Source organism: Pseudomonas sp. AC355 (assembly GCF_979258205.1).
Window position 1 is genome coordinate 3634823 of the sequence record NZ_OZ409843.1, and the last position, 115343, is coordinate 3750165.

The 115343-nt window shown below is 62.2% G+C and carries 97 protein-coding genes, 5 pseudogenes and 1 riboswitch (2 of these 103 running past the window's edge); of the genes and pseudogenes, 57 read left to right on the forward strand and 45 right to left on the reverse strand.

All coding sequences use genetic code 11. The features are described 5' to 3' along the window. The 4 genes and pseudogenes from ACZ0AI_RS17140 to ACZ0AI_RS17155 all read left to right on the forward strand — a co-directional run. Positions 1-1896, forward strand: the 3' portion of a protein-coding gene (locus ACZ0AI_RS17140; RefSeq protein WP_463562906.1) for a DUF1989 domain-containing protein. Its footprint begins 450 nt before the window's first position; 1896 of the gene's 2346 nt are visible here — the last part of the coding sequence; its start codon lies off the left edge, out of view; the stop codon is at positions 1894-1896. A gap of 461 nt (positions 1897-2357) precedes the next feature. Continuing rightward, a pseudogene (locus tag ACZ0AI_RS17145) lies at positions 2358-2901 on the forward strand (methyl-accepting chemotaxis protein); the annotation flags it as partial. A gap of 261 nt (positions 2902-3162) precedes the next feature. Then, positions 3163-4533 (forward strand): ammonium transporter, encoded by a 1371-nt coding sequence (locus ACZ0AI_RS17150; RefSeq protein WP_463562907.1) that lies wholly within the window; start codon positions 3163-3165, stop codon positions 4531-4533. A 48-nt stretch (positions 4534-4581) separates the two neighbouring features. After that, entirely contained in the window at positions 4582-4761 is a 180-nt protein-coding gene (locus ACZ0AI_RS17155) for a hypothetical protein (RefSeq protein WP_463562908.1), read from the forward strand. Positions 4762-5240: 479 nt separating this feature from the next. Here ACZ0AI_RS17155 and ACZ0AI_RS17160 read toward each other — a convergent pair whose 3' ends face one another. From ACZ0AI_RS17160 to glnT, 5 genes and pseudogenes are all read right to left on the reverse strand, one after another. Next, positions 5241-5576 carry a DMT family transporter gene (locus tag ACZ0AI_RS17160; protein WP_463562909.1) on the reverse strand — a complete coding sequence of 112 codons (336 nt, stop codon included), beginning with the start codon at positions 5574-5576 and terminating at the stop codon, positions 5241-5243. A 64-nt stretch (positions 5577-5640) separates the two neighbouring features. Beyond that, positions 5641-6963: pseudogene (locus ACZ0AI_RS17165) on the reverse strand (FMN-binding glutamate synthase family protein). A gap of 15 nt (positions 6964-6978) precedes the next feature. Then, positions 6979-7662, reverse strand: coding sequence for a GltB/FmdC/FwdC-like GXGXG domain-containing protein (locus tag ACZ0AI_RS17170; RefSeq protein ID WP_463562910.1), 684 nt, complete (start codon positions 7660-7662; stop codon positions 6979-6981). After that, on the reverse strand, positions 7659-8573 hold the full coding sequence (locus tag ACZ0AI_RS17175; RefSeq protein WP_463562911.1) for a class II glutamine amidotransferase: 915 nt from the start codon (positions 8571-8573) through the stop codon (positions 7659-7661). The genes ACZ0AI_RS17170 and ACZ0AI_RS17175 overlap by 4 nt, the downstream gene beginning before the upstream one ends. Before the next feature lie 72 nt (positions 8574-8645). Next, positions 8646-9980, reverse strand: coding sequence for a type III glutamate--ammonia ligase (gene glnT, locus ACZ0AI_RS17180; protein ID WP_225839565.1), 1335 nt, complete (start codon positions 9978-9980; stop codon positions 8646-8648). Between the two features lie 245 nt (positions 9981-10225). Here glnT and ACZ0AI_RS17185 point away from each other — a divergent pair, with 245 nt between their 5' ends. The 9 genes and pseudogenes from ACZ0AI_RS17185 to cls all read left to right on the forward strand — a co-directional run bounded on the left by ACZ0AI_RS17185 (position 10226) and on the right by cls (position 20802). After that, the gene (locus ACZ0AI_RS17185; RefSeq protein ID WP_225836608.1) at positions 10226-10825 is read left to right on the forward strand and encodes a helix-turn-helix domain-containing protein; all 600 of its coding nucleotides are present in this window, start codon (positions 10226-10228) and stop codon (positions 10823-10825) included. 667 nt (positions 10826-11492) lie between these two features. Beyond that, a complete protein-coding gene (gene purU / locus ACZ0AI_RS17190; protein WP_225836610.1) occupies positions 11493-12359 on the forward strand; it encodes a formyltetrahydrofolate deformylase in 867 nt (288 codons plus the stop codon). Beyond that, on the forward strand, positions 12356-13234 hold the full coding sequence (folD, locus tag ACZ0AI_RS17195; protein ID WP_463562912.1) for a bifunctional methylenetetrahydrofolate dehydrogenase/methenyltetrahydrofolate cyclohydrolase FolD: 879 nt from the start codon (positions 12356-12358) through the stop codon (positions 13232-13234). The genes purU and folD overlap by 4 nt, the downstream gene beginning before the upstream one ends. Beyond that, positions 13234-14475, forward strand: coding sequence for an FAD-dependent oxidoreductase (locus tag ACZ0AI_RS17200; protein WP_463562913.1), 1242 nt, complete (start codon positions 13234-13236; stop codon positions 14473-14475). The genes folD and ACZ0AI_RS17200 overlap by 1 nt, the downstream gene beginning before the upstream one ends. Positions 14476-14487: 12 nt before the next feature. Then, positions 14488-14784: a sarcosine oxidase subunit delta gene (locus ACZ0AI_RS17205; RefSeq protein ID WP_042553471.1), complete on the forward strand. Its 297-nt coding sequence runs from the start codon at positions 14488-14490 to the stop codon at positions 14782-14784. Further along, positions 14781-17676: pseudogene (locus ACZ0AI_RS17210) on the forward strand (2Fe-2S iron-sulfur cluster-binding protein). The gene ACZ0AI_RS17205 and the pseudogene ACZ0AI_RS17210 overlap by 4 nt, the downstream one beginning before the upstream one ends. Before the next feature lie 68 nt (positions 17677-17744). Continuing rightward, a complete protein-coding gene (locus tag ACZ0AI_RS17215; RefSeq protein WP_463565962.1) occupies positions 17745-18356 on the forward strand; it encodes a sarcosine oxidase subunit gamma in 612 nt (203 codons plus the stop codon). Between the two features lie 131 nt (positions 18357-18487). After that, the gene (locus ACZ0AI_RS17220; protein WP_463562914.1) at positions 18488-19267 is read left to right on the forward strand and encodes an IclR family transcriptional regulator; all 780 of its coding nucleotides are present in this window, start codon (positions 18488-18490) and stop codon (positions 19265-19267) included. 95 nt (positions 19268-19362) lie between these two features. Then, on the forward strand, positions 19363-20802 hold the full coding sequence (gene cls / locus ACZ0AI_RS17225) for a cardiolipin synthase (protein WP_463562915.1): 1440 nt from the start codon (positions 19363-19365) through the stop codon (positions 20800-20802). Here cls and ACZ0AI_RS17230 read toward each other — a convergent pair. The 3 genes from ACZ0AI_RS17230 to ACZ0AI_RS17240 form a co-directional block, all read right to left on the reverse strand. Then, a complete protein-coding gene (locus tag ACZ0AI_RS17230; RefSeq protein WP_463562916.1) occupies positions 20799-21503 on the reverse strand; it encodes a class I SAM-dependent methyltransferase in 705 nt (234 codons plus the stop codon). The two genes, cls and ACZ0AI_RS17230, sit on opposite strands and share 4 nt — an antisense overlap. Before the next feature lie 151 nt (positions 21504-21654). Next, on the reverse strand, positions 21655-22185 hold the full coding sequence (locus ACZ0AI_RS17235; protein WP_463562917.1) for a DUF3617 domain-containing protein: 531 nt from the start codon (positions 22183-22185) through the stop codon (positions 21655-21657). 84 nt (positions 22186-22269) lie between these two features. Continuing rightward, positions 22270-22773: a GNAT family N-acetyltransferase gene (locus ACZ0AI_RS17240; RefSeq protein ID WP_463562918.1), complete on the reverse strand. Its 504-nt coding sequence runs from the start codon at positions 22771-22773 to the stop codon at positions 22270-22272. Positions 22774-23085: 312 nt separating this feature from the next. Here ACZ0AI_RS17240 and ACZ0AI_RS17245 point away from each other — a divergent pair, with 312 nt between their 5' ends. Further along, the gene (locus tag ACZ0AI_RS17245; RefSeq protein WP_463562919.1) at positions 23086-23901 is read left to right on the forward strand and encodes an ion transporter; all 816 of its coding nucleotides are present in this window, start codon (positions 23086-23088) and stop codon (positions 23899-23901) included. A gap of 308 nt (positions 23902-24209) precedes the next feature. Here the strand turns inward: ACZ0AI_RS17245 and ACZ0AI_RS17250 are convergent, their stop codons facing one another. The 8 genes from ACZ0AI_RS17250 to cbiE all read right to left on the reverse strand — a co-directional run bounded on the left by ACZ0AI_RS17250 (position 24210) and on the right by cbiE (position 34297). Further along, on the reverse strand, positions 24210-24599 hold the full coding sequence (locus ACZ0AI_RS17250) for a DUF1850 domain-containing protein (RefSeq protein WP_463562920.1): 390 nt from the start codon (positions 24597-24599) through the stop codon (positions 24210-24212). Next, positions 24596-26623, reverse strand: a complete 2028-nt coding sequence (locus ACZ0AI_RS17255) for a TRAP transporter permease (RefSeq protein ID WP_463562921.1) — start codon at positions 26621-26623, stop codon at positions 24596-24598. The genes ACZ0AI_RS17250 and ACZ0AI_RS17255 overlap by 4 nt, the downstream gene beginning before the upstream one ends. Before the next feature lie 292 nt (positions 26624-26915). Beyond that, positions 26916-27872, reverse strand: a complete 957-nt coding sequence (locus ACZ0AI_RS17260) for a TAXI family TRAP transporter solute-binding subunit (RefSeq protein ID WP_463562922.1) — start codon at positions 27870-27872, stop codon at positions 26916-26918. Positions 27873-28281: 409 nt separating this feature from the next. Beyond that, a complete protein-coding gene (locus ACZ0AI_RS17265) occupies positions 28282-29625 on the reverse strand; it encodes a sigma-54-dependent transcriptional regulator (protein WP_463562923.1) in 1344 nt (447 codons plus the stop codon). Between the two features lie 40 nt (positions 29626-29665). Continuing rightward, positions 29666-31411, reverse strand: a complete 1746-nt coding sequence (locus ACZ0AI_RS17270) for a sensor histidine kinase (protein ID WP_463562924.1) — start codon at positions 31409-31411, stop codon at positions 29666-29668. A 180-nt stretch (positions 31412-31591) separates the two neighbouring features. Then, positions 31592-32302 carry a (2Fe-2S) ferredoxin domain-containing protein gene (locus ACZ0AI_RS17275; protein ID WP_463562925.1) on the reverse strand — a complete coding sequence of 237 codons (711 nt, stop codon included), beginning with the start codon at positions 32300-32302 and terminating at the stop codon, positions 31592-31594. A gap of 28 nt (positions 32303-32330) precedes the next feature. Further along, a complete protein-coding gene (locus ACZ0AI_RS17280; RefSeq protein ID WP_463562926.1) occupies positions 32331-33095 on the reverse strand; it encodes a cobalt-precorrin-6A reductase in 765 nt (254 codons plus the stop codon). Further along, positions 33092-34297 (reverse strand): precorrin-6y C5,15-methyltransferase (decarboxylating) subunit CbiE, encoded by a 1206-nt coding sequence (gene cbiE / locus ACZ0AI_RS17285; protein ID WP_463562927.1) that lies wholly within the window; start codon positions 34295-34297, stop codon positions 33092-33094. Before cbiE ends, ACZ0AI_RS17280 begins: the two co-directional genes overlap by 4 nt. Positions 34298-34433: 136 nt before the next feature. Further along, positions 34434-34639, forward strand: a riboswitch (cobalamin riboswitch). A 96-nt stretch (positions 34640-34735) separates the two neighbouring features. Between cbiE and cobG the strand changes: the two genes are divergently transcribed. The 5 genes from cobG to ACZ0AI_RS17310 all read left to right on the forward strand — a co-directional run bounded on the left by cobG (position 34736) and on the right by ACZ0AI_RS17310 (position 39915). Further along, positions 34736-36091 (forward strand): precorrin-3B synthase, encoded by a 1356-nt coding sequence (cobG, locus tag ACZ0AI_RS17290; RefSeq protein ID WP_463562928.1) that lies wholly within the window; start codon positions 34736-34738, stop codon positions 36089-36091. Further along, a complete protein-coding gene (locus tag ACZ0AI_RS17295) occupies positions 36088-36720 on the forward strand; it encodes a precorrin-8X methylmutase (protein WP_463562929.1) in 633 nt (210 codons plus the stop codon). Before cobG ends, ACZ0AI_RS17295 begins: the two co-directional genes overlap by 4 nt. Before the next feature lie 8 nt (positions 36721-36728). Beyond that, positions 36729-37481 carry a precorrin-2 C(20)-methyltransferase gene (locus ACZ0AI_RS17300; protein WP_463566271.1) on the forward strand — a complete coding sequence of 251 codons (753 nt, stop codon included), beginning with the start codon at positions 36729-36731 and terminating at the stop codon, positions 37479-37481. 168 nt (positions 37482-37649) lie between these two features. Next, complete coding sequence (cobJ, locus tag ACZ0AI_RS17305; protein ID WP_463562930.1) at positions 37650-39314, forward strand: precorrin-3B C(17)-methyltransferase; 1665 nt, start codon at positions 37650-37652, stop codon at positions 39312-39314. A 115-nt stretch (positions 39315-39429) separates the two neighbouring features. Continuing rightward, positions 39430-39915 (forward strand): hypothetical protein, encoded by a 486-nt coding sequence (locus ACZ0AI_RS17310; RefSeq protein ID WP_463562931.1) that lies wholly within the window; start codon positions 39430-39432, stop codon positions 39913-39915. Here the strand turns inward: ACZ0AI_RS17310 and ACZ0AI_RS17315 are convergent. Further along, the gene (locus ACZ0AI_RS17315; protein WP_463562932.1) at positions 39908-40912 is read right to left on the reverse strand and encodes an Ldh family oxidoreductase; all 1005 of its coding nucleotides are present in this window, start codon (positions 40910-40912) and stop codon (positions 39908-39910) included. The two genes, ACZ0AI_RS17310 and ACZ0AI_RS17315, sit on opposite strands and share 8 nt — an antisense overlap. A 255-nt stretch (positions 40913-41167) precedes the next feature. On the opposite strand from ACZ0AI_RS17315, the gene ACZ0AI_RS17320 reads away from it, so the two are divergent. From ACZ0AI_RS17320 to ACZ0AI_RS17330, 3 genes are all read left to right on the forward strand, one after another. Continuing rightward, on the forward strand, positions 41168-41704 hold the full coding sequence (locus ACZ0AI_RS17320; protein WP_463562933.1) for a sigma-70 family RNA polymerase sigma factor: 537 nt from the start codon (positions 41168-41170) through the stop codon (positions 41702-41704). Next, a complete protein-coding gene (locus ACZ0AI_RS17325) occupies positions 41697-42665 on the forward strand; it encodes a FecR domain-containing protein (protein WP_463562934.1) in 969 nt (322 codons plus the stop codon). Before ACZ0AI_RS17320 ends, ACZ0AI_RS17325 begins: the two co-directional genes overlap by 8 nt. A gap of 79 nt (positions 42666-42744) precedes the next feature. Further along, on the forward strand, positions 42745-45174 hold the full coding sequence (locus ACZ0AI_RS17330; RefSeq protein ID WP_463562935.1) for a TonB-dependent siderophore receptor: 2430 nt from the start codon (positions 42745-42747) through the stop codon (positions 45172-45174). Positions 45175-45391: 217 nt separating this feature from the next. Here the strand turns inward: ACZ0AI_RS17330 and aroE are convergent, their stop codons facing one another. Together aroE and hemF are read right to left on the reverse strand one after the other, a co-directional pair. Next, on the reverse strand, positions 45392-46213 hold the full coding sequence (gene aroE / locus ACZ0AI_RS17335) for a shikimate dehydrogenase (protein ID WP_463562936.1): 822 nt from the start codon (positions 46211-46213) through the stop codon (positions 45392-45394). Positions 46214-46271: 58 nt separating this feature from the next. Next, positions 46272-47195, reverse strand: coding sequence for an oxygen-dependent coproporphyrinogen oxidase (gene hemF, locus ACZ0AI_RS17340; RefSeq protein ID WP_463562937.1), 924 nt, complete (start codon positions 47193-47195; stop codon positions 46272-46274). Positions 47196-47377: 182 nt separating this feature from the next. On the opposite strand from hemF, the gene ACZ0AI_RS17345 reads away from it, so the two are divergent. Further along, on the forward strand, positions 47378-48355 hold the full coding sequence (locus ACZ0AI_RS17345; protein ID WP_463562938.1) for an NADPH:quinone reductase: 978 nt from the start codon (positions 47378-47380) through the stop codon (positions 48353-48355). A gap of 228 nt (positions 48356-48583) precedes the next feature. Here ACZ0AI_RS17345 and tsaC read toward each other — a convergent pair whose 3' ends face one another. The 3 genes from tsaC to ACZ0AI_RS17360 all read right to left on the reverse strand — a co-directional run bounded on the left by tsaC (position 48584) and on the right by ACZ0AI_RS17360 (position 51402). Beyond that, entirely contained in the window at positions 48584-49141 is a 558-nt protein-coding gene (gene tsaC / locus ACZ0AI_RS17350) for an L-threonylcarbamoyladenylate synthase type 1 TsaC (RefSeq protein ID WP_463562939.1), read from the reverse strand. A 36-nt stretch (positions 49142-49177) separates the two neighbouring features. Next, positions 49178-50293, reverse strand: a complete 1116-nt coding sequence (gene dprA, locus ACZ0AI_RS17355) for a DNA-processing protein DprA (RefSeq protein WP_463562940.1) — start codon at positions 50291-50293, stop codon at positions 49178-49180. An 83-nt stretch (positions 50294-50376) separates the two neighbouring features. Then, a complete protein-coding gene (locus tag ACZ0AI_RS17360; RefSeq protein WP_463562941.1) occupies positions 50377-51402 on the reverse strand; it encodes a LysM peptidoglycan-binding domain-containing protein in 1026 nt (341 codons plus the stop codon). 151 nt (positions 51403-51553) lie between these two features. On the opposite strand from ACZ0AI_RS17360, the gene def reads away from it, so the two are divergent. The 5 genes from def (at position 51554) to ACZ0AI_RS17385 (ending at position 56109) form a co-directional block, all read left to right on the forward strand. Next, complete coding sequence (gene def, locus ACZ0AI_RS17365; protein WP_463562942.1) at positions 51554-52060, forward strand: peptide deformylase; 507 nt, start codon at positions 51554-51556, stop codon at positions 52058-52060. Positions 52061-52153: 93 nt separating this feature from the next. After that, complete coding sequence (gene fmt / locus ACZ0AI_RS17370; RefSeq protein WP_463562943.1) at positions 52154-53095, forward strand: methionyl-tRNA formyltransferase; 942 nt, start codon at positions 52154-52156, stop codon at positions 53093-53095. After that, entirely contained in the window at positions 53092-54408 is a 1317-nt protein-coding gene (gene rsmB / locus ACZ0AI_RS17375) for a 16S rRNA (cytosine(967)-C(5))-methyltransferase RsmB (RefSeq protein WP_463562944.1), read from the forward strand. The genes fmt and rsmB overlap by 4 nt, the downstream gene beginning before the upstream one ends. Beyond that, the gene (gene trkA, locus ACZ0AI_RS17380; protein ID WP_463562945.1) at positions 54405-55778 is read left to right on the forward strand and encodes a Trk system potassium transporter TrkA; all 1374 of its coding nucleotides are present in this window, start codon (positions 54405-54407) and stop codon (positions 55776-55778) included. The genes rsmB and trkA overlap by 4 nt, the downstream gene beginning before the upstream one ends. Positions 55779-55788: 10 nt before the next feature. Further along, positions 55789-56109, forward strand: coding sequence for a tetratricopeptide repeat protein (locus ACZ0AI_RS17385; RefSeq protein WP_463562946.1), 321 nt, complete (start codon positions 55789-55791; stop codon positions 56107-56109). Between the two features lie 73 nt (positions 56110-56182). Here the strand turns inward: ACZ0AI_RS17385 and ACZ0AI_RS17390 are convergent, their stop codons facing one another. Further along, on the reverse strand, positions 56183-57082 hold the full coding sequence (locus tag ACZ0AI_RS17390; RefSeq protein WP_463562947.1) for a LysR family transcriptional regulator: 900 nt from the start codon (positions 57080-57082) through the stop codon (positions 56183-56185). Between the two features lie 176 nt (positions 57083-57258). Here ACZ0AI_RS17390 and ACZ0AI_RS17395 point away from each other — a divergent pair, with 176 nt between their 5' ends. Then, positions 57259-58551 (forward strand): MFS transporter, encoded by a 1293-nt coding sequence (locus ACZ0AI_RS17395; RefSeq protein WP_463562948.1) that lies wholly within the window; start codon positions 57259-57261, stop codon positions 58549-58551. Between the two features lie 159 nt (positions 58552-58710). On the opposite strand, the gene ACZ0AI_RS17400 is transcribed toward ACZ0AI_RS17395, so the two are convergent. From ACZ0AI_RS17400 to ACZ0AI_RS17415, 4 genes are all read right to left on the reverse strand, one after another. After that, complete coding sequence (locus ACZ0AI_RS17400; RefSeq protein WP_463566168.1) at positions 58711-60087, reverse strand: aminotransferase; 1377 nt, start codon at positions 60085-60087, stop codon at positions 58711-58713. 43 nt (positions 60088-60130) lie between these two features. Continuing rightward, positions 60131-61594, reverse strand: coding sequence for an NAD-dependent succinate-semialdehyde dehydrogenase (locus tag ACZ0AI_RS17405; protein WP_463562949.1), 1464 nt, complete (start codon positions 61592-61594; stop codon positions 60131-60133). Positions 61595-61726: 132 nt separating this feature from the next. Further along, a complete protein-coding gene (locus tag ACZ0AI_RS17410) occupies positions 61727-62377 on the reverse strand; it encodes a 7-cyano-7-deazaguanine/7-aminomethyl-7-deazaguanine transporter (RefSeq protein WP_463562950.1) in 651 nt (216 codons plus the stop codon). Between the two features lie 304 nt (positions 62378-62681). Next, entirely contained in the window at positions 62682-63224 is a 543-nt protein-coding gene (locus ACZ0AI_RS17415; protein ID WP_463562951.1) for a C40 family peptidase, read from the reverse strand. Between the two features lie 324 nt (positions 63225-63548). Here ACZ0AI_RS17415 and choX point away from each other — a divergent pair, with 324 nt between their 5' ends. After that, positions 63549-64466: a choline ABC transporter substrate-binding protein gene (gene choX, locus ACZ0AI_RS17420; RefSeq protein ID WP_463565963.1), complete on the forward strand. Its 918-nt coding sequence runs from the start codon at positions 63549-63551 to the stop codon at positions 64464-64466. A 7-nt stretch (positions 64467-64473) separates the two neighbouring features. Here the strand turns inward: choX and ACZ0AI_RS17425 are convergent, their stop codons facing one another. From ACZ0AI_RS17425 to ehuR, 6 genes are all read right to left on the reverse strand, one after another. Further along, positions 64474-64953, reverse strand: a complete 480-nt coding sequence (locus ACZ0AI_RS17425; protein WP_463562952.1) for an Lrp/AsnC family transcriptional regulator — start codon at positions 64951-64953, stop codon at positions 64474-64476. Position 64954: 1 nt separating this feature from the next. After that, positions 64955-65956: a N(2)-acetyl-L-2,4-diaminobutanoate deacetylase DoeB gene (gene doeB, locus ACZ0AI_RS17430; protein WP_463562953.1), complete on the reverse strand. Its 1002-nt coding sequence runs from the start codon at positions 65954-65956 to the stop codon at positions 64955-64957. A 149-nt stretch (positions 65957-66105) separates the two neighbouring features. Next, positions 66106-67296, reverse strand: a complete 1191-nt coding sequence (doeA, locus tag ACZ0AI_RS17435) for an ectoine hydrolase DoeA (protein ID WP_463562954.1) — start codon at positions 67294-67296, stop codon at positions 66106-66108. A 28-nt stretch (positions 67297-67324) separates the two neighbouring features. Continuing rightward, positions 67325-68302 (reverse strand): ectoine utilization protein EutC, encoded by a 978-nt coding sequence (eutC, locus tag ACZ0AI_RS17440; protein ID WP_463562955.1) that lies wholly within the window; start codon positions 68300-68302, stop codon positions 67325-67327. 9 nt (positions 68303-68311) lie between these two features. After that, complete coding sequence (gene eutB / locus ACZ0AI_RS17445; protein WP_463562956.1) at positions 68312-69283, reverse strand: hydroxyectoine utilization dehydratase EutB; 972 nt, start codon at positions 69281-69283, stop codon at positions 68312-68314. 199 nt (positions 69284-69482) lie between these two features. Beyond that, a complete protein-coding gene (gene ehuR / locus ACZ0AI_RS17450) occupies positions 69483-70880 on the reverse strand; it encodes a MocR-like ectoine utilization transcription factor EhuR (RefSeq protein WP_225836729.1) in 1398 nt (465 codons plus the stop codon). 250 nt (positions 70881-71130) lie between these two features. Here ehuR and ehuB point away from each other — a divergent pair, with 250 nt between their 5' ends. From ehuB to ehuA, 4 genes are all read left to right on the forward strand, one after another. Continuing rightward, the gene (ehuB, locus tag ACZ0AI_RS17455) at positions 71131-71982 is read left to right on the forward strand and encodes an ectoine/hydroxyectoine ABC transporter substrate-binding protein EhuB (protein WP_463562957.1); all 852 of its coding nucleotides are present in this window, start codon (positions 71131-71133) and stop codon (positions 71980-71982) included. A 78-nt stretch (positions 71983-72060) separates the two neighbouring features. Continuing rightward, positions 72061-72720 carry an ectoine/hydroxyectoine ABC transporter permease subunit EhuC gene (gene ehuC, locus ACZ0AI_RS17460; protein WP_463562958.1) on the forward strand — a complete coding sequence of 220 codons (660 nt, stop codon included), beginning with the start codon at positions 72061-72063 and terminating at the stop codon, positions 72718-72720. Next, positions 72717-73379 carry an ectoine/hydroxyectoine ABC transporter permease subunit EhuD gene (gene ehuD, locus ACZ0AI_RS17465; protein ID WP_092371914.1) on the forward strand — a complete coding sequence of 221 codons (663 nt, stop codon included), beginning with the start codon at positions 72717-72719 and terminating at the stop codon, positions 73377-73379. The genes ehuC and ehuD overlap by 4 nt, the downstream gene beginning before the upstream one ends. A 41-nt stretch (positions 73380-73420) precedes the next feature. Next, entirely contained in the window at positions 73421-74200 is a 780-nt protein-coding gene (gene ehuA / locus ACZ0AI_RS17470; protein WP_463562959.1) for an ectoine/hydroxyectoine ABC transporter ATP-binding protein EhuA, read from the forward strand. 210 nt (positions 74201-74410) lie between these two features. On the opposite strand, the gene ACZ0AI_RS17475 is transcribed toward ehuA, so the two are convergent. The 8 genes from ACZ0AI_RS17475 to ACZ0AI_RS17510 all read right to left on the reverse strand — a co-directional run bounded on the left by ACZ0AI_RS17475 (position 74411) and on the right by ACZ0AI_RS17510 (position 80742). After that, positions 74411-75028 (reverse strand): hypothetical protein, encoded by a 618-nt coding sequence (locus ACZ0AI_RS17475; protein WP_463562960.1) that lies wholly within the window; start codon positions 75026-75028, stop codon positions 74411-74413. 200 nt (positions 75029-75228) lie between these two features. Then, a complete protein-coding gene (locus ACZ0AI_RS17480; protein WP_463562961.1) occupies positions 75229-75495 on the reverse strand; it encodes a PilZ domain-containing protein in 267 nt (88 codons plus the stop codon). A gap of 99 nt (positions 75496-75594) precedes the next feature. Next, complete coding sequence (locus tag ACZ0AI_RS17485) at positions 75595-76482, reverse strand: lysophospholipid acyltransferase (protein ID WP_463562962.1); 888 nt, start codon at positions 76480-76482, stop codon at positions 75595-75597. 86 nt (positions 76483-76568) lie between these two features. Next, positions 76569-77180: a pyridoxamine 5'-phosphate oxidase family protein gene (locus ACZ0AI_RS17490; protein WP_463562963.1), complete on the reverse strand. Its 612-nt coding sequence runs from the start codon at positions 77178-77180 to the stop codon at positions 76569-76571. Positions 77181-77191: 11 nt separating this feature from the next. Further along, positions 77192-77740: a DNA-3-methyladenine glycosylase I gene (locus ACZ0AI_RS17495; RefSeq protein ID WP_463562964.1), complete on the reverse strand. Its 549-nt coding sequence runs from the start codon at positions 77738-77740 to the stop codon at positions 77192-77194. A 262-nt stretch (positions 77741-78002) separates the two neighbouring features. After that, complete coding sequence (locus tag ACZ0AI_RS17500; protein ID WP_463562965.1) at positions 78003-78824, reverse strand: DUF3325 domain-containing protein; 822 nt, start codon at positions 78822-78824, stop codon at positions 78003-78005. Then, complete coding sequence (locus ACZ0AI_RS17505; protein WP_463562966.1) at positions 78821-79117, reverse strand: DUF3649 domain-containing protein; 297 nt, start codon at positions 79115-79117, stop codon at positions 78821-78823. The genes ACZ0AI_RS17500 and ACZ0AI_RS17505 overlap by 4 nt, the downstream gene beginning before the upstream one ends. Then, complete coding sequence (locus ACZ0AI_RS17510; RefSeq protein WP_463562967.1) at positions 79114-80742, reverse strand: PepSY-associated TM helix domain-containing protein; 1629 nt, start codon at positions 80740-80742, stop codon at positions 79114-79116. The genes ACZ0AI_RS17505 and ACZ0AI_RS17510 overlap by 4 nt, the downstream gene beginning before the upstream one ends. A gap of 357 nt (positions 80743-81099) precedes the next feature. On the opposite strand from ACZ0AI_RS17510, the gene glyQ reads away from it, so the two are divergent. The 15 genes from glyQ to ACZ0AI_RS17585 all read left to right on the forward strand — a co-directional run bounded on the left by glyQ (position 81100) and on the right by ACZ0AI_RS17585 (position 101098). After that, positions 81100-82047 carry a glycine--tRNA ligase subunit alpha gene (gene glyQ, locus ACZ0AI_RS17515; RefSeq protein WP_225836748.1) on the forward strand — a complete coding sequence of 316 codons (948 nt, stop codon included), beginning with the start codon at positions 81100-81102 and terminating at the stop codon, positions 82045-82047. Then, positions 82044-84098, forward strand: a complete 2055-nt coding sequence (gene glyS / locus ACZ0AI_RS17520; protein WP_463562968.1) for a glycine--tRNA ligase subunit beta — start codon at positions 82044-82046, stop codon at positions 84096-84098. Before glyQ ends, glyS begins: the two co-directional genes overlap by 4 nt. A gap of 75 nt (positions 84099-84173) precedes the next feature. Next, a complete protein-coding gene (gene gmhB / locus ACZ0AI_RS17525) occupies positions 84174-84704 on the forward strand; it encodes a D-glycero-beta-D-manno-heptose 1,7-bisphosphate 7-phosphatase (protein ID WP_463562969.1) in 531 nt (176 codons plus the stop codon). 35 nt (positions 84705-84739) lie between these two features. Next, positions 84740-85516 carry a lysophospholipid acyltransferase family protein gene (locus ACZ0AI_RS17530; RefSeq protein ID WP_463562970.1) on the forward strand — a complete coding sequence of 259 codons (777 nt, stop codon included), beginning with the start codon at positions 84740-84742 and terminating at the stop codon, positions 85514-85516. 372 nt (positions 85517-85888) lie between these two features. Beyond that, positions 85889-86509, forward strand: coding sequence for a CDP-alcohol phosphatidyltransferase family protein (locus ACZ0AI_RS17535; RefSeq protein ID WP_463562971.1), 621 nt, complete (start codon positions 85889-85891; stop codon positions 86507-86509). A gap of 10 nt (positions 86510-86519) precedes the next feature. Further along, positions 86520-88277, forward strand: a complete 1758-nt coding sequence (locus ACZ0AI_RS17540) for a bifunctional alpha/beta hydrolase/class I SAM-dependent methyltransferase (RefSeq protein WP_463562972.1) — start codon at positions 86520-86522, stop codon at positions 88275-88277. Continuing rightward, positions 88277-89626, forward strand: a complete 1350-nt coding sequence (locus ACZ0AI_RS17545; protein WP_463562973.1) for a phosphatase PAP2/dual specificity phosphatase family protein — start codon at positions 88277-88279, stop codon at positions 89624-89626. The genes ACZ0AI_RS17540 and ACZ0AI_RS17545 overlap by 1 nt, the downstream gene beginning before the upstream one ends. Next, on the forward strand, positions 89616-90074 hold the full coding sequence (locus ACZ0AI_RS17550; RefSeq protein WP_463562974.1) for a hypothetical protein: 459 nt from the start codon (positions 89616-89618) through the stop codon (positions 90072-90074). The genes ACZ0AI_RS17545 and ACZ0AI_RS17550 overlap by 11 nt, the downstream gene beginning before the upstream one ends. 10 nt (positions 90075-90084) lie before the next feature. Then, positions 90085-90705, forward strand: coding sequence for a lysophospholipid acyltransferase family protein (locus ACZ0AI_RS17555; RefSeq protein ID WP_463562975.1), 621 nt, complete (start codon positions 90085-90087; stop codon positions 90703-90705). Position 90706: 1 nt separating this feature from the next. After that, positions 90707-91639, forward strand: coding sequence for a phosphatidate cytidylyltransferase (locus ACZ0AI_RS17560; protein WP_463562976.1), 933 nt, complete (start codon positions 90707-90709; stop codon positions 91637-91639). Positions 91640-91742: 103 nt separating this feature from the next. Beyond that, positions 91743-94205: a type I restriction-modification system subunit M gene (locus ACZ0AI_RS17565; protein WP_463562977.1), complete on the forward strand. Its 2463-nt coding sequence runs from the start codon at positions 91743-91745 to the stop codon at positions 94203-94205. Continuing rightward, on the forward strand, positions 94202-95440 hold the full coding sequence (locus tag ACZ0AI_RS17570; protein WP_463562978.1) for a restriction endonuclease subunit S: 1239 nt from the start codon (positions 94202-94204) through the stop codon (positions 95438-95440). The genes ACZ0AI_RS17565 and ACZ0AI_RS17570 overlap by 4 nt, the downstream gene beginning before the upstream one ends. Positions 95441-95452: 12 nt before the next feature. After that, positions 95453-97276 carry a Fic family protein gene (locus ACZ0AI_RS17575; protein WP_463562979.1) on the forward strand — a complete coding sequence of 608 codons (1824 nt, stop codon included), beginning with the start codon at positions 95453-95455 and terminating at the stop codon, positions 97274-97276. Beyond that, a complete protein-coding gene (locus ACZ0AI_RS17580; RefSeq protein WP_463562980.1) occupies positions 97273-100380 on the forward strand; it encodes a type I restriction endonuclease subunit R in 3108 nt (1035 codons plus the stop codon). Before ACZ0AI_RS17575 ends, ACZ0AI_RS17580 begins: the two co-directional genes overlap by 4 nt. Beyond that, positions 100370-101098: a M48 family metallopeptidase gene (locus tag ACZ0AI_RS17585; RefSeq protein WP_463562981.1), complete on the forward strand. Its 729-nt coding sequence runs from the start codon at positions 100370-100372 to the stop codon at positions 101096-101098. The genes ACZ0AI_RS17580 and ACZ0AI_RS17585 overlap by 11 nt, the downstream gene beginning before the upstream one ends. A gap of 90 nt (positions 101099-101188) precedes the next feature. Here ACZ0AI_RS17585 and gyrB read toward each other — a convergent pair whose 3' ends face one another. From gyrB to dnaA, 4 genes and pseudogenes are all read right to left on the reverse strand, one after another. After that, positions 101189-103606: a DNA topoisomerase (ATP-hydrolyzing) subunit B gene (gyrB, locus tag ACZ0AI_RS17590; protein WP_463562982.1), complete on the reverse strand. Its 2418-nt coding sequence runs from the start codon at positions 103604-103606 to the stop codon at positions 101189-101191. A 3-nt stretch (positions 103607-103609) separates the two neighbouring features. Continuing rightward, positions 103610-104712: pseudogene (recF, locus tag ACZ0AI_RS17595) on the reverse strand (DNA replication/repair protein RecF). A 142-nt stretch (positions 104713-104854) separates the two neighbouring features. After that, a pseudogene (dnaN, locus tag ACZ0AI_RS17600) lies at positions 104855-105959 on the reverse strand (DNA polymerase III subunit beta). Between the two features lie 35 nt (positions 105960-105994). Then, a complete protein-coding gene (dnaA, locus tag ACZ0AI_RS17605; protein ID WP_463562983.1) occupies positions 105995-107494 on the reverse strand; it encodes a chromosomal replication initiator protein DnaA in 1500 nt (499 codons plus the stop codon). A gap of 523 nt (positions 107495-108017) precedes the next feature. Here dnaA and rpmH point away from each other — a divergent pair. The 8 genes from rpmH to ACZ0AI_RS17645 all read left to right on the forward strand — a co-directional run. Further along, positions 108018-108152 carry a 50S ribosomal protein L34 gene (gene rpmH / locus ACZ0AI_RS17610; RefSeq protein WP_003213577.1) on the forward strand — a complete coding sequence of 45 codons (135 nt, stop codon included), beginning with the start codon at positions 108018-108020 and terminating at the stop codon, positions 108150-108152. 15 nt (positions 108153-108167) lie between these two features. Beyond that, positions 108168-108569: a ribonuclease P protein component gene (gene rnpA / locus ACZ0AI_RS17615; protein WP_463562984.1), complete on the forward strand. Its 402-nt coding sequence runs from the start codon at positions 108168-108170 to the stop codon at positions 108567-108569. After that, positions 108562-108807 (forward strand): membrane protein insertion efficiency factor YidD, encoded by a 246-nt coding sequence (gene yidD, locus ACZ0AI_RS17620; RefSeq protein ID WP_463562985.1) that lies wholly within the window; start codon positions 108562-108564, stop codon positions 108805-108807. The genes rnpA and yidD overlap by 8 nt, the downstream gene beginning before the upstream one ends. A 2-nt stretch (positions 108808-108809) precedes the next feature. Continuing rightward, the gene (yidC, locus tag ACZ0AI_RS17625) at positions 108810-110549 is read left to right on the forward strand and encodes a membrane protein insertase YidC (RefSeq protein ID WP_463566170.1); all 1740 of its coding nucleotides are present in this window, start codon (positions 108810-108812) and stop codon (positions 110547-110549) included. A 75-nt stretch (positions 110550-110624) separates the two neighbouring features. Next, positions 110625-111992, forward strand: coding sequence for a tRNA uridine-5-carboxymethylaminomethyl(34) synthesis GTPase MnmE (mnmE, locus tag ACZ0AI_RS17630; RefSeq protein ID WP_463562986.1), 1368 nt, complete (start codon positions 110625-110627; stop codon positions 111990-111992). Between the two features lie 746 nt (positions 111993-112738). Then, the gene (gene mnmG / locus ACZ0AI_RS17635) at positions 112739-114631 is read left to right on the forward strand and encodes a tRNA uridine-5-carboxymethylaminomethyl(34) synthesis enzyme MnmG (protein WP_463562987.1); all 1893 of its coding nucleotides are present in this window, start codon (positions 112739-112741) and stop codon (positions 114629-114631) included. After that, the gene (rsmG, locus tag ACZ0AI_RS17640) at positions 114631-115275 is read left to right on the forward strand and encodes a 16S rRNA (guanine(527)-N(7))-methyltransferase RsmG (protein WP_463562988.1); all 645 of its coding nucleotides are present in this window, start codon (positions 114631-114633) and stop codon (positions 115273-115275) included. Before mnmG ends, rsmG begins: the two co-directional genes overlap by 1 nt. Positions 115276-115288: 13 nt before the next feature. Then, on the forward strand, positions 115289-115343 hold the 5' end (the start) of the coding sequence (locus ACZ0AI_RS17645; RefSeq protein WP_463562989.1) for a ParA family protein. It continues 734 nt past the right edge of the window; 55 of the gene's 789 nt are visible here — the first part of the coding sequence; its start codon is at positions 115289-115291; its stop codon lies off the right edge, out of view.

Here is a 115343-nt window from a genome sequence, read left to right on the forward strand (position 1 = left end):
CGCGCCAGTGAACTGCGTGTGCTGCTGCACCGCGCCAATCCGCGCAGGCTTTGGGTGCCGCCACTTCCCGCGCCGCTGGGCGAAGTGATCGACGAATTCACCATCCACCCCGGCAGCGCGCGCGACTACCTCGTCGCAGCCGGGCAGTTCGTCCAGGTGATCGACGTGGCCGGGCGCCAGTGTTCAGATTTCGTCGCCTTCGACCGCGCCGGCCTGGATACCGGACGCGAGATCGACCTCGACCCCACCGTCACCCGTACCCTGAACGGCAACGCCTACCCGGGGCCGGGCCTGTTCAGCCGCTTCTACGATCGCAACATGCAGCCGATGCTCGAGGTGGTGCGCGATACCGTCGGCCGCCACGATACCTTTGCCCTGGCCTGTGCGGCGCGCTACTACGAGGCGCACGGCTACTTCGGCCACGCCAACTGCAGCGACAACATCAGCCGCGCCATGGCCGCTCACGGCGTACATCCGCGTGCTGGCTGGCCGGCGATCAATTTCTTCTACAACACCGCCATCGACGCGCACCAGCACCTGACGCTGGACGAACCCTGGTCGCGCCCTGGCGATTACGTCCTGCTCAAGGCGCTGACCGATCTGGTCTGCGCCAGCAGTTCCTGCCCGGACGACATCGACCCCGCCAATGGCTGGCAGCCCACCGATATCCACATCCGCGTGTATTCCGAGAAGGAGCGTTTCAGTCTTGCCATGGCCACTCGAAAAACAGCAGATGCCGATCCGGTGCTGACCCGCGAAAGCGGCTTTCACGCCGGCACCTCGGCCCTCACCCGGCAGTTCGTCGACTACCGGGGCTTCTGGACACCGACCCGCTTCGACGGCTACGGCGCCACCGATGAATACCACGGCTGCCGCGAACGCGTGGCGGTGATGGATCTTTCCGCGCTGCGCAAATTCGAGGTGCTCGGCCCCGACGCCGAAGCACTGCTCGACCACTGCCTGACCCGCGACGTGCGCAAGCTGGCGGTCGGCCAGGTGGTGTATTCGGCGATGTGCTTCGAGCACGGCGGCATGCTCGACGACGGCACCCTGCTACGCCTCGGCGCCGATGCGTTTCGCTGGATCGGTGGCGAGGACTACGCCGGCATCTGGCTGCGTGAACAGGCCGCAAAACTGGGCATGAAGGTGTGGATAAAGAGCGCCTCCGAGCAGATCCACAACGTCGCCGTGCAGGGCCCGCTGAGCCGTCAACTGCTCGCGCAGATGATCTGGACGCCAGGCACCCAGCCAACGCTGGAGGAGCTGGGCTGGTTCCGCTTTCTGGTCGGTCGTCTGGATGACTACAACGGCCCACCCGTGATGGTGTCGCGCACCGGCTATACCGGCGAGCTGGGCTACGAAGTCTGGTGCCATCCGCACGATGCGCTACAGGTGTGGCAACGCCTGTGGCAGCTCGGCGAACCCCTGGGCCTGGTACCGCTCGGCCTCGAAGCGCTGGACATGCTGCGTATCGAAGCGGGGCTGATTTTCGCCGGCTACGAATTCGACGATCAGACCGATCCGTTCGAGGCCGGCATTGGCTTCTGTGTGCCACTCAAGAGCAAGGCGGCGAACTTTATCGGCCGCGATGCCCTATCAAGGCGCAGCGCAGCCCCCCGCCACAAGCTGGTCGGCCTGCAGCTGGAAGGCAATGAAACCGCTGCCCACGGCGACTGCGTATATAGCGGCCGGGCCCGGATCGGCGTGATTACCAGTGCCACGCGCTCACCGCTACTGGGCCGCAACATCGCCTTGTGTCGCCTGGATGTCGGCTACTGCGAGCCCGGCACAGCCGTCGAGGTAGGCAAGCTCGACGGCCTGCAGAAGCGCATCCGCGCGCAGGTCAGCGCCAGCACCGTCGCCTACGACCCGGACAAGAGCAAGGTGCGGGCATGACCGAACCGGTTGTGGAAAGAGAATTGCTTGGTGATGGCCATTCGATCTCACGGAGGTGGCCCATGTGGTTCAGCAATGCGTCCCGAAACCTGGCCGATGAACTCAGCCAGTGGCTTAACCGCCTGTTCGACGGCCAGCCCAGCACGGCCGCCGCACAGCCTCATCTGCAGCGCGATGCCCGGCTGCTCAGCAGCCTGCAGCGGCTGCAGCGCGACTGGGACGAATTGCAGCGCATCCGCCAGCAGGCCGAATGCCAGGCACCACCGCCCTGCAGTGCAGAAGAGTACGCCGCACTCAAGGAGGACCTCGCCGAGGCCCGGGCGCAGATCGACGCACTCCTCCACGAACGTGACGACAGCCAGCGGCGCCTGCACGAGCTGGAAGCCGAGCGCGCCCATTGGGACGAAGAACGCCAGGTCTGGGAGCTGACCAAACGTACCCTCACCGAAGGCAGCTGGGCGATGAACGTGGTGGCTGGCGACCCCGACCATCCGCAGAACCTGATTCGTTGGTCCGAGCAGTTCCGCGAGCTGATCGGCTACAGCGCCCAGGAATTTCCCGATGGCTGGGACAGCTATTTCAAGGTGGTCAACGCCGATGACCTGAAACAGGTCATGCAGGCCTTCAATGCCTCGATGGTCGACACCGGTGGTGATGGCTTCTACGCCGTCGAATACCGCATGCGCCACAAGAGCCGTGGCGAGGTGTGGTACCGCGAACGCGGCCGCTGCCTGCGCGATGCCCAGGGCCACCTGCTGTATGTCACCGGCGCCGTGCGCGAGATCAGCGACGAGAAGACCGCCGCCACGCTGCACCAGCGCGAACAGGCCAACATCCAGGCCACCTACACGCAGATTGCTCAGGTCGCCGGGGGGATTCGCAGCATTGCCGAGCAGACCAACCTGCTAGCGCTCAACGCCGCCATCGAAGCGGCACGGGCTGGCGATCAGGGGCGCGGCTTCGCCGTGGTCGCCGATGAAGTGCGCAATCTGGCGCGACGAACGCAGGACTCGGTGCAGCAGATCCAGGGCATGTTGCAGAAGGAACGCTCGGGCGAACCATCTTCAGGCGAGGGCTACTGATCGTGAGCAAAAAAAGGGCACTGCAACCCCTTCTACGCCGCAGACAGCAAGGGCTGGAGCCCTTTAGGACTGGCACACTCATTGCTTTCCCAATAAGAACATTTGTTTATCCGCAATAAAATACTTTCGACTCGACCTGCCTGCGCACCACTTATTCCAATAAACCGCTTTCGAGGATTCAGTGATGGAAGAACAGAAGACACCGCCTACGCTCGAAGAGCTGCAGGCCCTGATTGAAATGACCAACACGCTGAACATGGAAATGTTCTATTGGTGGTGTACCGCACTGATGATCTGCATCCACGCAGGTTTTCTGTCTTACGAGATCGGCGCTTCGCGCCTGAAGAACGCCCTGGCGGCGGGCGTTAAGAACATCCTCGCCTTCGGCTTCATCGTGCCCAGCGTGTTCCTGCTCGGCTGGGCCGTTTATAACGCCTTCCCCGATGGCCTGGTGCCGCGTATGGACGCCCTGATGGCCGGCATGCCGTGGAGTCAAGCCATGGGCCCGAACATCCAGGACAACGCCACCGGCATTTTCTGGGGCGCCTTCGCGCTGTTCGCCGCCACCACCGGCTCGATCCTCTCGGGAGCGATCATCGAGCGTGCGCGGATGAGCGCATTCATCATCATGACCATCGTGCTCGGCGGCTTTCTCTGGCTGCTCGCCGCCGCGTGGGGCTGGCACCCGGAAGGCTGGCTGACCGTACTGTGGGGCTACCATGACGTCGGCGCGGCAGGTGTGGTGCACATGGTCGCGGGCTTCTTCGCCCTTGGCGTGCTGATCAACCTCGGGGCACGCATCGGCCGCTTCAACCCTGACGGCAGCGCCAATGCCATCGTCGGCCACAGCATGCCGATGTGCGTGGTCGGCCTGATGCTGATCATCGTCGGCTTCTTCGGCTTCCTCGGCGGCTGCATCATCTACAACTCCGGCGCTCAGTGGACCAACATCTATGGCCAACCGACCAACCTCTCGGCCTTTTCCTACAACACCCTGATGGGCTTCGCTGGCGGCCTGATCGGCGCTTACCTGACCACCCGCGAGCCCTACTGGATGATGTCCGGTGGTCTGGTCGGCATCATCTCGGTCGCACCTGGCCTGGATCTCTACCACCCCGGGCTGGCCTACCTGATCGGCATGGGCGTGGCGGCTACGGCGCCTCTGGTTAACAACCTGCTGCTCAAGTTCAAGCTGGACGACGCCGTCGGCGCCTTCGCGGTGCATGGCTTCGGTGGTCTGGCCGGGCTGGTGATCAGCGGTATTTTCCTGGCTGGCTATCCGAACATGAACGGCATGGCCGACATCAGCTTCCTCGGCCAGGTTGGCGGGGCGCTGGTGATGGCCGCGCTGGGCTTCATCCCTGGCTATGGCATCTCCTACGCACTCAAGAAGGCCGGCATGCTGCGCGTACCGGCGCATGCCGAAGAGCGCGGCCTGGATCTGACCGAAGTACCGGCCCAGGCCTACCCGGAGTGGAACAGCATGTACGGGCCCAGCAGCACCGTTGGCGGCAGTGCCGAACCTTCCACCCTCGGATCCGCTACAGCCAAATGACCCTCGGCCGGCCGCGATGGCGGCCGGCTCATCTCAAGGAGTATCGCCATGAGCATCACCACCTTTGAAGGTGCCAGCGCCGTATTCACCTACGCCGACAAGCCCGCCATCCTGATCTTCATCAGCTTCCTGGTGGCTGCTGTCAGCCTCTACGCCCTGATCGCGACCATCATTCATGAGAAGCACAGCTACGCGCTGCCTGACGAAGAACTCGACAAACTGAAGTAACCCTTCGACCGGCGGCAACCCCGCCGGTCATCCCCCCGCTCGCTCCCGTGTCCTCTCGAAACCACCGCCCGCGAGTTATCCACAGACAGCCGCTCACCCGCGCATCATCGCCCCGCAACGCTCCCTCGATGAAGGCAGCTGCCTAGGAACCTGTTCACGATCTTGCGAGCTAGAGACATGCAAGGCCTGGGCGACCCCACAAAAACAAGCGAGTCGGGTGGACGACGCTTCACCCGTCCACCATCTCACGAGGCCTATGGTGGACAAAAGAGCTCTGTCCAGCCGCTGCTATGGCAGCAAGGTGGCGATAGCCGCCGTTCATTGTGGGGCGCCAATTGGTGGGCTGAAGCCCACCCTACGGTTAGATGCGCGGCTGTAGGGTGGGCTTTAGCCCACCAAATCGAAGGTCTGCTTTCGGCTGCTTTTGCCCTTTAGCAGGCAATACCGGTGAAGTCTGGCCTGACGCCAAGGAACAGGTTTCAGCCCGCCGGGCTGAACAGCTTCAGGCCGGCCACCCCACAGACGATCAGCACCAGACAAACGAGCCGCGCCAGCGTGGCTGGTTCGTTGAGGTAAGCGATGCCGTAGATCGCCGTGCCGACCGCGCCGATGCCAACCCACACGGCATAGGCAGTGCCCATTGGCAGGTAGCGGGCCGAGAGCGCCAGCAGGTACATGCTCAGGGCGATGAAGAAGATGCAGTAAAGGCTAGGCCAAAGCCGCGTGAAGCCCTGCGTACGAGGAATGGCGGAGGCGTACATCACTTCGCAGATGCCGGCGGCGAGCAGTGTCATCCAGGCCCAGGATGCAGTCATTTGAATTCCTTCATGTGCACAAAAGCCGGCCTTTCCTCTCGGAAAGGCCGGCTGATGGGTGTGATCAGTAACCCTGCCCGGGCACCCAGTTGGTGCCCGCCAGCGGCACCCGCGCCATGGCGGCGGCCTCTACGGTCAGCGCCACCAGATCCTCGGGGTCGAGGTTGTGCAGGTGCGACTTACCGCAGGCGCGAGCCATGGTCTGGGCTTCCAGCACCAGCACACGCAAGTAGTTTGCCAAGTGGCGACCACCTTCGACCGGGTCGAGGCGTTTGGACAACTCCGGATCCTGGGTGGTGATACCGGCCGGGTCGCGGCCGTTCTGCCAGTCATCGTAGAAACCGGCGGCTGAACCGATTTTCTTCAACTCCTCGTCCAGGCGCGGGTGGTTGTCACCCAGGGCGATCAGCGCGGCCGTACCGATGGCCACGGCATCGGCGCCCAGCGCCATGGCCTTGGCCACGTCGGCACCGTTGCGGATGCCACCGGAGACGATCAGCTGAACCTTGCGGTGCATGCCCATTTCCTGCAGCGCCTGCACGGCTTGCGGAATGGCCGGCAGAATCGGGATACCAACGTGCTCGATGAACACTTCCTGAGTCGCTGCGGTGCCCCCCTGCATGCCGTCGAGGACGATCACGTCAGCACCGGCCTTTACCGCCAGCTTGACGTCGTAGTAAGGGCGGCTGGCGCCGATCTTCACGTAGATGGGTTTTTCCCAGTCGGTGATTTCGCGCAGTTCGGCGATCTTGATCGCCAGGTCGTCCGGCCCGGTTCAGTCCGGGTGGCGACAGGCACTGCGCTGATCCACGCCAATTGGCAGGGTACGCATGCCGGCGACGCGCTCGGTAACTTTCATGCCGAGCAACATGCCACCGCCGCCTGGCTTGGCGCCCTGGCCGAGGACGATCTCGATGGCGTCGGCCTTGCGCAGGTCGTCGGGGTTCATGCCGTAGCGTGACGGCAGGTACTGATAGACCAGATGCTGGGACTGACCACGCTCTTCCGGCGTCATGCCGCCATCACCGGTGGTGGTACTGGTACCGGCGATACTGGCGCCACGGCCCAGGGCTTCCTTGGCATTGGCCGACAGCGCGCCGAAGCTCATGCCGGCGATGGTTACCGGAATCTTCAAGTGCAGCGGCTTCTTGGCGAAACGGTTGCCGAGAATGACGTCGGTACCGCATTTCTCGCGGTAGCCTTCAAGGGGATAACGCGACACGCTGGCGCCGAGCAGCAACAGGTCGTCGAAGTGCGGCAGCTTGCGCTTGGTGCCACCACCGCGGATGTCATAGATACCGGTCTCGGCGGCGCGCTGGATTTCCTGGATGGTCAGGCGATCGAAGGTGGCCGACTCGCGCAGAACGGGAGGTTGCTTGTCACTCATGATGATGCTCCTGAATCAGTACGCGCTGGCGTTATCGACTTTGAAGTTGTACAGCTGGCGAGCCGAGCCGTAGCGTTTGAAATCGGCGGCGTTCTCCTTGAAACCGGCGCGATTGAGCAGCACCTGCAGCTCCTCAATATGTTCGGCGCGCATTTCTTTTTCGATGCAGTCGGAACCCAGTGACTCGACACTGCCTTTGACGAAGATCTTCGTCTCATAGAGCGAATCGCCCAGCGCATCGCCGGCGTCGCCACAGACCACCAGCCTGCCGGCCTGGCCCATGAAGCAGCTCATGTGGCCAATGCTGCCGCCGACCACGATGTCGATGCCCTTCATGGAAATGCCACACCGTGCGCCAGCATCGCCCTCGATCACCAGCAGGCCGCCATGGGCGGTGGCACCGGCAGCCTGCGAGGCGCTGCCCTTGACCCGCACGTAGCCGCTCATCATGTTCTCGGCGCAGCCCACGCCGACGTTGCCGTGCACGGTGACCGAGGCCTTCTGGTTCATGCCCGCGCAGTAGTAGCCGGCATGCCCCTGAATATCGATGGAGATGGCTTCGTTGACGCCAACCGCGAGGTTGTGGGCGCCGTTGGGGTGGGTGACCAGCCACTCGCGATCGCTGACCGCCTTGACCTGGTCATGCAGCGCCTGGTTGAGGTCACGCACGCTGGCGCTGGAAAGGTCGATGGTTTTCATGCTGCGTGCTCCTTCTTGCGTTCCCAGATGTACAGGGTGGCGGGAGCGGGCTCCCAGACCTTGGCCTTGTCGATACCCGGCAGGCTGGACAGCGCCTGGTATTCGGAGGCCATGGCGACGTAGTCATCGGTTTCGGCGAGGATCGCCGGCTTGCAGGCGATCGGGTCGCGGATCACCGCAAAGCCGTTGCGGGTGCCGATGGCGAAGGTGAAGAAGCCGTCGAGGGCCTCCAGTGAGTTGTCCAGAGCCTGTTTCAGGGAGTCGCCCTGCTGCAGACGCCAGGCCAGGTAGCCGGCAGCGACCTCGGTGTCGTTCTCGGTTTCGAAATGAATGCCTTCGCGGCGCAGCTCCTGACGCAGACGGAAGTGGTTGGACAGCGAGCCGTTATGCACCAGGCACAGGTCGGCACCGGTCGAGAACGGGTGGCTGCCCTCCATGGTCACGGCACTTTCGGTGGCCATGCGGGTATGGCCGATGATGTGGCTGCCCTTCATCGACGCCAGGCCGAAACGCGCGGAAATCTCTCGGGGCAAGCCCATACCTTTGAGAATCTCGATGCTCTGTCCGGCACTCATGATGCGCACGGTCGGCGCCAGTTCAGCCAGCGCGGCACGCATCACGGGCTCTTCGGCCTTGATTTTCAGAACCATGGCGCTGGCGTTCTGGAACCAGTCCAGCTCGGCACCGAGCTTGCCCTGTAGCGCGGCAACCAGTGCCTTGAAGTCATACCCTTCGCTGGTCGCCTGCAGGGTCAGCTTGACCCAGCCATCGGCCACTTCATCGCCATAGATGGCGAAGCCGGCGCTGTCCGGGCCGCGGTCGGTCATGGCCTCGAGCATCGGTTCGAACAGCTTGCCGAGCTGCGATTCTAGCTGCGGATTTTTCAGGTAAAGCCCCACGATTCCACACATAGCTAAAAACTCCTGGGCAGAGGGCGCCCTACCCACGGGCGGGCGCCGGAAACGGTTGAAGAGACGGTCGGGTCAGAAGAATTCGGTGTAGCGCTTGATCTCCCAGTCGGAGACGTGGCGGCTGTATTCCACCCACTCCATGCGCTTGAGCTTGATGAACTCACCGACGATCTCCTTGCCCATGACCTCGGCAAACAGCGGGTCAGCCTCCAGCGCGTCGCAGGCTTCCTTGAGCGACTGCGGCAGGGTCTTGATGCCTTTCGCGGCAATCGCTTCGAGGCCCAGTGCGTAGAGGTTTTCGTTGCAGATCTGATCGGGCATCAGTTGCCGGTCGATACCGTCCAGCCCAGCGGCGATGATCGCGGCGCTGACCAGGTACGGATTGCAGCCGGCGTCCGGCAGGCGGAACTCCAGGCGGCCGTAGGGCACACGCACCATCGCCGAGCGATTGTTGGCGCCAAAGGCGATGAAGGCTGGAGCCCAGGTGGCACCGGACAACGAATTGCCGACCACCAGACGTTTGTAGGAATTCACCGTCGGCGCGGCGAAGGCGCACAGCGCAGGGCCGTGAGCCAGCAAGCCGGCGGCGAAGTGATACGCGAGTTTCGACAGGCCCATGCCGTTCTTGTCGCTGGCATCGAAGAACAGGTTCTTGCTCTCGGCACTGGCGATGGACAGGTGGAAGTGCATGCCGTTGCCAGCACGCTTCGGATCCGGCTTGGGCATGAACGAGCAGATCATGCCCAGATCGTTGGCGATTTCGCCGGCCGCCATGCGGAAGAAGGTGAAGCGGTCAGCCGACTCCATGGCGTCGCTGTAGGTGTAATTGATCTCGAACTGGCCGTTGGCGTCTTCGTGGTCGATCTGATAGATGTCGAAGCCGACCGGCTGCAGCGCTTCCGTCAGCTTTTCCAGAAACTCGCGAGAGCGCGACAAGCCTTTGTAGTCGTAGCATGGCTTGTCGAGGTTATCGCTGGCGTCGACCAACTGCAGGGTGCCGTTGGCGTCACGGCGCATCAGGTTGAACTCGGGTTCCAGGCCGGTATTGAGCGTCCAGCCGCGCGCCTTGAGACGCTCCACCTGCTGCTGCAAGACATAACGGCTGTCGTACGGCCAAGGCTCGCCATCGACGTGCCCGATGCACACCACCCGGCCGTAACCCGGCTGCCACGGCACGGGAATCAAGGTCGACAGATCGCCTTTGGCCATGAAGTCCGGCCCATGGGGCTCCATACCCATGCCGCAGATGGCGAAGCCAGCGAACCCTGCCCCAGCTTCCGCCACCGCTTCGAGGCCGGACACCGGCACCGACTTGGTCTTGGCCGAGCCATGGATATCCACGAACTGGGCAAGCACATACTTGATCGCGTGTTTCTCGATGACCCGCTGGGTTTCGCTTGGCAACATCATGTGCCTCCTGTCGACTCGATGATTATTCCGATTAGGAAATTAACTTTCCCAATAAGAATGCAATCAACTTGCCAATTTTCAGCACAACGCATGCGAGCCAGCTGCCGCGCGGGTTTTCTTCTATCCGCAGAGGAAAAATGCTTTCATAGCAGGAATCTCACACCGCCCGGCGTGCACCGTTGCGAAGCAGCCTGATCATTCCTGGTGCGAATTTATTATTCATAATTAGAAAATGGCCTCGCATGAGCAAACCGACAGATATCCCACCCCGCCTGAAACTAGAGCAATACCTGGGCATGCAGATTCGCCGTCAGCGCCAGGCTCAGGAACTGAAGATCGCCGAAGTCGCGCGCATCGCCGGTATCAGCCAGGGCATGCTCAGCAAGATCGAGAACGCTCAGGTATCCACCAGCCTCGATACCCTGAGCCGACTGTGCGATGTGCTGGGCATGCCGATGTCCAAGCTGTTCAGCCAATACGATCAGCAAGGTAGCGGTGCACTGCTGGTGAAGTCCGAAGAAGGCCTGGAAGTGGTGCGCCGCGGTACCGAGAAGGGTCACACCTATCACCTGCTGAACCATACCCGCGGGCCGAAGAAGAGCTTCGAGGCCTATATGGTCAGCATGGACGATGCCAGCGAGGAGTTTCCGACCTTCTCTCACCCAGGTACCGAGTTCCTGCACCTGCTCGAAGGTGAACTGGTCTATCGCCACGGCAACCAGCTCTACGCCATGCAGGCCGGCGACAGCCTGACCTTCGACGCTGAAGTCCCCCACGGCCCGGAACAGCTGGTGCAGGTTCCGATCCGCCTGCTGTCGATCATGAACTACGGCAAAGAGTGAAGGCCGAGTTCATTCGGCGGCTATAAGCGGAAGCGGACGGTCGCGATCTCGTGGGAGTGGCTTTAGCCGCGAGCTCTTTACGCCTAGCTAGGCAAGATCGAGGCTAAAGCCTCTCCCACAAAAGCAATCAACAAACGGCTGCTTCCGCCTCGAAGCTGCCTTCAGGCGTAGGGTGGACGTCGCTTCATCCGTCCACCACATTACGATCGCAATGGTGGACAAAAAGAGCGTTGTCCACCCTACGCACTTGATAAAAAGCTCGCGGCTAAAGCCCCTCCTACAAGTTACGCGAACGGCCGCTTCTACCTTAAACAGCCCACGTCGCACTCAACGCCCTTCTTCCAGCGCGCCTTCCAGGTCGAACAGAGCTGGATGGCTGGTGGCGCATACCTCCTTCCGTTTTCTCGCCTCAGAGACGAACCCGCGACCTGGCTGCGGACTGGCGCCGGGAACGGCGATGACGTCCTCGCCATTATCCTCGCGACCACATCCTATAAATTCCTACGGGGATAAATAAATTCCCCACAGGCATGGACACGAACAAAGCATTCGCTTATAAAAATCACCATCAAGAAAATTAGATTCGTCACAAGAAAATATTTTCATAGACGAACCACGCATTCACCCATGAAGAATTCCCTGCCGCCGACCCTTCAGAGGATCCGACATGCAGCACGCCCAGAATCAGTACGTGATCAAGATCAGTTGCCCGGCCACGTCGGGCATCGTCGCCGCGGTGGCGTCCTTTCTTGCCGAGCATCAGTGCTACATCAGCGAGATGTCGCAATTCGACGACGAGGTCAGCAGCACCTTCTTCATGCGCGCGGTATTCCGTTTCAACACCGGCGTGACCGATGACCTGGCGAAGATCGAGGAAGGCTTTGCCGCAGTGGCCAGCGCTTTCGAGATGACATGGGGCCTGTACAGCACCAGCAAGCCAACGCGCGTACTGTTGATGGTCAGCAAGTTCGACCATTGCCTGGCGGACCTGCTCTACCGCCATCAGAAGGGCGAGTTGAACATGGAGATCACCGCCATCGTCTCCAACCACCTTGACCTGCGTCCCATGGCCGAGCGCGAGGGCATCCGCTTCATCTACCTGCCGGTGACCAAGGACACCAAGACCGGGCAGGAAGCCGAGCTGATGAAGATCGTCGATGAAACCGGCACCGATCTGGTGGTGCTGGCGCGCTACATGCAGATTCTTTCCAACAATTTGTGCAAGCAGCTGGCTGGCCGAGCGATCAACATCCATCACTCCTTCCTGCCCGGTTTCAAGGGTGCCAAGCCCTACCACCAGGCGTTCGAACGCGGCGTGAAGCTGATCGGCGCCACCGCCCACTACGTCACCTCGGATCTCGACGAGGGCCCGATCATCGAGCAGGAAGTGCAGCGCGTGGATCACGCCCTGCGACCTGACGACCTGGTCGCCATTGGCCGCGATACGGAAACGGTGGCGCTGTCGCGAGCGGTGAAATATCACATCGAGCACCGCGTGTTCCTCAATGGCGACCGCACGGTGATCTTCCGATGAGCCCGTTGATCGACGGCAAGGCCGCGGCCGCCCGCGTACTCGCCGACGTACAGGCAGAGGTCGAGCAATTGCACGCTCAGGGCATCGAGCCGGCGCTGGCCGTGGTGCTGGTCGGTGACGATCCGGCCAGCCACGTCTACGTGCGCAACAAGGTGCTGCGCGCCGGTGAAGTCGGCATTCGCTCGCTCGAATATCGCCTGCCGGCCGAAGCCAGTGTCGCCGAGGTGCTGGACGTGGTCGGCGCGCTGAACGTCGACCCGGCCGTGCACGGCATTCTGGTGCAGTTGCCACTGCCCACACACATCGACGAAGTGCGCGTGCTGCAAGCCATCGACCCTGGCAAGGATGTCGACGGTTTCCATAGCGAGAACGTTGGCGGCCTGAGCCAGGGCCGACCGGTGCTGACACCCTGCACGCCAGCCGGCTGCATGCGCCTGCTGCGTGACACCCTGGGCGATCTTTCCGGCAAACACGCCGTGGTGGTCGGCCGCTCGAACATCGTTGGCAAGCCAATGGCCGCGCTGCTGCTGGCGGCCAACTGCAGCGTCAGCGTGGTGCACTCGCGCAGCATCGAACCGCAGAAGCTGTGCAGCCAGGCCGACATCGTGATCGCCGCCGTCGGCCGCCCGAGAATGATCGGCGCCAGCTGGATAAAGCCCGGTGCCGTGGTGATCGACGTCGGCATCAACCGCACCGAGGAAGACGGCAGAAGCCGCCTGGTCGGGGATGTGGATTTCGCTGCCGTGCAGCCCATAGCCGCGGCCATCACCCCGGTACCCGGTGGAGTCGGCCCCATGACTATCGCCATGTTGATGCACAACACCGTCCTCGCCGCCCGTCAGCAGACCGGGCAAGCCACTCAGGAGGCTCGCTGATGCCTTTCTCGCTGCTCAAATACGGCCTGTCGTCGGAGTATCCCGTCGAGGTCGACCTGCCCGCACCGAAGGAACTCAAGTCCTCCTACGACGTGGTCATCATCGGCGCCGGCGGGCATGGCCTGGCCACCGCCTACTACCTGTCGCGGTACCACGGCATCAGCAACATCGCGGTGCTGGAGAAAGGCTACCTGGGGGGTGGCAACACCGCGCGCAACACCGCGGTGATCCGCTCCAACTACCTGACCAGCGAGGGGGTGAAGTTCTACATCGAGTCGGTACGGATGTTCGAAAACCTCTCCAACGAGTTCGACTTCAACATCATGTACTCCGGCCGTGGCCAGCTCACGCTGGCCCACACCGACGCCAGCGTGCGCGCGTTCCGCCAGCGCGCCGAAGTGAACAAGCACTTCGGCGGGCGTACCGAGATGATCGATCGCCAGCAGATCCGCGAGCTGGTGCCGAGCCTGAATCTGGATCCCGGCCATATTCCGGTGCTCGCCGGCCTCTGGCACATCGACGGCGGCACCGCGCGCCACGACGCCGTGGCCTGGGGCTACGCCAAGGGCGCAGCCAAGCGTGGGGTGGAAATTCACCAGCTCACCGAGGTACAGGACTTCGTCGTCGAGGGCGGGCGCATTCGCGCGGTGAAGACCAACCGCGGCACCATTCAGTGCGGCTGCGTGGTGCAGGCGGTGGCCGGTACCAGCTCGCTGCTGATGAACAAGCTGAATATCAAGGCGCCGATCCACACCTATCCGCTGCAGGCGATGGTCACCCAGCCGTTCAAGCCATTCCTCGATCCGCTGGTGAGCTCCTCGGCCCTGCATTGCTACGTGCAGCAGACCAGCCGTGGCGAGATCGTCTTTGGCGGAGGTTCCGACCCCTACCCGCTGTACAACAGCCGTTCGACCCTGGATCTCAAGGAGAGCCTGCTGGCCTCGGCAGTCGAGATGTTCCCCTTCATGGCCAACGCCAAGCTGATGCGCCAGTGGGGCGGCATCACCGACATGACTCCGGACTACAGCCCGATCATGGGTCTGTCGCCCATTGACGGCTACTACCTGGATGCTGGCTGGGGAACCTGGGGCTTCAAGGCCACGCCGATCTGCGGCAAGACCATGGCCGAGCTGGTCGCCAGCGGCGGCAAGGTTCCGGAGCTGATCGCGCCGTTCGGCCTGGATCGCTTCAGCCGCTTCCAGCAGGTCAACGAAATGGGCGCCACGGCGGCCAGCCACTGACGGGTACAGCCAATGAAGATCATGACTTGCCCGCTCAACGGGCCGCGCAACATCAGCGAATTCACCTACGGCGGCGAACTCAAGCACATGCCCGACCCGACGACCTGCAGCGTCGCGCAATGGGCCGACTACGTGTTCAACAGCGAGAACCTGCTCGGTGTGGTCACCGAATGGTGGATGCACACGCCGTCGAGCTACTGGTTCCTGGCCGAGCGCCACACCGGCAGCGACGAGATCCTGCGTACCTTCGACCCTCGTGAACTGTTCGACCAGCGTGTCGATTTCGCCGCACCGGAGGCCGCCCAATGAACCGCCTGCCCGCCCCCATGGGATTGTTGATCGACCGCAACAGACCACTGACCTTCAGCTTCGACGGCAACTCGTGCCAGGGCTTTGCCGGCGACACCATCGCCAGCGCCCTGGCTGGCGATGGTCGTTGGCTGCTGTCACGCTCGTTCAAGTACCACCGCCCACGGGGCCCGCTGACCATGGCCGGCCAGGACGCCAACACCCTGGTGCAACTGCCGAACGAGCCCAACGTGCTGGCGGACGACCACCCGATCGCTGCCGGTATCAGCGTCACCCCACAGAACGTCAATGGCAGCCTGGAGAAGACGCGACGCGATTCTCGGCAAGTTTTCCAAGTTCATGCCGGTCGGTTTCTACTACCGCGCGTTCTACAAGCCCAAGGGCATGTGGAAGCGCTGGGAGCCGCTGATCCGCAAGAAGGCCGGCCTCGGCGTGCTCGACCTCGGGTTCGAGCCGAGCTACCACGACAAGGCCTACCTGTTCTGCGACCTGGCAGTGATCGGCTCCGGGCCCGCGGGTCTGTCCGCCGCCCTGCACGCGGCCAACGGCGGCGCCAAGGTACTGCTGATCGAACAGAACCCGGTACTCGGCGGCTCGCTGACCTACGCCCGCTTCGGCCTCGACGCCAACGCCGCCATGGGCCTGCGTGAAGAACTGGTCAGTGCGGTGAAGGGCCATGCCAATATCCGCGTGCTCGACCACGCCCTGTGCAACGCCTGGTTCGCCGATAACTACCTGCCGGTGATCCAGGGCAACCGCCTGTACAAGGTGCGCGCCAGGCAGTGCATCATCGCCAGCGGCTCCTTCGACCAGCCGGTGATTTTCCGCAACAACGACCTGCCGGGCGTGATGCTGACCAGTGCCGCCCAGCGTCTGATGCGCCTGTACGCGGTGAAACCAGGCAAGCGCGCGGTGGTACTAACCGGCAACGATGACGGCTACCTGGCCGCCCTCGACCTGTTTGATGCGGGTGTGGAGGTCGCCGCGGTGGTCGACATGCGCGAGCGTATCGATACGCCCGGCCTGGTCACTGCGGTGCAAGCCAAGGGCATTCCCTGTCACGCCGGCCACACCGTGTATGAAGCGCTCGCCGACAAGCACGCGCGCCACATCAGCGCTGTCGACGTCAGGCGTATCAGCGCTCGAGGCAAGGTGGCCGAGGCCAGCACGCGGATCGATTGCGACCTGTTGTGCATGTCCGCCGGTTACATGCCGGTCTACCAGTTGCTCTGCCAGGCCGGCGGCAGCCTGCGTTACGCCGACGAACATGCGGCGTTCTCGATCCATAACCTGCCGAAGATTCTCCGCGTAGCCGGCTCGGTGAACGGCCGTCACGACCTGCAGCGGGTAATCGCCGACGGTCAGCGCGCCGCCAGCGAAGCCCTCGTCGACCTCGGTCTGGGCGGCGCTCCGGTAGACGGCGCGGACAAGGACGACAGCCGGGTCAACTTCCCCTGGCCGATCTTCGCCCACCCCCAGGGCAAGGAATTCGTCGACTTCGACGAAGACCTGCAGATCCGCGATATCGTCAACGCCACCCGTCACGGCTACCGCGACGTGCAACTGGTCAAGCGCTTCTCCACCGTCGGCATGGGGCCGTCCCAGGGGCGTCACTCGGCGCTGCCCACGGCGCGCCTGGTCGCCGATGCCACCGGTCGTAGCGTCAGCGAAACCGGAGTGACCACGGCCCGTCCGCCCTTCTCGGCGGAGAAGCTCGCGCACATCGCCGGCCGCGGCTTCGACCCCTATCGCCAGACCGCCATGCACCGCCGTCATGTCGAGCTCGGCGCCAGGCTGATGCCCGCGGGTGTCTGGCAGCGCCCGGCGTTCTACGGCAAGGCAGAAGATCGTGAAGCCTGTATGCAAGCCGAGGCCCGCCATGTGCGTGAGAAGGTCGGCCTGATCGACGTGTCCACCCTGGGCGGCCTCGACATTCGCGGGCCGGATGCCGCCGAGCTGCTGGAACGCATGTACACCTTCGGTTTCAAGAAGCTCGCCGTCGGCCGTACCCGCTACGCGCTGATGACCGCCGAGGATGGCGTGGTGATCGATGACGGGGTGGCCTGCCGCCTGGCCGAGCAGCACTTCTACGTATCGGCGACCACCAGCGGCGTGGATCGCGTCTACCGCAGCATGCTCAAGTGGAATGCGCAGTGGCGCCTGAACGTCGACATCGCCAACGTCAGTGCCGCCTTCGCCGCGGTCAACCTGGCCGGGCCGTTGTCGCGCCAGGTACTGGAAAAGGTCTGCAGCGATGTCGACCTTGACGCTGAAGGCTTCCCCTATCTCGGCGTGCGTGAGGGCAGCGTTGCCGGGGTGCCGGCGCGGCTGCTGCGGGTCGGTTTCGTGGGCGAGCTGGGTTATGAAATCCACGTGCCCGCGCGCTTTGGCGAGCACCTCTGGGATGCGCTGATGGAGGCCGGCAAGGCCGAGGGCATCCGCCCGTTCGGGGTGGAAACCCAGCGCCTGCTGCGCCTGGAAAAAGGCCACGTGATCATCAGCCAGGACACCGATGGCATGACCCACCCTGCGGAGATCGACATGGGCTGGGCCATCGGCCGCAAGAAGCCCTTCTTCGTCGGCAAACGCACCATCGAGATTCTCGAAGCACAGCCCCTCAAGCGCAAACTGGTGGGCTTCACCCTGCCCAGGGGCAGTGCCAAACCGCTGGAAGGCCATCTGGTGCTCAAGGGCCCGGATATCAGCGGCAACGTGACGTCCTGCGAGTACTCGGAAACCGTCGGCGCGATCATCGGCATGGCCTACGCGGGCGCCGATCAGGCCGAGCCGGGCATGCAGATTCCAATTCGCGTGGAAGGCGGCGAGGTGGTGCAAGCCAGCGTGGTGAAACTGCCGTTCTTCGATCCACAAACCAAGCGTCAGGAGCTGTGACCATGAGCCTGAATATCCAGGGCTGTGCCGAACGCAGCCCTATCTACAGCCTGTACGGCCAAGCCGAGCTGACCCAGATCGGTGAACGGCTCTTCGTTGCCCGCCACGGCAGCGGTGACGAAACCGAACAACTGCAACGCTGCGCACTGATCGACCTGAGCAACCTGCCACGGGTCGGTTTCCGTGGCGCCGACAGCGCCAGCTACCTGCAAGGCAGGGGCTATCAGTTACCAGACATGCCCAACCGGGCGCGTGTGCAGGACGGTGGCGAGGCGGTGCTGCGGCTGTCGCAGACCGAGTACTTCCTGCTTGGTAGCCTGACCGATGGCGGCGCCCGTATCGCCGCCGAAGAGCAGGCGTGGACGCACAGCGAACAGGCCTGCTATCTGCTGCCCCGTCAGGATAGCCACGCCTGGCTGGCACTGACCGGTGCGCACCTGCCGGAACTGCTGGCCAAGGTCTGCGGCGTCGACCTGCGCGCCGACGCCTTTCCGGTCAGCACGGTGGCCCAGACCTCGATCGCGCGCCTCAATGCCATCGTGGTCAATGCCGGCACGAAAGCCCTGCCGATCTTCCACATTCTCTGCGACCGCGCCTCCGCCCACTACCTGTGGGGCGCCTTGCTGGACGCCATGGACGAGTTCGGTGGCAAGCCGGCGGGGATCGAAGCGCTGCAATAAGGCCGATGATCGTTCCCACGCTCCCACGTGGGAACGCCTGCCAAGGACGCTCCGCGTCCGCTGCTGCCCCTGTGACGCACCTGATACTCCCACGCCGGAACGCGGGAGCCATCTATGAACGAGATTCGCCCATGGCCGCCGATAAAGAAGAGCTGACCGACTACCGCGTCCCCGCGCTGCAACGCGGGCTTGGCATCCTGCAGATGTTCAATGCCAGCGAGCGCAGCCTGAGCAGCAACCTCATCGCCGAACGCTTGGGCGTCAGCGTCTCGGCCATCTACCGCATTCTGGTCACCCTCACCGACATGGGTTACCTGAACAAGCTAGGCACCAACAACTACGAACTCGGCCCCCAGGTGCTGTGCGACGGCTTCGCCTATCTGGCCAGTCGCGACCTGGTGGATATCGCCATGCCGCACCTCAACACCCTGCGCGACCGTACCTCGATGTCCTGCCATCTGGGCATCCGCGAACACACCGAGGTGGTCTATCTGTACCGTGCCTTCGCCGCCCAGCGACTGTCGGTCAACGTGCCGATCGGCACACGCCTGCCGTGCCACGTCACCGCTTTGGGCCGCGTACTGCTCAGCGAGCTGGATGAAAACGCTCTGGCGGGGCTCTACGCACACGTACGCCTGGACGGCTACCCGGCCCCCGCACCGAAGACGTTGCCGGAGCTGCTGCGCATGAGCGACGAGGATCGCGCCCGTGGCTTCGTCCTGCATCGCTCGGACTACTCCACCGCCATCGCCGCTCCGGTACGGGATCACAGCGGGCATATCGTCGCCGCCATCAATCTGTCCGGGCCGGATGCCGTGATGGACGACGACGCCAATCGCCAAACTCTGCGTGAAACCCTTCTGACCAGTGCCGCCCAGATATCGCGAAGCGCCGGCTACCGGGCGGCCTGAATCGCCGGGGTTTCACGTGGAACGCTGATTTCTATCGGTGACGTCGTGTCGATAGCGTGGTCTATGCTGGCACAGCAGCCAATAAGCGAACGGCAATGGAATTCGGCATACAGCATTTCTTCGGTTATCTGATCGCGGCGATTCATGGCCTCGGGGCGATAGCTGCCGTGCACGCGATCCTTACCGTACGTACCGCTCAGGGCGCCATCGCCTGGGCGTTGTCGCTGTTCTTCATGCCCTACCTGACGCTGCTGCCCTACGTGGTCTTCGGGCGTAGCCGTTTTTACGCCTACATCGAAGCCCGCCGCCAGGTGGACAAACAGATGCACCAGGCCATGGCCGCCCTTGACTGGCGACCGTGGGTTGCAGAAGCCATCGCCGCTGGTGAGTCGGAAGCCTACGGCAAGCTACGCGCCCTGCCGCGGCTGGGTCGCATGCCGTGCCTGGCAAACAATCAGGTCAGCCTGCTGATCGATGGCAAGGCGACCTTCGAGGCGATCTTCCAGGCGCTGGCCGAGGCGCGCCAGGTGATCCTCATCCAGTTCTTTATCGTCCACGACGACAAGCTTGGGCGCCGCCTGCAGGAAGTATTGCTCGAACGCGCAGCTGCCGGCGTGCAGGTGCACTTCCTGTTTGATGCAGTCGGCAGCCATGCCCTGCCGCGGCGCTATATCAAACTGCTGCGCGAAGGCGGTGTATATATGCACGCCTTTCCCACCGGCGGCAGCTTGTTCAATCGCTTCCAGCTGAACTTCCGTAACCACCGCAAGATCGTGGTGGTAGATGGCGAGCGGGGATTCCTCGGTGGTCATAACGTTGGCGACGAGTATCTCGGCGAGAAGCCGAGCCTCTCGCCATGGCGTGACACCCACGTAGAAGTGCACGGCCCGGCCGTGGTTTGCCTGCAGGAATCCTTCGCCGAGGACTGGTTCTGGGCCACACGTAAACTGCCGCCGCTGCTGCTGCCGGAGCGCTACCCGGATGAAGGCATGCTCTGCCAGGTGATCACCAGCGGCCCGGCGGACGCCCAGGAAACCTGCTCACTGCTGTTCGTGGAAATGCTCAACGCAGCCCGCGAACGCATCTGGCTGACCAGCCCCTACTTCATTCCCGACGAAGCCCTGTTCGCCGCGCTACGCCTGGCGGTACTGCGCGGCGTGGACGTGCGTATTCTGCTGCCGTCGCGACCGGATCACCGCATCGTCTATGCCGCGTCCAGCCTGTTCGCGTTGGAAGCGCTGCGCGCCGGGGTGAGGATCTTTCGCTACCTGCCGGGTTTCCTGCATCAGAAGGTCGTGCTGATCGATCAGGATATCGGCGTAGTGGGCAGCGCCAACCTGGACAACCGCTCCTTTCGCCTTAACTTCGAGATCACTCTGGTGACGGTCGACGCCGAGTTCGCCCGTCAGGTCGAGGCCATGCTGGAAACCGACTTCAGCCAGTCCCGCGAACTGATCGGCGCCGACCGCCGCGACGTGCATCGCCTGCAACAACTGGGCATGCGCGTAGCGCGGCTGATCTCGCCGATTCTCTAGACTTTGTGCGTCAGCCAAGCGCCCCAGAACAGGCTGCTGAAGAACCTTGTACCCTCGGCAAAACCAGCATCGTGGAGCAGGCATTGAACCGCTTGCTCGGAACGAGGTGGATCAGCACCCTGCAGAATTTTCTCGAGCTTGGCCTGCACCTCGTCTGCACCTACACCTTGTTGGCGCCAGCGTGCCGCCCAGGCCCTCAACAGCAATGGCTGACTGGTATATGCATGGTGATTGCCCGCGACGATCAACGGCGCGCATGGCTTCAGGCGCATCTGGATGGATAGCAGCAACGCTCGCTTCGGATCATCGCCAGGCACATGATGCAGGACGCCAATCAATGTCGCGGCATCGTAGCCTTGAGCTGCGGGGAGGTCATCGACCGTACCCTGCACGACCTCGACTCTGTCCAGCAGACCATGGGCCTGTAACTGCTCACGAGCGGTGTCGAGCATCGCCGCCGACGGATCTACAGCCGTGAAACGCCAGCTCGGTTCGAGAGCCGCCATGGTAATGATTTCCTGCGCAGTACCACCTGCCCCAACCACCAGCAGATGCGCACCCGGGCTTTGCTCAAGACTGACGCTGAGCATGCAGGCAGCCAGCTCATGGCAGGCATCGTATCCTGCGAGGGCAATACGGCTCTGACGGCCATATTCACTGGCACGGCTGTTATCGAACTTTGCGAAGCAATGCTGGGTCATGGAGCGCTCCATTGGAGCGCTCACCATAGGCGAGAAGGCCTAATAAGAAAAATTCTTACTTTTCATCAAGTCCATTCCAGCATGGAATTCAATGCGGACTGCATCATTCAGCTCGAATGCCTCTTCGTGCAAACCACGCTACCCGTATTACTCAGGGCTGGCGCGGCTTCAACGCGCCACAATCGGCCGATACCCAACGGGCGTCCGACTCCATGCTGCCCTGCTGGCGGCCGGCACCGCTGTCGAACTCGCCGCTGACCTTGGAGCTGAAGGACTTGTCGTCGAGAAAATGCGCCTCACCCTGCCCCTGACCCTGCGGACAAGTGAAGTTGAACACCCAACGATCATTGTCACGCGAAGTGATCTGCTGGCTACAATTGGGATCTTGCAGCGGAATGTTCTGCGCATCGACCTGCGCCTGGCTGATGCAGTACTGCACGCCCTTGTCGCCCAGCTGAATACCCTGCTGGGCCATGGCCCGTTCGAGCATTTCACGCTGCGCCTGAGGTAGGTTCTTGAACTGCTGCAACATCACATCGCTACTCGGCAACGCCTTGCCGCCGAGCTGCATGTTCTTCGAAGTGATTTCCCAGAGACCAGGTTGAATCTGCTGCTGGGCAGTGGCCATGAACGGCAGCACCAGCAGGCAAAGTGGCAGGATTTTCAAACTAGGCATCGGCATACAAGACTCCGTTCAGTGACCATTGATATGGCTCGCCTAATCTCCGACAGCAGAGCTGCCGGGATGTCACTACAGAATGGCCACTCAGCCTTCGACTTCCTGGTGATAAAGCTGCAGCCCACGGGCCTGATAGTTGGCAAGGGCGCTGGGATGATCGAAGGTGCAGGTGTGCACCCAGACCCGCCGGGTACCCGGCCAGGCCCAGGCGGATTGCAGCGCATGGGTCAGCAGCGGGCCGCCGAAACCCTGACCGAAGAACGCTTCGGCCAGGCCGAAATAGAGAATCTCCACCGAGCCGTCGGCGTCACGCTGCAACTCGTAGTAACCGGCGATGGCACCCTGGTGATAGGCCACCCAGGTGCGATGCTCGTCACGCTCGATCAGTTCGCGCCATTGCCCATCTGTCCAGGACAGCTTGTCCGTCCACTCCCAGGGCCCGCCCACCAATTGGTAGAGAAAGCGATTGAGCTGGAACTGCTTGATCCGGCATTCGACGACCTGCAAATCGTCCGGCAACGCCTTGCCACGCAACTGGTCGGGGCTGTTCATTTCCAGGTAGTAGGTGATGTTTTCAACCTGCTCGCTCATACCGTGATCCGTCGCTCTGGTAAGCCACGTGGCTGTGGCAAAGAGCGCAGGCTAAAGATCCGAGTGGCGTTCAGCAATCCCGCTTCGGGAAAACGGCAGCACTCAGGCACAACCCACCTGTACGAAAATTGGCCAGTAAAAGCTACGCGTGCGCTGCAAATTTACACATGGGCGAAGAAAAACTTACACATAGCCGCCCGCTAGCCCGCATGCCGCCTACACATTTAGCGAAAATCCAGTAGTCAGCCGCGCTTTCTTCCGTCACCTCGCTTATTTACTCTCGGCAGCCCGATTGCAGCCGTCGACACCACCATGACCGATATCGCCACACCGAACGCTCCAAGCGCCTGGCGCCAGCAACTGGCTCAGTTTATGGACGGCAAACCCGTGCAACGCCTGATCACCGTGCTGATCCTGATCAACGCCGCGATCCTCGGCATGCTCACCTCGACGGAGATCGTCAGCGAGTGGGGCTGGCTTTTGTTGCCTGTGGATATGTTCATTCTCGCGGTGTTCGTGATCGAGCTGGCGCTGCGCTTCGCGGCCCGTGGCATCGGCCTTTTGCGAGATCCGTGGGCGGTGTTCGATTGCATCGTGGTAGGCATCGCGCTGGTGCCGGCCAGCGGGCCGTTCAGCGTATTGCGGGCATTGCGCGTCTTGCGGGTGCTGCGCCTGGTGTCGATCAACCCGAGCATGCGCAAGGTGGTGCAAGCGCTGCTGGCGTCGCTGCCTGGCATGGGCAGCATCATCATGCTGATGAGTCTGATCTTTTATGTGTCGGCGGTGATGGCCACGCAGCTGTTCGGCGAGCGCTTTCCCGAGTGGTTCGGCTCGTTGACCGCCAGCCTGTATTCGCTGTTCCAGATGATGACCCTGGACAGCTGGTCGAGCGGCACGGTGCGACCGATCATGGAGGTGTATCCGCATGCCTGGCTGTTCTTCATCCCTTACGTACTGATCGCCACCTTTATGATGCTCAACCTGTTCATCGCGGTGATCGTCAACGCCATGCAGGACGCCCAAGGCCCGGATCCCGAGATCGAGGCGCGCGTGCAGCGCGAGCAACTGATTCTCGATGAGCTCAGGGCCTTGCGGACAGAATTGGCAGAGATGCGCCGCCAGCCTTGACCCCTAAACGACGGGCAGGGCGACTGCTTCAAGGCGAAAGTGGTCATCTGCTGCGTGGTTCGATCTGATCGTTCCTCACGCTCCGCGTGGGAATGCCTGCAGGGACGCTCTGCGTCCGATGTCGAGGCCTGGCGGGCGCAGAGCGACCTGGATTGGGCTCCCACGCTGGAGCGTGGGAGCCATCATCAATCTCGTGGGAGGGGCCGGGCGGCGATCCGCTTTAGCCGCGAGCTCTTTACGCCTAGCTAGGCAAAATCGAGGCTAAAGCCTCTCCCACAAAAGCTCTGCTCACCTTCCGCTTACGCCTTTCACCTGCCCAGCTCACAACTCCACAACTCCACCGCGGGCTGACTCGCCGTCGGTGGCCCGAGCCACTCGCTGAAGGGCTTACAGCCCTGGGCATCGCAAAGTTGATAGTCGCCAGCCTCGGGTGTGCGCCCGAGGCGTAGCGGTTGCAGAGGTGGCAGCTGGCGCTGGTAGTGCCAGGCGCCATCACGCAATACCGCGCCGTCCGGAATTTCCATGCCGGCACCACTGCCGCGCACCCGCGCCTCGCCAAGCAACAACCCATCCGGCGTGACGCGGTAGTCCTCTTCCCAGCGGATCTTTTCGATCGTGTGGTTCCAGGCCAGGGTGAAGGACGGCAGGGGCATTTGCGCCCATACCGCCCCAGCCAAACCCAGGCACAGACCCATCACGCCGCCGCCACGCGCTGGGCGCGGCGATCACGCCAGACGTGCTGGGCGATCAGCAAGAAGCCCAATGCATAGCCAATCTCGTCACTGATCGGCATCGCCAGAATCAGCGCGACGCCGGCGCCGAACGCCCACAGTCGCTCCCACCAGGCCATGCGCACATTCAGGTAACCCACCACGGCCATGCCCCACAAACCGACCGCAAACACCGTTTTGACGAACATGTACAGCGTTGCGCCCCAGCTGTCGCCCTGCATCATCAGCGCCGGGTCGTACACCGCCATGAACGGCACAACGAACCCAGCGGCGGCGATACGCACGGCCCACAGGCTGATCTTGAAGCCGTTCTCCTTGGCGATTGGCGCCGCCGCGAAGCAGGCCAGCGCTACCGGCGGCGTTAGGTCGGCCATCAGACCGAAATAGAACACGAACATGTGCGAGACGATCAGCGGCACACCCAGATCCAGCAACGCCGGCGCGGCGATGGCGCTGGTGATGATGTAGTTGGGAATGGTCGGAATACCCATGCCCAGAATCAGGCAGGTGACCATGGTCAGCACCAGCGACAGGAACAGGTTGTTCTGGCCGACGGCAAGGATGTACCCGGCAAAGGTCGTGGCGATACCAGTCAGCGAGACCACGCCGATGATCACCCCCACCAGTGCACAGGCGATACCCACTGGAATCGCATGCCGAGCGCCCTCGGCCAGTGCATGCACACAGGCGCGCAAGGTGTCGCGACCGCCCTTGACGAACCAGCACACCGCGACCAGCGCAGCGATGACGCCGAACACCACGCCAATGCCTAGTTGGAAGAACCCGGCGCAGAGAATCCCCAGGGCTACCCAGAAAACCATGCGCATGACTTTCGACGACACCTTGAGAATGATCGCCGAGCCGATGATCACGATGGCCGTCAACGCCAGCCCGACAGTGCCGGAGAACATCGGCGTACGCCCGGAAAACAACAGGTAGACCAGCACCAGCAGCGGGATGAGCAGATACCAGCGCTCCTTGACCGCACCCCAGGCGCTTGGGCACTGATCCTTGGGCAAGCCGCGCAGGTTGGCTCGTTTCGCCTCCAGGTGCACCATCCAGAATACTGCGCCGAAATACAGCATGGCCGGAATCAGCGCGGCCTTGGCCACTTCGATGTACGGCACGTTGATGGTCTCGGCCATGATGAACGCCACGGCGCCCATCACTGGTGGCATGAGCTGGCTGCCCATGCTCGCCGTAGCTTCTACCGCGCCTGCAAACGCCGGGCGGTAGCCAAATCGCTTCATCAGCGGAATAGTGAACTGCCCGGTGGTGACCACGTTGGCCACGCCAGAACCGGTGATGGTGCCCATCAGTGCCGAGGAAACGACCGAGACTTTGGCTGGGCCGCCGAGCTTGTGACCGAACAGTCCCATGGCGAAGTCGGTGAACAGCTTGATCATCCCGGCCTGCTCCAGAAACGCGCCGAACAGGATGAACAGGAAAATGTAGGTCGCCGACACATAGGTCGGTGTGCCATAGAAGCCTTCGGTACCGAAGGACAGTTGGTTGACGATCTGATCGAAGCCATAACCGCGGTGCGCCAGATCACCCGGCAGGTACTCACCGAACAGCCCGTAAAGCAGGAACAACCCGCAAATCAGCGGCAAGGCGATGCCCATCACCCGCCGTGCGGCCTCGAAAATCAGCACGGTCAGGGTAATCCCGACCACCATGTCCAGGCTGCTCAGGTCGCCCGAGCGCTGAACCAGATCGGCCTCGAAGTACCACTGGTAAGCGAAGGTGGCCATACCAGCCAAACCCAACAACCAAGCCAGCGGTTGCCAGGGACGCCCGGTGCCACGCGACGGATAGCAGATAAACACCATCAGCAGCAGGAAGCCGATATGCCCTGCGCGCAGCACCTGGCTGGACACGGGGTGGAAGGCTGCCGTGATGATCTGGTACGTCGAGAACAGCAAGGCGGTATAGAACAACGCCTTCGGCCACTCGCTCGGGCTGGCGTTCAGCCCCTGATGTTCACTCATGCTGTCATACCTTCGCTAACGCCCAAAGGGCGAAGAATCGGACGTTCACGCAATGACTCACCCGACGTGGGCGATGTCATCAGTGAGTTGAAAAAGATACCTGGCGGCGCTGTAGATTCGGACAAGCCGCGCGGGTTAGCGCGGCCCTACAGCAGCCTTGCACACGACACTGTCGTGGTGCGTCGCTTAAGCCAGGCAGTAGTCGGCGTTGCCCCAGGGATGTATTAGGGCGCGCCCATGAGCGCACAGAGTGTGTGCCGCTAACAGCGCGCCTAACCCACACTATGGATGACTACTTGAGTACACCTGCTTCTTTGTAGAAACGCTCAGCGCCCGAATGCAGTGGGATTGGCAGGCCATCGGTGGCGGTTTCCAGCTTGATGTCCTTGGCCGCGGAGTGGGAGTTGGCCAGACGAGGCAGGTTGTCGAACATCAGTTTGGTCATCTGGTAGGCCACCTCGTCGGAGACGCCGTCATGGCTGACCAGGATGTTGATAATCGCAGCGGTGGGTACATCCTGATCCTGGCCGTCATAGGTGCCGGCCGGAATCACGCGCGCCTGATAGGCACTGCTGCCAATCTTGCTGACCACATCCTCGGGGATCGCGACGAAGGTGATCGGCACCATTGAGGCCAAGTCGCGAATAGCCGCCATGCCCAGACCGGAGGATTGCAGGGTAGCGTCCAACTGGCGATTCTTGATCAGCTCGACCGACTCGGCGTAAGGCATGAACTCGACGCGGCCCATGTCCTTGTAGCTCAGGCCAGCCGCCTTGAAGATCGCCCGGGCATTGAGTTCGGTACCGGATTTCGGCGCGCCGACGGAAATACGCTTGCCCTTGAGATCCTCCAGGGTTTTGATCCCGGATTCCTTGCTGGCGACGATCTGAATGTAGTTCGGGTAGGTCGCGGCGATGGCGCGAATCTTGGTCAGCGGCGCTTTGAAGCCGGCTTCTTCAACACCTTTCCAGGCATCGTCCACCGAGTCGCCCAAGGCAAAGGCCAGCTCACCACGACCGGCCTGCAGCAGGTTGAGGTTCTCGACCGACGCCTTGGTGGCCTGTACGGAGGTTTTCGAGCCCTCAATACCGGTGCCATAAACCTGCGACAGCGCCACACCGATCGGGTAATAGACGCCGCTGGTACCGCCCGTCAAAACGTTGATGAAAGTAGGTGCCGCGAGCACCGCCGTGCTGGCAGTGATGGCCGCAGCGGCGGCAAAAAGGCTGAAACGCTTGGTCAGTCGCATGGGTGTTTCTCCGTGATTATTCTTGTCAGAGAGCCGGTTCGGGATCAGTGAGCAAAAGGGACGGAGAGCGCCGCGTGAACGGACAGCATGCAGTTGTAAACCGCGGTGCATGACGACTCTTGTCTTTCTTATGGTCACCGGATCAATCAATACCGGTTGCCCAGAGAACAATGCAGATGCCATGCCAGTGGCAACAAAGCCCGCGCCAGAGCGCTGAAGGGATTCAAGCGGGGACTAAACCAGCGGAAGCCTGCCGATTAGCCGAAAGAAAACGGCAAGATTCCGCTCAGACTGGCTCCTGGGTGTGGCTTCGCTCACCCCAGGCTACGTCTTGTGATCGAACCCATTCTGACGAAGTAGCTCGGGTTGAGCATAGCGATACCCGGGGCAGATTTATGCGCCTGCCCCCTCAGTCCTCGTCGCCGCTGCCAGCCGGGCGATAGGTGCTGCGCTGCAGACCGTGACGCTGCATCTTTTCATTGAGCGTACGGCGCGGCAGTTGCAGCAGCTCCATGGCCTGCAAGATGCTGCCCCGGCAACGCAGCAGGACGTTGTGCAGGCACTGCGCCTCGAACGCTTCCATCTGCTGGGCCAGGGATTGTTCGGCGTGTTCCTGACTGGAACCGCTCAGGCCCAGCGCATGACGCTCGGCAGCGTTGATCAGCTCGCGTACGTTGCCCGGCCATGAGTGGCCAAGCAGAGCGGCCAATTCGGCCGGCGTGAGGGGTTCCAGGCTGCGACCGTGGCGTTGCGCGGCCTCTTCGGCGAAGTGCTCGAAGAGCAAGCTGATATCTTCGCGACGCTCGCGCAACGGCGGTAGTTGCAGGGTGGCGAGATTGAGCCGATAGAGCAGGTCTTCGCGAAAGCGTCCGGCGCGAACCTCATCGAGCAGGTCGGGCTTCACCGCACTGATCACCCGCAGATCGACGCGAATGCTCTGGTTGGAGCCCAAGCGCTCCAGGGTCTTTTCCTGCAGCACGCGCAACAGTTTGACCTGCTGCGCCAGCGGCAGACTTTCCACTTCATCGAGAAACAGGGTACCGCCATCGGCATGTTCGATACGGCCGATGCGCTTGCTCTGGGCACCCGTGAAGGCGCCACTCTCGTGGCCGAACAACTCGCTCTCGAACAAGTGCTCGGGAATCGCCGCGCAGTTGAGCGCCACGAACGGCTTGCCAGCACGCTCGCTGAAGTCGTGCAGGCAGCGCGCAACGCGCTCCTTGCCAGAGCCCGTCTCGCCACGGATCAAGACGTTCACCGAGGTGCCGGCCAGCTCCAGAATCTGCCGCCGCAAGCGCTCCATGGAGCGTGACACGCCAAGCAGCTGTGCCGTTATTCCCTCCTTGAGCGCGAATTGCTGGTGCAGCCCGCGGTTCTCGCAGACCAGCCGGCGCTTTTCCAGGGCCCGCCGCACCGTATCGAGCAGCCGCTCCGGAGTGAAAGGCTTCTCGATGAAGTCATAGGCACCCTGCTTCATCGCCTGCACAGCCATCGGTACATCACCGTGCCCGGTGATCATGATCACCGGCAGGTCGCGGTCGCACTCGACCAACTTGGCCAACAATTGCAAGCCATCGGTGCCGGGCATGCGCACATCGCTGATCACCACGCCGGGAAAATCGATATCGATCAGCGCCAGCGCTTGCGCGGCATTCGAGCAGACCTGCACGCTGAAACCGGACAACTGCAGCCACTGCTGCGCCGCCTCGCGGATCGCTGCTTCATCATCGACGACGATTACCTGACCACTCATATCACCTCCTGGCTCGACGCCGCAGTGTAACGCCATCCGCTCATGCCTTTGGCAGGCGCAGGGTGAAGACGGCACCCGCAGCAACGTTACCGGCCTCCAGATCTCCGCCCAGATCACGAACGATTCCATAGGAAATCGCCAGGCCAAGGCCAAGCCCCTCACCCACCGGTTTGGTGGTGAAAAAGGGTTCGAACACATGACCCAGGTGTGCCTCGGCGATGCCGCCACCGCTGTCGCTAATACGCATCACGCACTGCTCACCCTGCACCTCGATCGACACACCCAGCTCCCGTATGGCGCTGTCGAGCATGGCATCCAGGGCGTTGTTGAGCAGATTGAGAATGACCTGCTCCAGGCGGATGGCATCCCCACAGACCCGCTCCTCGCTACGGATCTCGCAGCGCAGCTCGACCTGCTCGCTGCGCAGACGCGGCGCCAGCAACAGCAAGGCTTGCTCCAGCACATCACTGAGCAGCAGTCGCTCGTTCAGCCCGGCCGGGCTCTTGCGCGCGAAGGTTTTCAGGTGCCCGGTCAGGCTGGCCATGCGCTGCAGCAGGCCGTCGATGCGCACCAGGCCGTCGCGCACATCGCCCTCACGGCCGTTATCGAGCAACAAACCAAGGCTGCTCAGGTGCATCTGAATGGCTGTCAGCGGCTGGTTGATCTCGTGAGCCATGGCCGCCGACATTTGCCCCAGCGCGGCCATCTTCGCCGCGTGCACCAAACCCTCCTGGGCCTCGCGTAACTCGGCGGTGCGCAGGGTCACTTCGCGCTCGAGGTTCTCGCGGATGCTCGCCTGCAAACGCTGGTTCTTACGCCGTTGCAGCAGGAATAGGACGAAGAACACCAGGGTCAGCCATACACCCGCCGCCGCCAGGCGATAGCTGCGCGCCGTATCGCCAAGGCTGTCCTCGTCGATCAGCAGGTGCAGTGTCCAGGCTTCACTGCTCAGCTCAAGACGCTGCCACAGGTAATTGTGCCGCCCGTCCGGCCCATCGATGTTCATCCAGTCGGCACCTTTGCCGAGCGACTGTCCCTGTTGTTTGGGCAACGTGCGCAACGCACGCTCAGCATACTTGCGCACCTCCACCAGCTCGGCATGATCGAGCGCATCGAGCTCCTCAAGAGCCTGGAAACGCCAGGCCGGTCGGCTGCTCAGAATCACCACGCCATAGCTGTCGGCGACCAGCAGCACACCGGGCTGGCCGACCCACTCACGCTGCAGCTCTTCCAGTTCGAGCTTGACCACCAGTACGCCGATCACCGCACCGTTATCGTCATACACCGCGTGGGAGAGGAAGTAGCCGGGCACGCCGGTGGTCACACCAACCGCGAAATAGCGGCCAGATGTGTGGTGCAGGGCATCCTGAAAATACGGCCGGAAACTGTAATTGCTACCGACGAAACTGCTCCATTCGTTCCAGTTGCTGGCCGCCAGTGTGATGCCCTTGGGGTCGATCAGGTACAGCACGCTGGCGCCTGCAGCGGTATTGAGCAACTCGAAGCGGCGGTTGAGCTTGTCACGTAACAGCGGATCGTCCGGCGACTGCAGCAGCGCCTGGATATCACTGTCCATCGACAGCAGCTGCGGCACCGAGCGAAAGCGATCGACCAGGGTCTGAATCGATTGTGCATATAGCTGCAACTGGCCGTGGGCCTCGCTGCTGCGATCTTCCCAGGCCCGCTGTTCGGCGTAGCGGCTGGCCAGCCACAGGCTGACGGCCAGGCCGAAGATGACCAACAGCACGATGGCGACGATGCGATAACGCAGAAACAGGGTGGTCATGCACGACTCGAATTTTTATGATGCCGGCATGTTAGCCCGAAATGCGCGCGGGTCGCCTATGAGGATGCCGCGGCTTTTGTAGCCTGAGTTAGCCGAAGGCGTAACCCGGGACGACAGGCTCGGAATAATCGCCCGGCCCCGGGTATCGCTACGCTCAACCCAGGCTACGGGCGATACCGGTCACGGCCGCACCATCATCAGCTCGGGCACCGCACGGCCAGCGACCAGTTGCTCGTCGACCAGGCGCACCACGTCTTCCTCGCTACGCACCTGATACCAGTGACCCGGCGGATAGACCGTCAGCGTCGGGCCCTGATCGCAGGGGAACTGGCACTGGGTACGGGTGATATGCACACCGCCCTCGCACTCCAGCTTGCCGGCCGCCTTGACCTTCTCGCGCAGCATCTTCCACAGCGGCAGAGCGCCACGGCGAGTGCAGCGCGGACCGTTGCATAGCAGCACGCGGTACTGGTGAGCGGGAATCTTCGACCAGGCGTGACTGCCGGGCAGCGCTGGCACATCGACGCAGCCCAGATGCAGCTCCGGGCGCTCGAGCAGTACACAAGCGGCCCCGGCCGCGTCGGCATCGAGCTGGCCGAACAGGCTGGTGACAAAGACCCGTGCAGGATCGGTCAGGCTCGCCAGTTCGCTGCGCAGCCAGTCGACATGCTGGCTGCTGCTCTGCGCCTCCAGGTCGATCATCAGCAGCCTGCCGCTGCCCTCCTTCACGCGCTGCCAGAGGCCGTCATAACCGGCGCCGGTATCGACGATGTCGGCCAGCGCAGCCTCGCCACGCAGCTCGACCAGGCGGGCACGAAACAGCTCGGCAAAGGAGCCGTCGAGCAGATCCGAGCCGGCGAACAGCACCTGAGCGTAGGGCGTGGTAGTCATGGGTAGGCTCCGGGAAAAGGGCGGCAGTCTAACAGCGTCGTGACGGACAAGGTTTCGTAGCCTGAAACTCGACGCCATGGCTCAGCAGCGCCTGCCACAGCGCTTCGGGTTCGGCGAACTCGCGATCCACAGCGGGCAACGAGGGTCGCTGCAACACCAGCACCGGCACGCCACGCTCACGAGCGACCTGCAGCTTGTGCTCGGTGGCGGCGCTGCCACTGTTCTTGCTCACCAGCACATCGCAATCGAGCCGCTCGAACAGCGCGCGCTCATCGTCCAGGCTGAACGGCCCACGGGCGCCGATCACTTCGGCACGTGGCGTGGCAGGTTGGCTCTGCAGGCAGCGCACGGTCCAGTGCTGGTGGGCGGGAATCTCGTGCAGATGCTCCAGTGGCTCGCGGCCCAGGGTGAACAGCGGGCGCTGGAAATCGCTCAGTGCGGTGATCAGCGAGGGCCAGTCGAATACCTCACGCCAGTCATCGTCGGGTGATGAAACCCAGCCCGGGCGACGCAAGGCCCAGCAGGCAATACCAGCCAACTGGGCGGCATGGGCAGCGTTGCGGCTGATCTGCGCAGCATAGGGATGGGTGGCATCGACCAGCAGGTCGATGCCCTGCTTGTGGATAAAATCCGCCAGCCCCTCGACACCACCAAAGCCACCGACACGTACCTGGCAGGCCAGATCCTCCGGCACCTTGCCCAGCCCGGCCAGGCTATAGATATGTGCGGGGCCAAGGCGACGGGCAAGATTCAGCGCTTCGCCGATCCCGCCCAGTAGCAGGATGCGGCTCATAACGGCTTGCTGACCTGCAGCAGGGTGATCGGCAACGCGGCGCGCCAGGTGTCGAAACTGCCAAGCGGGCGCGCCTGGGCCACTTCGATACGGGTCAGCTCGCCGCCCTGGTCGCCACGAAAGGCGATCAACGCCGCCTCGCTCTGCAGGGTCACGGCGTTGGCCACCAACCGACCACCGGGCTTGAGCGCGCGCCAGCAACTTTCCAGCACGCCGGGCGCGGTCACCCCGCCACCGATGAAGATGGCGTCTGGCGCTGCCAGCCCGGCCAGCGCCTCGGGTGCCCGCCCGGCCACCAGTTGCAGGCTCGGCACGCCAAGGGCATCGCGGTTGTGGGCGATATGCCCCTGGCGTCCTTCATCAGCCTCGATGGCGATGGCGCGGCAGCTGGGGTGCGCGCGCAGCCACTCGATGCCGATGGAGCCGCAACCGGCACCGACATCCCAGAGCAGTTCGCCGGGCAGCGGCGCCAAGCGCGCCAGGGTGATGGCGCGCACATCGCGCTTGGTCAGTTGTCCGTCATGGCGATAGGCATCGTCCGGCAGGCCCGGCGTGAGCGGCAGGCGCATGGCGTCATCACTGGCCACGCAGTCGATCGCCACCAGATTCAGATCAGCAGATCGAGCCAGCGACCAGCCATCAGCCAGGCCATCGATACGCCGCTCACGCTCACCGCCCAGGTGTTCGAAGACGCTCAGCCGACTGGGGCCGAAGCCACGCTCGCGCAGCAATGCGGCAATGGCCGCCGGGCTCTCGCCATCGTTGCTCAGCACCAGCAGGCGTACGCTGGGATGAATCTGCGCATTGAGCGCTGCCAGCGGACGACCCACCAGCGAGACCAGAGGTGTGCTCTGCAGTGGCCAGCCCAGGCGAGCCGCCGCCAGCGAGCAGGAGGAAGGCGCCGGCAGAATATGCAGCTCCTCGCTCGTCAGCTCGCGGGCCAGGCTGGCACCGACACCGAAGAACATCGGGTCACCGCTGGCCAGCACGCAAACCGGCGTGCCGCGGCGCTCCAACACCGGCGCCAGGGAAAAGGGCTTGGGCCATTCCAGACGTGTGGCACGGATGCAATGCGGCAACAGCGCCAGCTGGCGCTCGCTGCCAAACACCTGTTCGGCCGCCAGCAATGCATGTCGCGCCGCCTTGCCGAGGCCGGGGTAGCCGTCTTCACCAATGCCCACGACGGTTAGCCAGCGTGTCATGCGTTTTTCCTCGTTATCAAAATCGCCCAGATCGTTCCTCACGCTCCGCGTGGGAATGCCGCCCAGGACGACGCTCCGCGTCCGATGCTGCACGCTATCGGACGACGCGGCTTTTCATCCTAGCGAACAAAGCGGGCATAATAGCGCCTCTGTCGGTGTCCGTCGGCTACGTGGTACGTAGGCGCGGGCCTAAGAGGGAACACGAGCAGATCGTTCTGCGGCGTGGCTGCCCCCGCAACTGTTGCAGCGAGCGCATGCGCCAATCGCCACTGGGAAACCGGGAAGGCCGGCCACGCGCCATGACCTGCGAGCCAGGAGACCTGCCGACGGATTCAGTCGCATGTGCCCACACCGGGCGGGGTGTCCCGGTGATAGAAGCTCCTCCTTCTCTGGCCTATCCTCGAACGGATGCCCATGTGACCCGACCCCGGTGATCCGTTGAAACAGGCTTTTTGCATTCCATCCCCTGCTGTTCGCCCCTCGGCCTGTCCGGGGTTGCTGCGTATCGTGCAGGCGAAGGATGGCGGCATCTGCCGGATCAAGCTGGCCTGCGGGCGCCTCGATGCCACCGGAGCCGAGCGCATAGCCCAGGCCGCACAACACCATGCAGGCGGCGTGATCGAAGCCACCAACCGCGCCAACCTGCAGATTCGCGGCATCCACGCCGGCAGTGAAGACGCATTGATCGGCGAGTTGCTGGCCGCCGGCCTCGGCCCGAATTCACCCTCTGCCGACGATGTGCGCAACCTGATGGTCAGCCCGGCGGCCGGCCTCGATCCGGCGGCGCTGGTCGACGTATCACCACTGGCCGCCCGCCTGCTGACGACGCTGGAGAACACCCCACGCCTGCACGCGCTGTCGGCCAAGTTCGCCCTGCTACTCGATGGCGGCGAACGCCTGGCCATGCTCGAACACCCTCACGATATCTGGCTCAGCGCCCTGCCGCTGGATGGCCAGATCGGCTATGCGTTCGGTCTCGCCGGTTGCCCGCCACAAGCGCCTGGCGATGTGCCCGCGCTGGCCGTGGTGCCCGAGGCCCATGCCGATGAGCTGCTGCTGGCGCTGCTCGACCTGTTTCTTGAACTGGCCACGCCCGAGCAGACACGCATGCGCCACCTGCTCGCCACTCACCCTGCTAGCGAACTGCTGCAGCGCCTGGGCGAGCGTCTGGGTGACGTGCTGCTGAGCGCGGATGAGTGGCGACGCCGCCCGGCCGAACCTCAAGCGCATATCGGCATCGGCGCACAGCGCCAGCCTGGCCGGGTATATGTCGGTGGCGTCCCTCCATTGGGCCGGCTCGACGCCGAACAGCTGCTCGGACTCGCCGCCTTGGCTCGACGTCTGGGCGATGGCAGCCTGCGCATGACCCCCTGGCAGAGCGTGTTGCTGCCCAATGTCGCCACAGCCGATGCGCAGGCAGCCCTCCAGGCGCTGGAGGGGCTCGGCTTGCTGGTCGATGCCGATGCGCCGCTAGCCCGCATCATCGCCTGTACCGGCTCAAGCGGCTGCGCCAAGGGCCTGGCCGATACCAAAGCCGATGGATGCCGCATGGCCGAGACGCTGAAGGCTGGCCGCCGCCTGGCCGGCCTCCACCTCAGCGGCTGCAGCCGTTCCTGCGCCGCCGCCCACCGTGCCCCCGTGACCCTGCTGGCGGTAGCCGAAGGCCGCTACGATCTGTTCGCCCGCCAGGCGGACAGCAACGATTTCGGCGCGCCACTGGCCCGCCACCTGACACTTGACGAGGCCAGCGAACTGCTGGCCTCGCTTCCCGATACCTGGAGTTTCACCCGATGACCGATTACATCCGCGATGGTCAGGAGATCTATCGCCATTCCTTCTCCATCATCCGCGCCGAGGCCGACCTGAGCGCCATTCCGGCGGATCTCGAGAAGCTCGCGGTGCGGGTCATCCACGCCTGCGGCATGGTCGATGTGGTGCAGGATCTACGCTTCTCCACGGGTGCCGGTGCGGCCGGTCGCCAGGCCCTGGCCAATGGCGCGGCGATTCTCTGCGATGCGCGCATGGTCGCCGAAGGGGTGACCCGTGCGCGCCTGCAAGCGGCCAACCCGGTGCTCTGCACCCTCAACGATGCTGGCGTGCCTGAGCTGGCCAAGAAGCTGGGCAACACCCGTTCGGCGGTGGCGCTGGAGCACTGGCGCGAGCATCTCGAAGGCTCGGTGGTGGTAATCGGCAACGCACCTACCGCGCTGTTCTATCTGCTCGACATGCTGGCTGCGGGCGCGCCCAAGCCAGCGCTGATTCTCGGCTTCCCGGTGGGCTTCGTGGGCGCGGCGGAGTCCAAGGATCTGCTCGCCAGCACCTTTGCCGAGCATGGCGTGCCCTACGTGATCGTCCAGGGCCGTCGGGGCGGTAGCGCCATGGCCGCCGCCGCGGTCAACGCCCTGGCCACGGAGGTCGAGTGATGAACGGTATGGACCGCCCCGGAAAAGGCCGCCTGCTGGGCCTGGGCGTCGGCCCGGGCGACCCCGAGCTGATCACCCTGAAGGCCCTGCGCCTGCTCAAGTCGTCACCCGTGGTCGGCTACTTCGTGGCCAAGGCCAAGGCCAATGTCGGCCAGGGCGGCAACGCCTTCGGCATCATCGAAGGCCACCTGGACGACAGCCAGCAGCGCCTGCCACTGGTGTATCCGGTAACCACCGAAAAACTCGAACCGCCACTGACTTACGAAGGCGTGATCAGCGACTTCTACGACACCTGTGCGGTGCAGATCGCCGAGCATCTGGATGCTGGTCGCGACGTGGCGGTGATCTGCGAAGGCGACCCGTTTTTCTACGGCTCCTACATGTACCTGCACGACCGCCTGGCCGAGCGCTACGAGGCCCAGGTGATCCCCGGCGTGTGCTCGATGCTCGGCAGCGCGGCGGTGCTCGGCGTGCCGCTGGTGTACCGCAATCAGAGCTTGTCGGTGCTCTCTGGCGTGCTGCCCGAAGACGAGCTGCGCGAGCGCCTGCGCGATGCAGAAGCCGCCGTGGTGATGAAACTGGGGCGCAACTTCGAGAAAGTGCGTCGCGTGCTGCAGGACCTTGGTTTGCACGACCGTGCTCACTACGTGGAACGGGCGACCATGGCCAACCAGCGCATCGTGCCGCTGGACGATGTCGAGCCCATGGCCTCGCCGTATTTTTCAATGATCGTGGTGCCCGGTGAGAAGTGGCGGGGTTGAACCGAAACAGCTGTCTCGCAGTAAGCACCTTTTCCGTAGGAGCCAGCTTGCTGGCGATATCGATGGCCAAATCGATAGTTGTGTTGCGGGTCGGATCGTTTCGCCGGCAAGCCAGCTCCTACATGACTCCAGCGAACTCGCCTGCCTGTTCCTGACAGTGGATAAACCATGACCTCTTCACCCGCCATCGTCATCCTCGGCCCCTCTGCGCTGGCCACTGCGCGGCGCATCCAGGCACTTTATCCACAGGCCGTCATCCATGGCCTGCGCGGGCGGGTCGAGGCTGATCAAGCCTATGACGACTTCGGCGACAACCTGCGTAGCCTGTACCGCAGCGGCACGCCGATCATCGCCTTGTGCGCCGCTGGTATCGTCATCCGTAGCCTGGCGCCGCTGCTTGCCAGTAAAGGTGCCGAGCCACCGGTGCTGGCCGTAGCCGAAGACGGCAGCGCCGTGGTGCCGCTGCTCGGCGGCCTGGGTGGCGTCAACCGCATGGCCAGGGAGATCGCCGCGACGCTGGAAACCAGCGCAGCCATCACCACAAGTGGCGAACTGCGCTTCGGCACCTGCTTGCTCGACCCGCCGAGCGGTTATGCCCTGGCCGACCTGGAGCAGGGCAAGCGCTTCGTCTCCGACCTGCTCGGCGGCGAAAGCCTGCGCATCGATGGCACCGCGCCGTGGCTGAACGAAGCCAGCCTGCCGCTGGCCGAGGATGCCGGCCGCACCGTGCGGATCACCACCGAGCAGCGCCCCGCGCAGACTGACGAACTGCTGATCCATCCACGCACACTGCTCGTTCTGGTCGACAAGGCAGATGACCTTGCAGCGGCCATCCGCCAGGCATTCGAAGACTCGCGCCTGGCGCCGAAATCCCTGGCCGCCCTGCTAGCCCCCCAGGCGCTGATGGGTGACAAGCGCCTGACCCAGGTCGCCAGCGACCTCGCCGTACCGCTGCGCTTCGTCCGTGCTGACGATGGACTGCCACCTCGGGTGCACCGCAGCGAAAACCTGCAGTTGCTGCAGGCCGACTCGCCCGAAGCGGCGCAAGGCATTGGCCGCCCCCGCGGTCGCCTGAGCGTGATCGGTCTGGGCCCCGGCGCCGCCGAACACATGACCCCCGCGGTACGCCGCGCGCTGGACGAAGCCGAAGACCTGCTCGGCTACGAAACCTACGTGAAAATGGCCGAGCCGCTGCGCCCGGAACAGGTGCGCCACTGCAGCGACAACCGTGAAGAGCTGCAACGCGCCCGCCATGCCTTCGAACTGGCCGCCAGTGGCCGCCGCGTGGTGGTGATTTCCTCCGGAGACCCCGGCGTTTTCGCCATGGCAGCGGCGGTGCTGGAGGCGTTGGAAGAAGCGGACGCACCCGCTGACTGGAACAGCGTCGAGCTGGAGATTCTGCCCGGCGTGTCCGCCGCCCTGGCCACCGCCGCCAAGGCCGGTGCGCCGCTGGGCCACGACTTCTGCCTGATCTCCCTGTCGGACAATCTCAAGCCCTGGGCGGTGATCGAAAACCGCCTCGACCATGCTGGTGCAACGGATCTGGCGATGGCCTTCTACAACCCGATTTCCAAAGCCCGCCCCTGGCAACTCGGCCGCGCCCTGGAAATCGTCCGCCAGCACCGCACGCCCGACACGGTGGTCGTGCTCGGCCGCGACATCGGCCGCCCCGCCGAAGCCCTGCGTGTACTGGGCCTTGGTGAACTGACGCCAGAGATGGTCGACATGCGCACCCTGGTGATCATCGGCTCCAGCCAGACCCGCCGCTTCCCCCGAGGCGATGGCGGTGAGTGGGTGTATACGCCGCGCAGTTATCCACAGCTGCAGCCGTAGTAACGCGCGGGGTTTACACCAGCTTTACATCGGCCTGACGTCACCTTGCACAGGCCTCCCGATAATCGATCCTGCCCAACCATCTGGTCGGGCTGTCGATTCTCTGGAGCCCATGATGAAAGCAAGTCTCCCCCGTACCGCCGTCACCGCACTGTTGCTGGCGACGCTTTCCCTGAACGCGGTGGCTGGCCCCGGCGGGCCGGGTGGTGGCCCAGGGCCAGGCTGGGGCGGCCCGGGCCCGCGGCATGGTCATGGCCTGCCGGACTACGCCCGTGAGCTGTGGATCGGCAGCGCGCTGTACTTCGTCGCCGCCGGCAGCTACTACATGTGGAACGCCGACCGCAGGCAATACATCGTGGTCGAGGCGCCGCCGGTAGCCGTGGCTGCACCTGCGGCCAATTACAACGTGATCGCCTACCCGGCCCGCGGCCAGAACGCGGACTTGCAGGCCCGCGACCGCTACGAGTGCCACAGCTGGGCAGTCAGCCAGAGCGGTTTCGATCCGGCTACCGCCATCAGTGCACCCGCCCCCAGCGCTACCGACTACTACCGGCGCGCCCTGGGTGCCTGCCTGAGTGGGCGTGGCTACAGCATCAACTGAGCAGCGCCTTGAGGTCGTCGTAAAGCGCCTGGGGAATCTGTACGCCGTCGGTAAGGCTGCGGGCGCGCGCATCGTAGCGACGCTGCGAAGGCAGCCGCGCGCCCTGCCCTTCGATGCCCTCGAACAGCGCCTCGGCCCTTGCCAGGTGCTGATCGGCAGCCGCACCGAGAAAGCGCTGTGGATCGAGGGCGATGATCAGCTCGCCGTGATAGGGCGACGATTTGCTGCCCGCGTCATAGGCCAGGGACTCGGCGCTGGTCAGGTCACCGATCAGCGGCCCGGCGATCAGCTCCACCATGGCTGCCAGCGCCGAGCCCTTGTGCCCCCCGAAGGTCAGCATGGCGCCGTTCATGACGGCCTCGGCGTCGGTGCTCGACTGGCCGTCGGCATCGATTCCCCAGCCCTCTGGGATGGCCTTGCCGGCACGACGGTGCAGCTCGATGTCGCCGCGGGCGATGGCGCTGGTGGCGAAATCGAAGATGAACGGATGCTTGCCGGCGCGCGGCCAGCCAAAGGCGATGGGGTTGGTGCCGAAGATCGGCTTGCTGCCACCGGCCGGAGCCACCCAGGCATGGCTGGGGTTACAGGCCAGGGCTACCAGCCCAGCTTCGGTGAGCGCTTCGATCTCCACCCACAATGCGGAAAAATGCACACAGCGGTTGATCGCCAGCGCGGCGATGCCGTTGGCTCTGGTTTTCTCCTCGAGCACTGGCAACCCGGCCTGGAAGGCCAGCTGCGAGAAGCCGCCGCGGGCATCCACGCGGACGATCGATGGCGCCTGGTCGATCACTTCCGGCTCGGCATCGGCCACCACCTTGCCGGCCTTGAGCGAGCTGACGCAGCCCAGCACACGGTACAAACCATGGGAGGCGCAGCCGTCGCGCTCGCCCGCCAGCACGGTGGCGGTCACGGCACGCGCCTGGGCCTCGCTGAACCCATTGTGGCGCATGATCGAGAGCGCCAGCTCTTCGGCTTCGGCCAGGGTCAGTCGAATCATCTTCAGCTCCTTGTTCGAGGCGGCCGCAGGGCCATATTGACGTTATACAGTGAGACCTGAACCCGCCGCTGGCTTGATGCCTTTGCTCCCGGCAGATGACGAATTCAGCATAGCCCGATCAACACTGACATCGCCCGTAGCCTGGTGTTGAGCGCGGCGATACCCAGGAGGCAGTCCAGCCGCGCCTTTGTTTGCACGAGCCTCGGGTTACACTGATAGAATGCGACGAATTCTCATTCCCACCGATCATATCCCGTGCATTCGACCTCATCGGCATCCCACCAGCATCAGGCCATCGATCAGCTCTACAGCCACCACCACAGCTGGCTGCAGGGCTGGCTGCGCAAGCGCCTGGGCAATGCCGCCGATGCGGCGGATCTGGCCCAGGATACCTTCGTGCGCCTGCTCAGCAGTGCGCCTGGCGAGCCGCTGAACCTCACGACGCCACGGGCCTATCTGGCCACCATCGCCAACCGCCTGACTATCAACCTCTACCGCCGCCGCTCGCTGGAGCACGCTTACCTGGCCGCGCTGGCGGAAATACCGGAAGAGTTGGCGCCATCGCTGGAACATCAGGCCCTGGTGCTCGAAGCCCTCGACGAGGTCGACCGGGTACTCGCCGTGCTGCCAGCCAAGGCCCGACAAGCGTTCCTGATGGCGCAGCTGGAAGGTTATACACAGGAAGAGATCGCCAGCCGGCTCGGCATCAGCGTGCGCTCGGTTCAGCGCCATCTGGCACGAGCCTTCGAGGAGTGCATCGTGCTCGCCAGCCTGGGCACCCAGCATGAGTGAGTCGCCCATCGACCGGCGTGTCGCCCGTGAGGCGGCCGGCTGGTTCGTGCGCCTGCAGAACAGTGGCGCCAGCGCCGCCGAGCATGCTGCCTGCGCCGAGTGGCGGGCACGGAGCGTCGATCACGAACGAGCCTGGCAACTGGCCGAGCGTTTCAGCGGTCGCGCCCAGCAGCTTGCCGGAGGCGCCGCAAGAGCGGCACTGGAGCGCCCGCGTAGCCTGGAGCGGCGACAGGTGCTCAAGACCCTTGCCCTGCTGATCGCCGCCGCCCCGCTCGGCCTCGCCGCACACCACGGCCTGCCGTGGCGCGAATGGCAGGCGGACGAGCGCACCGCTACCGGTGAGCAGCGCACCCTGCGCCTGCCGGACGGCGGCCAGCTTCGCCTGAACACCGGTAGCGCGGTCGATATCGCCTATGACGACAGCGTGCGGCGCGTACGCCTGATCGCCGGTGAGATGCTCGTCGAGGTGCCGCGCGAGCATGCCAGGCGGCCGTTCATCGTGGATACCGCCGAAGCGGAAATCGCCCTGCTCGGCAGCCGCTTTCTGGTGCGTCAGTACCCCAACAACACCTATCTCGCCGCGCTGCAGGGCGCTGTCGAAGTGCGTCCGCGGCTGTCACGAGGCGATGACGGCCTGCTGCGTCTGGCGGCCGGCCAGCAGACCTACGTCAACGCCTACACAGCAGAGCCTTCAGTGGCACTGGCGCAGCATCGTCTCGACTGGCTCAGTGGCGTACTGCGCGCAGAAAAGATGCGCCTCGATGACTTCATCGCCGAGCTGGATCGTTATCGACCCGGCCTGCTGCGCTGCGATCCGGCGGTGGCTGGGCTGCTGATCTCCGGCGCCTTCCAGCTGCGCGACACCGACCAAATTCTCCGCGCCCTGAGCCAGACATTGCCAGTGAGCGTCCAGTACCGCACGGCCTATTGGGTAACCGTAACAGCGCGTACAAGCGCGTAAGAAGAATCATTGTCGTGTTTTATGAATGCTGCGTGTCCCTCCCGTAACCACATCATTCTCACAGAGCGGGGACGGAAATATGGCGACGACGCAGGGCATGCAACCACTGGCACGGGCGGTACACGCTGCCGCACTGGGTCTGATCATCGCAGGCGGCAGCATGACTGCGGCCTCGCTGCAAGCAGCCGAACAAGGCGCGCAGCAGAGCCAGACGTACCAGGTACCGGCCGGTAACCTCAGCAGTGCCCTGTCCGATTTCGCCAGTCAGGCAGGCATCACCCTGCCCATCGAACCGGGCCTGGTGGAAGGTTTGCGCAGCCCGGGCCTGAACGCCGCCACCAGCGTGGAAGGCGGCCTGCGGCAACTGCTGCAGGGCACCGGTCTGCAGGCTGCACCGCAGGGTAACGGCCTGTACCTGCTGACGCCGCAGGAAGCGGGCGCAAGCCTGGAGCTGGGCGCGACCAGCATCACCGGGCAAGGCCTGTCGTCGACCACCGAGAACAGCGGCTCCTACACCACTGGCTCCATGCAGACGGCCACCAAACTGCCCCTGAGCCTGCGCGAAACGCCGCAGTCGGTCAGCGTGGTCACGCGCAAGCGCATGGACGACAAAGCCATGACCAGTATCAGTGACGTGATCCAGAGCACGCCGGGCATCTTCCTCAACGGCTCCGGCGGCGTCGGCCGTCCGAGCTTCAGTGCCCGTGGCTTCGACGTCGATAACATCATGTACGACGGCTTCCCCACCAGCTTCCTGACCTACCTGCCCAGCGGCGAAGCCAACCTGGCCATGTATGACCGGGTGGAAATCGTTCGCGGTGCCACCGGCTTGGCTCAGGGCTCTGGCAGCCCCGCTGGCGCCATCAACCTGGTGCGCAAGCGTCCGACCCATGAGTTCCAGGGCACGCTCACCGGCAGTGCTGGCAGTTGGGACGATTACACCGGCACCCTGGATGTCGGCGGCCCGCTCAATGAAAACGGCACCCTGCGCGCCCGTACGGTGATCTCCCGGCAAGACGCCAAAAGCTTCCGTGATTCGGTCGAACACGATCACGACCTGTTCTACGGCGTGGTCGACGCCGACCTCAGCGACAGCACCACCCTGACGCTCGGTGCCTACCGGCAGAAGAACCATACCAACTACATTTGGGGCGGCTTGCCCATGGCCCGTGGCGGCGGTCACCTGGGGCTGCCACGGGACACCTTCCTAGGTCATGACTGGGAGTACTCGGACAACCGCACCACTGGCTACTTCGCCACCCTGGAGCACGCCTTCGCCAACGACTGGAAGCTGCGCCTGGCCGCCATGCAGTCGAAAACCGACACCGACGTGCTGGCCTCTTCGGTATGGGAATACGACCGCCACTATCTGTGGACGGAAGCCATGGAGCAGAAGGAAACCGGCTACGACCTGGCGCTCAGCGGCCCCTTCCAGCTGCTCGGTCAAGAACACGACCTGACCCTCGGCGTAAGCAAGCGCCAGTTGGACTATCGTTCCGGCAAGGCCTGGAGCGACTTCATCGACGCGGGTAGCAACCCCTTCGAGTGGGACCCAGGTGCGCATGCCAAGCCGGACTACGTCACCGGCAGCTACGGCCTTCCAGAGACCACCACTCAGGACAGCGTCTACGCCAGTACCCGCCTGCGCCTGACCGAACCACTGGCGCTGATTCTCGGCGGCCGTCTCGACTGGTACGAACTCGAAGACCGCGAAAACAGCGAAGGTAACTACAAGGTCACCCGCAACCTGACCCGCTATGCCGGCCTGGTCTACGACCTGGATGCCAATCACTCGGCCTACGTCAGCTACACCGATATCTTCAAACCACAGAACAGCAAGGGCCTGGACAGCAAGGTGATTGCCCCGATAGTGGGTGAGAACTACGAAGTCGGCCTCAAGGGCGAATACTTTGGTGGCGCACTGAACGCCAGCCTGGCTGTTTTCCAGATCGACCAGAAGAATCGCGCCCAGGAACTGACCGAATTCAAAGGGTGCGGATCAGGCCCCGCCAGTGCCTGCTACGAAGCTTCCGGCCTGGTACGCAGCCGCGGCATCGACATGGAAATCCAGGGTGCCCTGACCGACAACTGGCAGCTCGCCGCCGGTTACACCTATACCCAGACCCAATACGTCAGCGACGCCAACACAGCCCGGGAAGGCGAAGACTTCGACCGCAAAAAACCGCGCCAACTGTTCAAGCTGTCGACCCTCTACACCCTGCCCGGTGAGCTGCAGCGCTGGCGCATTGGCGGCGATGTCTACCAGCAGAGCCGCATCCGCACCTCGGGTGGCACCGGTGCCAGCGCCTGGAAAAACCAGCAGGGTTCCTACACCGTGGTCGGCCTGGTGGCCGGGTACAAGGCCAGCGAGCAGCTGGATCTGCAGGTCAACGTCAACAACCTGTTCGACCGTACCTACTACAGCAGCGTGGCCAACGGCGGTTGGAGCCCGTACGACATCTACGGCGACCCACGTAATTTCAAGCTGACGGCGCGCTATAGCTTCTGAGAAAGCAGCTCGCCAACGAAGATCCAGGGAAGGACGAGGCAGACCGGCTGCATCAAGGCGAAAGCGGCCGGTGAGCAGAGTTTATTTTGTAGGAGGGGCTTTAGCCCCGAGCTTTTTTGGGGTGCAAAGAGCTCGGGGCTAAAGCCCCTCCTACAAGTTACGCGAACGGCCGCTTCTGCCTTGCTCCAGACGCAAAAACCGGCGGCGGGGCGTGGTGCTACGCAGCCAGTTGGCGGCGGAGCTCGGCCAGTACCGGTGCGCTGTCCGGACGTACGCCGCGCCACAGCTGGAAAGCTTCCACGGCCTGCTCGACCAGCATGCCGAGGCCATCGAGGGTGCGTGCAGCGCCCTGCTCCGTGGCCCAGCGGTTGAAGGTGGTGGGGCCGGCGCCATACATCATGTCGTAGCAGCAGGTATGGCCTGGCTGGATCAGGCTGGCGGCGATCGGTGGCAGCTCGCCGGACAGGCTGGCGGACGTGCCGTTGATGATCAGATCCACCGGCGCATCGATCCAGTCGAAACCACTGGCCACCACCGGGCCGAGGTCAGCGAACTGGCGGGCCAGTTGCTCGGCCTTTTCCACCGTGCGGTTGGCGATCACCAGGGTCTGCGGCTGCTGCGCCAAAAAAGGTTCGAGAATGCCCCGCACCGCACCACCGGCGCCGAGCAGCAGGATGCGCTTGCCGCGCAGGTCGATGCCGGCATTCACGGTCAGATCACGCACCAGACCGGCACCGTCGGTGTTGTCACCGAGCAGGCTACCATCCTCCAGCTTCTTCAGGGTATTCACCGCACCGGCACGGCGGGCGCGCTCGGTCAGGCTGTCGGCCAGGGCGTAGGCCTGCTCCTTGAACGGCACGGTCACGTTGCCGCCACGGCCCTCGGCGAAGAAGGCCCGGGCATAGCCTGCGAAATCATCCAGCGGCGCCAGCAGTGTTTCGTAGCTCAGCGCCTGGCCGGTCTGATCCGCGAACAGGCGGTGGATCAGCGGCGACTTGCTGTGGCCGATGGGGTTGCCGAATACACCGTAGCGATCCATGAAAATTTCCGTGCGCAAAAGCCAAAGGCGGCAAGCCTGAAGCTTTTTGCGCCGACCTTCAAGCCTGGTTCTGGTCGTTCAGCCAATCGCGGTCGGTCAGGAAATACTCGGTCAGGCGTGCTTCCTCGCTGCCCGGCTGGGCTTTCCAGTCGTAGCCCCAGCGCACCTGCGGCGGCAGCGACATGAGGATCGACTCGGTGCGTCCACCCGACTGCAGACCGAACAGGGTGCCGCGGTCGTAGACCAGGTTGAACTCCACGTAGCGGCCGCGACGATACTCCTGGAACTCACGCTGCGCCGGGGTGAAGGACATGGCCTTGCGGCGCTGCACGATGGGCAGGTAAGCCTCGATGTAGGCGTCGCCGATGGCGCGGATGAAAGCGAAGCAGGTGTCGAAACCCCACTCGTTGAGGTCATCGAAAAACAGCCCACCGATGCCACGCGGTTCACCGCGGTGCTTGAGATGGAAGTAGCGATCGCACCAGGCCTTGTAACGCGGATAGACGTCAGCACCGAACGGCGCACAAGCCTGCTCGGCGACCCGGTGCCAGTGCACGCAGTCCTCTTCGTTGCCGTAATAGGGGGTCAGATCGAACCCGCCACCGAACCACCAGACCGGCTCTTCGCCTTCCTTCTCGGCACTGAAGAAACGCACGTTGGCGTGGGAAGTCGGCACATGGGGATTGTGCGGGTGGATCACCAAAGACACGCCGAGCGCCTGGAAACCACGCCCGGCCAGCTCCGGACGATGGGCGCTGGCCGACGGCGGCAGGCTGTCGCCAAATACATGGGAGAAGTTCACCCCGCCCTTCTCGATCACTGCGCCGTCGCCGATCACCCGCGTACGCCCGCCACCACCACCGGGCCGCTGCCAGGCGTCTTCGATGAAGTGGCCCTGGCCATCCTCGGCTTGCAGGGCGGCACAGATACGGTCTTGCAGGTCGAGCAGGTAGGCTTTTACGGCCTCGGTCTGGTTACTCACGGGGGCACCTTGTGTCACGTACGTCGGGTGAAATCGGCGGCCAGCATATCACCGGGTATTGGCGCTCTGCAGTTGACGCCGGTCAACGACAGATGCGACGTTCGACCGCTGTAGAAAAAACCGTTCAACGCCCCGGTGGATTCGGGGTCTATCTGCACTCACCTTCACGCAGGAGCAAGACGATGGCCAAACGCATCCAGTTCAGCCGCCACGGTGGCCCCGAGGTACTCGAATACGTCGACTACCAGCCGGCCGCCCCTGGCCCCCACGAGGTGCGTGTGCATAACCAGGCCATCGGCCTCAATTTCATCGACACCTATTTCCGCAGTGGCCTGTATGCGCCGCCATCGCTGCCGTCCAGCCTGGGCACTGAAGGTGCGGGCTTTGTCGATGCCATCGGCTCCGAGGTCAAGGGCTTCCAGGTCGGCGACCGCGTCGCTTATGCCACGGGCCCGCTGGGTGGCTACAGCGAGTTGCACGTGCTGCCCGCGGAAAAGCTGGTCAAGCTGCCCGAAGCGATCAGCTTCGAGCAGGCCGCAGCGGTGATGCTCAAGGGGCTGACCGTGCAATACCTGCTGCGCCAGACAGCCGATTTGAAGAGCGGCGACATCATTCTGTTCCACGCGGCTGCGGGTGGCGTCGGCTCGTTCGCCTGCCAGTGGGCCAAGGCACTGGGCGTGAAACTGATCGGTACCGTGAGCTCGGCCAAGAAGGCCGAGTACGCCAAGCAGCAGGGCGCCTGGGCAACCATCGACTACAGCCATGAAAACGTTGCTCAGCGCGTGCTGGAACTGACCGACGGCAAGAAATGCCCAGTGGTCTACGATGGCGTCGGCAAGGACACCTGGGAAACCTCGCTCGACTGCGTCGCCCCGCGTGGCCTGCTGGTCAGCTTCGGCAATGCATCCGGCGCGGTGACCGGGGTCAACCTGGGCATCCTCTCGCAAAAGGGTTCGCTGTATGTCACCCGCCCAACCCTGGCCGGCTACGCCGACACGCCAAAGCACCTGCAGAAAATGGCCGACGAGCTGTTCGGCATGATCGCCAAGGGCAAGCTCGAGGTGGATATTGCCCAGCGTTATCCGCTCAGCGAGGCTGCTACGGCGCAGACGCTGCTGAGTGACCGCAAGACCACCGGCTCGACCATTCTGTTGCCCTGAAAGCCCGGCCATGGGATCTGTAGGGGTGGCATCGAATCGCTCCCTACGCTCAGCTTCAGGGGCGCTCTGCGTCCCCGCAAGCGAGCGCTGAGCGACCCATCAGTGGGCTGAAGCGGATCGCCGCCCGGCCCACCCTACAGGGCATGTGGGTGTGGCGTAGGGTGGGCTTTAGCCCACCAAATCCAACGTCCGGGAGCATGAGAGAGAACGCGCCCGGGTGCTTTTTAATCAGGCCGGGCGACGCACGTCGCCGGTCACCAGATCGCGAATCACGCTGGGATTGCGGCGCCCACCCAGGGCACCGCCCAGCACCGCGTCCAGCTGCCTTGGAAAGTATTGCTCAACCCGCAACCGCGAGCGCGCAGCCGGGCGGCCGGCGGGGTTCGCGGAGGTCGAGACCAATGGCCCGGTCAGGGCGCACAGCTCGCGTACCCGCGGGTGATCGCTGACCCGCAAGGCAACGCTGTCGTGCTCACCGGTGATCCACTCCGGCAGGCGATCCTGATGCGGAACCAGCCAGGTATTCGGGCCAGGCCAGGTGCTGGCCAGGCGATCCTGCCAGAGCTCGGGCAAATCCTCGAGCAGGAAGTCGAACTGGCGGATGTTGTCGGCCACCAGAATCAGGCCCTTGCGCACGGGCCTTTCCTTCAGCGCCAGCAGGCGATCCACCGCCATTTCATCCCAGGGATCGCAGCCAAGCCCCCAGACCGCTTCGGTCGGATAAGCGATAACGCCCCCGGCACGAACCACGCGCGCTGCCTGCTGAACCTGCCAACTGGTGATCATGAATATCTCCCCCGGAAAACACTGGGGCGCAGTGTATTACGCCTTGCAGCCCACCCAAAGCCCGGCTTCGCAGGCAACGCGCCCGTCCAGCTCCAGCTCGGTCAACGCGGCAAGCACCTCGGGCAGCGCCCAGCCGCTGGAGTGGGCCAATGCTTCACTGCTGTGGGGCGCGGCGTGCAGCAACGCCAGCAGCGGGTGGGCTGGCGGCTGCGGGGCAGCCTCGGCAACCGCCGAATGCTCAGCACTGGATGCCTGCCAGCCGCGTAAAGCTTCGAGAATGTGGTCGATGCTTTCCACCAGCGTAGCGCCGTCACGAATCAACTGATGGCAACCCTTGGCGCCCGGATGATGAATGGAGCCGGGAATCGCATACACCTCGCGGCCCTGCTCTGCCGCGAGGCGAGCGGTGATCAACGAACCACTCGACGGGCTCGCCTCAACCACCAGCACACCCAATGACAGGCCAGAAATTATCCGATTTCTTCTCGGAAAGTTGCTGGCCTGGGGTGGACTATCCAGCGGCAGTTCCGAGACCAGCGCCCCGCCCCGCTCGATAATGTCCTGAGCCAGACGCTTGTGGCGGGCCGGATACAGGCACTGCAAACCCGTACCGAGCACGGCGATGGTGTGCCCGTCGACATCCAGTGCGCCCTGATGCGCTGCGCCATCGATGCCCAGCGCCAGCCCGCTGGTGATCACGAAACCACCACGGGCCAGACTGCGGGCGAAGCTGTGCGCAGTATCCAGGCCTGGCTTTGACGCCCGGCGGCTGCCGACCATGGCCAGTTGCGGTCGCTCCAGCAGCGCCGGGTCGCCGGCAACGAATAGCAACGGCGGCGCGTCGGGGATTTCTGCCAGCAAGGCAGGATAATGGGGGTCGTCCCACATCAGCAGCTGCTGACCCGGTTTCTGCAACCACTCCAGACTCAGCCTCGCCCGCTCGCGCACCTGTGGGCTGCGCCGCGCCTCTGCACACGCCACGGGTAATCCAAGCGAGCGCCAGGCAGTCGCCGGCGCGCTCAGTGCAGCAGACGCGCTGTCGAACGCACTGAGCAGTTTGTGGAAACGCTTCGGCCCCAACTCCGGCAGACAATGCAGGCGCAGGCGGGCTTCGAGTTCGGCGGGAGACAATGCACGGGGGAATTGCGACATGGCTGATCATCCTTGATCGGTCGCGCCGCCAAAGCGGCGGGAGTAGAAAACACAAGCCCCGCAGAAGCGGGGCTGGTTTGATGTTACGGGTTGCGAACCTTATCCATCACTGCCAACTGCCGCGAGGCATTGAGAACCATGCCGTAGCTGAGCTTCTCGTAGGTGCGGAACACCATCAGCAGACCGGCGCGCTCGTCAGGGATCTTCACTGACTCACCGGTAACCCGGTCGCGTACCGTTTCGCCGGTCTTGTAGACGGCCAGCACGTTGCCGATCTCCAGACCGTCACGGGCGCCCTTGTTCAGGGTGACCACGTCGAACTGACCGATCTGGCTGACACCACGCGGTACATCGAGGATCAGGCCCTTGATCTCCGTGGTCGGCTCGCTGGGCATGAACGACGAGTTGATAGCCCGCTCCTCGGTGGCGAACAGACGGTCGCCGTTACGCACTTCCTGGGTGGTGCGGGTCAGGTTGAGGGTACCGACGCTCTCTTCTTCGGCAACGATTTCACCGCCGCCGATGTCATCGGCGTTGATACCGAGGAATTCCTTGGTATCCGGATCCGTGTAAGTCTTGCCCTGACGGAAGATGCCGTACACCGGCGCGGCCGGGTCGAAGGTGCCACGGGCATAAACGCGATCACCGGCGCCACTGACCACACGCTCGGCATTGCCGGCGACGATATAAGGTGCGCGCTGGAACTCTTCCGGGGTATCGACGATACGGTTCTTCAGCAGAAAACTGTTGATCGCCTCCAGCGGAATGGTCGGAATGGCTTCCGCCATCGGCGTGCTGCGCACTTTCGGCGACAGCTTGATGGTGCCGCGCGATTCGCCACGACCGAGCATCAGACGCGGCTGACCGTCGATATAAACCAGGCTCAGCAGGTCGCCCGGATAGATCAGGTGCGGGTTTTCCACCTGCGGATTGGCGTGCCAGATTTCCGGCCATTTCCAGGGCTGACGCAGAAACTTGCCGGAAATATCCCAGAGGGTATCGCCCTTCACGACCGTGTAACGGTCGGGGTGGCCTTCCTTGAGCTGCACCTCGGCGTGCGCCATGCCGCTAGCAGCGACCAGCAACAGGGCGAGTAGTGATTTCCTCATGCGGTGAATCCCTTTATTATGTGGCTTCGCGTGAAGCGCCCTAGCGCCGCGACAGAACCCAGTAAAACCGCGGCGTGAAGCCGTTTTTCGATGCTGCCGCCATCTTAGCAGCGGATTTTGAATTTATTCCACAAGTGCATCACAAACGCATATGGCGATTTTAAACATCCTCGAATTTCCCGATCCACGCCTGCGTACCATCGCCAAACCGGTGGACGTGGTCGATGAGGCCCTGCGCCAACTGATCGACGACATGTTCGAAACCATGTATGACGCCCCCGGTATCGGCCTCGCCGCGACCCAGGTGAACGTGCACAAGCGGGTGGTGGTCATGGATCTGTCCGAAGACAAGAGCGAACCGCTGGTGTTTATCAACCCGGTCTTCGAGTCGCTCACCGAGGAAATGGATCAGTACCAGGAAGGCTGCCTCTCGGTGCCCGGCTTCTACGAGAACGTCGACCGCCCGCAGAAGGTCAAGATCAACGCCCTGGATCGCGACGGTCAGCCATTCGAGATGATCGCCGAAGGCCTGTTGGCCGTGTGCATCCAGCACGAGTGCGATCACCTCAACGGCAAACTGTTCGTCGACTATCTGTCTACGCTCAAGCGTGACCGCATCAAGAAGAAGCTGGAAAAGCTGCATCGCCAGCAAGATTGATCGCATTCAACCCAAAGGCTTGCTTCGCGAGCCTTTTCTTTTTCAGGTGAGACGCACGGCCAGGCCAGCGCTTCCCAGCAACCGCGAGACACCATGACCGAAGCTCTGCGTATCGTATTCGCCGGCACCCCGGAATTCGCCGCCGCCCACCTCAAGGCGCTGCTCGACACGCCGCACCAGATCGTCGCGGTGTACACCCAACCGGATCGCCCTGCGGGCCGCGGGCAGAAACTGATGCCCAGCCCGGTCAAGCAGCTTGCCCTGGAACACGACATTCCCGTGCTGCAACCGCCGAGCCTGCGTGATGCAGCGGCACAGGCCGAGCTGGCCGCGCTGGCACCAGATCTGTTGGTGGTGGTCGCCTACGGGCTGATCCTGCCGCAGGTGGTGCTCGATATCCCGCGCTTCGGCTGCATCAACAGCCACGCGTCCCTGCTGCCTCGCTGGCGCGGCGCCGCGCCGATCCAGCGCGCGGTGCAGGCTGGCGATGCAGAAAGCGGCGTCACCGTGATGCAGATGGAAGCCGGCCTGGATACCGGGCCGATGCTGCTCAAAGTACGTACGCCGATCACCGCCGAGGACACCGGCGGTAGCCTGCATGACCGCCTCGCCGAACTCGGCCCACCTGCGGTAATCGAGGCCATCGCCGGTCTGGCAAGTGGCACCTTGATGGGTGAGGTGCAGGACGACGCCGCGGCCAACTACGCCCACAAGCTGAACAAGGACGAGGCACGCCTCGACTGGGCACGCCCGGCCGACGAGCTGGAGCGACGGATCCGTGCCTTCAACCCCTGGCCGATCTGCCACAGCACCCTCAACGACGCGCCGCTCAAGGTGCTGGCCGCACGCCTCGCTGAGGGCCTGGGCCAGCCCGGTGAAATCCTCGCCGCCAGCAAGGACGGCCTGACCGTTGCCTGCGGTAACGGCGCCCTGCTGCTCACTCGCCTGCAATTACCCGGCGGCAAAGCGCTGAACTTCACCGACCTGTACAACAGCCGCCGCGAGCAGTTCGCCGTCGGCACGGTGCTGGTATGAACCCCAGGCTGGCGGCCGCCCGCGCCCTGGCGACGGTACTCGAAGGCAAGGCCTCGCTGGGCAGCAGCCTGCCACCGCTGCTCGACAAGGTCGAGGCACGCGACCGCGGTCTTGCCCAGGATCTGGCCTTCGGCGCCGCGCGCTGGCAACCACGCCTGGCGCTGATCGCCGACAAGCTGCTGCGCAAACCCTTCAAAGATGGTGATCGCGACCTCGAAGCCCTGCTGCTGATCGGCCTCTACCAACTGTTTTACACGCGGATTCCCGCCCATGCGGCGATCGGCGAGACCGTCGGCTGCGTCGACAAACTGAAGAAGACCTCGGCCAAAGGCCTGCTCAATGCCGTGCTGCGCAACGCCCAGCGCGACAGCGAGAGCCTGCTGGCCGAACTGGATCGCGATCCGGTGCTGCACACCGCCCATCCGCGCTGGCTGCAAAAACAACTCAAGGCCTTCTGGCCCGAGTACTGGCAGGCGATCTGCGCGGCCAACAACGCCCATCCGCCACTGATCCTGCGGGTCAACCGTCGCCATGGCAGCCGCGATGACTATCTCGCCCAGCTGCGTCAGGTCGGTTTCGAAGCGGAGCCCTGTGTCTTCAGCCGCGATGGCATCCGCCTGCTGCAGGCCTGTGACGTGACCCTGCTGCCGGGCTTCGCCGAGGGCCACGTCAGCGTGCAGGACGAAGCCGCGCAGTTGGCTGCCGACCTACTGCAACTGGCGCCCGGGCAACGCGTGCTGGACGCCTGTGCGGCCCCCGGTGGCAAGACCTGCCACCTGCTCGAAGCCGAGCCTGGGCTGCAACAGGTGGTCGCCGTCGACCTGGAAGCCAAGCGCCTGGTGCGCGTACGCGAGAACCTCGACCGCCTGCAGCTCGATGCCACGCTGATCGCCGCCGATGGCCGCGATACCGCTGCCTGGTGGGACGGCAAAGCGTTCCAGCGCATTCTCCTCGATGCGCCCTGCTCGGCCACCGGTGTGATCCGTCGCCATCCGGACATCAAGCTGACCCGCCAGCCCGATGACATTCCGGCGCTGGCCACACTGCAGGGCGAACTGCTCGACGCGCTGTGGCCCACCCTGGAAGTCGGCGGCATTCTGCTCTACGCCACCTGCTCGACCCTGCCGACAGAAAATACCGAGGTGATCGGCGCGTTCCTCGAACGCACACCAGGGGCCCGTGAACTCGACATCGCCGGCCCCTTCGGCCTGTCACAGCCCCACGGTCGGCAACTGCTCGCCCAGCAGGACGGCCATGACGGTTTCTACTACGCCAAGCTGATCAAGATCGCAGCGGTTGGAGCAAGCCGATGAAAATCATCATCCTCGGCGCCGGCCAGGTCGGCGGCACACTGGCCGAACACCTGGCCAGCGAAGCCAACGACATCACCGTGGTCGACACCGACGGCGACCGCCTGCGCGCCCTCAGTGACCGCCTCGATATACGCACGGTGCAGGGCAAAGGCTCGTTCCCGACCGTACTGCGTCAGGCCGGCGCGGATGATGCCGACATGCTGGTGGCGGTGACCAACAGCGACGAAGTCAACATGATCGCCTGCCAGGTGGCCTACACGCTGTTCCACACGCCGACCAAAATCGCCCGCGTGCGCGAGCCGGCCTACCTGACCCGCGCCGGGCTGTTCGACAACGAAGCTATCCCCATCGACGTGCTGATCAGCCCCGAGCAGGTGGTGACCAACTACATCAAGCGCCTGATCGAATACCCCGGCGCCCTGCAGGTTATCGACTTCGCCGACGGCAAAGCCCAGCTGGTGGCGGTCAAGGCCTACTACGGCGGCCCGCTGGTCGGCCAGCAACTGCGCCAATTGCGCGAGCATATGCCCAAGGTCGACACCCGAGTGGCGGCGATCTTCCGCCGCGACCGGGCCATCATGCCCCAGGGCGATACGGTGATCGAAGCCGATGACGAGGTGTTCTTCATCGCCGCCAAAGCCGATATCCGCGCGGTAATGAGCGAAATGCGCCGACTCGAAGAAGGCTACAAGCGCGTGGTGATCGCCGGCGGTGGCAACATCGGCGAGCGCCTCGCCGAAGCCATCGAAAGCCGCTATCAGGTGAAGATCATCGAGATGAACCCGGCGCGCTGCCGCTACCTCTCGGAGAACCTGGAAAGCACCATCGTGCTGCAGGGCAGCTCCTCCGACCGCGACCTGCTGGTGGAAGAGAACATCAAGGATGCCGACATCTTCCTGGCCCTGACCAACGACGACGAAGCCAACATCATGTCGTCGCTGCTCGCCAAGCGCCTGGGCGCACGCAAGGTGATGACGCTGATCAACAACCCGGCCTACGTCGACCTGATTCAGGGCGGCGAGATCGACATCGCCATCAGTCCGCAGTTGGCGACCATCGGCAGCCTGCTGACCCACGTACGCCGCGGCGATATCGAAAGCGTTCACTCGCTGCGCCGCGGCGCCGCCGAAGCCCTGGAGGTGATTGCCCACGGCGATACGCGCTCGAGCAAAGTGGTGGGCAAGGCAATCAAGGATATTTCCCTGCCACCCGGCACCAGCATCGGCGCGATCATTCGCAACGATCAGGTGCTTATCGCCCACGACGCCACGATGATCGAATCCGGCGACCATGTGATCCTGTTCCTGATGGACAAGAAACACATTCGCGATGTCGAGCGGCTATTCCAGGTTGGCCTGACCTTCTTCTAGGGAGCACGTCATGAGCACCGAAGCACTGGAAAAGATGCTCGCCAAGGGTGTGGATAACTCGCTGCTGCGCTTCGGCCTGGGCAAGGGCTATCTGGATACTGGCGAGGCGGCGCAGGCAGCCGAACACCTGCAACGCTGTATCGAGCATGACCCGCAGTATTCGGCCGCGTGGAAGCTGCTGGGCAAGGCCCACCAGGCCGCCGGCAACCCCGATGCCGCCCGCGCCGCCTGGCAGAGCGGTTTACAAGCCGCACAGGGCAAAGGCGACAAGCAGGCGGAAAAGGAAATGAGCGTATTCCTGCGCAAGTTGGATAAAAACGCCAGCGCCTGAATCACGTCGTATCCCGTAGCCTGCGGTTGAGCGCAGCGATACCCAGGCTACGCAAAGCAGTTTCCAGACCCGCCTACTTCATCGCCTGCACTTCCCGAGTCAGCAGATCGATAAAGGCCTGAGCCAGCGGCGAATGTTCCTGGCGGCGTTTGACCAGCCATACCGCTGTGGTGGCATCGGCATCCATCAGGGTGCGGAACACCACGCCATCGATGCGGATGCGTCGGAACGAGGCCGGCAACACGGACACACCAAGGCCCGCGGCCACCAGACCGATGATGGTCAATGCTTCGTGTGCCTCCTGGGTGATCCGTGGACTGAACCCGGCCTGCCGCGCCAGGTTGAACAACTGACCGTACAGGCCGCTGCCGTAACTGCGCGGGAAGAACACGAAGGGCTCATCAGCCAGCTCCGCCAAGGCCAAGCCGCGATCCTGCTCGCCAGCCAACGGGTGACCGGCATGCAGCAGCGCCACCAGCGGTTCGCTGAGTAGCTCCACCGCGTCCAGCTCGGCGGGCAGCTCCAGCGGGCGAATCATGCCGATCTGCAGTTTCTTTTCCAGCAGCGCCTGGCTGACCTGGCGGCTGGTCATTTCCTGCAGATTGAGGTGCACCGCCGGAAACGCCTGGCGAAAAGCGAACACTGCCCGCGGAATGATCGACACGAACGGCGCCGATGCGGTGAAACCGATCTGCAGTTCGCCGATCTCGCCCTGTTCGGCGCGGCGCACCACATCCACCGACTTGCTGACCTGGGCCAGAGTCTGGCGAGTCTCCTCGAGAAACAGTCGCCCAGCATCGGTGAGCGCCACATGGCGGTTGCTGCGCTCGAACAGACGAACCCCGAGCTCCTGCTCCAGCGCCTGGATCTGCTGACTCAGCGGTGGTTGGGAAATACCCAGCAGCTCGGCGGCGCGGCCGAAATGCAGTTCTTCGGCGACGGCCACGAAGTAACGCAAATGGCGCAGCTCCATGAATCCTCCATAGGTCGTAAAACATATCGATCGTGTCGAATATTATATTGGAAAGAACTTGCTCGCCTATTTATCCTTGTGACCATTCCCAATTACAAAAAACCAAGCCATGCCGGCATCCGCCTGCGCATACGGCAGCGTTTCGCCTGGGAAAAATTAGTGTTCAAGAGGTAGTAATGAGTCAGCCCGTTCCACACGCACCCAACGAGTGCGTTCCCGCCAACATTGAAGAGCCTGCCTCCCGCAGCGTTGTCGCAGAGCCTGTTTATATCCAGAAAGGCACCCGTGCCTTCCTGCGCACCATCCTCGCCATGTGTTCCGGTGGTTTCGCCACTTTTGCTCTGCTCTATTGCGTGCAGCCGATGATGCCGATGCTGGCGCAGCAGTTCGATCTCAGCGCCGCGCAAAGCAGCCTGATCCTGTCCGTTTCCACCATCACCCTGGCCGTGGGCCTGTTGATAACCGGGCCACTGTCCGATGCGCTCGGGCGCAAGCCGGTGATGGTCGTGTCGCTACTCGCCGCCGCTGTGTTCACCGTCGGCAGCGCGCTGATGCCGACCTGGGAAGGCGTGCTGGTCATGCGTGCCCTGGTCGGCCTGGCCCTCAGCGGCCTGGCGGCCGTGGCCATGAGCTACCTGAGCGAAGAAATCGACCCGCTGCACCTGGGCCTGGCCATGGGCGTATACATCGGCGGCAACGCCATCGGTGGCATGAGCGGCCGTCTGCTCAGTGGCGTACTGGTGGACTTCATGTCCTGGCACGCGGTGCTGGGCACGCTCGGCAGCCTGGGCCTGCTGGCCGGTGGGCTGTTCTGGCGCCTGCTGCCCGAGTCGCGCAACTTCCACCCACGCTCGCTACGCCCACGCAGCCTGCTGCAGGGCTACACCCTGCAGTTTCGCGATGCCGGCCTGCCGTGGCTGTTCCTGCAGGGCTTCCTGCTGATGGGCGCCTTCGTGACGATGTTCAACTACATCGGCTACCGCCTGATCGAAGCACCGTTCAAACTCGACCAGACCAGTATCGGCCTGCTCTCGGTGGTTTACCTGTCGGGCATCTACAGCTCCGCGCAGATCGGTGCCCTCGCTGACAAGCTGGGCCGTCGCAAGGTGCTCTGGGCGGTGATCGGCCTGATGCTGGCCGGCCTGGTGCTGACGCTGTTCGACGTGCTGCCGGTAATCCTGGTCGGCATGCTGCTGTTCACCTTCGGCTTCTTCGGCGCCCACTCGGTGTCGAGCAGCTGGATCGGCCGCCGCGCCACTCAGGCGAAGGGCCAGGCATCGTCGCTGTACCTGTTCTGCTACTACCTGGGCTCCAGCGTCGCTGGCACCTTGGGCGGCGTGTTCTGGCAGGCTGGCGGCTGGGACAGCCTGGGCCTGTTCATCGGCTCGCTGTTGCTGGTCTCCCTGGCCGTAGCCCTGCATCTGTCGCGTCTGCAGGCGTTGCCGATGGCGATTCAATCGCGGGGCTAAGCCGCACAAATGAAAACGCCGGCTACCTTCACAGGTCGCCGGCGTTTTTGCTTGGGCCGTACAGGTAGGGTGGATGACGCTTTTTTCATCCACCAAAAGGACGTGGCGGTGGATGGATGAAGCGTCGGCTACGCGCCCCGATCCACCCTACGGATAGACTCAAAGCACGTCGTTAGCGACTGCATCCACGGCGGCCTTGGCGATGGCGACGACTTCATCGGCCTGCGCCTTGGTGAGGATCAACGGCGGCGCGAAACCAAGAATGTCGCCGTGGGGCATGGCGCGGGCGATCATGCCGCGCTCCAGGCAGGCCGCCGACACTTTCGGGCCGACCTTTAGCGCAGGGTCGAAGGGCGTGCGGGCGTCCTTGTCGGCCATGAACTCCAGCGCGGCGAGCATGCCGTCACCACGCACTTCACCGACCAGCGGATGCCCCTCGAACGTCTGACGCAGTTGCGCGTTGAGGTAAGTGCCAACATCGGCAGCGTTGGCGGTGATGTTTTCCCGTTCGAGGATATCCAGGTTGGCCAGGGCTGCGGCGGCACAGATAGGATGGCCGGAGTAGGTCCAGCCGTGCCCCATGGCGCCGTCACGCGTCGAAGCGCTGTCGATCACGTTCCACACCTTCTCGCCGACGATCACTGCTGAAAGCGGCGCATAGGCGCTGGTCAGGCCCTTGGCGGTGGTCATCAGATCAGGCTTCATGCCGTAGCGCTGGCTGCCCATCTTGTCGCCGAGGCGGCCGAAGGCGCAGACCACTTCGTCGGCGATCAGCAGGATGTCGTATTTGTCGAGCACCGCCTGGATCGCCTGCCAGTAGCCCTTGGGCGGCACGATGATGCCACCGGTGCCCATCACCGGCTCGCCGATGAATGCCGCGACCGTATCCGCACCTTCGGCAAGAATCAGCTTCTCCAGATCCTCGGCGCAATGGCGTACGAAGGCCGCTTCGTCCATGCCTGCCGGCGCCTTGTAAAAATGCGGGCAGGCGGCGTGCTTGATGTCCGCTGCTGGCAGGTCGAAATGCTGATGGAAGGCGGCCAAGCCGGTGAGGCTGCCGGTCATGATTCCCGAGCCATGGTAGCCACGCTGACGGGAGATGATCTTCTTCTTCAGCGGACGGCCGAGCACGTTGTTGTAGTAACGCACCAGTTTGATCTGGGTTTCGTTGGCATCGGAGCCGGAGAGGCCGTAATAGACCTTCTTCATGCCTGCCGGCGCCCAGTCGATGATGCGGCTGGACAGCTCGATGATCGCCTCGCTGGAGTGCCCCACATAGGTGTGGTAGTAGGCCAGTTCCTTGGCCTGCTTGTAGATCGCCTCGGCCACCTCGGTACGGCCGTAGCCGATGTTCACGCAGTAAAGCCCGGCGAAGGCATCGAGGTATTCGCGGCCCTGATGATCACGGATGTGCACGCCGGACGCGCCGGTGATGATCTTGCCTGGCAGCTCGCCGCTGGCATGATCATGGGCGTGGGTGGACGGGTGCATGAAGTGGGCGCGATCCTGTTCGAACAGCTTCTGGTAGTCGGTCATGGCGATCTCCATCGGATTCAGAGTAGGTAGTCGGGGCAGGGCGTCAGTACCGCTGGCCCTGATGGTGGATGCAGAAATATTTGGTCTCGACGAAGGCTTCGAAGCCGTCGCTGCCGCCTTCACGACCCAGGCCAGAGGCCTTCATACCGCCAAAGGGGATCGGGTGGCCGGTGAACTTGGTGCCGTTGACCGCGACCATGGCGTGCTCCAGCCGGCGGATCAGCGGCTGCACCACGTCCAGCCGGTTGGAACAGATGTAGGCGGCCAGGCCGTATTCGGTGTCATTGGCCATGGCCACCGCCTCATCGAGCGTGTCGAAGGCGCGCACGCCGGCGATGGGCGCGAAGTTCTCTTCACGATAGATGCGCATGGCGTCGGTGACATCGGCCAGCAGCGTCGGCTGCCAGAACCAGCCGCCGAGAACATGGGGTTCGCCGCCAACCAGCAGGCGCGCACCTTTATCCAGGGCATCGGCGACGCGCTCGGCCGTCACATCCACGGCAGCCTGGTGCATCAACGGGCCGATGGCATGACGATCCTCCAGGCCGGGGCCGACGCTCAAACCACGCACAGCCTTGGCGAAGCGCTGCAGAAAGGCTTCGTAGACTGGGCGCTGCACCAGGATTCGGTTGGCGGCGCAGCAATCCTGACCGGAGGTCTGGAACTTGGCGTCCAGCGCGACCTGTACCGCGTGATCTAGATCGGCGTCGTCACAGACGATCAGCGGCGCGTTGCCGCCTAGTTCCAGCGCCACCTTCTTCACATCCGTAGCAGCAGCCTGAAGCACCAGCTTGCCGACCCGGGTCGAGCCGGTGAAGCTCACCGAGCGCACGCGAGCATCGCTGACGAGGGTTTCCATGGCCATCTGCGGCTCACCGAGCACCACATTGAACACGCCGGCGGGGAAGCCCGCTTCCTCGGCCAACTGCGCCAGGGCGAAGGCAGAGTAGGGTGTTTCGTGGGCCGGCTTGACCACCACGGTGCATCCCGCCGCCAGTGCGGCAGCGGCCTTGCGGGTAATCATCGCGCAGGGAAAATTCCACGGGGTGAGCAGGGCGCAGACGCCCACCGGCTCCTTCAGCGTGCCAAGGTGAGCGCCGGGAATATGGCTGGGAATGGTCTGCCCATAGAGGCGCCGCGCTTCTTCGGCGAACCAGGGAATGAAGCTGGCGGCATAGCGGATCTCGCCACGGGCCTCGGCCAGGGGTTTGCCCTGTTCCTCGCTGAGGATGCGCGCCAGGTCTTCCTGATGCAGCAGGATCAGCTCGGCCCAGCGACGCAACAAAGCGCCGCGATGTTCCAGGCTCTGGTCACGCCAGGCGCCGAAAGCACGCTGGGCGGCATCCACGGCAGCGACGATCTGGGGCTGGCCAAGCATCGGCACATGGCCGATCACGCTGCAGTCGGCAGGATTTTGCACGGCAACGCTGGAGCCATCGTCACTATGTACCCAGTGACCATCGATGTAGCACAGCGATTTGAACAGCAGGGGGTGGTCGAGGGGCATGGCGATGTCTCCGGGCCGGTGGGCGTGGGAGACATGCTAAAGAAGGGCGGCCTGGTATTTTTCCCAAGCCGGGGTGGCGCTACCGCAGTTTTTTCTGAAGACGCCGGACAGGCAGTTGGTTTTTGCCGCCAGTCAGGCAGATACGCTGCGCTGCGGAAGACGCCGCACGATGGCGCTGAGCAGCATGCCGTACAGCGGCACGAACAGAATCAGGCTGATGGCCAGCTTGATCACGTAATCCACCGTGGCGATCTCCAGCCAGTTGGCGGCCATGAACGGATCGTCGCTATGCCAGAAGGCCACCGAGAAAAACACAAAGGTATCGAGCAGGTTGCCAAAGATGGTCGAGGCGGTAGGCGCGACCCACCACTGGCGCATGCGCCGCAGGCGATCGAATACCTGGATATCCAGAAACTGGCCAAGGGCATAGGCAAGAAAACTGGCCATGGCGATACGGAACACGAACAGGTTGAATTCGCCGAGGGCCGCCACGCCGCCGAAGGCGCCCTCGTGGAAGAGCACCGAAACGATATAGGAGGCGATCAGTGCCGGCACCATCACTCGGGCGATGACCACGCGCGCAGCGTGCTTGCCGATCAGCCTCACGGTCAGGTCGGTAGCCAGGAAGATGAACGGAAAGCTGAAGGCGCCCCAGGTGGTGTGCCAGCCGAAAATGGTGATCGGCAGCTGCACCAGGTAGTTGCTGGCGATGATGATGAGGATGTGAAACGCGATCAGCGCAGCCAATACGGCGCGGCTGACCGATGCAGGAAGCAGGGTCATGGCATGTCCTTTTTCGTGAAATGGGGTTAGGGAACCCATTGCCGCGACCGACATGGCCACGAGCGGCGCGCAGTGTACCGCCTGCACCCACGCCAGGACAGCCCGCCCGCCGAGTGGCAGACGGCTTCATCGGTGGCGGCTTGAAGACGGAAGCGGAAGCGGAGTGTCGCGATCTCGTGGGAGTGGCTTTAGCCGCGAGCTCTTTGCTCTTCAATAGAGCTCGCGGCTAAAGCCACTCCTACAAAAAGAAAGCTCTGCATCCACCGGCCGCTATCGCCTTACAACAGTCGTTCCACCAGCTCCGTCAGCCGTTGCTGGCCAGCTGCGTTTCTTCCGGCATCACCCGGCGAGCCAGCTGGAAATGCTTTTTCCAGTAGCCGTCGCTGAGCTTGTCGATACGTACGTTGGTGCCGCGTCGTGGCGCGTGAATGAAGCGGTCGTTGCCCAGGTAGATGGCGACGTGATCGACGCTGCGCCCGCGGATGCGGAAGAACAGCAGGTCACCAGGCTCCAGATCGCCCTTGGCCACCTTGGGGCCATCGACCCGGGACAGGGCACGGGAGGTGCGCGGCAGTTCGAGGTCGTCGACCTTCTTGAACGCATAGTTGACCAGGCCGCTGCAGTCGAAGCCACGCTCCAGGCTGGTACCGCCCCAGCGGTAGGGCGTGCCCAAGGCACCCATGGCGCGTTTGACCACGCTTTGCGCCGGCGTGTGCTCGACCTTGGCCGGCGGCACCACGCGGCTGCTGCCGTCCTGCAGGTGAACACGAAAACTGGCGGAGGCATTACCGACAGCGGCGCAGCACAGGGCGCCACCGAGAAACAGAGAAAGGAAAAATTTATTCAACGTGATGACCTTGAAGATACCCAAGCCGCCGTGAATCCTTTCCTGAATCAGCCACTTGTAACATTGATGAAATAGAGAGGGGGCACTCCGCTCGTCCCGCAGGACGGACAAGTGAAATCGACGGCAAGTTCAATTTTTTCGCCACCCCCTCGACCAGCGGTCATGCTGTTTAACAGTATGTATGGAGCCTGCTGTCCAACTGCTGAATGAATCCAGATGATCGATACAGGCTTGCCGATTTTCAGCGCCAATTGGCTTGCACTGCCGTGCTGACGGCCCTAGGGTTACGGCTCCCCATGCAAAAGGACGATGCCGATGAAGCCTATGAAGACCGTGATCGCTGTCAGCCTGCTGGCCATGAGTGCCAGCTTCCACAGCCTGGCGGAAGACGCCAAGTGCGCCACTGTCAGCCTTGCCGACCCAGGCTGGAGCGACATCGCGGTCACCAACGGCATCGCCAGCCTGCTGCTTGACGGCCTCGGCTACAAACCGCAGACCCGCACCCTCGCAGTGCCGATCATCTTCGCCGGTTTGCAGAAGGGCCAGGTCGATGTATTCCTCGGCAACTGGATGCCGGCCGGCCAACACGACTACGAGCGCTACGTCACCAGCGGCCAGGTCGACAAGGTGGTGGAGAACCTCGGTGGCACCGAATACACCCTGGCCGTACCGACCTACGCCTACGAAGAGGGCGTGCAGGACTTCAAGGATCTGCACAAATTCGCCGCGCGCTTCGGCAAGAAAATCTACGGCATCGGCTCCGGCTCACCGGCCAATGACTATATCCGCCAGATGATCGCCAACAACGAGTTCGATCTCGGCGACTGGGAACTGGTCGAGTCCAGCGAGCAGGCCATGCTGGTGCAGGTCGGGAGGGCCGAGAAGCGTGGCCAGTTCGTGGTGTTCCTCGGCTGGACACCGCACCCGATGAACATCCAGTACGACATGCAATACCTCAAGGGCGGCGAGAAATTCTTCGGCAGCACCGGCTCGGTCAACACCCTGGCGCGCAAGGGCTACGTGGCCGAGTGCCCGAATGTCGGCAAACTGCTGACCAACCTGAAGTTCACCCAGGAGATGGAGAACACCATCATGGATCAGGTGCTGAACGGGAAGGTCGCCAATGCCACGGCCATCAAGACCTGGATCAAGGCCAACCCCGAGGTGCTCGATGGCTGGCTCGACGGCGTGACCACCCGAGACGGCGGCGACGCGCTGCAAGCGGTAAAAACCAAGCTGTAATTGCGCCTCACTCGTCGCCAAGCTCGGAAGGCGCGCCAGCGTTGTCCTGCTTGATGGTCTTGGTGACGATGTAGGTGAAATAGCGCTCGATACCGAGGTCTTCCAGCAATAGCTGATCGACGAAACGCTGATAGTGATCGATGTCGCGGGCACGGATCATGGCGATGTAGTCGACGCCGCCACCCGTGGCGTAGCAGAAGGCGACTTCCGGCGCCTCACCCAGGCGCTGCTCGAAACGCCGCATGTCCTGGGCGGTGTGGCGGGCGAGGGTGATCTCCACCAGCACTTGCTGGGTCTTGAACATCGCGGCCCAGTCGATCTGCGCGCGATAGCCTTTGACCAGCCCGGCCGCCTCCAGCTTGCGCACACGCTCCCAGGCCGGGGTCACCGAAAGGTTGATCGCCTCGGCAAGGGCCGACTTGGTGATCCGCCCGTCCTCGGAAAGGATGCGCAGGATCTTCAGGTCGTAGCGATCGAGCTTGTGCATATCAGCCGACCACGTCAGCGATCACGGCAAGGGTGTCGCCGCCTTTCACCAACCCGGGGAAATGCCGGGCGGCGAGCAGGCCGCTGCGTTTTGCGCGGTACTCGATGGCCAGCGCACCGGTACGTCGGGCGCTGTGGACGCGGGCAATCACCTCGCCCTTTTCCACAGGGTCGCCAAGGTCGCGGCACATTTCCAGCAGGCCATCATCTTCGCTGGCGACGAAGCAGTCGCCGTCGGGCATATCGAGCATCACTGACTCATAGGCCTCGATTTCCCCGGCCAGCAGGCCGAAATGGATCAGCAGGTTGCGCACGCCACGCTCGGCAATGGCCAGGCTCCTGGCCGTACTGCTGCCACCGCCGCCCAGCTCGGTGGTGACGAAAATCTTGCCCTGTTCCTCGGCGGCGGTGTCGTACATGCCCACCGCATCGAGCTCCAGCATGCGCATGCAGTAGGGCGCGGCGAAGGCGCGCATGCCAGCCTCGCAGGCGGCATCCTGGGTCTTGTCGGCCAGCACGTGGCAGGCAGCGAAAGGCAGGAAGTCCAGCGTCCTGCCACCGGAATGGATGTCTAGCACCACATCGGCCATGGGCAGCAGGGTGCGCTGAAAGTAGTCGGCGATCTTCTGCGTCACGGTGCCGTCGGGCTTGCCAGGAAAGCTGCGGTTCAGATTGCCCTTGTCGATTGGCGAGGTGCGGGTACCGGCGTGCACGGCAGGCGTATTCATGAACGGCACAATGATGATCCGCCCGCTGACATCCTCGGCGCGCAGGGTCTGTGCCAGCTTGCTCAGAGACAGCGGGCCTTCGTATTCGTCGCCATGATTGCCGCCAGTGAACAGCGCCGTGGGGCCGCTGCCATTCTTCACCACGGTAAGCGGAATCATCACCGCACCCCAGGCGGAGTCGTCGCGGGAGTAGGGCAGCTTGAGGAAGCCATGCTGCACGCCGTCACGGTCGAAGTCGACGGTGGGGCTGATGGGGTTGTCACGGAGTTGGGTCATGAATGGCATCCAACATCGGGGTAAAAGGTTTGTGGAAAGGCTTCGCGGCGCCCCGCCGAGGAACGCCCCGTAGGAGCCGGCTTGCCGGCGATCTACTTTACGAAAGCATCGCCGGCAAGCCGGCTCCTACCAGATAGAGGTATAGCCAGTCAGTCCTTCACGAACAGCTTGCGCGGCACGTCGCAGAAGGTTTCCACGCCGCGGTCGGTGATCAGGATCGATTCGGTGATCTCCAGCCCCCAGTCGTCCAGCCACAGGCCCGGCATGAAGTGGAAGGTCATCCCTGGCTGCAGCACGCTCTCGTCACTCGGCCGCAGGCTCATGGTGCGCTCGCCCCAGTCCGGTGGATAACTGATACCAATGGGGTAGCCGCAGCGGCTGTCCTTGTGGATGCCGAACTTCTCCAGCACCTTGAAAAACGCGCGGGCGATATCGCCGGTGGTGTTGCCCGGCTTGGCTGCCTCCAGGCCGGCAGCGATGCCTTCGACCACGGCCTTCTCGCCATCGAGAAAATGCTGGGGCGGCTTGCCCAGGTAGACGGTGCGCGACAGCGGGCAGTGATAGCGCTTGTAGCAGCCGGCGATCTCGAAAAAGGTGCCGGCGCCGTTGACCATCGGCGAGTCATCCCAGGTCAGGTGCGGCGCACTGGCATCCGCGCCGGTGGGCAGCAGCGGCACGATGGCCGGGTAATCACCACCGTGGCCGTCGGCACCGAGGATGCCGGTACGGTAGATTTCGGCGACCAGCTCGTTCTTGCGCAGGCCCGGCTCGATCTTCTCGAAGATGGCGGCGTGCATCTTCTCGACGATCTTCGCCGCGATGCGCATGTAGCCGATTTCGGTGGACGACTTGATCGCCCGCTGCCAGTTGACCAGCGCCGTAGCATCGATGAAACGCGCATTGCCAAGGTTGCGCTGCAGCGACCCATAGGCCGCAGCGCTGAAGTAGTAGTTGTCCAGTTCGACACCGATGCTGAGCCTGTCCCAGCCACGGGCGGCGATCACGTCCCTGGACAGATAATCCATTGGGTGCCGCTCGGTGGACTGCACGTAGTGATCGGGGTAACCGATGATGTTCGCCTGCTCCATGAACACCGTGCGCTTGGCGCCATTGGCATCCTGGCCACGGCCAAACCACACCGGCTCGCCATCCAGCGCCAGCAGCACGCACTGGTGTACGTAGAACGACCAGCCGTCATAGCCGGTCAGCCAGGCCATGTTGGATGGATCGGTGACGATCAGCAGCTCGATGCCTTTGGCCTGCATGGCACTGCGCGTCTTGGCGATACGCTGGGCGTACTCTTCCCGGCTGAAGGGAAGGTTGACGATGATTTCGGACATTGCGGTTGCCCTCCAGGGTGGAACGGATTCAGGAATCGAAGGTGAAGCCCTTGCCAGCTGCGGTCGCCCGCTCATAGGCGAGGTTGGCGATGGCAGTGTCCTGGGCGCCGGTGCCGGTGAGGTCGCACAGGGTGATCTGCTCGGCACTCAAGCGGCCGGGCCGTTGCCCAGCGATGACTTGGCCCAGCTCGGCGAATCTCTGTTGTGCGCCAAGCAGCCCGGCTTCGATGGCGTGATGCAACTCGCCGAGGACGCGAGTCTGGGAAAGACGGTCGGCCACGTAAGCGTCGACCTGCGCCAGCACGGCAGGCGCGATCTCGTTCTTGTGCTCGGCATCCGAGCCCATGGCGGTGATGTGCAGGCCAGGGCGCAGGTGTTCGGGCAGGATCAGCGGTTCGCGGCTCGGCGTGGTGGTGATGGCGATATCGGCGCCATCCAGCGCAGCCGCCACACTGTCGACCGCCCGGGCATCGTCCAGCTCGGCGGCCATGGCAGCGGCCTTGCTCCCGTCGCGAGCCCAGATGCGTACTTCGCTTACATCCCGCACCAAGCGCAGCGCCTGCAATTGCAGGCGGGCCTGCTCACCGGCGCCGAGAATGGCAACCACGCGGGCATCCTCGCGGGCCAGCCATTTGGCGGCCACGGCGCCAGCTGCAGCGGTGCGTACCGCAGTGAGGTAGCCGTTATCGAGCAGCAGGGCATCGGCCAGGCCGGTGTGCGCCGAGAACAACATCATCAAACCATTGAGGCTGGGCAGGCCGAGCCTGGGATTGTCGAAGAAACCCGGACTGACCTTGATGGCGAAGCGCGGTACGCCGGGCAGGTAGGCGGTCTTCACGTCCACTTCGCCGTTGTGCTCGGGGATGTCCAACCGCAGGATCGGCGGCATCGCCACCTCGGCCGTGGCCAGCAGGCGAAAGGCGTTTTCCACCACAGCCAGGCTGTCGGCATCGAGGCCGACACAGTTGCGCAGGTCGGTCTGGTTGAGAATCAGGGTCTTGGCCATGGGGCGTCCTCAGGCGTGCGCGCCATTGAGCACGCGCAGGTGCTGGTCGATATCGATGTTGCGACCGCTGACCACCACGACCACCGGCCCACGAGGCTCGATCAGGCCTTCGAGCAGCGCGGCGATGCCCACCGCAGCGGCACCTTCCACCACCTGCCGTTCCTCGCGGTAGGCGTGGCGCATGCCCCGTGCGATGGCCGCCTCGTCGAGCAAATGCAGCTGATCGCACAGCTCGCGGGTCAGGCCAAAGGTGTAGCGGTTATCCAGGCCGATACCGCCACCGAGGGAGTCCGCCAGGGTCGCCACCTCTTCCACCTCCATCGGCTGACCGGCCTGCAGGCTAGCGTGCATCGCTGCGCCCAGGCGCATGCTGATGCCGTGGGTGCGGATGGCTGGACTAGTGGCCTTGATCGCCAGCGCCACGCCGGCGAACAGGCCACCACCGGAGAGCGGTACCAGCACGTCGCAGACGTCCGGGCACTGCTCGAGGATTTCCAGACCGAGGCTGCCCTGACCGGCGATCACATGGGGGTGGTCGAACGGCGGAATGAACGTGGCGCCCTGGTCGCGGGCGATGCGCAGTGCTTCGAGCTGGGCATCATCCTGGCTGCGCCCGCTGATCACCACCTCGGCCCCCAACTCGCGGATGGCGAGAACCTTGTTCGCCGGCACCAGTTCGGACAGGCACACAGTGGCCTTCACGCCAAGCTGAGACGCTGCAAATGCCAACGCTCTGCCATGGTTGCCGGTGGATGCGGTGACCACGCCCAGACGCTGCTGCTCGGCACTCAATTGCGCCACGGCATTGCTGGCCCCGCGCAGCTTGAAACTGCCGGTGGCCTGCTGCGATTCCAGCTTCAGCCACACCGGCACACCGAGCAGGCGAGTCAGCGAGGGCGAGGCTTCCAGCGGCGTCTGCCGAACCAGGCCGGCGATACGCTGGCGTGCCTGGAGCAGGTCGTCGAGGTGGATCGAAGGCATGGCGCGCATTCCCCGCTTGGTGTTTGCGACCGAGTGTACGAGCGGAGAAATGCACCACCGAATGTACTAGGACGATATTTTTTCATACCGCCGCATTCGACTTTTCCACAGGGCTGCCATGCAGCTAACGAGCACGCCAGTAGGCCCTGGCAAGGCGCCGGTTCATCAGAAAACCGGCCCACGCAAGGGCGCTATCGGCCTAGAAATCGTGAATCTTCGGGTACTGCTCGAATACTTCGCGGATGGTTTTAAGGCCCTTTTGCATCTGCGCCTCGCTGCATTCGGCGCCCACGCACAGGCGCACCGCACGGGGCCGTGGCATGCCGGGCGGCACGAAAGGATCGGGCAGCGTCAGCGCCACATGCTTGCGGCGCAGTTCGCGCAGCAGGCTGTCCGGTTCCCAGTGCTCCGGCACCGCAAGCCAGGCATTCAGCGAATAGGCATGGTTGCGCAGCAGGTACTCGCCCAGCTCGGCCTCGACCAGCGACTGTCGATTGGCCAGCAGTTGGCGCTGCATCTGCACCATCTCTTCGGCATGCCCGCCATTGATCCAGCGGGCGGCGATCTCGCCGAGCAGCGGCGTGGCCATCCAGCTGTTGACCCGCAGGATGCTCTCGGTACGCAGCGCCAGGCGCTTGGGCATCGCCAGGTAGCCGATGCGCAACCCGGCCAGCACCGACTTGGTCATGCTGGTGCAGTAGAACGATAATTCGGGCAGGTAATGGCTGATCGGCCGCGCCCGCTGCTGACCGGCTAGCAATGGGCCGTAGACGTCGTCCTCGATCACGTACACGCCATAGCGACGCGCGATCTCGGCGATCTCCCGGCGGCGTGCATCGGGCATCAGGCAACTGGTGGGGTTGTTCAGGTTCGGCGTACACACTAGGGCGGTGATGCGCTCGTTGCCGCACATGTCTTCGAAGTGCTCGGGATCGATGCCGTGCTCATCCATCTCCAGGCCTTTGAGGGTAAAACCAAGCACCTGGGACGAGCCGATCACGCCGTGATCGGACAGCCCTTCGCAAAGCACCACATCGTCCGGCCCGGCCAGCGAGGCCAGGGCCAGGAAGATGCCGTGGGCCGCGCCGTTGGTGAGCAGCAGGTCGTCACGGGTGACATCCAGGCCAAGCCGGGACAACCAGCGCACCCCGGCGTCACGGTGGCTCTCGAAGCCAGCGATGGGGCGGAAGGCGCGAATCCATGGCTGATCCGATTCGGTCGCCAGCTCGCCGCACGTGGCCTGCCACAGGCGATCATGCTCCGCGGTGTGGACGATACGGGCGATGGAAAAATCCAGCAGCGCCTGTTCGCTGTGGTCGAGCATCGAGGTAGCCACTCGCTCGCTGGTGCGCCGCGATACGAAGCTGCCACGGCCCACCTCGCAACGCACCCGGCCCTGGCGTTCGAGTTCCTTGTAAGCGTTGGTTACCGTCTGCACGCTGATGCCCAATGCCTCGGAAACCTGCCGCTGTGGCGGCAAGCGCTGGCCGTCGGTGAGGTTGCCCTGTTCGATATCGGCGGTGATCGCCTGCACCAGCGTCTTGTACTTGGACTCACCCTGGCGTGCGCTGCCCAGTGCCTGCTTCCAGTTGTGCATACTGCTCCCGCGGGTTGGAGGCTGTTAGATACAGCATCCCGCCAGTCAGCCCGGGATTCAATTGTCCTAGTGCAATACCACAGGCAAAAAGCCTTTTGTATGCTCGGGCTCAAGGGTGGAACCGGCGCTCGACGCGCCCAGAAAAATAGCGAATCCACCCGGGCCGCACGCGGCCAGATGCTCTTGAAAACCTGCCTCCTAACATAGCGCTCCGCTCCATCGAGCGGACTACAAGAAACAGGAGAATCACATGATAAGCAGCGTTATTCCTTCCACGGTACGTCGCCTCACCATTGCCTGCGGCGTCTTCGTCGCACTGGGTGCCACGGTCGCACAGGCCGCCGACACCCTGGAGAAGGTCAAGGAAAACAGCAGCGTGCGCATCGGCTACGCCAACGAAACGCCGTTCGCCTACACCGCGCTGGACGGCAGCGTCACCGGCGAGTCACCGGAAATCGTCAAGAAGATCTTCGAGAAGATGGGCGTCAAAACCATCAACCCGGTGCTCACCGAATGGGGTTCGCTGATCCCCGGGCTGCGCGCCAGCCGCTTCGACCTGATCGCCGCCGGCATGTACATCACCCCCGAGCGCTGCAAGCAGGTGCTGTTCACCGACCCGCATTACCAGTTGCCCGACACGCTGCTGACCAAAACCGGCAACCCGAAGAAGCTGCACAGCTATGAAGACATCGCCAAGAGCGGCGCCAAGGTGGCAATCATGGCCGGCACGGTGAACCTCGGTTATGCCCGCGATGCTGGAATCACCGACGGGCAGATCCTTCAGGTACCGGACACCACCGCACAGCTGCAGGCCGTACGCGCCGGGCGCGCCGATGCCGCGGTGGGCACGCAGCTGACCATGAAGAACCTGGCCGAGAAGGGCGGCGACACGGTGGAAGCGATCAACGAGTTCAAGGACGACCCATCCCACACGGGCTACGGTGCCCTGGCTTTCCGCCCGGAAGACAAGGCGTTTCGCGACGCGGTCAACGCCGAGCTGAAGAAGTGGATCGGCACCGACGAGCACCTGGCGACGGTCAAACCGTTCGGCTTCGACAAGTCCAACATCACCGACAAGACCGCTGCCGAGCTCTGCCAGTAGGAGCAGGCTTGCCCGCGAGCGGCTTGCGCGGACGGGCAATGCATTTTCGAGTTTCCTTCGCCACATAGGACTGCACTGATGGGCGATCTCCTCCCGCTGTTGCTACAAGGCGCCTGGGTGACCGTACAGATCACCTTCTGGGGCTCGCTGCTGGCCGTCATCTCGGCGGTAATCGCCGCGCTTGGCCGGCTTTCACCCATCGCCCCACTACGTTGGCTGGCCATCACTTATATCGAAGTGTTCCGTGGTACCTCGCTGCTGGTACAGCTGTTTTGGCTGTACTTCGTGCTGCCGATGCCGCCGTTCAACGTCGAGATGAGCGCCTACGCAGTGGCCATCGTCGGCCTAGGCCTGCATATCGGCGCCTACGGTGCGGAAGTGATGCGTGGCGCCATCCGCTCGGTGGCCAAGGGTCAGTACGAGGCGTGTCAGGCACTGAACATGTCGCCCGCCAAGCGCTTCTACCGAATCATCCTGCCGCAGGCCCTGCTGGCGGCGATTCCTCCGGGCACCAATCTGCTCATCGAGCTGCTGAAAAACACCTCGCTGGTGTCGCTGATCACCCTGTCTGACCTGGCCTTCCGCGCCCGTCAGCTGGATCAGGCGACCTTCATGACCTTGGAAATCTTCGGCCTGGCGCTGCTGATGTACTTCGTCATGGCCCAGGCGATCAACCTGGGCATGCGCCGGCTGGAAAAACGCCTGGCCCGCGGCCGCATGCGCGGGGGCCTGTCATGAATTTCTTCGACTGGCAATTCGCCTGGAGCATCCTGCCGCAGCTGCTGCAGGCCTCGCTCAATACCCTGCTGATCACCTTCGGTGGTTTCGCCATCGCCATCGTGCTGGGTCTGTTCCTGGCCATCGCACGGCGCAGCCGCAAGGTATGGCTATCCTGGCCAGCCACCGGGCTGATCGAGTTCATCCGCAGCACGCCGCTGCTGATCCAGGTGTACTTCCTGTTCTACGTATTCCCCAACTACGGGCTTAACCTCACCGCTTTGCAGGCAGGCATTCTCGGTATCGCCCTGCATTACGCCTGCTACACCGCCGAGGTGTATCGCGCCGGCCTGGACGCCGTGCCGCGGGCGCAGTGGGAAGCAGTCACCGCACTCAATCTGTCGCCGCTGAGCGCCTACCGCAACATCATCCTGCCCCAGGCGCTGCGACCGATCCTGCCGGCCCTGGGCAACTACCTGGTGGCAATGCTCAAGGACACCCCGGTGCTCTCAGCCATTACCGTGGTGGAAATCATGCAGCAGGCCAAGAACATCGGTTCGGAGAGTTTCCGCTACCTGGAGCCGATCACCATGGTCGGCCTGTTCTTTCTGTTGCTCAGCCTCGGCCTCGCCTGGTGCGTGCGCCGCCTCGAAGACCGTATGGAGGAAGCGCCACGATGAACGCCCCGCATCTTTCCCCCAACGCTGCCGGAATTCCCGCCATGTCACAGCCCATCGTACGTTTCACCGACGTGACCAAGCGCTACGGCAACCTGACCGTACTCAATCATCTGAACCTGGAAGTCGCCGCTGGCGAGAAGGTCGCCATCATCGGCCCCAGCGGCTCGGGAAAATCCACGCTGCTGCGGGCCCTGATGACCCTGGAGGACATCGACGAAGGGGTGATCGAAGTCGATGATCAGCCGCTGACTCATATGCCCGGCCGCGACGGCAGGCTGGTTCGTGCCAGCGCCAGCCATCAGCGCAAGGTGCGCGGCAAGATCGGCATGGTGTTCCAGAGCTTCAACCTGTTCCCGCACATGAATGCCATGCAGAACGTCATCGAAGCGCCGGTACAGGTGCTCGGCATGAACAAGCGCGAAGCCAGCGAGCGGGCCCGGGAGCTGCTCGACATGGTCGGCCTGGGCGCCAAGCTCGAGCACTATCCGTCACAGCTTTCCGGCGGCCAACAGCAGCGCGTCGCCATCGCTCGCGCCTTGGCCATGCGGCCCAAGGTGATGCTGTTCGATGAAGTGACCTCGGCCCTCGACCCCGAGCTGTGCGGCGAAGTGCTCAACGTCATCCGCCGTCTGGGCAGCGAGCACAAGCTGACCATGCTGATGGTCACCCACCAGATGGGCTTTGCCCGCGAGTTCGCCGACCGCGTGTGCTTCTTCCACCAGGGCTGCATCCACGAACAGGGCACCCCCGCCGAACTGTTCGGCAACCCGCAGCAGGAACGTACGCAGAGCTTCCTCAGTGCGGTGAACGAGGCGCACTGAGGCCTTCTCAACGGGGCGGGGACGAACCAAGCTGGTGGGCTGAAGCCACCCTACGGGGGCGTACGCTAGGTAGGGTGGGCTTTAGCCCACCAAATTTGCTGGTTAACCGACGGCATTCAACAGCGGAAGCGGAGCGTCCCGGAAGGCATTCCCACGCAGAGCGTGAGGAACGATCAGCGCCAGGCCCAGCCAATCCTTCTCGGCGAGACCTTACTGGCGCGGCACCTCGAACGACAGGGTCGCCACGTGTACCACGCTGTCGTAGCGCTTGCCGTCGACAGTGGCGGCGCCATTGACCTGGGCAGTCACTTCCAGCACGTAGCGGGCGGGGAAGGAGGGGTCGAGGGTTACCACGCCTTCGGCATTGGGCTTGAGGGTGCGCGTCCATTGCTCGGAGGTGTAGACGTTGACCTGAGAAGCCGAGACCACGGTGCCTTTCCAGTGCAGTTTGAAGGCATTGCCGTTGGGCTCGGTTGGCACCAGTTCCAGGTCATTGACCGCCTTGGTCTCACTGCGCCCGGCCTTGGCCTCATAGATCACCAGGTTGTCGACTTCCGGCAGCTTGGCACTGACGCGCAGATCACCCTGGCCGCTGTCGGCGATCGGGTAGGCGTCGCCACTGGCGCGCAGCGCAGTGTTCTTGCCATCGGCCTGGTTGATGCTCGGCTCCAGCAGCTTGCCCAGGCTCAACTGTTCGGTAGGCTGAAAGTCGCTCAGGTAAGCCTTGGCTTGCGGGGCAGGGCCACGCTCGATCCACAGGTATTCGGCCTGAGCGGCGGGCAGGGCAAGCAGTAGGATCAGGGGAGCAGCGCAGCGGAACGGGGTCATGGGAACTCCTTTTCACGGGATTGAACGAGAAGCCCGGCGCCAGCGTCGGGCGAGAAAAATGGTGGTTCATCTACAAAGACGGATAACTCGGGGAAAACCCGCACTCAGCGATGAAAAAACACCACGACTCATTCAACAGGCGTGAAAAGCAGCGTGCCCACGCAGAGGTGGGCACACAGAGAATTTACAGCAGAAAGCGGTCAGTCGCGGATGAAGCGCAGCCCGACGCCATCGGGATCGACGCGCATCACTTCCATCTCCAGGATCGGTGCTTCGAAGGGCATGTCCTGCACCTGGCCGGTTACCCGCGTACCGAGCTCCAGCACCGCCAGATCCTCATGCCGGACGTAAACGCCGCCATCGGAAAGATCGCGAGTCTGGGCGACCAGCTCACCGAAACTCGGATGGCAGATCTTGATGCGGCACTTCATTGGTGTGCGGGGATACTGGCGCTGGTTGGCGGACATGTCCTGAACAGCCTCGTGCAAAAAGATTTGCCCTGTTAATAACTCAATTTTCTGCTTACGCCCAGCCCACCGGCGCCTCGTTGCGAGGCGCCGTGAACCTCAGTACCAGCGCGTCTCACCTTCAGGGCGTTTCTTGAAGCGCTTCATGCTCCACATGTACTGGCTCGGGTAGGCGCGTACGTACTTCTCCACCACGGCACTCATCGCCGCCACGGCCGTGTAGGTGTCTTCGCTGTACATGCCTTCCGGCGCGGCTTCGAGGATCACCTTGTAACCCGAACCATCCTCCAGGCGCAGCGCATGCAGGAACACGCCTACCGCTTTGCCACCGGCGAGCATGCCCGGCACGAACTTGCTGGTCAGCGCCACGGTGCCGCAGAAGGGCACGAACATTCCGGACGACAGGCTCGGCTCAGGGTCTGCGGGGATGCCCACGGCACCGCCCTTGCGCACTTCCTTGATGACGCTGAGGATGCCTTCCTTGGTCGACGGTGCCACGCGATTGCCCAGCTGCACGCGCTGCTCGCGGAGCAGGTCATCCACAGCCTTGAGCTTGGGCGGGCGGTAGAAAATGATCGGTTTGCACTGCGAACAGTAAAAGTGGTTGAGCACTTCCCAGTTGCCCAGGTGGCTGGTGATGCCGACCACGCCCTTGCCAGAGGCGAGAGCGGCTTCGAGCACTTCTAGGCCCTCGACTTCACGCACCCGGGCCAGCGACTTGTGCGCCGGCCAGACCCAGGCGCAGGCGCTTTCGGTCAGCGTGCGGCCAATGTCCATCAGGCTGCGGCCGACCAGCTTGTCGTGCTCGGCGGCAGTCAATTCAGGGAAGCATTTGGCCAGGTTGATGCGCACCACGTCGCGCGAGCCCGATGGCAGCTTCCACATCAGCCAGCCGATCATCGCGCCGAGCGACTGCACCGCACGCCATGGCAACAGGGCGAACAAGCGCAGGGAACCGACTACCAACGCGCCTTTGAGCTTTTCCACAAGCTGCTCCCGTCAAAAAAGGGGCACAGTGTAACCGCCTCGGGCCACCTTGACTGTTACAAGCGCCCGCCCAGGCGACGAGAGCGTCAGTACAGCAGCGTCTTCAAACGCTCCTGCAACCCGCGCTCGTATGCCTGTACGTCGAAGTCCGCCTCCATCACGGCCTTGAGGATCTCCCCCGCCGACGGCAGGCTGGAGCGCTCGACATGCCGCTCGGCATCCCACAGGCCGGAGCGCACCACCGCCTTGGAACACTGGAAGTAGCAGGTATCGACGCTGATATGCAGCACGCTGCGCGGCAGCTTGCCCTGTGCGCGGCACAGTTCCAGCAAGGCAGGATCGACGGAGATGCTGGCGCGGCCGTTGACCCGAAAGCTCTCGCCGACGCCAGGAATCAGGAACAGCAACGCCACATGGGGGTCGTGGATGATATTGCGCAGGCTGTCGATGCGGTTGTTGCCCGGGCGATCCGGCAGCAGCAGGGTGCGCTCGTCGACAACCCGCACGAAGCCCGGCGCATCGCCACGCGGCGAGCAATCCAGCCCATCCGGGCCATGGGTGCCAAGCACCACGAAAGGCGACGCGGCGACCAGCGCCTGATAGGGCTCGCTGAGGTAGGGGATTTCCTTGCGCAGCGAACGCTCGTGGGGCTCGCCGTACAGGGCATGAAGTTGTTCCAGGGTATCGATGCGGCTCATGGCCAATGCTCCTATTGCAGTTGCGCGTAACGATCGCAATCCTGGGTGTGATCCATGACCATGCCGGTGGCCTGCATGTAGGCGTAACAGATGGTCGGACCGACGAAGGTGAAGCCGGCCTTTTTCAGCGCCTTGCTCATGGCCTCGGCTTCGGGCGTCACCGCTGGCACATCTGCGCGCCCGCTGAAATGGTTGACCTTTGGCGTGCCGCCGACGAACGACCAGAGCAGCGCCACCGGATCGTCGAGGCGCAGCCAGGCCTGAGCGTTCTTGCGCGCGGCCTGGAGTTTGAGGCGATTGCGGATGATCCCGGCGTCCTGCATCAGCGTTTCGATGTACGCGTCGCTCATCGCCGCCAGACGCTCGACATCGAATCCGAACAACACCTGGCGATAGCGCTCGCGCTTCTTCAGCACGGTGATCCACGACAATCCGGCCTGGGCACCTTCGAGCAGCAGCATCTCGAACAGGTGCTGTGGGTCGCGGGACGGCACGCCCCACTCTTCGTCGTGATAAGTCTGATACAGCGGGTCGTCGTTACACCAGAAACAGCGGGGCATGGCAGTCGGCTCGGCGATGGGCGAGGGCAGACTATAACCGGGGATCAACCCTGCGGATGAACTCAAATGTTCTCGTAGCCTGGGTAGAGCGCAGCGAAACCCGGCAAGCAGTTGATCATTCCCACGCTCTGCGTGGTAATGCATCGGCAGGACGCTCTGCGTCCGTACATCGTTATCCGAGCTCGCAAATCGTGGCGCGGAGCGCCACAGGATGAATGCCCACGCAGAGCGTGGGAACTATAGGCTCCTACACATCCGTCACTCAGGATTCGCGTTCGAGAAACGCCGCCAGCTCGGGCGATACCTTGTCGATATCCACCGCCGCGTGATGCACGCTGCCGTCCTTGCCTTCCACGGTCAGCCACAGCTGATCGCTGAGTTTGGCCTTGGCGGGAATCTGGATTTCCACCCAGCGATCCCAGCGGTTGCCAAAGAACACCAGGCCCGCAGCACGTAGTGAACGTGGCTTGCGGATTTTCAGATAGGCCGCGCGGATCTGGTCATCGCAGGTTTCGCAGAAGCGTACTTCGAAGGCCTTGAACGGCGTGCCCAGTACCCGGTGAGGCGCCTTGCGTTGCGCCTCGGCCAGGGTGAACGACCAAGGGCCGACCTGGCCCTGCACCGCCTCATCGCTGTGCAGCGGTTTCGGCGAAGCAGTCAGCAACAGGCCGACCACCGCCACGGGCACCAGCAGCAACACGCCGGTTGCCCCGCGGCGCATCCAGTGCAGGCGTTCGACCGGCTGTGCGACGAGACTCTCGACCACCGCAGGCTTCTTCTCACGGCCTGGCGCGGCCTTGCCCGGTGAGGGCTGCCATGGCCACCTTGGCAGGTAGAAAACCAGCACGATACCAGCGACCGACAACCAGCCCAGCCAGGCCGCCGCACCAACGCTCACGCCCCAGTGACTGAGGCTAAGGCCCAATGCCAGAGCCAAAAGCAACCAGCCTGCGGCGCGCAGTACTTGCATCCACAGCGGTGACAGCACGCGGCGCAGCAGATGCTTGCAGTGTTTTTCCATCGCCAGCGCCAGGGCGATGAAGCCACCGAGGCTCGCCAGCAGAATGGAGAGATTCAGGCTCATGCCGCACCTCCCGATTGCAACACCCAGCACAGCAATGCGACCACCGCGGTGGGGATCAGCATGCCCAGCCAGGCACGGGTCACGCTACGCACGCTGAACACCCAGATCACCGCCACCGCATACAGGGTAAAGCTGAGCATCGTGGCGGCCAGCACGGCCTGGCTTTTCGGCAGCGGCCAGACCAGCGACAACAACACGGTCAGCGCGGAGGTCAGGGCATAGCCACCCAGCGCCGCAGCCAGCACTCGCGAGACGACCAACCAGCGATAACGCGCCATCGAACCTTCTTTCATGCCAGCGCCTCCTTGCCCGACAACGCAGCCGCCGCATCGGCCTTCAGCCAGCGGCGACGAATCTTCATGGCGCCGTAGGCGAACAGCGCCGCCAGGCCGAACATGCTCAGATCGAACCCCGCCAGCACCCAGTCACCCTCGACGAGGGTCACGCCCAGATGGCGGTCGGTAGTCAGGGCGTTGATCACAGGGATCAGCCCGTAGGCCGCCACCGCCATCCAGGCCATCTCCAGCCAGGCCTTTTTCAGCGGTCGCAGCGAGGCATAGAGGAACAGCCAGCCCCAGGTCAGGAACAGACAGTGCATCTCCCAGTCCGCGCGATCACCCATGCCCACCGGCAACAGCCGGTTGGCCCAGAAGTAGGCGGCCACCGCCACCGGCAGCCCCACCAGGGTGCCGGCGTTGAGCACTTCCACGAGGCGCAGGCCGTAAGCGTCGAACAGCGCCGCAGCGTCGTTGCGCTTGAGGTGCTGATTGCGCCGCTTGACCGTCCACAGCACCAGCCCGGTACCGATCATCCCGCAGCCGAGCAGGCCGGCGATCAGGTACAGCCAGCGCAACCACCAGTCGGCGAACAACCCCTCATGCAGGCCGATCAGCATGCGGTGGGTCTTGCCGGCGCCGTGGGTCTTGTCCGGATAGACCGTCGGCTGGCCATCGGCAGCAGCAAAGCTCAGCATCACCGGGTCATAGATGTTCACCGAGTCGCCGATGATCCGCTGCACGTCGACACGCACTGGCTCGCCCTTCACCTGGCTGATGGTCAGGCTCGACACGCCGCGATCGGACCATTGCGTTTCAGCGCGCTGCACCAGTTCCTCGAGCGAGACCTGTGGCCGGCTGGCGGGCAGATGCTCGCGCTTGTCGCGGGCAAAGAGGTCATCGAACAACGCGCGCTGCTGCAGGTTGCCGGTGCCATACACTGCGGCGGCACCGGCCGGCATGTAGTTGAAGGCGAAGAAAATCAGGCCGCTGTAGGTGATCATCAGGAAGAACGGCAGCGCCATCACGCTGATTACGTTGTGGGCATCAAGCCAGGAGCGCTGCCCCTTGCCAGGGCGGAAGGTGAAAAAGTCTTTGAAGATCTTCTTGTGGGTGATGATCCCGGTGAGAATCGCCAGCAGCATCAGCATGGTGCACACGCCGACGATGGTGATGCCCACGTTATAGGGCATGTAATGCAGTATGTAGTGCATCTCGTACAGGGCGTCGCCACCACCGGTGGCGCGCGGCTCGACTTCCTGGCGCGGCAGGCCGGTCTCGGCGTTCAGCTCTTCACGACCGCGCCGACCGAAATCATGACCACGCTCGGGCAGGTCTTCCCAGGCAATCGCCAGGCCCTGCTCGCCACGCGGGCGCAGCGAAGTATGCGGCAGGGTGATGGTCCAGCTCTTGGCGTTGCTGGCGACCTGCTCCAGGCGCTTGAGGCCGCGCTCGAGCATTTCGCTGCGTTCCACGCCCTCGACGCGGACCTGCAGCGGCCGCTCGGGCTGCATCCAGCGGGTGATCTCATCGTCCACGTAACCGGCAGTGCCGGTCACGAACACGAAAAACAGCACCCAGCCAACCACCAGCCCCGTCCAGGTATGCAGCCAGGCCATGGACTGGCGAAATCCCTCTTTCATCGATACTACCCTGCTTATTGTCATGAACACGGCCAGACCGCCTGCGAGGCAGGCCTGCCACCGTGGTGCTGTCCGTAGATAAAATGATGCAGCCCTGCAAAACGACACGAGCATCTGCGATGCCCGTAGGCAAAATCGCCACATCTCTAAGTAAGACGGACGAGCGCAGAAAAACCGGCATTTTAACGCGACTGATTATTATTGGCAGGGTATTTCGTGCGGCTAGCTGCACTCGCCAGCAGAGTGCCATCGCCGGGGTGGTGCGTTGGTCTGTAGAGACGGCGCAGCATGCGGGCTGCGCCTTGCTTCGGGTATACTCCCCGGCTTTCTGTCGCAGCCCTAACAGGTGAATTTTTCGTGAGCCAGACAACGCCTGCCGTGCGCACCTTCCAGGACTTGATCCTCGCCCTGCAACAATACTGGGCCGAGCAAGGCTGTGTGGTATTGCAACCCTACGATATGGAAGTGGGCGCCGGTACCTTCCACACTGCCACCTTCCTGCGTGCCATCGGCCCGGAAACCTGGAACGCCGCTTATGTGCAGCCTTCGCGTCGCCCGACCGACGGCCGTTACGGTGAGAACCCCAATCGCCTGCAGCACTACTACCAGTTCCAGGTAGTGCTCAAGCCGAATCCGGAGAACTTCCAGGAGCTGTACCTGGGTTCGCTGAAGGCCATCGGCATCGATCCGCTGGTGCACGATATCCGTTTCGTCGAAGACAACTGGGAATCGCCAACCCTCGGCGCCTGGGGTCTGGGCTGGGAAATCTGGCTCAACGGCATGGAAGTCACCCAGTTCACCTACTTCCAGCAAGTCGGTGGTATTGAGTGCTACCCGGTTACCGGTGAAATCACCTATGGCCTCGAGCGCCTGGCCATGTACATCCAGGGCGTCGATTCGGTGTACGACTTGGTGTGGGCAGACGGCCAGTTCGGCAAGGTCACCTACGGCGACGTGTTCCACCAGAACGAGGTGGAGCAGTCGACCTACAACTTCGAGCACGCCAACGTCGAGAAGCTGTTCGAGTTGTTCGATTTCTATGAGAGCGAAGCCAATCGCCTGATCGAGCTCGAACTGCCGCTGCCAACCTACGAGATGGTGCTCAAGGCCTCGCACACCTTCAACCTGCTCGACGCCCGCCGCGCCATTTCGGTGACCGCACGTCAGCAGTACATCCTGCGCGTGCGCACCCTGGCCCGTGCTGTGGCACAGAGTTATCTGCAGGCGCGGCGCAAACTCGGCTTCCCGCTTGCCGCCCCCGATCTGCGTGATGAAGTATTGGCCAAGCTGGAGGCAGCAGAATGAGTGCACTCGATTTTCTCGTTGAACTGGGCACTGAAGAACTGCCACCCAAAGCCCTGAAAACCCTCGGCCAAGCCTTCCAGGCGGGCGTCGAAAAGGGCCTCAAGGCCGCCGGCCTGAATTACAGCGGCGTGCGTTACTACGCTGCGCCGCGCCGCCTTGCCGTGCTGGTCGAGCAGCTCGCCACCCAGCAGCCGGATCGTACCGTCAACCTCGATGGCCCACCCTTGCAGGCCGCCTTCGACGCCGACGGTAACCCGACCCAGGCCGCCCTGGGCTTCGCCAAGAAGTGTGGCGTGGAACTGGCCGAGATCGACCAGAGCGGGCCGAAGCTGAAGTTCAGCCAGCACATTGCCGGGCAGAACGCCGCGAGCCTGCTGCCGGGCATCGTGGAAACCTCGCTGAACGAACTGCCGATTCCCAAGCGCATGCGCTGGGGCGCCCGCAAAACCGAATTCGTCCGTCCGACCCAGTGGCTGATCATGCTGTTCGGTGATCAGGTGATCGATTGCGAAATCCTCGCCCAAAAGGCCGGCCGCGTATCGCGCGGGCACCGCTTCCATGCCAACCATGAAGTGCGCATTTCCGCACCTGCAATGTACGCCCAGGAGCTGCGCGCCGCCTACGTGATCGCCGACGCCACCGAGCGCCGCACGCTGATCGCCAAGCGCATCGAACAACTGGCTGCCGAGCAACAGGGCACCGCCATAGTGCCGCCCGCCCTGCTCGAGGAAGTCAGTGCCCTGGTCGAATGGCCGGTGCCGCTCGTGTGCTCCTTCGAGGAGCGCTTCCTGGCAGTGCCGCAGGAAGCCCTGATCACCACCATGCAGGACAACCAGAAGTACTTCTGCCTGCTGGACGCCAACGGCAAGCTGCTGCCGCGCTTCATCACCGTGGCCAACGTCGAGAGCAAAGACCCGGCGCAGATCGTTTCCGGTAACGAGAAGGTGGTGCGTCCACGTCTGACCGACGCCGAGTTCTTCTTCAAGCAGGACAAGAAGCAGAAGCTGGAAAGCTTCAACGGGCGCCTCGCCAATGTGGTCTTTCAGGCCCAGCTCGGCACCGTCTACGACAAAGCCCAGCGCATCTCGGCCCTCGCCGGCTTCATCGCCGAACGGATTGGCGGTGACGCCAAGCGTAGCGCCCGCGCCGGTCTGTTGAGCAAGTGCGACCTGGCCAGTGAAATGGTCGGTGAGTTCCCGGAAATGCAAGGCATCGCCGGTTACTACTACGCCCTGAACGACGGTGAGCCAGAAGACGTTGCCCAAGCGCTGAACGAGCAATACATGCCGCGCGGTGCCGGTGCTGAACTGCCGAGCACGCTGACCGGTGCTGCCGTAGCGCTGGCCGACAAGCTGGACACCCTGGTCGGTATCTTCGGTATCGGCATGCTGCCCACCGGCAGCAAAGACCCTTACGCGCTGCGTCGTGCGGCACTGGGCGTGCTGCGCATTCTCATCGAGAAAGACCTGGATCTGGATCTCGGTGCCACCGTCGACTTCGCCGTACGTCAGTACGGCGGCAAGATCAAGGCACCAGGCCTGGCACCACAGGTACTCGACTTCATCTTCGACCGCCTGCGTGCGCGTTACGAAGACGAAGGCGTGGACGTCTCCGTGTACCAGGCCGTGCGCGCGGTCAACCCGCTGTCGCCGCTGGACTTCGATCAACGCGTGCAGGCCGTGCAGGCCTTCCGTCAGCTGCCGGAAGCCGAGGCCCTGGCCGCCGCCAACAAGCGTGTGTCCAACCTGTTGGGCAAAGCCGATGGTTTGGTCGCATCGAGCATCGAAGCGCATTACTTCGATACGCCTGCCGAGTTCGCTCTCAACGCCGCCATCCAGCAGGCCGACAACGCCGTGCAACCGCTGGCACAGGCGCGTCAATACAGCGAAGCGCTGGCCCAGCTGGCCTCGCTGCGCAAACCGGTAGACGCCTTCTTCGAAGCGGTGCTGGTGAATGCCGAAGACCCCAAAGTACGTGCCAACCGCTACGCGCTACTGGCACGTCTGCGCGGGTTGTTCCTGGGCGTCGCCGATATCTCCGTGCTCGGCTAAAGCAGTCACAAGCTGCACGCCACAAGCTGCAAGTAGCAGCTTTGGCCTGCAGCTTGAGGCTTGGAGCTTGCAGCTATGAAGCTGATCATTCTCGACCGCGACGGCGTCATCAATCATGACTCCGACGCCTATATCAAAAGCCTCGACGAATGGATCCCGATCGCGGGCTCCATCGAGGCCATCGCCCGTCTGAGCAAGGCGGGCTGGACGGTGGCAGTGGCCACCAACCAATCCGGTATCGCCCGCGGTTACTACCCGCTGGCGGTGCTCGATTCCATGCACACGCGGCTGCGCGAGCTGGTGGCAGAGCAGGGCGGTGAAGTCGGCCTGATCGTGCAATGCCCGCACGGGCCGGATGACGGCTGCGATTGCCGCAAACCGAAACCCGGCATGCTGCTGCAGATCGCCGAGTACTATGGCGTACCGCTGCAGGGCGTTTGGTTCGTCGGCGACAGCGGCAGTGACCTGCAAACCGCGCACGCCGTCGACTGTCAGCCCGTTTTGGTGAAAACCGGCAAGGGTGCTCGTACCCTGGCCAAGCCACTGCCAGCCGATACGCTGGTATTCGATGATCTGGCGGCGGTCGCCGCACAGCTTCTCACTTGATAGCGCAGGCCCGGCCTGCCACGGTAATTGCTCACATGTCGACAGTGCAGTTCTTCAGAATTTTCCTCTTCTATCTGTTGCTGTCCTCCAGCTCGTGCATCTGGTGCATCATCAGCATGTTCGTCGCCCCCTTCCTGCCGTTCCGCGCGCGTTATCGCTTCGTGGTGCAGAACTGGTGCCGCTGCGCCGTCTGGCTGGCCAAGGTGGTTGCCGGCATCAAGTACGAGATCAAGGGCAAGGAAAACATCCCTGATCAGCCCTGCGTGATCCTCGCCAAGCACCAGAGCACCTGGGAGACTTTTTTCCTGTGTGCCTACTTCGAGCCGCTGAGCCAGGTGGTCAAGCGCGAGCTGCTGTACGTACCCTTCTTTGGCTGGGCGATGGCCATGCTCAAACCAATCGCCATCGACCGCAGCAACCCCAAGGCCGCACTCAAGCAGCTCGCCAGCCAGGGCCGCGCGCGCCTGGAGCAGGGCGCCTGGGTGTTGGTATTCCCGGAAGGCACACGCATTCCGGACGGCCAGATCGGAAAGTTTTCTCGCGGCGGCACCGCGCTGGCGGTAAACAGCAAGCTGCCGGTGTTGCCCGTTGCCCACAACGCTGCGAAGTTCTGGCCGAAGGAAGGCTGGGGCAAGAAAGCCGGAACCATTCAGGTGGTATTCGGCCCACTGCTGTATGCCGAAGGCGAAGGCCCGCGCGCGATTGCCAACCTCAACGACCGTGCTTTCGCGTGGGTCAGCCAGGCGCAATTCGAGATCGGTGCGCTCGACCCGCAAAGCGCCACGGCGGAGCCGCCCAACGATCTCGCCTGAACACAGCCGATCTGTGGATAACCTGTTGAAGGATTTATTTTAAAATTTAAATAGCCGCCTCAAGGTACTGATAAAACTGGATTTTTATCGGTACCTAAAATGTCGATAAATTGGGCATAAGTTTTCATGCGGCAACATGACAACGATCACGCTGGCGTATCGCTTAGTTGGTGCTCAACCGGCTAAGCTGGCGTCAATCCAAGAACCTGTTCAAGGTCTCGCGAGCTAGAGCCATGCAAGGCAAAAACAGGCGAGGAAGCGGAGTTTACGACTGTAAATGAGCATTCCGAGCCTGTTTTTAACGCAGCAGGGCCGACGCGCAGCGGGGCTTTGGGCAGGTTCTAAGAAACATGGCGAAACGGAGTTCCAAACATGCTTTCGATTTATCAGCTCAAACCTCGCTTCCAAAACCTCCTGCGCCCACTGGTGCAGCGCCTCTTCGACCGTGGCGTGACCGCCAATCAGGTCACGCTGAGCGCTGCCATCGTGTCGGTGCTGATAGGCCTGCTGCTCGCATTTCTTCCCGGCCAGCTCTGGCTGTTCGCGCTGATCCCGCTGTGGATGCTGATGCGTATGGCGCTCAACGCGGTGGACGGCATGCTCGCCCGAGAGTTCGGCCAGCAGTCCACGCTCGGTGCGTACCTCAACGAACTCTGCGACGTGATCGCCGATGCCGCGCTGTTCCTGCCCTTCGCGCTGTTGCCCGGCGTTTCTCCGGTGCTGGTGGTGCTGTTGGTCATCGCTGCGCTGATCAGCGAGTACGCCGGCGTCATGGGGCCCATGGTAGGTGCTTCGCGCCGCTACGACGGCCCGATGGGCAAAAGCGATCGCGCCTTCTGCTTCGGCGTACTCGGTGCCGGTGTCGCCACCGCGCTGCTGCCACTGAGCTGGATAAATCCGATTCTGGCGGTCATCACCGCACTGCTGCTGTACACGCTATACAACCGCGTACGCCAGGGTTTGGCGCAAGCGGCTTCCCCCACTGCGGAATAAGGATGCTCCAATGACAGAAGCTCGCTCGAATACCTTCACGACCCACGACGGCGTCAGTCTGTTCTACCGCCATTGGCCAACGGTGGATGCACAGCCTGACGCGCCCCGTCGCGCTATCGTCATGTTCCATCGCGGCCATGAGCATGGCGGGCGCATGGCACATCTGGTCGAGGAGCTGGGCCTGCAGGGCTTCGACTTTTTCGCCTGGGACGCGCGCGGTCACGGTGAATCGCCGGGCGCCCGCGGCGATAGCCCAAGCTTCGCCACCAGCGTGCGCGACGTGCAGACCTTCATCGATCACATTGCCAGCACTCACGGCATCGATACTGCAGATATGGTGGTACTGGCGCAGAGCGTTGGCGCGGTAATCATCTCCACCTGGGCCCACGATTACGCGCCGAAGATCCGCGCGCTGGTGCTCGCCTCGCCAGCTTTCAAGGTCAAGCTGTACGTACCGTTCGCACGGCCCGGGTTGAAGCTGATGCGCGCCTGGCGCGGCAATTTCTTCGTCAATAGCTACGTCAAAGCCAAGTTCCTCAGCCACGACCCGCAACGCATCGCCTCGTTCGACAACGACCCGCTGATCACCCGCGCCATTTCGGTGAACATGCTGCTGGGCCTGTACGACGCCGCCGAGCGCGTGGTCGCCGATGCCCAGGCCATCCAGATTCCTACCCAGTTGCTGATCTCCGGCAGCGATTTCGTGGTGCACCGCAAACCTCAGGAGCAATTCTTTCAACGCCTGGGCAGCCTGGACAAGGAAATGCACATCCTGCCCGGGTTCTTCCATGACACCCTGGGCGAGCGTGACCGCGCTCACGCGCTGACCCGCATTCGCCGCTTCGTCCTGAAAGCCTTCGAGCAGCCGCTGCAACGTCCTTCACTGCTGGATGCCGACCGCCTGGGCTGGAGCTGCGCCGAGGCCGAAGAACTGGCTGCACCGCTGCCAAAGAACTCACCGCGTGATCTCTACTGGCGCGCCACGCGGGCCAGCATGCGCCTTGGCAGCAGTGTTTCTGCGGGCGTGAAGCTGGGTTTCGAGACTGGCTTCGACTCGGGCAGCACGCTGGATTACGTGTACCGCAATACACCCACAGGCAGCTCGCCGATTGGCCGGCTGATCGACCGCAACTACCTGAACTCCATCGGCTGGCGGGGCATTCGTCAGCGCAAGGTGCACGCCGAGGAGCTGCTGCGCCTGGCCATGGGCAAACTGCGCGAGAGCGGTAGCGAGGTGCGTATCGTCGATATCGCCGCCGGGCATGGCCGCTACATTCTCGAATCACTGGAGCAGGGCAGCGACAAGCCGGACTCGATCCTGCTGCGCGACTATAGCGACATCAACGTGCGCGACGGTGCGGCGCTGATCGAGCAGAAAGGCTTGGGCAGCATCGCTCGCTTTGTCAAAGGCGATGCCTTCGACAAGGCCGACCTGGCTGCGCTGGATCCGAAGCCGACGCTGGCAGTGGTCTCCGGCCTCTATGAGTTGTTCGGCAGCAACCAGATGGTCGGCGACTCGCTGGCGGGTCTGGCGGCAGCCGTGGAAGAGGGCGGCTACCTGATCTATACCGGTCAGCCGTGGCACCCGCAGCTGGAGCTGATCGCCCGCGCGCTGACCAGCCATCGTGGCGGCGAGGCGTGGGTGATGCGTCGGCGCAGCCAGGCGGAAATGGATCAGTTGGTCGAAGCGGCAGGCTTTCGCAAGCTGACTCAACGTGTCGACGAGTGGGGTATCTTCAGCGTGTCCCTGGCGCAGCGGGTGTCTTGATGACGCCCGCCGCGGTCATCCGCGAAAGCGGGTTATGGAAGCGCGGCGTCCTCTGGCTGTTACTGCTCGCGCCACTGTTCTTCGGCACCTATGGCTTCGCCAACTGGTTCACCGGGCAGCGCGATGACGTCGGCAGCCTGGTATTCGGCTGGGAACGGCAGATTCCCCTGTGGCCATGGACGATCATTCCTTACTGGTCGATCGACCTGCTCTACGGCCTGGCCTTCCTGCTTCCGGCTACCCGCGCCGCGGTGGATCGCCTCGGCCTGCGGCTGCTCACCGCGCAGGTGATCTGCATCAGCTGCTTTCTGCTCTGGCCGCTGCGTTTCACCTTCGACCGGCCGGCGCTGGATGGGCTGTTCGGGATGATGTTCGACGTGCTGATGGGCTTCGACAAACCTTTCAACCAGGCGCCATCGCTGCATATCACCTTGCTGGTGGTGCTGTGGGCCTGCTTTGCCCATTACGCTACCGGCCTGTGGCGCGTGGTTATACACATCTGGTTCTTTCTGATCGGTCTGTCGGTACTGACCACCTGGCAACACCACTTCATCGACGTACCGACCGGCATGCTGGCCGGATTCCTGTGCCTATGGCTGTGGCCCAGCGAAGGGCGTAGCCCACTGTTCTCCTGGAGCCTGGCTCGCGACCCGAAGCGCTGGCGGCTGGCCCTGCGCTACGGCTTCGGCGCGGCCTTGTGCAGCGCGCTGGCGATTCAATTCGGCGGCTTCGCCCTATGGCTGCTGTGGCCGGCCTTGTCGCTGCTGATGGTCGCGCTGAATTACGCACTGTTCGGTGCCAAGTGTTTTCAGAAACGCGCCGACGGCCGCCTCAGCGCTGCCAGCACCTGGCTGTTGGCGCCCTATCTGCTCGGCGCCTGGATCAACTCGCGGGCCTGGACGCGCAAACATCCACAGCCCGATGAAGTAGCGGACGGCGTCTGGCTCGGTCGTATTCCCGGCAAGGCAGAAGGGCAGGCTTTCGCAGCCATCGCCGACCTGTGTGCCGAGCTGCCGTGCCGGGTCGAAGGCAAGGTCTACCGCGAACTGGCGAGCCTCGATCTGATCGCGCCGAGCAGCGAGCACTGCCTGCAGGCTGCCGTGGCCATCGAAGACCTGCGGCGCCACGGGCCGGTTCTGGTGTGCTGCGCGCTGGGCTATTCGCGCAGTGCTACCGCCATTGCCGCTTGGCTGCTGCACAGCGGCCGGTGCAGGAGCGTCGCAGAGGCCGTTTCGCTGCTGCGCCAGGCTCGCCCACAGGTTGTGCTCGGCAACGCGCATTTACAGGCCCTGGAAGGTGTTTTAAGCCAGTCGATAGCCACCGTCGGAGGCCCGTTATATGTCCAGTGAAATGCAGCTGCAGCTGGTCGCTGGTCTGCTGCGCCGTGGTAAGTCCCTTGATCGCTTGTCGGGCGTACTGACGGTACTCGCATTGGTCGTCGGCCTGGGGCCGTTACTGGGCTTTATGGCGCTCAGTACCGGCGCGGCGGTATGCATCGGCATGCTGGTCTGCGGCCTGCTGCAGAAGTATTACGCGCTACGCGTCGCCCTGGATGCCGAGCTGTTCGCCACCCTGGCGGCGGCGCCTGACCAGCTCGACAGGCGCACGACAGAACTCGATCAGGCACTGCTGAGCCTTGGCCACAAAGCCAGCGGCAGTGCTCGCTCCTGGGAACAGCGCAGCGGGGGAGCATTGCGCCTGCTGCGTCTGCAGGCTCTCTGGCTGGGCCTGCAACTGCTTATCGCCCTGGCTGCCATCGTGCTGATGCCATGGCTCTCACACGTTCGATTCGGATAAGGAACTATCCATGCTTGCGTCCCTGGTCGCCTTTTTCATCACCTCTGGTGCGCGGCTGCTCACCGGTGCCCGCGCCTTGTGGCTCGGTAGCACCGCGCAACCGGTGCAACGTATCTACTACGCCAACCACAGCAGCCATGGCGACTTCGTGTTGCTCTGGGCGTCGCTGCCGGCGGAGCTGCGCAAACGCACGCGCCCGGTAGCCGGCTCCGATTACTGGATGAAGGGCACGCTGCGCAGCTTCCTGATCCAGAAGGTGTTCAACGGCGTGCTGGTTGACCGCCAGCGCAGTGATCCCAATGCCAACCCGCTGCAGGCGATGCTCGATGCACTAGGCGAGGGCGACTCGCTGATCGTCTTTCCGGAAGGCACGCGCAACCTCGAGGACGGCTTGCTGCCGTTCAAGGCGGGCCTCTATCACCTGGCCAAGGCACGCCCGGATGTCGAGGTGATTCCGGTGTGGATCGCCAACCTCAACCGCGTGATGCCCAAAGGTCGAGCGTTGCCGCTACCGCTGCTGTGCACCCTGAATTTCGGCGCGCCGCTGGGCATGGGCGAGGAGGAGGGCAAAGAGGCCTTCCTCGAACGCGCCCGCGATGCCCTGCTGGCCCTGGCTCCCGAGGAGGTTTGAGATGGATCGCAATACCTTGCTGTTGTTCGCCGGCATTGGCGGCATTCTGCTTCTCGCCAGCCTCGTCGGCTGGCTGCTGAAACTACGCGCCGGCCCCGGCCAGCATTCGGTCATCGACAACCTCAACGCACGCATCAACGCCTGGTGGGTGATGGTGCTGGTGATCGGCTTCGCCTTCCTGTTCGGCAACATCGGCGTGGTAGTGCTGTTCTACTGCGTGTCGTTCTATGCCCTGCGCGAATTCATGACGCTGACGCCGACCCGGCGCAGCGACTACCCGGCGCTGGTCGCCGCGTTCTACTTCGCGCTGCCGATGCAGTACCTGCTGATCGGTATCGGCTGGTACGGCCTGTTCGCCATCTTCATTCCGGTTTATCTGTTCTTGCTACTGCCGATCCTGTCGTCCTTGGGCGGCGATACCACGCGCTTCCTCGAGCGTACCTCCAAGGTGCAGTGGGGCCTGATGATCGCGGTGTACTGCATCTCCACCGTGCCAGCGCTGCTGACCCTGGAGATCGCCGGCTACGAAGGCCGCAACCTGCTGCTGATCGCCTGGCTGGTGATCGTCGTGCAGATCTCCGACGTCCTGCAGTATGTGTGCGGCAAGCTGGCTGGCAAACACAAGATCGCGCCCAACCTGTCGCCCTCGAAGACCGTCGAAGGCTTCTTCGGTGGCGTGGCCCTGGCAACCCTGATCGGCGCCTCGCTCTACTGGATCACCCCGTTCACCTTCTGGCAGGCCGGCTTGTTCGCCTTGCTGGTGTGCCTGCTCGGCTTTGCCGGCGGCCTGGTGATGTCGGCGATCAAACGCGACCGCGGCGTGAAGGATTGGGGCCATATGATCGAAGGCCATGGCGGCATGCTCGATCGGTTGGACTCGGTGTGTTTCGCGGCACCGGTGTTCTTTCATATGGTGCGGTATTGGTGGGGATGAGCTAAACGCTTGAGCAGCCAGCGGGCTGCTCGAGTTTGCTGATTGCAGTACCCCGCCCCAGCCCTGAAAATGCGCGCACGAATATTTCCTCGGGTAGCGCCAGGTGCGCCGCAATGGCCATGCCAGCTACCTGAGCCAGCAAACAGACTCAGGTAGCTCCTCGCCGATGGCCATCAAGAAATCCGAACTCTATTCCTCCCTCTGGAAATCCTGCGACGAGCTACGTGGCGGCATGGATGCTTCGCAGTACAAGGATTACGTCCTGGTGCTGCTGTTCGTGAAATACGTGTCGGACAAATACGCTGGTGACCCTAACTCGCTGATCGAGGTGCCGGAAGGTGGCAGCTTTGCCGATATGGTGGCAGCCAAGGGCAAGACGGATATTGGTGAACGACTCAACAAGATCATCGCCTGCTTGGCACAAGCCAACCGGCTTACTGGGGTTATCGACGTTGCCGATTTCGACGACCAGGAAAAGCTTGGTAAAGCCAAGGAGATGGTCGACCGCCTGTCCAACCTGGTCGCCATCTTTCAGTCTCCCGGCCTGGATTTTCGCAACAACCGCGCCCAGGGCGACGACATTCTCGGCGATGCCTACGAATACCTGATGCGCCACTTCGCCACCGAGTCCGGCAAGAGCAAAGGCCAGTTCTACACCCCGGCGGAAGTGTCGCGGATCATGTCCCAGGTCATCGACCTGGCGAGCGCCAGCGACAGCAAGCAGACCATCTACGACCCCACCTGCGGTTCAGGCTCGCTGCTGCTCAAGGCCCACGACGAAGCCAAAAGCATCACCGGCCTCGACCTGGCCGTGTATGGCCAGGAAATGGACAACGCCACCAGCGCCCTGGCGAAGATGAACATGATTCTGCACGACTGCGAAACCGCCGAGATCTGGAAGGACAACAGCCTCAGTGCGCCCAACTGGAAGGATCAACAAGGCAACCTCAAGCTGTTCGACTTCATCGTTGCCAACCCGCCGTTTTCCACCAAGGCCTGGAGCAATGGCTTCGATCCAGCAGAGGATGAGTTCAAGCGTTTCAGCTACGGCATTCCGCCGGAAAAGAACGGCGACTATGCCTTCCTTCTGCATATGCTCACCTCGCTGAAAAGCACCGGCAAGGCAGCGGTGATTTTGCCCCACGGCGTGCTATTCCGCGGTGGCGCCGAGGGGGCGATTCGCAAACGTATTCTTCAGCAGGGCTTTATCAAGGGCATTATCGGCCTGCCGGCCAACCTGTTTTTCGGCACCGGTATTCCCGCCTGCATCATCGTGCTGGACAAAGCCGGCAGCGCCGGTCGCAAAGGCGTATTCCTGATCGATGCCAGCAAAGATTTTATCAAGGACGGCAACAAGAACCGCCTGCGCGAGCAGGATATCCACCGCATCGTCGACACCTTCAACGGGCAGTATGAAGAAGAGAAATACGCGCGCCTGGTGCCCATGGCCGAGATCGAGGCCAACGACTTCAACCTGAATATCCCGCGCTATATCGACACCAGCGAAGCGGAGGATCTGCAAGATATCGAAGCCCACCTGCACGGCGGCATTCCCGAGCGCGATATCGATGCACTGCAGGCCTACTGGCAGGTGATGCCCAATCTGCGTGATACCTTGTTCAAAGCCCAGCGCCCGGGCTACCTCGACCTCAAGGTAGCGGTCGGCGAGATCAAGCCGACCATCTTCGGCCACGCCGAGTTCGATGCCTTCCGCCAGACCGTGGCGAGCCTGTTCGAAACCTGGCGCAGCGAGTACCGCCCACGCCTGGCCGCTATCGCTATCGGCGACAAACCCAAAGCGCTGCTCACCCAGTTGGCCGAAGACCTGCTGCAACGTTTCGAGGCCGCGCCGCTGTTGAATGCCTATGACGTTTACCAGCACTTGCAGGACTACTGGTACGCCACCCTGCAGGATGACGTGTACCAACTGGTGATCGACGGTTGGCAACCGCTGATCGCCAGCGGCCCGAGCAAGGGCCAGCCAAATACCGACCTGCTGCCGCCAGAGCTGATCGTACGCCGCTACTATGCCGCCGAAGCAGCAGCCATCACCGAACTGGAAGGCAAACGCGACGCCATCAGCCGCGAACTGGAAGAACTGGACGAAGAGCAGGGCGGCGAATATGGCCCGCTGGCCGAGGGTAAGACCGACAAGGGCAAGCTCACTGCCGCCAGCGTCAAAGCGCGCTTGAAAGCCATCAAAAACGATTTGAACGCAGACGAAGAGCGACAGGCGTTGGAAGGCTGCCTGGCCCTTATCGAGCGCGAAGCAGAGGCCAGCAAAAAGGTCAAAGCCGCGCAAAAAGCGCTGGATAACAAGGTACTGGCTCACTACGCCCAGCTCAGCGAAGCCGAACTGAAAACTCTGGTGGTGGACGATAAATGGCTGGCGACGCTGCAAGCCGATGTACAGACCGAACTGGATCGAGTTTCCCAGGCGTTGACGGGGCGTATTCGCCAACTGGCTGAGCGCTATGCGACGCCGCTGCCGGCGCTGAATGCCGAGGTCGAAGCGTTGACGGCGAAGGTCAACGCGCATCTGGCGAAGATGGGGTTTGCGGTATGAGTGCGGAGGTGAGGCCGGGGTATAAGCAAACTGAAGTGGGTCTAATCCCCGAAAGCTGGACTGTTAAACCTATTTCAGAATGCATGCGCCTTTTGAACGGGCGCGCATTCAAACCTTCAGAGTGGGCTAGCTCTGGATTGCCCATAATTCGGATTCAGAACCTGAACAATCCATTATCGGAATTCAATTACTACCCGTTTAACGACATTGAAGATCGACATCGGATTCAGTCAGGAGACCTTTTATTCGCATGGTCAGGAACCTTAGGATCATCCTTTGGCGCAAGGTCTTGGCAAGGCCCTGAAGGTGTACTCAATCAGCACATTTTCAAAGTTATCCCTGACGCGAAATTTATCTCTTCCGACTATGCACTTGTAGCATTCAAACGCATTGAAGATGAAATTTCAAAAAAAGCCCACGGCTTTAAAACATCATTTGTCCACATCAAAAAATCCGATCTCGATAGCACGCTTTTATCCATTCCATGTCATCGGGAACAGAATGCAATAGCCTCAGCTCTGAGCGATATAGACTCGTTGATCAGTAACCTTGATCAACTGATTGCCAAAAAACGCAATATCCAGCAAGCCTCCATGCAACAACTCCTTACCGGCCAACGCCGCCTGCCAGGATTTGGTGGAGATTGGGAGGTTAAAACACTGAGTGAGATAGGCACATTTATGAAAGGCAGCGGGGTCACCCGCGATCAATCCAATAGCGGAGAATTACCTTGCGTGCGCTATGGAGAGATTTATACAAGCCATCACAACCAAATACGGGCCTTCCAGTCATTTATCTCGAAAGAAGTAGCCGCTAGCGCCACTCGTTTAAAACCAGGTGATCTTTTGTTCGCTGGGTCAGGAGAGACCAAAGCTGAGATCGGAAAATGTGTGGCTTTCGTTAATGCTTTCGAGGCATATGCCGGCGGCGATATCGTGATTCTGCGACCAACTAACTCAGACTCGAACTTCCTTGGTTATGCACTCAATACGCCGGAAGTTTGCCGACAAAAAACGAGTAGAGGCCAAGGGGATGCTGTTGTTCACATAAGTGCGAATGCTCTGAGCACTATCGAGCTCAATCTACCACCCAAGAAAGAACAAACTGCCATCGCCACTATCCTCTCCGATATGGACGCTGAAATAGCCACCCTCGAAGCACGCCGCGACAAAACCCTCCAGCTAAAACAAGGCATGATGCAGGAATTGCTGACCGGCCGGATTCGTTTGGTGTAATCGGGAGCGCCAATGATGCAGACCCCAAGCCCTCTAAACCTCGACGCACTGCTGGAACTGCTGCAACTGGGTGAAGATCAGGAAGTCGAGTTCAAGCTAGCCGCTGGCGGGTTGCCGAAATCCCTCTGGGAAAGCCTGTCGGCCATGGCCAACAGCGAGGGCGGCTGCATCGTGCTGGGTGTGGCCGAGCGCAAGGGCGTCTGCACGCTGGAGCCGTTGCGCGATGCCAACGCGCTGCGCAAGGCCTTCTGGGATTTGCACAACAACCCGCAGAAACTTAGCACGCCATTATGCCGCGACAGCGACCTGTCGCTGATTGCCGTCGAGGGCGGCGACATTCTGCTGATTCAGGTGCCCCGCGCCACTCGCCAGCAGCGCCCCGTGTACCTCAACGGCAACCCGCTGACCGGAAGCTACAAGCGCAACCATGAGGGCGACTACCGCTGCTCAGAGGCCGAGGTGCGGCAAATGCTGCGCGATGCCTCGGACGACGCGCAGGACTATCAGTTGCTGACCGGCTTCGACCGCCACGATCTGGACGACGCCACCCTGGCCGCCTTTCGCAACCGCTTCTCGGCGCGCGACCCTGATCACCCGTTTCTGGCCCAGGATGAGCAGACCTTTCTGGAAAGCCTCGGCGCCTGGCGCCGCGACCGACAAAGCGGGCAGGCGGGGCTGACGCTGGCCGGGCTGCTGATGTTCGGCAAGGAGCGCAGCCTGCTGGAGGCGCTGCCGCACTTCCAGCTGGATTATCAGGAACAGCTCTCCGATGACCCCAACGTACGCTGGACTTACCGGCTGACTTTGGACGGCAAGTGGGCGCCCAACCTGTTCAACTTCTATTACGGGGTGTTCCCACGCTTGAGCAAGGAGCTGGACGTCCCCTTCAAGACCGACCGGCTTGGCACCCGCCAGGGCGAAACCCACGTTCACGAGGCCTTGCGCGAGGCGCTGATCAACAGCCTGGTGCATGCTGATCATCAATCCAGCCGACCGATTACCGTGATCCGCCGCCGGGACTCCTTCATTTTCAGCAACCCGGACTTGCTGCGCGTACCGCGCGACCAGTTGTACCAGGGCGGGGTAAGCGACCCACGCAACCCCAACCTGTTGAAGATGTTCCAGCTACTTGGTCTGGGTGAGCGCGCGGGCTCCGGCTTCCAGCGTATCGTGCGGGCCTGGCGCGAGCAGAACTGGCTGGTACCGCTGGTATCAGAACAGGTTGGGCTGGAGATGACCGACATCAACCTGCCGCTGGCCAGCATGATTCCCCAGGATGTCGAGCGTGAACTGCGCGCACTGGTGGGCGATGCCTACCCCGCGCTGGACGAGTTGAGCCGCACCATCCTGATCATGGCTCATAGCTTTGGCGAAGTACGCAACCTCGACCTGCAGCCGCAGCGCGCCGAGCATCCCCGGGAGATAGGTGAACACCTGAGCCAGTTGGCCAGCGCCGGTTGGCTGATCAAGCAAGGCCATGGCAAGGGCATGCGCTACCTGTGGCCACACCGGCAAAGATCGGATCTGTTGGTGGCCAATGACGATATTTTCCTGACCGTATATCCCGCCACCGGGGAAGTCACCGGGGAAGTCACCGGGGAAGTCGCCAGGCTGCTCGGTGTGCTTCAGGGTGAGATGAAGCGCACCGACCTCCAGCAAGCACTTGGCCTCAAGCATGAGGAGCACTTTCGCGATGCTTACCTGAAGCCGGCTCTGGAGAGCGGCCTGATAGAAATGACCATTGCCGATAAACCGCGCAGCAGGCTACAGAGGTACCGTCTTACCGAGCGAGGACGGGCCGCCTTACGCAATATGCCAAGGAAGAGCGAACAATGAATACCGTCGGCCAGATCGAGAAAAAAACCCAGCAACGCCTGGTCACGCTGTTTCAACAGCAACTGGGGTACGACTATCTGGGCGATTGGGCCGAGCGCCCCGGCAACGCCAATATCGAGCCCGAGTTGCTGCGCAGCTGGTTACTGGCACAAGGGGTGGAAGCCAACCTGGCCACCCGGGCGATTTTCGAGCTGAACAAGACGGCCAATGACGCCAGCAAGGGCCTGTATGACCGTAACAAGGCGGTATACGAGCTGCTGCGCTATGGCGTGAAGATCAAGCCCGAGGTCGGTGAAAACACCCAGACGGTATGGCTGATCGACTGGAAACAGACCGACAGCAATCACTTCGCGATTGCCGAAGAAGTCACCATCAAGGGCGCCGAAGCCAAGGCTCATACCAAGCGCCCGGATATCGTGCTCTATGTGAATGGCATCGCCCTGGGCGTGCTGGAACTCAAACGCTCCGTGAAGGCGGTCAATCAAGGCATTCGCCAGAACCTGGATAACCAGAAGCCTGAGTTCATCCAGCCATTCTTCTCCACCTTGCAGTACGTGATGGCCGGCAACGACACCCAGGGCTTGCGCTATGGCGCCATCCAGACCGGTGAGAAGTACTACCTGACCTGGAAGGAAGAAGGCGAGGAGGGTAGCGCTGCAGACAACTTGCTGGATCGCCATGTGCTGCAGGTGTGCAACAAGGCGCGCTTGCTGGAGTTGATTCACGATTACGTCGTGTTCGACAGCGGCGTGAAGAAGCTCTGCCGACACAACCAATATTTTGGCATCCGCGAAGCGCAACGCTACCTGCTCCGGCGCGAAGGCGGGATCATTTGGCACACTCAGGGCTCGGGCAAATCGCTGACCATGGTTTGGCTGACCAAATGGATTCGAGAAAATATCCAGGATTCACGCGTACTGATCATCACCGACCGCACCGAACTGGATGAGCAGATCGAGAAGGTGTTTACCGGCGTCAACGAGGAGATCGTGCGTACCAAGAGTGGTGCGGATCTGATCACCAAGCTCAATCAACCATCGCCCTGGCTGATGTGCTCGCTGATCCACAAGTTCGGCACCCGCGAAGATGCTGACGTGGAAGGCTTTATGGAGGAGTTGCGCAAGAGCCTGCCGCCAGACTTCGGTGCCAAGGGCGACCTCTATGTGTTCGTCGACGAGTGCCACCGCACCCAGTCCGGCGAGCTGCACAAGGCGATGAAGCTAATTCTGCCCAACGCGGTGTTTATCGGTTTCACCGGCACACCGCTGCTCAAAGCGGACAAACAGAAAAGCATCGAAGTATTTGGCCGCTACATCCACACCTACAAATTCAATGAAGCCGTTGCCGATGGTGTGGTGCTCGACCTGCGTTACGAAGCCCGCGATATCGACCAGAACATCACCTCACAAAAGAAGATCGATCAGTGGTTCGAGGCAAAAACCAAGGGCCTGAACGACCTGGCCAAGGCTCAGCTCAAACAGCGCTGGGGCACCTTGCAAAAGGTACTGTCGAGCCAGTCGCGGCTAGAGAAAATCGTCGCCGACATCCTGCTGGATATGGCCATGAAACAGCGTCTGGCCGATGGCCGAGGCAATGCCATGCTGGTAACCAGCAGCATCTTCGAAGCCTGCAAGTGCTATGAGCTATTCAGCAAAGCGGGTATGGGTGAGAGGTGCGCCATCGTCACCAGCTATAAACCCTCGCCTGCCGATATCAAGGGCGAGGCCACCGGTGAAGGGCTGACCGAGAAATTACGGCAGTACGCCATCTACAACCAGATGCTGGGCGATAAGGATCCGGAAACCTTCGAGAAAGAAGCGAAGCAGCGCTTTATCAAGGAGCCTGGGCAGATGCGCCTGCTAATCGTGGTGGACAAGCTGCTGACCGGCTTCGACGCACCGTCTGCTACTTACCTGTACATCGATAAACAGATGCGCGACCACGGCCTGTTCCAGGCTATCTGCCGGGTCAATCGACTGGATGGCGAAGACAAGCAGTACGGCTACATCATCGATTACAAGGATTTGTTCAAGCAGCTGGAAGGCGCTATCGGCGACTACACCAGCGGCGCGCTCGACGGCTATGAACAGGCCGACGTAGCTGGCCTGCTGGAAGACCGCCTGAGCAAGGCCCAGGAAGACCTGGAGGACGCCCGTGAAGCGATTAAGGCCTTATGCGAGCCGGTAGAGCAGCCCAAGGATACGCCGGCCTATATTCGCTTCTTCTGTGGCAAGGAGTCGGGCAACGCGGAGCTACTCAAGGCCAACGAGCCTAAACGCCTGAACCTGTACAAGATGAGCGCCGCACTGATCCGCTGCTTCGCCAATCTTGCCAACGAGCTGGAAGAGGCTGGATACAGCGCCAAGCAAATCAACGAGATCAAGAGTGAGGTCGATCACTTCACCAAGGTACGCGATGAGGTGAAGCTGGCGAGCGGCGACTATATCGACCTCAAGGCCTATGAGCCGGACATGCGTTTCTTGATCGACACCTATATCCGTGCCGAAGACAGCGAGAAGATTTCTGCCTTCGACGATATGTCGCTGATCGAGCTGATCGTCGAAAGGGGTATCGGTGCAATCGACGCGCTGCCCAAGGGTATCCGCGAAAGCCAGCAAGCCGTGGCCGAGACCATCGAGAACAACGTGCGCAAGTTGATCATTGATGAGTCGCCGATCAACCCGAAGTACTACGAGACCATGTCTTCGCTGCTCGATGCGCTGATCGCCAAGCGCAAGGAAGACGCCATCAGCTACCAGCAATACCTGGCCGAAGTGGTGGAGCTGACCAAACAGGCGAAGAGGCCGACAAGCGCCACTCATTATCCTGGCTCGATCAACAGCGCAGCGCGACAGGCCCTGTATGACAACTTGGATCATGATGCTGACCTGGCGCTGGCTGTGGATACCGCCGTACTGAACAGCCGCATGGACGGCTGGCGTGGCAACGCGATGAAGATCAAGCGCGTGCGTATCGCTATCAAGAACGTACTGGATCAGTGGGGAAAGGACGCGGCCGAATCACAGGGTAGCTACTCGGCAGGGCAGGACAACGAGCGGCTGGATACTTTGTTGGAACTGGTCACTCATCAACATGAGTATTGAGTCGCATAGCATCACGGTCAGCGGTTTGACTGTTGAAGTCGTGCGCAAACCGATCAAAAACCTGCACCTGGGCGTTTACCCACCACAGGGTCGCGTACGCGTGGCGGCTCCGCTGGCCGTGGACGATGAAGCCGTGCGGCTGGCGGTGGTAGGCAAGCTCGGCTGGATTAAACGCCAACGGGCGAAGTTTCAGGCCCAACCCCGGCAGTCCCAGCGGTGTATGGTCAGTGGTGAAAGCCATTACTTCCTGGGCCGTCGCTATCGTCTGCGTGTTCACGAAACCACAGGTGCGCTGCGTATCGCTCTGCGCGGCAAGGCCACCATGGATCTGTTCATACGCCCTGATACCACTATCGAGCGCCGCGAGCAGGTACTACAGGATTTCTATCGTGCTGAACTGAAGCGCCTGATGCCGGAACTGCTGGAGAAATGGCAGCCGAAGTTAGGGGTTCACGCGCGTGCCTGGGGCATAAAGCGGATGAAGACCAAGTGGGGCACCTGCAACATTGAAGCCCGCCGCGTCTGGCTCAACCTGGAGCTAGCCAAGAAGCCTGTGCAGTGCCTGGAATACATCCTCGTACACGAACTGGCTCACCTGCATGAGCGGCACCATAACGAACGTTTCATTAGCCTGCTGGATCAACATCTACCTCAATGGAAGCTGTTGAGGGAGCAACTCAATAGCAGCTTGCTTGCTGATGAGCGATGGGATCGTTAGATATCTGTAAGTAACTGATCTATAAATAAAAACCGGCCAAAAGGCCGGTTTTTATTATGTCGCGACACTTATGTGCCCATCGACATGACCTTAAACGTCGAGGTTGGACACCGCCAGGGCGTTGGTCTCGATGAAGTCACGACGCGGCTCGACTTCGTCACCCATCAGGGTGTTGAAGATCTGGTCAGCGGCGATGGCGTCTTCAATGCGGACTTTGAGCATGCGACGAACCTCAGGATCCATAGTGGTTTCCCACAGCTGGTTGGGGTTCATCTCGCCAAGACCTTTGTATCGCTGGATGCTGTGACGCTTGGTACTTTCGGTCATCAGCCAGGTCAGGCCTTCTTTGAAGGTGGTGACCGGCTTCTTGCGCTCGCCACGCTGCACGTAGGCGCCTTCTTCCAGCAGACTGTTCAACTGGTCACCCAGGGTAGTGACGGTTTTGTAGTCGTTGCTGGTGAAGAAATCACGGTTGAAGGTGATGTAGCTGGAGTTGCCATGGGAGATCAGCTCGACCTCAGGCAACCACAGGTGACGTTCCTGGTCTTCACGCAGGCTGGTCTTGTAGGCCAGACCGGATTTTTCCATGGTCTTCAAGCGGGCATCGAACAGAGTCAGCCAGCTTTCCATGGCAGCCTTGTCGGCCATCAGTTCGGTAGTCACACCCGACAGGTAGACGAAGTGCTCGGTGAGTTCCATGGGGTACAGGCGCGACAGACGCTTGAGGGTCTTCATCACCAGGCGGTAGTCATTGACCAGACGCTCCAGCGATGCACCAGACAGACCCGGTGCACTCTCATTGACGTGCAGGCTGGCGTCTTCCAGGGCCGACTGGGTCATGTATTCCTCCATGGCCTCGTCGTCCTTGATGTACTGCTCCTGTTTGCCTTTCTTGACCTTGTACAGCGGCGGCTGTGCGATGTAGATGTAGCCGCGCTCGACCAGCTCTGGCAACTGGCGGAAGAAGAAGGTCAGCAGCAGGGTACGGATGTGCGAACCGTCGACGTCAGCATCGGTCATGATGATGATGTTGTGGTAACGCAGCTTGTCGATGTTGTATTCCTCGCGGCCGATACCACAACCGAGCGCGGTGATCAGCGTGCCGACTTCCTGAGAGGAGATCATCTTGTCGAAGCGTGCTTTTTCGACGTTGAGGATCTTGCCCTTGAGCGGCAGGATCGCCTGGGTCTTGCGGTTACGGCCCTGCTTGGCAGAACCGCCCGCGGAGTCACCCTCCACGATGTACAGTTCGGAGAGGGCAGGATCCTTCTCCTGGCAGTCGGCCAGTTTGCCTGGCAGGCCTGCGATATCCAGCGCGCCTTTACGACGGGTCATTTCACGAGCTTTACGCGCCGCTTCACGGGCACGAGCGGCGTCGATCATTTTGCCGACAACAGCCTTGGCTTCGTTTGGGTTTTCCAGCAGGAAGTCAGAGAAGTACTTGCCCATTTCCTGCTCGACCGCGGTTTTCACCTCGGAGGAGACCAACTTGTCCTTGGTCTGCGAGCTGAATTTCGGGTCTGGAACCTTGACCGAGATGATCGCGGTCAAACCTTCACGGGCATCGTCACCCGTGGTGGCGATCTTGTGCTTTTTGGCCAGACCTTCCTGCTCGATGTAGTTGTTCAGGTTGCGCGTCAGCGCCGAACGGAAGCCAGCCAGGTGGGTGCCGCCGTCACGCTGTGGAATGTTGTTGGTGAAGCACAGCAGGTTTTCGTTGAAGCTGTCGTTCCACTGCAGGGCCACTTCCACACCGACGCCATCATCACGCTGTACGGAGAAGTGGAACACCTGGTTCACGGCTGTCTTGTTGACGTTCAGGTATTCAACGAATGCGCGTAGGCCACCCTCGTACTTGAACAGTTCCTCCTTGGCGGTACGCTCATCCTTCAGGAGGATGCCGACGCCAGAGTTCAAGAACGACAGTTCGCGCAGGCGCTTGGCCAGAATGTCCCAACTGAAGTGAATGTTGGCGAAGGTGTCTGCCGACGGCTTGAAGTGGATCTGTGTACCTGTGGTATCGCTGTCGCCAACAGCCGCGATAGGTGCTTGTGGCACACCGTGAATGTAGGTCTGTTCCCAGATCTTGCCGCTGCGGCGAATGGTCAACACCAGCTCTCTAGAGAGCGCGTTGACCACCGAAACACCAACACCGTGCAGGCCGCCAGAAACCTTGTAGCTGTTGTCGTCGAACTTACCACCGGCGTGCAGCACGGTCATGATGACCTCGGCAGCAGAGACGCCTTCCTCCTTGTGAATATCGACCGGAATACCACGGCCATTGTCGCGCACACTGATCGACTCATCCGGGTGGATGGTGATGGTGATATCGCTGCAATGCCCTGCCAGGGCTTCGTCGATGGAGTTATCGACCACCTCGAAGACCATGTGGTGCAGACCGCTGCCGTCATCGGTGTCGCCGATGTACATGCCAGGCCGCTTGCGTACGGCATCCAGGCCCTTAAGAACCTTAATGTTATTGGAGTCGTACGTTTGGTTTTCGCTCATGCTTCACTCCCGGTGGTCGAGGTCTGGGTGATACGTCCATGTTCCACGTGGAACATGGAAACCGGCGTATCCGTTTGCCAGCCATCGCTCAACAATTCATGGTCTACGCAGGTGATGAATACCTGGCAGTTCAAATCTTCCAACAAACGGCACAATGCGCGACGGTGCTGCTCATCCAGTTCTGACGGTAAGTCATCCACCAGATAGATACATTGGCCACGCTTGGCCTGATCAACCAAATGCCCTTGGGCAATCCGTAAGGCACACACCACCAGCTTCTGCTGGCCCCGGGACAAGATGTCCGCTGCGTTGTGCGCGCCAAGCCTCAACCTGAGGTCTGCCCGCTGCGGGCCGGATTGGGTATGCCCAATCTGCTGGTCACGCAACAGGGAAGACGTCAGCACTTCATTCAGGGGGCGGTCTTTATCCCATCCCCGGTAGTAACTCAGCGTGAGCCCCTGAAGCTCAACCAGCTCGCTAAGGGTGCGCTCGAAGACAGGCTTGAGCTGCTGTATGTAGGATCGCCGATAACTGTCGATTTCATCGCTGGCCAGGCACAACTCGCGATCCCAGGCCGCTTGAGAAACGGCATCAAGTGTACCACGGCGAAGCCACGAGTTCCGCTGCTTGAGGGCCTTCTGCAGGCGCTGCCAGGCGGGGAGAAAACGAGGTTCCACGTGGAACACTCCCCAATCGAGAAACTGCCGACGTATTTTCGGTGAGCCTTCGAGCAAGCGAAAGCTATCGGGATTGATCAGTTGCAACGGCAGGGTTTCAGCAAGTTGCGCTGCGCTGCGCGCATTCTGTCCGTCGATGCGAATCTGAAAGTCACCCTGGCGATCCCGTGAAACGCCCAAATTGCTCTGCCGCCCATCAGCCAGGTTCACCTGCCCAAACAGAGTGCAGACTTGTTGCTCGTACTGGATAACGGGCAATAGCCGAGCACTGCGAAACGAACGCGCAAGGCCGAGCAGGTGAATGCCTTCAAGCACGCTGGTTTTACCGCTGCCGTTGGCGCCATAGAGGATGTTGATGCGCGGGGAGGGCATCAGCGTCGATGGCTGAAGATTGCGCACCGCGGTCAGGTTAATGCGGATCAGGGACATGAAGCGGGCCGTCGAGGAAGGGGCAAGCAAATAGTACTGCCAGAAACGAAATCAGCTTTGGATGTAGCGGGTCAGGGTTTGATCCGAACATACCAAAGCTGATTTCAATAACGCCTGGGTTGCCTGTTAGCGGCAGCGACAATTACAGGCGCATCGGCATGACGACATAAGCGGAATCGTCATTGTCGGCTTCCTGCACCAGCGCACTGCTGTTGGAATCGGAAAGAATCAAACGCACCTGCTCGGTAGTCATCACGCCCAGCACATCGAGCAGATAGCTGACGTTGAAACCGATCTCCAGCGCACCACCGTTGTACTCGACGGCGATTTCTTCTTCGGCTTCTTCCTGCTCCGGGTTGTTGGCCTGGATTTTCAGCAGGCCGGCGGCCAGTTGCAGACGAATGCCGCGGTACTTTTCGTTCGACAGAATCGCTGTACGGCTGAAGGCTTCACGCAGGCCCTGACGATCGGCAACGACCAACTTGTCACCACCACGCGGCAATACGCGCTCGTAATCCGGGAACTTGCCGTCGACCAACTTGGAGGTAAAGGTGAACTCGCCGGTGGTCGCACGAATGTGATGCTGACCCAGAACGATGCTGACGGTGCCGTCCTGTTCGGTAAGCAGACGGGCCAACTCCAGGATACCTTTGCGTGGCACGATCACCTGATGACGCTCGACCTGCTCGATGCTGGCTTCCATGGAGCACATCGCCAGGCGATGGCCATCGGTGGCGACAGCGCGCAGCACACCGGTCTGCACTTCCAGCAACATGCCGTTGAGGTAGTAACGGACGTCCTGCTGAGCCATGGCGAAGCTGGTGCGCTCGATCAGGCGACGCAGTTTGCTCTGCACCAGATCGAAGGTCAGCGAACCCGGCACCTTCTTCGACGGTTGGGAAGTCGTTGGCAGGCAAAGTGGACAGCGTAAAACGGCTGCGACCGGCCTTGACCAGCAGCTTCTGCTCGTCGACACGAATGTCGATCAGCGCGTCAGACGGCAAGCTCTTGCAGATATCCATCAGCTTGCGGGCCGGTACGGTGATTTCACCCGGCTCGGCAGCATCTTCCAGCGTCACACGCCCGACCAACTCGACTTCAAGGTCGGTGCCGGTCAGCGACAGCTGCTGGCCTTCGACGACCAGCAGCACATTGGATAGAACCGGCAAGGTCTGGCGGCGTTCCACGACGCCGGCGACCAGTTGCAGGGGTTTCAACAGGGCTTCGCGTTGAATGGTGAAGTGCATGGTCTAGTCCCTTGCCTCGTGCGTGGAGTTGCGTATCAAGTAGTCAGTGTACGCAGCAGATTCTTGTAGTCCTCGCGAATATCCGCATCGGACTCCCTAAGTTGAGCAATCTTACGACAGGCGTGCAATACCGTGGTGTGATCGCGACCGCCGAAGGCCACACCGATTTCCGGCAGGCTGTGGTTGGTCAGTTCCTTAGACAGCGCCATCGCCACCTGACGCGGTCTGGCGATGGAGCGAGAACGACGCTTGGACAACAGATCGGAAATCTTGATCTTGTAGTACTCGGCCGTGGTGCGCTGGATATTGTCGATACTGACCAGCTTGTCCTGCAGGGCCAACAGATCCTTCAGCGACTCGCGAATCAGCTCGATGGTGATGTCACGCCCCATGAAGTGCGAGTGGGCGATCACCCGCTTCAACGCACCTTCCAGCTCACGTACGTTGGAGCGGATACGTTGGGCGATGAAAAATGCCGCGTCGTGAGGCAGATCGATCCTGGCCTGATCGGCTTTTTTCATCAGGATCGCCACACGGGTTTCCAGTTCGGGCGGCTCTACCGCCACGGTCAGGCCCCAGCCGAAACGTGACTTGAGGCGCTCTTCCAACCCTTCGATCTCTTTCGGGTAGCGGTCGCTGGTGAGGATCACCTGCTGGCCACCTTCGAGAAGCGCATTGAAGGTATGGAAAAACTCTTCCTGGGAGCGTTCCTTTTTGGCAAAGAACTGGATGTCATCGATCAGCAGCGCATCCACCGAACGGTAGAAGCGCTTGAATTCGTTGATCGCATTCAGCTGTAGCGCCTTGACCATGTCGGCCACAAAACGCTCGGAATGCAGGTAGACCACCTTGGCGTTCGGGTTCTTCGCCAGCAGGTGGTTACCCACCGCGTGCATCAAATGCGTCTTGCCGAGGCCAACGCCACCATAAAGGAAGAGCGGGTTGTAACCGTGTTTGGGATTGTCCGCTACCTGCCAGGCAGCAGCGCGAGCCAACTGGTTCGACTTACCCTCGACGAAGTTGTCGAAGGTAAACGTACGGTTGAGATAGCTGGTGTGCTTGAGACCACCTTCTACCTGTACATTACGCTCATTGCGCGCCGGAGCAACGCTGGATGCGGCACCGGCCATGGAATCAAAGCTTGCCCGCGAGGGCTCGGACTGAGCCGGAGGTTTTGGCGGCGGTGCAATGACCTGTGGCACGGGGGCCGGGGAAGACGGAGGCAAGCTGCTGTAATTGGAAACCGGCTGGGAAGGTGAGGGCGTCAGCACAGCCCGTGGCGCCGAGCTACGACGGCTGCCGATCAACAGCGATATGGCGGGTACCACACCCATTGCACGCTCACCTAACAGCTCGAGCATACGGCTCATGTACTTCTCATTAACCCAGTCGAGCACGAAACGATTGGGTGCGTAGACACGCAGCTCATCGCCTTCGGCTTCTACTTGTAGTGGACGGATCCAGGTGTTGAATTGCTGGGCAGGCAGTTCGTCGCGTAGAAGTTCTACGCACTGCTGCCAAAGTTCCACGGACACGGACATCCCCTGATCAAAAGCGCTGAGTCAAAAACAGTCGCCATTGTAGCCTCCACAGCCAGAGTTATCCACATACGAAAGCTCTCGAGTACATGCCAAATCAAGGCGTTACCCGATATGTCGCATGGCGGATGAATAACTATAAACCCTGTGGATAAAGCACCTTGAGATCAGTGTGCAACCCTAGGCGAAACTCGGTGGATAATCAGCCTGTGGGTAAGTAGCCCTTTCGTCCCCAGCTTATAACCACGTACCTAACAACTGCGGCACCGCTTTCTGACAGAGTTTCAGACTCGCTTAAGCCTTACAGACAAAGGCCTAAAGGCACTTATCCACAGAATATTGGTTACGTAAATATAAAAACAATAACAAGCTCTTCTTAAAAGATTCTTTCCTTTATATATTTATCTATCTCGAAAACACTTGGTTGGAAATTGACCTGGCCTGCGGCTTTGTCTAGAATCGCCGGTCTCTTAAAACGGGGGCCATTCCGGCCCGTTGTCGACAGCCAGGTAACCGCATCATGAAACGCACTTTCCAACCCAGCACCATCAAACGCGCTCGTACCCACGGCTTCCGTGCTCGTATGGCTACCAAGAACGGCCGTGCCGTCCTGTCGCGTCGTCGCGCCAAGGGCCGTGCTCGTCTCGCAGTCTGATATTCCAGTCTTGTGGTGAGTCGAGGCTTCGGCCGGGAGAAGCGCCTGCTAACTCCCCGGCAATTCAAGGCAGTTTTCGACTCTCCCAGTGGCAAAGCGCCGGGCAAGAGTGTCCTGCTGCTTGCGCGCAACAATGAGCTTGATCATTCACGCCTAGGTCTGGTGATCGGGAAGAAAAGCGTCAAGCTCGCTGTTGAGCGCAACCGCCTGAAACGCCAAATCCGCGAATCGTTCCGCCTCAGCCAGGACAACCTGGTCGGCTGGGACATCGTGGTGGTAGCGCGTAAAGGCCTGGGCGATCTGCAGAATGCCGAACTGGCTCAACAGTTCGGCAAACTGTGGAAACGCCTCGCCCGCAGCAAACCCGCCCAACAGGCCGATGCCCAGACTGGGGTGAACGACAATCCGAATGCGTAAACTGGCTCAAGCTCCAATCCGGTTTTACCAGTACGCCATCAGCCCGTTGATGGCCAGTCATTGTCGTTTCTACCCCTCTTGTTCCTGCTACGCGCTTGAAGCCATCGAAACCCATGGCGTCCTGCGTGGTGGCTGGCTGACCGTTCGTCGTCTGGGACGTTGTCACCCCTGGCATCCCGGAGGCTACGATCCGGTGCCCCTCGCGAAACACTCCCGATCCTCTTCGATGGCCGAATAATCATGGATATCAAACGCTCGATCCTGATCGTCGCCCTGGCAGTCGTGTCCTACATGATGGTTCTTCAGTGGAACCAGGACTACGGCCAGGCCGCTCTGCCGAATCAGACAGCTTCGACCAGCAAAGCCGCTCCCAGCTTGCCGGAAACCGCCTCCGTTGCCAGCAACGACGATGTCCCAACGGCAAATGCCGACGGCAGCGCTCCTAGCCCGGTGGAGGCCGTCGCTGTCAGCGATGAGCTGATCCAGGTCAAAACCGACGTTCTGGATCTGGCCATCGATCCGCGCGGTGGTGATGTGGTGCGCCTGCAACTGCCGCACTACCCGCGTCGTCAGGATCGTCCCGATGTGCCCTTCCAGTTGTTCGACAACGGTAGCGAGCACCTCTATCTGGCACAAAGCGGCTTGACCGGCACCAATGGTCCGGACGCCCGTGCCAACGGACGCCCGCTGTACAACAGCGAGCAGCGCGTCTATCAATTGGCAGACGGCCAGGATCAACTGCAGGTCGATCTGAAATTCAGCGAAGCCGGCGTCAACTACATCAAGCGTTTCACCTTCAACCGTGGCCTCGTCGCAGGCTGTTCGGCCAAGGAAGTGGAGCAGAAGAAAGCCGGTTGCATCAATGGTAACGGCTACCAGATCGGTGTTTCTTACCTGATCGACAACCAGAGCGGTGCCGCCTGGAGCGGTAATCTGTTCGCCCAGCTGAAGCGCGACAATAGCGGCGATCCATCCTCAAGCACCGCCACCGGCACTGCTACCTACCTCGGTGCAGCACTGTGGACCGCTGAGAAGCCCTATACCAAAGTGTCGATGAAAGACATCGACAAGCAGGGTCTCAAGGAAACCGTACAAGGCGGCTGGATCGCCTGGCTGCAGCACTACTTCGTGACTGCCTGGATTCCGTCGAAAGACGACACCAATCTGGTACAGACCCGCAAGGACAGCCAAGGTAACTACATCATTGGCTACACCGGCCCAGCACTGAGCATTCCTGCCGGTGCTGAAGGCCAGACCAGCACCACACTGTATGCCGGTCCGAAGATTCAGAAGGATCTCGCTGCGCTGTCGCCGGGTCTGGATAAGACGGTCGACTACGGCATTCTCTGGTTCCTTGCCGAACCGATCTTCTGGTTGCTGGAACATATCCACAACATTCTGGGCAACTGGGGCTTCTCGATCATCGTTCTGACGTTGATCATCAAGCTGGCATTCTTCCCACTGTCGGCTGCCAGCTACCGTTCCATGGCCCGCATGCGCGCCGTTTCGCCAAAGCTGCAGGCACTGAAAGAACAGTTCGGTGACGATCGCCAGAAGATGTCCCAGGCGATGATGGAGCTGTACAAGAAAGAGAAGATCAACCCGCTGGGTGGCTGTCTGCCGATCCTGGTGCAGATGCCGGTGTTCCTGGCTCTGTACTGGACTCTGCTGGAGTCCGTCGAGATGCGTCAGGCGCCATGGATCCTGTGGATCACTGACCTGTCGATCAAGGATCCGTTCTTCATCTTGCCGATCATCATGGGCGCCACCATGTTCATCCAGCAGCAGCTCAACCCGACGCCGCCGGATCCCATGCAAGCTCGTGTGATGAAGATGATGCCGATCATTTTCACCTTCTTCTTCCTGTGGTTCCCGGCTGGTCTGGTGCTGTACTGGGTGGTCAACAACGTCCTGTCCATCGCCCAGCAGTGGTACATTACCCGCAAGATCGAAGCGCAGACCAAGGCTTCAGCGGCCTGATCTACCACGCTTCGCCAGCTACAGACAGAACGCCCCCTCGTGGGGCGTTCTGCTATCCAGCGTTTGGAGAATCGTATGTCCATATCACCTGAAACCATCGCTGCCGTCGCCACTGCCCAGGGACGTGGTGGCGTGGGTATCGTGAGGGTCTCCGGCCCACGTGCACGGATGATTGCCATCACCCTGAGCGGCATCGAACCGACACCGCGGCATGCGCACTACGGTGCCTGGCATGACAATGTCGGAGAAGTGATCGACGAAGGGCTGATGCTGTTTTTCCCAGGCCCCAATTCCTTCACCGGTGAGGATGTGCTCGAGTTGCAGGGCCATGGTGGCCCAGTCGTACTGGACATGCTGCTGCAGCGCAGCCTGGAGCTTGGCGCACGCCAGGCTCGGCCGGGTGAGTTCAGTGAGCGCGCCTTCCTCAACGACAAGCTCGACCTGGCTCAGGCGGAAGCCATTGCCGACCTGATCGAGGCTAGTTCTGCACAGGCTGCGCGTAATGCCGTGCGCTCGCTGCAGGGCGAATTCTCCCGGCGTGTGCACGAGTTAACCGAACGGTTGATCAGCCTGCGCATCTACGTGGAAGCTGCCATCGACTTCCCTGAAGAGGAAATCGACTTTCTGGCCGATGGCCATGTACTGAGCCTGCTCGAAGGCGTACGCGCACAGTTATCCACAGTTTTACGCGAGGCTGGCCAGGGTGCGTTGCTGCGCGATGGCATGAACGTGGTGATCGCCGGGCGCCCGAATGCGGGTAAATCCAGCCTGCTCAATGCGCTGGCCGGGCGCGAAGCCGCTATCGTCACCGATGTCGCCGGCACTACGCGGGATGTGCTCCGTGAACATATCCACATCGATGGCATGCCGCTGCACGTGATCGATACTGCCGGGCTGCGTGACACCGAGGATCAGGTCGAGCGGATCGGTGTAGAGCGCGCGCTGAAGGCCATTAGCGAAGCGGATCGGGTACTTTTGGTGGTCGATTCCACCGCGCCCGAGGCCAATGATCCTTTTGCTCTGTGGCCGGAGTTTCTCGAGCACCGGCCGGACTCTGCGCGGATCACACTGATCCGTAACAAAGCGGATTTATCCGCCGAGAAAGTTGGCCAGCAGACCAGCGCTGATGGCCACACCACGCTGGTGCTATCGGCCAAGTCCAGTGAAGGTCTGGAATTGCTGCGCGAACACCTGAAGGCCTGCATGGGCTTCCAGCAAACGGCAGAAGGTGGCTTCAGTGCCCGCCGTCGCCACCTGGATGCGCTGCATCAGGCTCAGCGCCATCTTGACCATGGGCACGCTCAATTGACGCTGGCAGGCGCTGGAGAGCTGCTTGCTGAAGACCTGCGTCAGGCCCAACAGGCGCTGGGTGAGATTACGGGTGCCTTTAGCTCCGACGATCTGCTGGGGCGCATCTTCTCGAGCTTCTGCATCGGTAAATAACTGCTTCTGGATGCAGCGGCATTGCCGAGATCACCCAAACGGTGCTCTCGGCATGGTACTGATCTCGCACTTATCCCCAGCCATACACTCCCCGTCAGTGGATCAGGCAATGATCCAACGCGTCTGCACGTGCGCCTCCCACCCAGTCATCAGTAGCACTTCGTCCGCAGTCACCCACGCAGGTGGTGGCAGGGAATGCTGCGCGTATACAGCTAGCTACTAACTGCCCATTTCAATGCTCACCTTCAGTTGAGAGTGAAAAGTGGATTTCCACAGGGAAAATAAACCCTGTGGAAAACCACCTCTAAGCTATGCCTATAACCCGGTGACAAAGCTAGGGATAAACCACCCTGTGAATAAGTACCCCTTTTACACACAGGCTGATCACTGCTACCTAACACCCTCCGCCCAGGATAATCCCGCTTTCATACATCGCTGTACACTATGTGGTTACTGGCCTGTAGGGATCTATCCACAGAAATAGCGGAGACCATTTATAAACATAAAAACAAGCTTTATAAAAAAATCATTCTTTATTCTTTTATTTACCTTAAGACCCTCTGCCTACCAAACACGATGTCCTGACAGGGATGAAGCACATCTGGCAGGCGTACAAAATGATCGCTGACCAATTGGCTATTTTTTGTTCAAAAGGCTTCTTTCAACCTGCCTAAGTCCCTATACTTGCCGCCCTTTCTCGCTTTCAAACTAAAAAGCTCCCCTTCTCAACAGGCACGAGGTGCGTGGTGGATTTCCCTTCCCGTTTTCAGGTGATCGTCATCGGCGGCGGCCATGCCGGTACCGAGGCTGCGCTTGCAGCGGCGCGCATGGGCGTAAAAACCCTGCTGCTAACCCACAACGTGGAAACCCTCGGGCAGATGAGCTGTAATCCGGCCATCGGCGGAATCGGCAAAAGCCACCTGGTCAAGGAAATCGACGCCCTCGGTGGCGCCATGGCGATTGCCACCGACAAGGGCGGCATCCAGTTCCGCGTACTCAACAGCCGAAAAGGCCCAGCAGTACGTGCGACCCGTGCCCAGGCTGACCGCATCCTGTACAAGGCCGCGGTGCGCGAGATCCTGGAAAACCAGCCCAACCTGTGGATATTCCAGCAGGCTGCTGACGACCTGATCGTCGAGCAGGACGAAGTCAAAGGCGTGGTCACCCAGATGGGTCTGCGTTTCTTCGCCGATTCCGTCGTGCTGACCACCGGCACCTTCCTCGGCGGACTTATCCACATCGGCCTGCAGAACTATTCCGGTGGTCGCGCCGGCGATCCACCTTCGAACGCCCTCGCCAAGCGCATGCGTGAATTGCCGCTGCGCGTCGGTCGCCTGAAAACCGGTACGCCACCGCGTATCGATGGTCGCTCGGTGGACTTCTCGGCGATGACCGAGCAGCCAGGTGATACGCCGATTCCGGTGATGTCGTTCATGGGCAACAAGGAACAGCATCCTCGCCAGGTGAGCTGTTGGATCACTCACACCAACGCCCGTACCCACGAAATCATCGCGGCCAACCTCGACCGTTCGCCGATGTATTCCGGGGTCATCGAGGGTGTAGGGCCGCGTTACTGCCCGTCGATCGAAGACAAGATTCACCGCTTCGCCGACAAGGACAGCCACCAGGTGTTCATCGAACCGGAAGGCCTGACCACCCATGAGCTGTACCCCAACGGAATCTCCACCTCGCTGCCGTTCGACGTGCAATTGCAGATCGTGCAAAGCATCCGCGGTATGGAGAACGCTCATATCGTGCGTCCGGGCTATGCCATCGAGTACGACTACTTCGATCCGCGCGACCTGAAGTACAGCCTGGAGACCAAGGTCATCGGCGGCCTGTTCTTCGCTGGGCAGATCAACGGCACCACCGGCTACGAAGAAGCCGGCGCACAGGGCCTGCTGGCCGGTGCCAACGCCGCATTGCGCGCCCAGGGCAAGGACAGCTGGTGTCCACGCCGCGACGAGGCGTACATCGGCGTGCTGGTCGACGACCTGATCACCCTGGGCACCCAAGAGCCATACCGAATGTTCACTTCGCGGGCCGAATACCGCCTGATCCTGCGCGAAGACAACGCCGATCTGCGCCTGACCGAAAAGGGTCGCGATCTGGGCCTGGTGGACGATGAACGCTGGGCAGCCTTCGAGGCCAAGCGTGAAGGCATCACCCGCGAAGAGCAGCGGCTGAAAAGCACCTGGGTACACCCGAACACGCCTCAGGGCGATGCTATCGTCGAGCGTTTCGGCACGCCGCTGACCCACGAGTACAACCTGCTCAACCTGCTGTCGCGCCCGGAGATCGATTACCTTGGCCTGGTCGACGTGACTGGTGAAGGCGCTGAGGATCCACAGGTCGCTGAACAGGTCGAGATCAAGACCAAGTACGCGGGTTACATCGAGCGTCAGCAGGACGAGATCGCTCGTCTGCGCGCCAGTGAAGATACCGCGCTGCCGGAAGACATCGATTACCCCAACATTTCTGGTCTGTCGAAAGAGATTCAGCACAAGCTGGGTAGTGCCAGGCCACAGACCCTGGGCCAGGCATCACGGATTCCGGGCGTCACCCCAGCAGCGATTTCCCTATTGCTGATCCACTTGAAGAAACGTGGCGCCGGTCGCCAGCTGGAGCAGACCGCCTGATGTCCGTTACGTCCCGTCATGCCGAAGAACTGCAACAAGGCGCCCGCGAACTGGGTGTCACTCTGTCCGAGCAGCAACACGAGCAATTGCTCGCCTACCTGGCATTGCTGATCAAGTGGAACAAGGCCTACAACCTGACCGCCGTGCGCGACCCCGACGAGATGGTCTCGCGCCATCTGCTCGACAGCCTCAGCGTGGTGTCCTTCGTCGCAGAGGCTGGGGATAACTGGCTGGACGTCGGCAGTGGCGGCGGTATGCCCGGTATTCCGCTGGCCATTCTGTTTCCTGAGCGGCGCTTCACGCTGCTCGATTCCAATGGCAAGAAAACCCGTTTCCTGACCCAAGTGAAACTCGAGCTGAAGCTGGCCAACCTGGACGTTATCCACAGTCGTGTGGAAGCCTTCACGCCGGAGCACCCGTTCAGCGGTATCTGTTCGCGGGCTTTCAGCTCGCTGGAAGATTTTTCCAACTGGACGCGCCACCTTGGCGATACCCAGACCCAGTGGCTGGCGATGAAGGGCGTGCATCCGGATGACGAGCTGCAGGCACTGCCAGCGGACTTCCGTCTCACCGCAACCCACGTGCTCAAGGTTCCCGGTTGCCAAGGTCAACGCCATCTGTTGATACTGCGTCGCTCGGTTTAGGGGGAACGGCAACATGGCTAAAGTATTCGCAATCGCCAACCAGAAAGGCGGCGTGGGCAAGACCACGA

What these genes read in the sequence shown, in the direction of transcription:
- ACZ0AI_RS17160 (WP_463562909.1), bottom strand. Translation starts at nt 5,576, where the DNA reads ATGACTGCATCCTGGGCCTGGATGACACTGCTCGCCGCCGGCATCTGC.
- ehuB (WP_463562957.1), top strand. Translation starts at nt 71,131, where the DNA reads ATGATAAGCAGCGTTATTCCTTCCACGGTACGTCGCCTCACCATTGCC.
- ACZ0AI_RS17185 (WP_225836608.1), top strand. Translation starts at nt 10,226, where the DNA reads ATGAGCAAACCGACAGATATCCCACCCCGCCTGAAACTAGAGCAATAC.
- ACZ0AI_RS17255 (WP_463562921.1), bottom strand. Translation starts at nt 26,623, where the DNA reads ATGAGTGAACATCAGGGGCTGAACGCCAGCCCGAGCGAGTGGCCGAAG.
- ACZ0AI_RS17265 (WP_463562923.1), bottom strand. Translation starts at nt 29,625, where the DNA reads ATGAGTGGTCAGGTAATCGTCGTCGATGATGAAGCAGCGATCCGCGAG.
- folD (WP_463562912.1), top strand. Translation starts at nt 12,356, where the DNA reads ATGAGCCCGTTGATCGACGGCAAGGCCGCGGCCGCCCGCGTACTCGCC.
- rpmH (WP_003213577.1), top strand. Translation starts at nt 108,018, where the DNA reads ATGAAACGCACTTTCCAACCCAGCACCATCAAACGCGCTCGTACCCAC.
- ACZ0AI_RS17500 (WP_463562965.1), bottom strand. Translation starts at nt 78,824, where the DNA reads ATGAGCCTGAATCTCTCCATTCTGCTGGCGAGCCTCGGTGGCTTCATC.
- eutB (WP_463562956.1), bottom strand. Translation starts at nt 69,283, where the DNA reads ATGCCTTCGATCCACCTCGACGACCTGCTCCAGGCACGCCAGCGTATC.
- trkA (WP_463562945.1), top strand. Translation starts at nt 54,405, where the DNA reads ATGAAAATCATCATCCTCGGCGCCGGCCAGGTCGGCGGCACACTGGCC.
- ACZ0AI_RS17275 (WP_463562925.1), bottom strand. Translation starts at nt 32,302, where the DNA reads ATGACTACCACGCCCTACGCTCAGGTGCTGTTCGCCGGCTCGGATCTG.
- ACZ0AI_RS17280 (WP_463562926.1), bottom strand. Translation starts at nt 33,095, where the DNA reads ATGAGCCGCATCCTGCTACTGGGCGGGATCGGCGAAGCGCTGAATCTT.
- ACZ0AI_RS17330 (WP_463562935.1), top strand. Translation starts at nt 42,745, where the DNA reads ATGGCGACGACGCAGGGCATGCAACCACTGGCACGGGCGGTACACGCT.
- ehuA (WP_463562959.1), top strand. Translation starts at nt 73,421, where the DNA reads ATGTCACAGCCCATCGTACGTTTCACCGACGTGACCAAGCGCTACGGC.
- doeA (WP_463562954.1), bottom strand. Translation starts at nt 67,296, where the DNA reads ATGTCCGAAATCATCGTCAACCTTCCCTTCAGCCGGGAAGAGTACGCC.
- ehuC (WP_463562958.1), top strand. Translation starts at nt 72,061, where the DNA reads ATGGGCGATCTCCTCCCGCTGTTGCTACAAGGCGCCTGGGTGACCGTA.
- ACZ0AI_RS17270 (WP_463562924.1), bottom strand. Translation starts at nt 31,411, where the DNA reads ATGACCACCCTGTTTCTGCGTTATCGCATCGTCGCCATCGTGCTGTTG.
- ACZ0AI_RS17480 (WP_463562961.1), bottom strand. Translation starts at nt 75,495, where the DNA reads ATGTCCGCCAACCAGCGCCAGTATCCCCGCACACCAATGAAGTGCCGC.
- choX (WP_463565963.1), top strand. Translation starts at nt 63,549, where the DNA reads ATGAAGACCGTGATCGCTGTCAGCCTGCTGGCCATGAGTGCCAGCTTC.
- ACZ0AI_RS17535 (WP_463562971.1), top strand. Translation starts at nt 85,889, where the DNA reads ATGCTTTCGATTTATCAGCTCAAACCTCGCTTCCAAAACCTCCTGCGC.
- ACZ0AI_RS17325 (WP_463562934.1), top strand. Translation starts at nt 41,697, where the DNA reads ATGAGTGAGTCGCCCATCGACCGGCGTGTCGCCCGTGAGGCGGCCGGC.
- ACZ0AI_RS17230 (WP_463562916.1), bottom strand. Translation starts at nt 21,503, where the DNA reads ATGACCCAGCATTGCTTCGCAAAGTTCGATAACAGCCGTGCCAGTGAA.
- ACZ0AI_RS17155 (WP_463562908.1), top strand. Translation starts at nt 4,582, where the DNA reads ATGAGCATCACCACCTTTGAAGGTGCCAGCGCCGTATTCACCTACGCC.
- ACZ0AI_RS17310 (WP_463562931.1), top strand. Translation starts at nt 39,430, where the DNA reads ATGAAAGCAAGTCTCCCCCGTACCGCCGTCACCGCACTGTTGCTGGCG.
- ACZ0AI_RS17240 (WP_463562918.1), bottom strand. Translation starts at nt 22,773, where the DNA reads ATGAGCGAGCAGGTTGAAAACATCACCTACTACCTGGAAATGAACAGC.
- ACZ0AI_RS17410 (WP_463562950.1), bottom strand. Translation starts at nt 62,377, where the DNA reads ATGACCCTGCTTCCTGCATCGGTCAGCCGCGCCGTATTGGCTGCGCTG.
- ACZ0AI_RS17580 (WP_463562980.1), top strand. Translation starts at nt 97,273, where the DNA reads ATGAATACCGTCGGCCAGATCGAGAAAAAAACCCAGCAACGCCTGGTC.
- ACZ0AI_RS17200 (WP_463562913.1), top strand. Translation starts at nt 13,234, where the DNA reads ATGCCTTTCTCGCTGCTCAAATACGGCCTGTCGTCGGAGTATCCCGTC.
- ACZ0AI_RS17360 (WP_463562941.1), bottom strand. Translation starts at nt 51,402, where the DNA reads ATGAGGAAATCACTACTCGCCCTGTTGCTGGTCGCTGCTAGCGGCATG.
- ACZ0AI_RS17170 (WP_463562910.1), bottom strand. Translation starts at nt 7,662, where the DNA reads ATGAAAACCATCGACCTTTCCAGCGCCAGCGTGCGTGACCTCAACCAG.
- mnmE (WP_463562986.1), top strand. Translation starts at nt 110,625, where the DNA reads ATGTCCATATCACCTGAAACCATCGCTGCCGTCGCCACTGCCCAGGGA.
- ACZ0AI_RS17205 (WP_042553471.1), top strand. Translation starts at nt 14,488, where the DNA reads ATGAAGATCATGACTTGCCCGCTCAACGGGCCGCGCAACATCAGCGAA.
- ACZ0AI_RS17150 (WP_463562907.1), top strand. Translation starts at nt 3,163, where the DNA reads ATGGAAGAACAGAAGACACCGCCTACGCTCGAAGAGCTGCAGGCCCTG.
- ACZ0AI_RS17345 (WP_463562938.1), top strand. Translation starts at nt 47,378, where the DNA reads ATGGCCAAACGCATCCAGTTCAGCCGCCACGGTGGCCCCGAGGTACTC.
- cobJ (WP_463562930.1), top strand. Translation starts at nt 37,650, where the DNA reads ATGACCTCTTCACCCGCCATCGTCATCCTCGGCCCCTCTGCGCTGGCC.
- ACZ0AI_RS17570 (WP_463562978.1), top strand. Translation starts at nt 94,202, where the DNA reads ATGAGTGCGGAGGTGAGGCCGGGGTATAAGCAAACTGAAGTGGGTCTA.
- ACZ0AI_RS17400 (WP_463566168.1), bottom strand. Translation starts at nt 60,087, where the DNA reads ATGACCGACTACCAGAAGCTGTTCGAACAGGATCGCGCCCACTTCATG.
- glnT (WP_225839565.1), bottom strand. Translation starts at nt 9,980, where the DNA reads ATGTTGCCAAGCGAAACCCAGCGGGTCATCGAGAAACACGCGATCAAG.
- ACZ0AI_RS17425 (WP_463562952.1), bottom strand. Translation starts at nt 64,953, where the DNA reads ATGCACAAGCTCGATCGCTACGACCTGAAGATCCTGCGCATCCTTTCC.
- ACZ0AI_RS17395 (WP_463562948.1), top strand. Translation starts at nt 57,259, where the DNA reads ATGAGTCAGCCCGTTCCACACGCACCCAACGAGTGCGTTCCCGCCAAC.
- ACZ0AI_RS17260 (WP_463562922.1), bottom strand. Translation starts at nt 27,872, where the DNA reads ATGCGACTGACCAAGCGTTTCAGCCTTTTTGCCGCCGCTGCGGCCATC.
- eutC (WP_463562955.1), bottom strand. Translation starts at nt 68,302, where the DNA reads ATGGCCAAGACCCTGATTCTCAACCAGACCGACCTGCGCAACTGTGTC.
- ACZ0AI_RS17550 (WP_463562974.1), top strand. Translation starts at nt 89,616, where the DNA reads ATGTCCAGTGAAATGCAGCTGCAGCTGGTCGCTGGTCTGCTGCGCCGT.
- ACZ0AI_RS17475 (WP_463562960.1), bottom strand. Translation starts at nt 75,028, where the DNA reads ATGACCCCGTTCCGCTGCGCTGCTCCCCTGATCCTACTGCTTGCCCTG.
- ehuD (WP_092371914.1), top strand. Translation starts at nt 72,717, where the DNA reads ATGAATTTCTTCGACTGGCAATTCGCCTGGAGCATCCTGCCGCAGCTG.
- glyS (WP_463562968.1), top strand. Translation starts at nt 82,044, where the DNA reads ATGAGTGCACTCGATTTTCTCGTTGAACTGGGCACTGAAGAACTGCCA.
- ACZ0AI_RS17220 (WP_463562914.1), top strand. Translation starts at nt 18,488, where the DNA reads ATGGCCGCCGATAAAGAAGAGCTGACCGACTACCGCGTCCCCGCGCTG.
- ACZ0AI_RS17560 (WP_463562976.1), top strand. Translation starts at nt 90,707, where the DNA reads ATGGATCGCAATACCTTGCTGTTGTTCGCCGGCATTGGCGGCATTCTG.
- def (WP_463562942.1), top strand. Translation starts at nt 51,554, where the DNA reads ATGGCGATTTTAAACATCCTCGAATTTCCCGATCCACGCCTGCGTACC.
- rsmG (WP_463562988.1), top strand. Translation starts at nt 114,631, where the DNA reads ATGTCCGTTACGTCCCGTCATGCCGAAGAACTGCAACAAGGCGCCCGC.
- ACZ0AI_RS17545 (WP_463562973.1), top strand. Translation starts at nt 88,277, where the DNA reads ATGACGCCCGCCGCGGTCATCCGCGAAAGCGGGTTATGGAAGCGCGGC.
- aroE (WP_463562936.1), bottom strand. Translation starts at nt 46,213, where the DNA reads ATGGATCGCTACGGTGTATTCGGCAACCCCATCGGCCACAGCAAGTCG.
- ACZ0AI_RS17510 (WP_463562967.1), bottom strand. Translation starts at nt 80,742, where the DNA reads ATGAAAGAGGGATTTCGCCAGTCCATGGCCTGGCTGCATACCTGGACG.
- ACZ0AI_RS17490 (WP_463562963.1), bottom strand. Translation starts at nt 77,180, where the DNA reads ATGAGCCGCATCGATACCCTGGAACAACTTCATGCCCTGTACGGCGAG.
- yidD (WP_463562985.1), top strand. Translation starts at nt 108,562, where the DNA reads ATGCGTAAACTGGCTCAAGCTCCAATCCGGTTTTACCAGTACGCCATC.
- cls (WP_463562915.1), top strand. Translation starts at nt 19,363, where the DNA reads ATGGAATTCGGCATACAGCATTTCTTCGGTTATCTGATCGCGGCGATT.
- ACZ0AI_RS17495 (WP_463562964.1), bottom strand. Translation starts at nt 77,740, where the DNA reads ATGCCCCGCTGTTTCTGGTGTAACGACGACCCGCTGTATCAGACTTAT.
- ehuR (WP_225836729.1), bottom strand. Translation starts at nt 70,880, where the DNA reads ATGCACAACTGGAAGCAGGCACTGGGCAGCGCACGCCAGGGTGAGTCC.
- ACZ0AI_RS17235 (WP_463562917.1), bottom strand. Translation starts at nt 22,185, where the DNA reads ATGCCGATGCCTAGTTTGAAAATCCTGCCACTTTGCCTGCTGGTGCTG.
- tsaC (WP_463562939.1), bottom strand. Translation starts at nt 49,141, where the DNA reads ATGATCACCAGTTGGCAGGTTCAGCAGGCAGCGCGCGTGGTTCGTGCC.
- ACZ0AI_RS17405 (WP_463562949.1), bottom strand. Translation starts at nt 61,594, where the DNA reads ATGCCCCTCGACCACCCCCTGCTGTTCAAATCGCTGTGCTACATCGAT.
- gyrB (WP_463562982.1), bottom strand. Translation starts at nt 103,606, where the DNA reads ATGAGCGAAAACCAAACGTACGACTCCAATAACATTAAGGTTCTTAAG.
- doeB (WP_463562953.1), bottom strand. Translation starts at nt 65,956, where the DNA reads ATGACCCAACTCCGTGACAACCCCATCAGCCCCACCGTCGACTTCGAC.
- ACZ0AI_RS17390 (WP_463562947.1), bottom strand. Translation starts at nt 57,082, where the DNA reads ATGGAGCTGCGCCATTTGCGTTACTTCGTGGCCGTCGCCGAAGAACTG.
- gmhB (WP_463562969.1), top strand. Translation starts at nt 84,174, where the DNA reads ATGAAGCTGATCATTCTCGACCGCGACGGCGTCATCAATCATGACTCC.
- ACZ0AI_RS17175 (WP_463562911.1), bottom strand. Translation starts at nt 8,573, where the DNA reads ATGTGTGGAATCGTGGGGCTTTACCTGAAAAATCCGCAGCTAGAATCG.
- ACZ0AI_RS17505 (WP_463562966.1), bottom strand. Translation starts at nt 79,117, where the DNA reads ATGAAAGAAGGTTCGATGGCGCGTTATCGCTGGTTGGTCGTCTCGCGA.
- cbiE (WP_463562927.1), bottom strand. Translation starts at nt 34,297, where the DNA reads ATGACACGCTGGCTAACCGTCGTGGGCATTGGTGAAGACGGCTACCCC.
- ACZ0AI_RS17245 (WP_463562919.1), top strand. Translation starts at nt 23,086, where the DNA reads ATGACCGATATCGCCACACCGAACGCTCCAAGCGCCTGGCGCCAGCAA.
- ACZ0AI_RS17585 (WP_463562981.1), top strand. Translation starts at nt 100,370, where the DNA reads ATGAGTATTGAGTCGCATAGCATCACGGTCAGCGGTTTGACTGTTGAA.
- yidC (WP_463566170.1), top strand. Translation starts at nt 108,810, where the DNA reads ATGGATATCAAACGCTCGATCCTGATCGTCGCCCTGGCAGTCGTGTCC.
- purU (WP_225836610.1), top strand. Translation starts at nt 11,493, where the DNA reads ATGCAGCACGCCCAGAATCAGTACGTGATCAAGATCAGTTGCCCGGCC.
- ACZ0AI_RS17300 (WP_463566271.1), top strand. Translation starts at nt 36,729, where the DNA reads ATGGACCGCCCCGGAAAAGGCCGCCTGCTGGGCCTGGGCGTCGGCCCG.
- dprA (WP_463562940.1), bottom strand. Translation starts at nt 50,293, where the DNA reads ATGTCGCAATTCCCCCGTGCATTGTCTCCCGCCGAACTCGAAGCCCGC.
- ACZ0AI_RS17555 (WP_463562975.1), top strand. Translation starts at nt 90,085, where the DNA reads ATGCTTGCGTCCCTGGTCGCCTTTTTCATCACCTCTGGTGCGCGGCTG.
- fmt (WP_463562943.1), top strand. Translation starts at nt 52,154, where the DNA reads ATGACCGAAGCTCTGCGTATCGTATTCGCCGGCACCCCGGAATTCGCC.
- ACZ0AI_RS17315 (WP_463562932.1), bottom strand. Translation starts at nt 40,912, where the DNA reads ATGATTCGACTGACCCTGGCCGAAGCCGAAGAGCTGGCGCTCTCGATC.
- ACZ0AI_RS17575 (WP_463562979.1), top strand. Translation starts at nt 95,453, where the DNA reads ATGATGCAGACCCCAAGCCCTCTAAACCTCGACGCACTGCTGGAACTG.
- rsmB (WP_463562944.1), top strand. Translation starts at nt 53,092, where the DNA reads ATGAACCCCAGGCTGGCGGCCGCCCGCGCCCTGGCGACGGTACTCGAA.
- ACZ0AI_RS17385 (WP_463562946.1), top strand. Translation starts at nt 55,789, where the DNA reads ATGAGCACCGAAGCACTGGAAAAGATGCTCGCCAAGGGTGTGGATAAC.
- ACZ0AI_RS17530 (WP_463562970.1), top strand. Translation starts at nt 84,740, where the DNA reads ATGTCGACAGTGCAGTTCTTCAGAATTTTCCTCTTCTATCTGTTGCTG.
- ACZ0AI_RS17295 (WP_463562929.1), top strand. Translation starts at nt 36,088, where the DNA reads ATGACCGATTACATCCGCGATGGTCAGGAGATCTATCGCCATTCCTTC.
- ACZ0AI_RS17540 (WP_463562972.1), top strand. Translation starts at nt 86,520, where the DNA reads ATGACAGAAGCTCGCTCGAATACCTTCACGACCCACGACGGCGTCAGT.